Raw genomic sequence first — 114344 nt, 5'->3', positions numbered from 1 at the left:
CCGCCGCCATGCACACCGCCGATGAGCTGCCCGGTCTGCCGCCGGGGACCGGGCTGACCATCGTGAGCTGGCTGCTTCGGGGTGGGTTCCTGCTGTCGCCGCCGCTTGTCGGGTTCGTGGCCGACCAGAGCAGCCTGCGGGTGGGGCTGCTGACGGTCGTGCTGGCGGGCGTGCTGACGCTGGTGCTCGGCCGGGTTCTGGTCAACCGGCAGCACGCTTAGCGCTCGCGGGTTCGCCGCCCGGCCCGCGCCGCCTCATGCGGCTCGGGCGGGGCTTCGTGTAAGGCCTTTCCCACCTTCCGTCGGGCGCGGCTCAGTGCTTGGCGGCGGGGCAAGCCCTCCTGCGGTGCTGCCCGATGCGGGGGCCGTTGGTTGCGGTGGAGCCTTTGCTGCGCCGCCCCATCGTCCGATCGGCGCTGCGTTAGCGGTAAGGCCTTTCCCGCGCTGCCCGTTGTTGGCGGGCGCTCGGCTGCGCGGTAGGCCCTTTCCTGCGGTGCTGCGTTGGGCGGTAAGGCCTTTCTCGCGCTACCCGTCGTTGGCCTGCGCTCGGCTGCGGTGGAGCCTTTCTTACCGCCGCGTCGTGCGATCGGCGCTGCGTTGGGGGGTAAGCCTTCCCGCGCTGCCCCCGTCGTTAGCGGACGTTCGGTTGTGCGGTAAGGCCTTTCCTGTGGTGCCGCTTCATGCGGTGGTCCGTGGATGTCGCGGTCAGGATTTCCGCACTGCGGTGCGCCGATGCGCCGGTGCGCGGTTGCGCCGGATCGTGGTGGGCGGCGGTGGTGGGTTTCGCGGTCGGCTGGGCGGGAACGGCTGCATCATGCGTACCGGAATCCTGGCCGGCGCGGCGGCGGGTGCCGCTGGGTCCGCCGCCCTCAACGCCGTGACCTATCTCGACATGGCCATCCGGGGGCGGGCGAGCAGCAGCACCCCCGAGCAGACCGTCGAGGCGATCGAGGACCACCTGCCGGTCTCGGTTCCCGGCGAAGGTGAGACCCGCGAACACCGCGTCGCGGGCCTCGGCAGCCTGACCGGCATCGTGACCGGGGTCGGCATCGGCGCCGCCTTCGGCGTGTTGCGCCGGGCAGGCGTACGCCCACCCGCCCCGCTCGGAGCGTTGCTGATCGGCGCCACCGCGATGGCGTCGACCAACCTGTCGATGGCCGCGCTCGACGTCAGCGACCCGCGCACGTGGACCGCCGCCGATTGGCTGGCCGACCTGGTCCCGCACCTGCTCTACGGCGCGGTGACCGACGCTGTGCTGCGCTCGCTCGACCGCTGATCAATCCGTACGGGTCAGCCGCCACCACACGGACGGGTCGGAAGTCGGTGCGTCGGCGCGCAGATCGACCCGTACGCCCGAAGCCTCGACCGCGCCGACGGTCTGGCCCGCAGTGACCGAAGGACCCGGTGCGGAGGTCACTTCGACCGGGACCTTCAGGCCGGGCCAGCCCACCACTTGGAGGGGGGCCGCGGGCCGGACCGGGCTGGTGGCGCCCCAGCCGGTCTCCACATAGCCGACCGGCTCAGCCGGTAACAGCGTGTAGAGCTTCACGGTGTCACGCACCGATTGGAGCAGCGCGCGCACCTCGCGGTTGACATTGGCGAGCTGTTCCGGGGTGTGCAGGCCGGGCTGGTTGAAGACGGCGCCGACGACGGTCAGCTTCCGGCCACCCACCGTCAGATGGGCGGAGAACAGCAGGCAGCCGCCCGCCTCGTCGGTGGAGCCCGTCTTGATGCCGAAGACGCCTTCGACGCCCAGCAGGTCGTTGTAGTTCTGGATCTTCCCGGCGACCGGGATGGTCGCGCTGGGCATCGCGACGATCTCGGCGAACACCGCCGACTTCAGCGCCGCGCGAGCCAGTTTGACCTGGTCAGGCGCGGTGCTGACGGTGGTGGGCTGATAGCCGCTGGGGTCGGTGTACTTGGTCTTCGTCATGCCGAGCCCGGCCGCGGCGGCGTTCATCTTGCCGACGAACGCGGCCTCCGAGCCCGCGTCCCAGACGGCCAGCTGGTGTGCGATGTTGTTGGCGGACGGCAGCATCAGGGCCTCGATCGCGTCACGCTCGGTGAGCTTCTCGCCGGCCTTGACCGGTACGAGCGACTGATTGCTGGCGATCCGCGCCCGGTAGTCGGCCACGTCGGCCGCCGTCACGGTCAGCGACGGTCCCTCCTGGGCGCCGCTGAGCGGGTGGTCACGCAGGATGACGTACGCGGTCATGACCTTCGCGACGCTCCCGATGGGCGCCGGGTTGTTCCCGCCCGAACCGCCGATGCGACCCAGTCCTTCGACCAGGAGCTCGGCGGAACCTTCGTCGGGCCACGGAAGGTCCGCCTCCTCACCCGGAATGCGCATCGCCGCGGCCACGGTCGTCGCCAGGGTCGCGTTGGGCAGCGCACGCGTGAGCTGAGCCGTCGCCCCGCCTCCCAGCAGAACGACCAAGACCAACGCAACCAGTACGCCCACCGGCAGCCGACGCCGCCGAGCCGGCGCGGCGCCGTACGTCCGGGGCGGGACAGCGCTTTCCTGCGGGGCAGGCTTCGCGCCGCCGTAGACGTTGCCCGGGGTGACCGGCGGTTTCTGGGGGGCCGGCGGGATGGTGGCCCGGCCGGTGCTGCGCTTGGCGGGCGGTTGTGTCGCGGGTTCCGGCTCGGCGGCCGGCCGCGTCCGCGGCGCTGTGGACGGAGCGGCGGGCTCGCGGTGCGGTGCTGTGGGTGGAGCGCCGGGCTGGCGGGGTGGCGCCGTGGGTGGAGCGCTGGGCTGGGGGTGCGGTGCTGTGGATGGAGCGGGCTGGCGCTGTGGCTCTGTGGATGGAGCGGCGGGCTGGCGCTGTGGCTCTGTGGATGGAGCGGCGGGCTGGCGCTGTAGCGCCGTGGGCATGGTGGAGGGCTGGGTCCGCGATGGTGAGGGCGGAGCAGTGGGCTGGCGCTGTGGCGCTGTGGGGGCAGCGGCGGATTCGGGGCGTGGTGCTGTTCGTGCGGTGGCCGGCGGCGACGGCGGCGCGGCGGGCGGAGCAGCCTTCGGTCGTGACGCTGTGTATGAGGAGCCGTGTGGCTGCGGCGCTGTGGGCGGGGTGGCGGGCCCGCGTTGCGGCGTCGTCGACGGAACGGCGGTCTCGCCTTGCGGCGCTGTGGACGGACCGGCGGGCTGGGAGTGTGGTGCTGTGGATGGAGCGGCGACCTCGCGGTGCGGTGCTGTGGATGGAGCGGGCGGCTGGGAGTGCGGTGCTGTGGAAGGAGCGGCGGGCCTGTGTTGCGGCGCTGTGGACTGAGGGGCGGAGTGGGATCGCTCCGTTGGCGGCGTAGTGCCTGGGTTGAGTTGAGGCGTTGCTGACGCCGAACCTCGCGCCCCGGCCTGGTGAGATGGTGCCGCGGGGGTGGGTGCGGACGCGCGAGGCGTCGAGGCATGTTGGGTGGTCGGGGCCGCGGGTTGGGATGTGGCGGCTGGGCCCGAGCGAGCCGATGCGGTGGGCGTTATCGGCGCGGTCAGGTCGGGGTCGGTCGGCTGGTGTGGTGTGGCCGGCGTGCTGCGCGGCTTGGCGGGGACTGGGATGGAGCCGGCGGCTGGGCTCGCAGGGCGTTCCGGGGGTGTGTGGCGCTGCGTCGGCGGCTGCGGGGTCGGGGGGAGCAGCGTCGTGGCGTCCGGGTCCTGCGTCTGCGGCGCGGTCGGCGGGGGCTTCGGCGTCGGTGTGGCGGGGGTCTTGGGGCGTGCGGGAGGCGGTTCGGCGGGGACGCGGATGGAGGTGGCTGCCGCCTTCGAGGGCTGAGCCGGGGTGGGCGGGAGTGCTGCCGTGGCGTCGGGGTCGTCCTTGGCCGGCGGCCCCGAGGGGATGCGCGTGGTGACGTCGGCATCCTGCGCGGTGGGCGCAGCGAGGTCGGGGTTCTGCACGGGGCCGGACGCGTCGGGAGCAGACGGGCCGGCAGGTAGCGCGCTGTCTGCCGCTGCAGGCAGGGCCTGAGGCCGATCCGGGGCTTCGGCGGATGGAGGAGTCGAGGGCTCACCCGCCGTTGTGTCCGGGCCTGGCTGGTCTGCGCTTTCCTCTGCCGGCGGTGCGGGATGAGCCGTCGGGGAAGCGTCCTCGTGCGTCGACGGGTTCGCGGAATCCGGGCTGGGAGAGTCGGCCACGCTCGAGGCGGCGGCCGATGGATCGGGAACCGCTGTGGAGGCGGCGACCGGGGCTGGCGGCGTTGCGGGAGCTGTAGCCGGAGTGGGCGCTGGCGTTGGCAGAGTCGTCGCCGAGGCGGGTGGTGGCAGCGGGGGACTGGTCGCCGTAGTGGGTGGCGGCGCTGAGGGAGCCGTCGCAGGGGTGGGCGGCGGTGGAGGAGCTGTAGCCGGGGCAAATGGCGGCGCTGAGGGAGCCGTACCTGGGGTGGGTGGCGGCGCTGAGGGAGCCGTACCTGGGGTGGGTGGCGGCGGTGAGGAAGCCGTCGCTGGGGTGGGTGGCGGCGGTGAGGGAGTGGGCGAGGGCGCGGCCTGAGGGGGAACGGGCGCAGACGAAGGAGCAGGTAGGGCTTCGGTGGGGTCCTCGGGGGTGGGGGGCACCGCCGAAGGGATGGGCTGGGTTTCGTCTGTCGGCCTGGCCGGCTGCGTCACTACCTACTCCTTCCAGCCCGGCTGCCCGGGCGCCGGGGCCAGTATTGCGGGGCGGCGCCACCCGGCACGCGGCGGTGTCCGGCGGTGTGAACCGGCGGCGGGCGGGGTGTCGTGTGGGTGATTGCGCCGCGTCGGTGGGCGGGCGCTACTGGACGAGGGCACACGCCGGGGAGGGCCGATGCTCACCGCAACGCCACCACACGTGCGCCGGGCCGGGCAGGCCGGGGCGGCGTACGGGATGATTTGGGTCTTTCTGCTGCTCAACCTGGCGATCGTCGAGCTCATGCTGAGCCACCCGGGGCGGCCGGCGCCCAACACGCTCACCACGGTCGGGCGGGTGCTGGGGATGCACCTCGCGTTCGTGCTGGCGCTGCAGGTGCTGCTGGTCGCGCGTCTGCCGTTCCTGGACCGGCGGCTCGGCATGGACCGGCTGACGGCCTGGCACCGATGGACCGGGTTCACCGTCTTCTGGCTGGTGCTGCTGCACCCGACCTTCGTCCTGCTCGGCTACGCACGGCTGGGCGAAAGCTCTTTCCTGAGCCAGGTGCCGGTCCTCGCGCGGCAGATGCCGGTGCTCCTCGGCATGATCGCGGCAGGTCTGGTCGGCGTGATCGCGGTGACGTCGGTGCGGGCGGCGCGCCGGAGGCTCCCGTACGAGGCGTGGCACACCGTGCACCTGCTGACGTACGCGGTCGTGGTCCTCGGGGTGATCCACCAGGTGTACGAGGGGAGCGCGTTCAAGACCAACGACCTCACCCAGGCGTACTGGTGGGGGTTGTGGACGTTCGCGATCGGCGCGCTGATCACCGGGCGGCTGGTGCTGCCGCTGGTCCGCAACGCCCGGCACCGGCTGCGGGTGGCGGCCGTGGTGGCCGAGGCGCACGACGTGGTGTCGGTGCACGTGACGGGCCGCGACCTGCACAGGCTGCAGGCTCGCGCGGGGCAGTTCTTCCTGTGGCGCTTCCCCGGGCACAACCGCTGGTGGCAGGTGAACCCCTGGTCGCTGTCGGCGGCGCCGGACGGGCACTCGCTGCGGCTGACGGCCAAGGCGGTGGGCACGACCAGCGCGGGGCTGCGGGATCTGCCGGTCGGGACGAGGGTGTTCGCCGAGGGACCGTACGGGGCCTTCACCGCGGCGGGGCGCACGCGGCAGGACACGCTGCTGATCGCCGGCGGCATCGGCGTCACCCCGATCCGCGCGCTGCTCGAGGACCACATGCTGGACGGCGACATCGTCGTGCTCTACCGGGTGCGCACGCCTGCCGACGCCGTGTTGCTCGGCGAGCTGCGCAACCTGGCGCATCTGCGGGACGCCCGGCTGCATCTGATCACCGGGCGCACGAGTGGGGGCAACCAGCCGTTCAGCCCGGAGAACCTGCTCGCGCTCTGCCCCGACGTCGCAGAGCGGGACGTGTACGTGTGCGGGCCCGCGGCGATGACCGAGGCTGTGTTGCGCAGTCTGCGGTCGTTGCGCGTGCCGCCCCGCCAGTGCCACGCCGAGATGTTCCGGCTCGCGGGCTGAAGGCGCCGCGGTGAGGGCTGGCGCGAGCTGAAGGTGCGGCGGTGAGGGCTGGCGGGTCAGAGCGGGTGAGGGCGCGCGGAGGGCGTGACGGGGGAGGACCGAGGAGCGCCGGGGCTGCGGTGAGGGGATCACGGCGGGATGATCGGGGCATGACGACTGATACGGCGCATCTTGCTGAGCGTATCGACCGGGCGGTGAACGACGTCTATGCGTACGTGTCGGATCCGGCCAACCTGGCGACCTGGGCGCCGGGGCTGGGGAGCACGGTGGAGCAGGTCGAAGGTGTCTGGTACGTGCGGTCCGAGGGTCTGGGGCGGGCGCGCGTGGACTTCGCGCCGAGGAACGGGTTCGGCGTGCTCGACCACGTGGTGACGCTCGAGTCGGGCGAGACGTTCCTCAACCCGCTGCGCGTCGTCCCGTACGGGGAAGGGTCTGAGATCGTCTTTTCGGTCCGCCGGCAGCCGGGGGTGTCGGACGAGGAGTTCGCGCGCGACACCGGCGCGGTGGCCGCCGACCTGGCACGCCTCAAGGAGATCCTCGAGCGGGGACGATGAAGCGCCTGGCGATCCTGGGTGTCCTGGCGGTGGCGGCGTGCTCGTCGGAGCCGCCGGCGCCCGCACCGTCGCCGCGGTCGACGGCCGCTGCGATCGACTGTGCGCACGTGGTCGGCGGCGTGGAGGCGCCGGACGGCGGGCGGGTGGTGCTGGACGCGGTGGTGCTGCCCACGGCGCGGCTGCAGGCCGAGCCGGGCGAGCGGGGATGGCTGTTCGCGAAGACGGGGCTGCTGGTGCGCGCGGGCGTTCAGGTGGAGCTGGCGGTCGACCCGTCGGCGGTCGGTGACGCCACGATCGGCTGGGGGAGCCCGGGGCCGGAGGGTACGGCGGTGCAGGTGCCGGGCTGTGCGGGGGCGCATCCGTGGATCGCGTTCGCGGGCGGCTACACGGTGCGGGAGCCGATGTGCGTGCCGCTGATCGTGCGCGCGAACGGCAGGGAGGAACGGGCGTCGGTCCGCGTCGGCGCGGACTGCCCGGCCCAGCCGAGCGGGCGCACCGGGAGCGGCGCACCGAGAGCGGCGCGCTGAGAGCAGGCGCGCCGAGAGAGGCGCGCTGAGAGCGGGCGTGGAGAGAGCGGCGCGCTGAGAGCGGGCGTGCCGAGAGGGGGCGCGCCGCGAGCGGGAGCGCGAACGCCACGCCACGATGCGTTCTTGATCGCATTCGTTCCGGTGGACAGGGACGCGTGAGCGGGGAAAGGTGGGTTGCGGCTCAACAGGAGGAAGAGGGAATGACGATGCAGTACCGGCAGCTCGGCCGCACCGGCCTGAGGGTTTCGACGTTCACCCTGGGGACGATGGGCTTCGGCGGCACGGGGTGGGCCTTACCGGTCGGCAAGATCGACGTCGCGGGGGCGCGGGAGCAGCTCGCGATCGCGCGGGACGCGGGCGTCAACCTGATCGACACGGCGGACGTCTACTCAGCCGGCCTGAGCGAGGAGATCCTCGGCGAGGCGCTCGGCGACAGCCGCGACGACGTGCTGATCGCGACCAAGGTGCGGATGCCCATGGGGGACGGGCCGAACGACGCCGGCCTCTCCCGGCACCACATCATCCGCGGCGCCGAGGCGAGCCTGCGCCGGCTCGGCACCGATTACATCGACCTTTTCCAGGTGCACGAGTGGGACGGGCAGACCCCGCTCGAGGAGACGCTGACCGCGCTGGACGACCTCGTGCGCAGCGGCAAGGTGCGCTACATCGGCTGCTCGAACTACGCGGCCTGGCAGATGGTCAAGGCGCTCGGCGTCTCGGACGCCCGGCAGCTCGAGCGGTTCGCCAGCACCCAGGTGTTCTACTCGCTGGTCAACCGCGACATCGAGGCCGAGATCGTGCCGGCCTCGCTCGACCAGGGCGTCGGCATCCTGGTGTGGAGCCCGCTCGCGGGCGGCCTGGTGTCGGGCAAGTACCGGCGCGGTGTGCAGGCGCCCGAGGGCAGCCGGCACCTGTCGGAGTGGAGCGAGCCGCCGATCCACGACGAGGACAAGCTGTACGACACCATCGAGCTCGCCATCAAGATCGGTGAGTCGCACGGGGTGTCGGCGGCGCAGGTGTCGCTGGCGTACATCGCGCAGAAGCCGGGCGTGACCTCGCTGATCGTGGGCGCCCGCACGCCCGAGCAGCTGCGCGACAACCTCGCCGCGGCCGAGCTGGAGCTGACCGCGGACGAGGTCAAGGCGCTCGACGACGTGAGCGGCGAGCCGCTGCGCTACCCGTTCTGGCACCAGCGCAACACCAGCTCCGACCGGCTCAGCGCCGCCGACCTGACGCAGATCGCCCGTCACCTCTAGGGGTACGGGCCGGGGATCGCCGCCGTCAGCCGAGGACGGCGGCGATCTCCACCGACGGCAGGCCCAGCGCCGCGCCGACCGACTCGTTGGTCAGCTTGCCGTCGTGCACGCTCAGACCCAGAGACAGAGCGGGGTCGGCCCGCAGCGCCTCGCGCCAGCCGGAGTCGGCCAGCTTGAGCGCGTACGGGAGGGTGGCGTTGGTCAGGGCGTACGTCGAGGTGTTGGGCACGGCTCCGGGCATGTTCGCCACGCAGTAGAACACCGAGTCGTGCACCCGGTAGATCGGGTCCTCGTGCGTCGTGGGCCGCGAGTCCTCGAAGCAGCCGCCCTGGTCGATCGCGATGTCGACGAGGACCGAGCCGGGCTTCATCCGCTTCACGAGGTCGTTGGGGACCAGCTTCGGGGCCTTCGCGCCCGGCACGAGCACCGCGCCGATCACCATGTCGGCATCCAGCAGCGACTGCTCGATCGCGTACGCCGAGGAGACCAGCGTCTTCACCCGCCCGCCGAACTGCGCGTCGATCTGCCGCAGCCGGGGGATGCTCAGGTCGAGCACGGTCACGTCCGCGCCCATGCCCAGCGCGATCGTCGCCGCGTTGACGCCCGACACGCCGCCGCCGATCACGGTCACCTTGGCGGGGCTGACGCCGGGGACCCCGCCGGGGAGCACGCCGCGGCCGCCGGAGTTGCGCATCAGGCTGTACGCGCCGACCTGCGGGGCGAGCCGGCCGGCCACCTCGCTCATCGGCGCCAGCAGCGGCAGCGACCCGTCGGCGAGCTGCACGGTCTCGTACGCGATCGCCGTCGTGCCGCTCGCGAGCAGCGCCTTGGTGCCGTCGGCGTCCGCGGCGAGGTGCAGATAGGTGAACAGCACCTGCCCGGCGCGCAGCCGGTGGTACTCGGCGGCGATCGGCTCCTTGACCTTGAGCAGCAGGTCGGCGCGCTGCCACACGGTGTCGGCGTCCGGCGCGATCTCGGCGCCCGCGGCCACGTACGCCTCGTCGGTGATCGCCGAACCGGCGCCCGCGCCCGCCTGGACGAGCACCTGGTGGCCGCGGCGGACGAACTCGGCGACCCCCGCGGGGGTGATCGCCACCCGGTACTCGTGGTTCTTGATCTCTGCCGGCACGCCGATGTGCATGATCCACCCCTTCGCTGTTTCGCGTAGCGTGAAACGATGTGCTGATCGCGCGCAACCTTGCCGCATATGATTCTGCTGCGGTCGCTCCGGCCGTACACCATGCGGAAAGGCGGCTCGTGCGGATGGTCGTACCGAATGATCTTCGAAGCCTCGATCACATCGACCGCGAGCTGCTGGCGCTGCTGGAGGTCGACGGCCGCATGCCGAACAACGCGCTGGCCGAGCGCGTCGGCGTCGCGCCGTCGACCTGCCTGACCCGGGTGCGGCGGCTGCGCGAGATCGGCGCGATCCGCGGCTTCCACGCCGACGTCGACCCCGCCTGGATCGGCCGGCCCGTGCAGGCGATGATCGCGGTGCGGATCCGCTCGGAGTCGCGCGACGCGATCGGCAAGTTCGCGGAGTCGCTGGCCGGGATCCCCGCGGTCCGCGACGTGTACTTCGTCTCGGGCTCGTACGACTTCCTGCTGCACGTGGCGACCGCCGACGTCGAGGACCTGCGCGAGGTGATCACCGAGCGGCTCAGCGGCACCCGGCTGATCGCCGGCACCGAGACGTACCTGATCTTCGAGCACCGCCGCGGCACCCCCTGACGTACGCCTTCCGCACCGACCTGCACCCGCGCCGACGCTCAGCCTTCGCCGCCCGCGGCCGACCGTTCTGCTGTGACGGGATGAAGCCCTTCCACGGACAAGGACGCGGACCATGTCGGACACACTGCCGGTCGAGCCGGCCGCCGAGGCGCGGCGGCTGGCCGCCCTGCGCGGCTACCGCGTGCTGGACACGGCCCCCGAGAGCGACTTCGACGACATCGCGGTGCTCGCCGCCCAGCTGTGCCGCACCCCGGTCGCGGCGGTCAGCCTGATCGACGCCGACCGCCACTGGATGAAGGCCCGGGTCGGGCTCGAGACCTGCGAGTTCGCGCGGGAGTACTCGTTCTGCGCGTACGCCATGGCCGGCGACGAGGTCATGCAGGTGCCCGACGCGCGCATCGACCCGCGGTTCGAGCACAACCCGCTGGTCACCGGCGAGCCGGGCGTCGTGTTCTACGCCGGCGCGCCGCTGGTCACCGCGAGCGGGCAGCGGCTGGGCAGCCTGTGCGTCATCGACTTCGAGCCGCGGCTGCTCACGCCGGCCGAGTGCCAGGGGCTGCGCACGCTGGCCCGGCACGTCATGGCACAGCTCGAGCTGCGGCAGTACGCGCGGGGGCTGGACGCCGCCAACGAGCGGCTGCGCGACGCCGACCGGGTGCAGGACGAGTTCGTCTCGCGGGTCACCCACGAGCTGCGCACCCCGCTCACCTCGATCAACGGCTATCTGGAGATGCTCACCGAGGACAGCCTGGAGCCGGGCACCGGCGAGCAGTTCCTGGCCCGCATCCGGCGCAACTCCGACCGGCTGATGGCCCTGGTCGACGACATGCTGCTGGCCTCGCAGACCGAGCTGCGCCTGACCAAGCGCGTGGTCGACCTCGCCGAGCTGTCGCGTGCCGCGGTGGTGCGCAACGACGCGCTGGCCCGCGCCCGCGGGCTCGAGATCGGCGCCGAGGCGCCCGCGTCGGTGCTGGTCGAGGCCGACGAGGCCCGGCTGGTGCAGATGGTGGAGCGGCTGGTGCTCAACGCGGTCAAGTTCACCCCGAGCGGCCGGATCACGGTCAGCGCGGAAGCCGACGGCGATGAGGCCGTGCTCGTGGTCCGCGACACCGGGATCGGCATGAGCGCCGGCGACCGGGAGCGCGTGCTCGCGCCGTTCCGCCGCTCGGCCGCGGCGGAGAAGGCCGAGGTGCAGGGCGCCGGGCTGGGGCTGAGCATCGTCAAGGCGATCGTGGGCAGCCACGACGGCGAGATCCGCATCGAGAGCGAGCCGGGCGCGGGAACCGCGATCGTCGTACGGCTGCCGCGGTACGCGGGGCCGGAAGATATGTAAGCGCTGTTATATTGCGCGGGTGGACCTGCTCGACAGCAATCACTGGAGCGACCTGCACGCGCTGTTCGCCGAGCTCGACCAGCAGATCGCCGCGCTCTACACCGGCGCGGGCATCGAGGGCATGCGCACCCGGTTCGTCGGGCCGCTCATCGCGCTGCACCGCTTCGGGCCGATGACGATCCGGCAGCTCGCGGCGCGGCGCGGGGTGTCGCACTCGGCGATGAGCCAGACGGCCGCGGCGATGGCGCGGGCCGGGTTCGTCGAGAGCGCCGTGGGCGTGGACGCGCGTACGCGCCGAATCGGTCTGTCGGCCCGGGCACGGGAGGTCATGCCGTTCCTGGTCGCGGAGTGGCGGGCCACCGAGGCGGCCGTGCGCGAGTTGGATGCCGAGCTCCCGTACGCGTTGAGCAGGGTCACGGCCGACCTGCGCGCGCTGCTCGACGCGCGGCCCTTTCCCCACCGGCTGCGCGACCACCTCGGATGAGCGCGCTCACCGACCTGCGCCCGCTGCGCGAGAGCCCGGTGTTCCGCCGGCTCTGGCTGGGCACCACCGCGTCCGGGTTCGGCGGGCAGTTCGGCACGTTCGCGGTCGTCTACTACGTCTGGGACCGCACGCACAGCGCCGCGGCGGTCGGCCTCACCGGGCTGGTCACCGCCGTGCCGCTGATCCTGCTGGCGCTGGCCGGCAGCGCGTTCACCGACCACGTCGACCGGCGCCTGCTCGCGCTGCGCTGCACCGCCGCCCAGATCCTCGTCTCCGCCGCGATGACCGCCGTCGCGTTCACCGACCTCGGCGGTGTGCCCGCCATGCTCACGCTGCTGGCGGCGCAGTCGGCGCTGTCCGCGCTCGTCGGGCCGGCCAAGCGCAGCTTCGTGCCGGTGCTGCTCACCGGCGACCGGCTCGCCGCGGGCCTGGCGCTCAACCACCTGTCGTTCCAGATCGCCATGCTGCTCGGCCCGGCCGCCGCGGGCGCGCTCACCGCCGTGGCCGGCGTCGGCTGGTGCCTGGCCTTCGACACGCTCACCTTCTCGGCCGCACTCGCCGGGCTGGCCGGCCTGCCCGCCGGCGTGCCGGCCACCTCCGGCGCGCCGGGTCTGCGGGCGGTCGCGGCCGGTCTGGCGTACGCGGCGCGGACCCCGCCGGTGCGCGGGGCGCTGCTCGCCGACCTGGTCGCCACGGTGTTCGCCATGCCCGTGGCGCTGTTCCCGGTCGTCAACGACGAGAGGTTCGGCGGACGGCCCGAGGTGCTCGGCCTGTTCACCACCGCGCTCGCGGTCGGCGGCGTGCTCGCCTCGATCCTGTCCGGCCTCGCCACCGGCCGCTCCCACCCCGGCCTGCTGCTGCTGACCTGCGGCGGCGTGTGGGCGGTCGCGCTGGGCCTGGCCGGCGTGAGCAGCAACCTGCCGATCGTCCTGGCGCTGCTGGCCGTCGCCGGCGCCGCCGACACCTGGGCCGTGGTCTCCCGCGGCACGGTCGTGCAGACCGTCACCCCGCCGGACTTCCGCGGCCGCATCTCCTCCCTCGAGCACATCGCCGGCGTGGCCGGCCCGCACCTGGGCAACCTGCGGGCCGGTCTGGTCGCCGCCGCCTCCTCCGGCGGCGCGGCCCTCGCCCTCGGCGGCGCGACCGCCGTGGTGGCGACCGGGTTGATCGCCTTGTCGACGCCCCAGCTGCGCCGTTTCCGCACGCCGCAGGACTGAGGCCGTGTCCTGCCGATCAGTTGATCAGTTCTGGTTGATACGTCGGCGGTGGGATGTGGTGAACTGACGGACAAGACATGAGCGGTCGTCGACCTCTACTACCGGAACCAGGCTGCAGATCAGGGCGGTGGCGCGATCACCGGCAGGTGATCAACGGGATTCTGTGGAAACTGCGCACCGGGGCGCCCTGGCGGGATCTGCCGGAACGTGACGGGCCGCGGAAAACCTGCCATGAACGGCTGCGGCGATGGACCGATGACGGCACCCGGGAACAGATCCTGGCCAAGGCCCAGGTGTATGACGACGGCCAGCCGGTCGAACCGATCATCAGCGTGGACTCCAGCGTCGTGCGTGCCCACCAGCACGCCGCTGGAGCCCGCAACAAAGGGATCTGTCGCCGGTATCGCCATACCGGCGCAGGACGGTGAAGCGCTGGGCCGCTCGAGGGGCGGCCTGAGCACGAAGATTCACCTCGCGGTCGACGGGCGGGGCAGCCACGGCGGACGCCCACCAGAGTTCGACAAGCAGGTCTACCGGGAGCGAAACGTCGTCGGACGCTGCTTCAGCCGGCTCAAACAATGGCGAGTGTCAGCCACGCGCTACGCCAAACGCGCCGTCCTCTACCTCTCATCGCCGCATCCATCTGACTTCGATGATCGGCAGGACACGGCTAGGCCGATCGGGCTGCTTCTTTCGGCCCGGCCCGGCGTGGGGGCGGGTCGGCTGGAGCGGCGCTGAGGGGGAGCGGCGGCAGGTGGCCGGGTGGCGCGGACGCCGGCCTGCCCTCGTTGCAGGTCTTGCCGGACGGCGGCGGCAGAGGGGCCGGGACGGCAGCCAGGTCGCCGGCACGCCCTGCGCTCGTGGGAGGACCCGTACGTCCGAAGTTGGATGCCTGTTCGGGCCGACCGGCAGGCGTGTCACACGCTGGGGCGGGAGCGATCATTTTGCGGCAAGCGCCGGGCGGGTACCTTGTGTCGGGCGCGACCTGCGATCGCGCCGAGGAGGTGCCAGGCTATGACGACGGAGCGGAACCGGGCCAGCGGGCGGCCGACCCTGGAAGAGGTCGCCGTGCGCGCCGGCGTGGGCCGCGGCACCGTGTCGCGGGTGGTGAACGGATCGGCTCAGGTCAGCCCGCGCGCGCGGCAGGCCGTGGAGGACGCGATCCAGGAGCTGGGGTACGTGCCCAACCGGGCGGCCCGCACCCTGGTCACCCAGCGGACCGACTCGATCGCCCTGGTGATCTTCGAGTCGGGGGAGCGGTTCTTCCGCGAGCCGTTCTTCGGGCGCATCGTGCAGTCGATCTCGTCGGTGCTGGTGGCGCGCAACCTGCAGATGGTCCTGATGATCGCGCAGGCGCCCGAGGAGCGCCGCCGGCTCGAGGGCTACCTGACCCGCCAGCACGTCGACGGGGCGCTGCTGCTGTCGCTGCACGGCGACGACCCGCTGCCCGCGCTGCTCGAGGAAAGGGGCGTGGCCACCGTACGGGCGGGCCGGCCCACGTACGCCGAAAGGGGCTCGTACGTCGACGCGGACAACCGGGCGGGCGCGCGCGAGGCGGTGTCGTACCTCTGGTCGCGCGGGCGCCGCCGGATCGCCGCGATCACCGGACCGCTCGACATGGCGGCCGGTATCGCCCGGCTCGAGGGCTACCGCGACGTGGTCGGCGACGGGCCGGTCGCGTTCGGCGACTTCAGCGAGGAGAGCGGCGCGGCCGCCATGTGGCGCCTGCTCGAGCAGTACCCCGACCTCGACGCCGTGTTCGCCGCGTCCGACATGATGGCCGCGGGCGCCATGCGGATCCTGCGCCAGCACGGCCGCCGCATCCCCGAGGACGTGGCCGTGATCGGCTTCGACGACTCGGTGATCGCGCTGCACACCGACCCTCCGCTGACCAGCGTCGACCAGCCGATCGCCGAGATGGGCCGCGAGATGGTCCGGCTCCTGCTCGCCAAGATCGACGGCGATGAGCCGCAGGGCAGCGAAATCGTCCTGCCGACCCGCCTGGTGATCCGCGGCTCGGCCTGACGCGGCCGTCTCTCGCGGCTGCTTTTGGGACTACATTCCCGCGGCTCGGTTGAGGTCGGCCAGGCGGCTGCGCAGGACCGCGACCCGGGCGGGGGTGACGCTGCCCTCGCCGGCGCGGTCGTTGATTTTGCGGCGGAGGGCGTCGACCTGGCCGTCGACGTTGCTGCCGTCGGCGCCGGCCAGCGGCTGGAGCAGATTGAGCAGGTCGGTCGCCACGTCCGAGCGGATGTCCCCGCCGGCCGCGCCGTCCTCCACCGCGCTGCGGAAGCGGGCCACCGCGTCGTCGAAGCCCAGGGTGGGCGTCGGCTTGGGGGTGCGCGAGTACGCGGGCGTGGTGGGGGCGGCGCTGCTGGGGGCGATCTTCGGCGCCGCCGTCGGCGTGGTGGCGACCACCGGGGGCGCGGGAAGCTCGGGGGCAGCGGTCACGTCGGACTGGCGTGGCCAGTTGATCGCGATCAGCGCGCCGCCGGCCGCCGCCAGCAGGACCACCACCGCTGCCACGAGGGCCCAGCGGCGGGTGGGGGCGGGGGTCAGCGGGATCGTGGCGGCTTGGGCGCGGCCGGTGGCGTAGGGGCGGCTCGCGCTTTCGGGGCGGGCAGCGCCGGCCGCGTGGCTCGCGTTTCCGGCATGCTCGGCGCTCACCGGGTGGCCCGCGCTTTCCGGGCGGACGGCCCTTTCCAGGTGGCCGGCCCTTTCCGGGCGGCCGGCCCTTTCCGGGCGGCCGGCGCCTTCCGCGCGAGCGGCCTCTTCCGGGCTGCCGGCGGCGTACGGGTGCCCGGGATCGTCGAAGGACTGCGCCGGTGTGCTGGACTCGGCGAGTGTGGCGCGCGGGGCGGGGACGGTCTCGGGCTTGAGCCACAGGGCGGTCAGGTCGAAGCGGACCTCGTCGGCACCGGGGCGGTCCTCGGGGGCTTCGGCCAGGCAGCGCTCGACCAGGGTGCGGAAGGCCGCGGGCAGGTCGGCGGGGAGCACCCGCGGGCCCTCGGCGCGTGCGGCGGCCAGCTCCTCCCACGTGTCGACCGGGTAGGGCGGGTCGCCGGTGACCATCTCGAACAGCAGCACGCCCAGCCCGTACACGTCGGTGGCGGGCTCGGCCGGCATGCCGTCGAGACGCTCGGGCGCGACGTACGCCGGGGTTCCGAAGGTGGAGCCGGACTCGTCGTCGTCCGGTTCGCCCGCGGTCGCGCTGATGCCGAAGTCGAGGATCTTCACGCCGGTGGGGGTGAGCATGACGTTGCCGGGCTTGATGTCGCGGTGCACGACCCCGTTCGCGTGCGCCGCGGCCAGCGCGTCGGCCACCGCGGCGCCGATGCGGGCGGCCTCCGGCAGCTCGATCGTCTCGCGTTCGAGGCGGGCGGCGACGCTCTCGCCGGCCAGCAGCTCCATCACCACGAACGGCGCCACGGTGCCGTCGGGGCGCACCGCCTCCCGGTAGTCGTGGACCGCCGCGATCGCCGGGTGCTGAAGCTTCGCGGCCATGCGGGCCTCGCGCCAGACCACCTGCGGGCCCTTGGGCAGTTTCACCGCGACCGGGCGGCCCAGCAGCTCGTCGTCGGCGCGCCAGATCTCCGCCATGCCACCGGTCTCCAGGAGCGTGACCAGGCGGTATCGCGCCGCGAGCAGGGTTCCCGCAATCGGCCAGTCATCGCTCACCAGGGAACATTCGCCCGGATCGGGACGGGTGTCAACTCCTGTGACGAGCTGTTACCAGCCGGGGTCGTCCACGTCCACGGCGATGTAATCGATGTCGCCCGCGAAGTAGTCACAGCCCACGTCCACCTGGTCGCAGTCCGTCTTCCCGCCGATCGCGATCGGCCACGCGTTGGCGATCGGACCGGTCCAGCCGGCACGCTCCGCCACCACGCGCCCGTCGATCAGCAGCGTCACACCGTCGTGGGTCCGCTCGCATCGGACCGTGTGCCAGGCGCCGTCGTTGATGGGCTTCGGCGCCGTCACGAGCAGGGAGGTCGCCGAGCCGCGGAACCAGCACTGCACCCGCCCGTTCGGGATCTGCAGCTTGAAGCTTCCACCCCGTACGGTGGCCTGGCCCTTTTGGATGATGTTGCCGAAGTGGTCGCGGGTGCGCAGCCGCATGCCGATCGCGTAGTCGCGCGAGCCCGGGTCGAGCCGGGAGTCGTCGGGAACGATCACCAGGTGGCCGGGTCGCGCGGGCGGCGTGTCGGGCTCCAGGCGCTCGAAGCCGTACGCGATCCGCCCTCCCGACCGGACGCCCACCGCGACGTCGTCGCCGATGCGCCCGTCGAAGCCGTGGCCCGTGACGTCACGCATCGTGCGGGCGCCGGGCGCCTCGTTCATCGTCCAGAAGGCCAGCTCGTAGTCGGGCGAGGCGACCGCCGCGCTCCCCGCGCAGGCCAGCAGGCCCACCGTCGCCACCGAGACGATCCACAGACGCCGCTTCTTCATGGTTCATCCCCGGTGGAGCGCTTTGGGCTGTTTGCCGTTTTGATCCTACGCAGGCTCGATTGCCCCTGTACAGGGAAGGGCCGGATTCGCCCACCCGCCGGACATCGTTGGGATCGGGCAGCTCAGATGACATGATGTGACCCGTCGCGCAGGGGAGGTGTGGGTCGACGGTATGGGCCGCTTCGAGGCGAGAACCGACGAACAGGCCGGTCACGTACGGGTCATCCTGGCCGGCGAGTGCGACCTCGCAGCCCGCGACGAGCTGCACGCCGTCCTGCGGGCCGCGGTCCGCTCCGCGCCGCTGGTCATCGTCGACCTGGCCGCCGTCGAGTTCCTCGACTCCAGCGGCGTGCACGGCCTGGTCGTCGCCCACCACGAGGCCCGCACCCGCGGCGGCCGCGTCTCGGTGGTCAACCCCACCGGCTCGGTCGCGTCCGTCCTCGACATCACCGGCGTCGGCGAGCTCCTCGGCGGGACAGGCGGATGAGCCCGTACGAGACGACGTACGCCGAGCCGGGCGACCTCGCCAAGGTGCGCCAGTTCGTCCGCACGCACGCCACCGGCCTGGGCCTGCCCGAGCACCGCGCCGACCTGCTCACGCTCGCCGTCAGCGAGCTCGCCACGAACACGCTGCAGCACACCGCGGGTGGGGGAGTCGTACGCCTGTGGTCCTCCGACGGCCGGGTGCTGTGCGACGTCATCGACGGGGGCGGGATCCGGACGCTGGGGCGACGGATGCCCGCGGCCGATGCATTGCGCGGGCGGGGGCTGGCGATCGTCGAGCGCATCTGCGACGAGGTGGACGTGGAAGCCGCCGAGGAAGGGACGCGGGTGCGGTTGGCGCTGGATCTGGACGGGGCTCGGTAGGGGGTCGCTCGGTTCGAGATTGGCCTGGTCGTGGCGTCGGTCTGATCCCCCGGGTTTGCGCGTCGCCGATCCGCGCCGCGCCGCTCCGCTCTGCGCCACGCCGCTCCGCACACCACCAGCCCAAACCCACCAGCCCAAACCCCGCCCGCCCTGGGGGCGGACCATAGCGGCTTCGGCTGGGATCGCGCTGAACGCCTGTGGACAACCCGGTAGCAGCCGCCCATACCCCCGCCCACCCAGGGGCGACCCTACAGAAGCGGTGAGAGGGGCGGGGACGCCTGTGGATAACCGGCGGTGGGGGCTAGGTGCCGGCATGGCCGGCGGGCGATCGGACGGACGGCGGGTTCGTTGTGGTCGGCGGGCCTGGACGGGCGGCGCAGAGGCGCGGCGGCTGCGGTGGGCGGGATGGCGGCAGCTGAGGTGTCAGGCGGTGGCGGAGCGGCTGTGGTGGTTGAGGGGCGGCCGAGACGCGTGGGGGGCGACCGAGGCGCGAGGGCGGTGGCCGAGCGGCTGTGGTCGGCGGGGGTGGCGGCAGCTGAGGTGCCAGGGCGGTGGCGGAGCGGCTGTGGTGGGGGCGGCCGAGGCGCGAGGGCGGTGGTCGAGCCGCTGTGGTCGGTGGGGGTGGCGGCAGCCGAGGTGTCAGGGCGGTAGCGGAGCGGCCGTGACGAGTGGCGCTGGTGAGCGGCTGTGGTGGGAGGGCGCAGCGGGCCGCGGTGGAGGACGGGCGGCGGGCCTCTGTGGTGGGCGGTCCCGTGAAGGGGCGGTGGCGGTCCGCTGTGGTGGGCGGCCCTGTGGCGGACGGCGGCGGCGTTGGTGTGGCGGACGGCCCTGTGGAAGGGCGGTGGCGGGCCCGCTGTGGTGGGTGACCCACGGAGGGCGGCCGGGCCTATGGTGGGCGACCCACGGAAGGGCGGCCGGGCCGCTGTCAGAGGACCTCGATGAGCAGGGAGCAGGTGTCGTCATCCGGGCTGGGGCGTTGGAGAGCGCCTGTCAACGCCCCCATCGGACCCGATCCGGCAGCGACGCTCACGGCAGCGTCTCCGCTGCGGGCGCGAGCATCCGAGGCCGAGGCCAGGAGGGTGGTCAAGGTGGGCAGCAGGGACGGGCCGCTGCGGCGTTCGACCAGGCCGTCCGTGTAGAACAGCAGCAGATCGCCGGCGGCCAGGTGGGGGGTTGCGGTCTCGTACGAAGCGTCGTCGTCGGCGCCCAGCAGCAGGCCTCGGGGGCGGGCCAGCGGCTCGGCGCGGCCGGCCCGGGCGAGCAGCGGGGGAGCGTGACCGGCGCGGCTCCAGGTGAGCGACCTGGCGGTGGGGTCGTAGAGGGCCAGCACGGCGGTCCCGGTGAGGGCCAGCCGGCCGCTGAGGCGGTTTAGATGGCGCAGCAGCAGAGCCGGGTCGTGCACGCCGATCGAGAGCCACGCGATCAGGGCGAAGCGCAGGTGGGCCATCCCGTTGGCGGCGGTCAGGCCGTGCCCGGCCACGTCGCCCACGGCGAGCAGCACCCGGCCGTCGGGCAGGGTCTCGGCGTGGTACCAGTCGCCGCCCACGCGGACGGTGTTCTCGGCGGGCAGATAGGTGACCCGCACGCGCAGGCCGGGCAGCGGCACCGGGTCGCGCGGCACCGGCTGGATCAGGTGCTGGAGCTGGGCGGCCAGGCGGTGCTCGGCCACGGCGGTCATTTCGCGCGTACGCACCTCGTCGCGCAGCCGCTCGATGGCCGTACGGGAGTTTCGCGCGGCGGTGACGTCCTGCACCACGGCGTTGATCTTCAGGGGCGCGCCGTCGGCGTCGGTGACCACGTCGGAGAGGATGCGCAGGTGCTTGACCGCCCCGCCGATGCGGAAGCGCACGGTCACGTCGGAGGTGGCGCCGCTGTCGAGGGTCTGCCACGCCGCCTCGCTGATCCCGCGGTCCTCGGCGAGCATCGCGGCGGCCTGCTGCGAGCGGCTCAGCGGGCCCAGCGCCGGGTCGCGGTCGAACAGGCGGTACATGCCCGGCGACCACGCGGACTCGCCGGTGATCAGGTCGTACTCGGACCAGCCGAGGCTGCCCAGCTGCTCGGTGCGCTGCAGGCGGCGGCGGTCCTCGTCGAGGCGCTGCCACCAGACCAGTAGTCCGTCGAGCACCCGGTGGACGGTCACGTCGAAGAGTGAATGTGCGACGACCCCGGCCTCTTTCTCCTCGTAGGTGAACTCGCGCATCTCGCCGGGCTCGCCGGTGCGCAGAACGTCGAGGTAGACCTGCCAGAGCTCGCCGCCGACGACGCTGGGATAGAGCTCGCTGAGCAGCCGGTCGACGCGGCTGGTCCCGCGGTGGTAGATGTCGTTGCCGCTGCCGCTGGCGGCGCCGATGCGGAAGTCGCGCACCACGCCGTCGGCGCTGGTCACGGGCAGGAGCCAGGAGCAGCCGGCCGGGATGACGGACAGCATCTCCCGGACGACCGTTGCCACCTCGTCGCCGGACATGCGCCCAGCGTAAAGCCACCGACACGGGCTCTCGTCAATTGCCTGCTCAGCTTGGTAGCATCCCGCGGATCACGCCGCCCCGGTGCCTGGTGAGCGCGCGCGATGCTCGCCATTACGGAGGTCCACCAGTGTCCGACAACCGCATGAAGGATCGTGTCAAAGTGCTGCTCAATGGGACGTCGACGGACAGCCAGACCTCGGAGCAACCGGTCGTCGCGCAGCAGGCCCAGCCGAACGGCCAGCAGCCCGCCGCGCCCGCCCAGCCGGGTCAGCCGGGTGCGCACCCCAACCAGGCCCTGCAGGTGCTGACGCTCGCCCAGCGCACGGCCGAGGAGCACGTCGCCCGTGCCCACCACCAGGCCGACAAGATCCGTACGGACGCTCTCGCCGCCGCCGAGCAGGTCGCCCGCGACGCCCAGGTGCACGCCCACAACGTCCGCCGCGAGGCCGAGAAGATCCTCTCCGACGCGCGCGCCGCCGCCGAGCAGATCGCCCGCGACTCGCACGCCCGCACGGAGGAGGCGCGCCGCAACGCCGAGAAGATCGTCAGCGACGCCCGCGCGCAGGCCGCGCAGGTCGCCGACGACGCGCAGGCGAACGCCGACCACCTCAACCTGCAGGCCCGTCAGCGCTACGACGACGTGGTCGGCAGCCTGGGCGCCAAGCGGGAGGCCCTGCAGCAGCAGATCGAGGCGCTGGAGCAGTTCGACCGGGAGTACCGCGCCCGCCTCACCACCTTCATGCAGGGTCAGCTGCGCGCCCTCTGGGTCGACCAGCCGCAGGTCAACGGCGACCTCGGCGACGACGAGACGCCCGCGCCGCGGCACGGCGCCGAGGAGGCCGGCGAGGCCGTTCCCGCGCAGCGCCACAGCGAGGAGGATTCCGTGGAATCCGAGGAGCAGGAGCGCGCCGAGCGCTGATTCCGTGCGAGCACGGCACGTCAGGTAGTGGACTCGCGCGCCCGGGAGCCTTACCGTCGGTGATGCGCGGTTCGCCCGGGGCCGCGCTCCGACGGGAGCCAGTCGCATGGCCGAGTTCGTGGGACGCCGCGCCGAGCTGCGGGAGCTGCTCGGCGCCGCCTGTCGTGCCGGGCTCGTCGTGCACGGCGCCGGGGGCATCGGCAAGAGCCGTCTGGTCGCCGAGCTGCTGCGCCGGCTCGAGCCGGACCAGCCCGGCGGCCGGACCGTCCGGGTGCCCGGCTCGGCCACCGTGGACGACGTGATGATCGCTCTCGGTGAGCCCCGCCCGATCACGGAGCCGGTCACCCTGGTGGTCGACGACTTCGCGACCGTGCCGCGGCCCGGCGGGGGCGGGCGGGCCGAGCCGGTCGATCCGGCGCTGGCCGGGTTCCTGGCCGGGTGGGTCCGCGAGCCCGGGCCGCGCCGCCTGGTGGTCACCAGCCGCTATCCGTTCGCGCTGCCCGGCAACGCCCACCGCCGTCTCGCCGAGCTGCACCTCGGCCCGCTCACGTCCGGCGACGGCCGGCGGCTGGCGAGCCTGCTGCCGGGTCTCGCCGCGCTGCCGCCCGGTCAGCAGGATCGGGCCTGGGCCTTCTGCGGCGGCCACCCGCGGGCGTTGGAGGACCTCGACACGCTGCTGCGCCAGGGCGGCGCCGACTTCGCCGACGTGGCCGGGCGGATCGAGGACGTGCTCGCCGCGAACGGCATCGGCGACCCGTTGCGCTGGGCCGGCTTCGACGACCCCACGGCCGGCCGCGCGCTGGCCGGGGCGATCGCCACGATCGTGGACGAGGTGCTGGTGCACGACCTGCTCGAGGTGCGCCACCACGCGGCCCGGGCCGGGGATCTCGCCGGCCGGCTGGGCGACGACGAGGAGGCGGCCGCCCACCACCGCCGGGCGCTGGCCGTCGACGAGCGGCTCGGCCGCCGGGCCGGGCCGGCCGGGCGGCACCGGCTGGGCCTGCTGCCCGGCGACGACGACCCGGCCGAGGCGGAGCGGCACCTGCGGCAGGCGCTGGCCGTCGACGCCGAGTCGGGCAACCGCGCCGGGATGGCCTCGGGGCTGCACCGGCTCGGCCTGGTCTGCACGCTGACCGGGCGGTTGCCGGCGGCGGTTGCGCTGCACTGCCGGGCGTTCGCGACCGAGCTCGCTCTGGGCTCGCCGGACGCGCCGATCGAGCTGGCCGACCTGAGCCGGCTGCGGGCCGAGCTCGGCGACGAGGCGTTCCGCCGCGCGGCGACCGAGGTGCTGCCGGAGGCGTCGATGAACGGGCTCATCCGGATGCTCGACGACTTCGTCACCGCCGCGGACCACCGCTACAACTGAGGCGCCAGCACCTCGTCGACGGCGGCCAGCAGCTGGTTCTTGCTGAACGGCTTCTCGACCAGCGTGACGCCGGGCGCGAGCGTGCCTTGCGAGGCGAGCACCGGGCGGGCGTAGCCGGACATGAACAGCACCTTGGCGCCGGGGCGCAGCTCGGCGAAGCGGTCGGCCAGGTCGCGGCCGAGCATGTGCGGCATCACCACGTCGGTGAGCAGCAGGTCGATCCGATCCTCGTACGCCTGGGCGAGCTCGAGCGCGGACGGGCCGTCCGGGGCGATCAGCACCCGGTGGCCCGCGCCGAGCAGGATGCGGTGCAGCACCCCGCGCAGCGCCGGCTCGTCCTCGACGGCGAGGATCGTGCCCGTCCGGGCCGTGCTCGGGCGGGTGGGCTGCTCGGCCGGCGCGGCGGCCGGGGCGGCGTCGGTGGCAGGCAGCAGGATCGTGAAGGTGGTGCCCATGCCCTGCTCGGAGTAGATGTGCAGGTCGCCGCCGGCCGCGGTGACGATGCCGTACACCGTGGCCAGCCCGAGCCCGGTGCCCTGCCCGGCCGGCTTGGTCGTGTAGAACGGCTCGAACGCCCGCTCGATCACTTCCGGCGGCATCCCGGTGCCGGTGTCGCTGACCCGCAGCCGAACGTACCGGCCCGGGCGCAGGTGCGGGCGGCCCGAGGCGTAGTCGGCGTCCACGTCGAGGGCGTCGGTCTCGATGGTCAGCTCGCCGCCGCGCGGCATCGCGTCGCGGGCGTTCACCGCGAGGTTGACCAGCACCTGGTCGAGCTGGCCCGGGTCGGCGGTCACCGACGGCAGGCCCTCGCCGAGGCGGACGGCCAGCGTGATGTGCTCGCCGATCGAGCGGCGCAGCATCTGCTCGACGTCGGCGACCACCTCGCCCAGGTTCAGCGGCCGCGGGCGCACCACCTCGCGCCGGGCGAACGCGAGCAATTGGTGGGTCAGGTCGGCGCCGCGCTGGGCCGCCTTGGAGATCTGTGCGGCGTCACCGGCGATCTCGTCGAGCCCGGCGTCGGCCGCGGACTCGGCGATGAAGGTCGCGTAGTTGGCGATCACCGCGATGAGGTTGTTGAAGTCGTGCGCCACCCCGCCGGCGAGCTGGCCCAGGCCCTCGAGCCGCTGGGCGCGCTGCAGCTGCGCCTCGGTGCGCGCCCGGTCGGCCTCGGCCTGCAGATGCCGTACGCGGTCCTGCGCGCGCACCCGTTCGCTGATGTCGCGGATCACCGCGCAGCGCAGCCGCCCCTCCTCGGTGGGCAGCGGGCTCACCGACACCTCGACCGGCACGGTGCTGCCGTCGCTGCGGCGTGCGGTCGCGGGCTCCGCGCCGGTGGCGGACGACTCGCCGAGCGGCGGCACGACCAGCTCGTCGATCCGGCGGCCGTCCAGCCCGCCCGGGCTCTGCCCGAACAGCTGCTCGGCCTGGGTGTTGGCCAGCGCGATCCGCCCGTCCTCGCCCACCCCGACGAACGCGTCCGGCGCCGCCTCCAGCAGCGCCTGCAGGCTCGACTCGAGCCGCTCGCGGGGGCCGACCGCCCGGGCGATCACGGTGTAACCCAGCAGCTCGTCGTCCGCGCGCAGCGGCGACATGGCGAGCGTGACGAGGACCCACCGGCCGTCGCGGTGCCGCCGGTGGGTGCGGAAGCGCTCCAGCCGGGCGCCGGCCTCGAGCAGCGTGAGCATCTCGCGCTGGTCGCCGCGCCGCTCGGGCGGGACGAGCAGGTCGGCGCTGCGCCCGATGATCTCGTCCGCCGCCCAGCCGAGCAGCCGCTGCGCAGCGGGGTTCCACGAGGTCACGGTGAAGTCGAGGCCGACGGTCCAGATCGCGTCGTGGGCCGAGCGGACGACGGCGTCGAGCAGCTCCGCCGGTCCGGCGTGCCGCGTCGACCCGTACGTTCCTCCCATATCCGGACCAGCTTATCGATTCCGGTAGGTCGGCCGGACCGCTTTGCCTACCCTGAGCCGCATGAGCCCGCGGGAGCAACCATGAGCGTGCTCGGGGAGCAGGAAGCGGTCCTCCCCGAGGTCGATCCGCAGCGTCCGAGCGTGGCGCGCATCTACAACCACCTGCTCGGCGGCCCGCACAACTTCGCCGTCGACCGGCACGCCGCGGCCGCCGCCCGCGCGGCGATGCCCGAGCTGCCGGAGATCCTGCGCTTCAACCGGCAGTTCCTGGCCGAGGCCGTACGGCTGGCCGCCGAGGCAGGCATCGAGCAGTACCTCGACCTCGGCTGCGGCATCCCGTCCGACGGCGACGGGTACGACGTGGCGCGCCGCCTGCGCCCCCGCAGCCGGATCGTCGGCGTCGACCTCGAACCGGTCGCGTTCGTGCACGGGCGGCGGCGGGTCGCCGGTGACCCGAACGCCGACGTGCTGCACGCCGACGTGCTGGACGCCGCCGGGGTGCTCGCCTCCCCGCCGGTACGGGATCTGATCGACCCGGCCCGTCCGGTGTGCCTGCTGCTGGTGTCGGTCGCCCACTTCATCCCCGACACCGCCCGGCTGAGCGCCGCCCTCGACGCGTACCGGACCGCCGTCGCGCCGGGCAGCCTGCTCGCGATCACGCACGCCTGCCGCAAGGAGTCCTCGCCGAGGGTCGAGCAGGTGCGCCGCGTCTACAGCAACACCACCGCGCCGATGGTGACCCGTGACGCCGGGGAGACGGCCGCGCTGTTCGGCGACTGGCCGCTGCTCCCGCCCGGCGTGGCGGCGATGGGGCAGTGGTGCCCGGCGCCCGGTCGCAGCAGCGCGAGCGGCATCGCCGCGAACGCGTCGCTCGCCGGGGTGGCTCGCAGGACATAACGCCAAATCGGCACATCGGCGCACGTGCTGGGCCCATGCTTAGGGGAAGTGTCCCCGACCAGCGGAGCGAAGATGCCCGTAGTACTCATCGCCGAGGACGACGAAGACATCGCCCTGGTCCTGACCCGGCTGCTCAAGCGGGCGGGGTACACGGTCCTGCACGCGCCCGACGGGGTGCGCGCGCTCGAGCTGGCGCGCGACGACCGGCCCGACGTGGTGCTGACCGACCTGGGCATGCCGCGCATGGACGGCCTCGAGCTGACCCGCGCGATCCGCGAGCACCCCGACCTGCGGGACACGCCCGTGGTCATGCTCAGCGGCCACCTGCACCCCGGCGACAGCGCGCCGATCGCCGCGGGCGTCTGCGTCGTGCTGCTCAAGCCCTGCCCCAACGACAAGCTCCGCGAGGTCGTCAACGATCTGGCCGAGCTCGGCGCCCACGGGCACTTCGGGGCCGACAGTCCCTGCCCGGCGCGCTGGCCGGTATCCGCCTAGTTGGCCTGAGGCACGCGGCGGAACAGGTATAAAGAGCGCAAGTCCGCGTCCGCGGGCGGGCCGCGCGGGGGATCGGGCAACCCAATGGTCGTCGTCGACGAGGCCGTTCTGGCCGATCCGGACCGCCTCGGCGCGGTCCGCACGGCCAAGCGCGCGCTCCCGGCCCTCCCGCTGCCACCCGACGCCCTCGCCAGGCTCGCCGCCCGCCTGCTGCAGGCCCGCGACGCCCAGCTCACGATCGTCGACCGCGACGGCGTGCTGCTCGCCGGCGGGCAGGGGCCGCCGCACGCCGACATCGCCCGCTGGACCGTCTCGGCCGGCCATCCCGTGCAGCACGACGAACAGCCGTCGTTCCTCTCCGTCCCCGTGCTCGACGGCGCGTACCCGGTGGGTGCGCTCGCCGTGCTGGACTCCGCCGCCCGCCACTGGACCGGCGAGCACGCCCGCATCCTCGCCGAGATCGCCGCGCTGGCCCTGCCGTCCGGCGGCCAGTCGTTCCTCGCCGCGCTCGTCGACAGCCTGCCGATCGGCGTGATCGCGTGCGGCGCCGACGGCGAGGTCGCGCTGGTCAACCGGCCGGTCCGCGAGCTGATCGGCCTGCCCGCCGACGAGGCGGCGCGGGACTATCCGCAACGGGCGTCCGGGGCGCTGTTCGACGCCGAGGGCCGCCCGGTCGCCTGGTCGGACACCCCGCTGCAGCGGGCGTCGCGCGGCGAGCGGGTCGACACCGACCTGGTGGTGCGGGTCGCCGGCCGCCGGGAGCGGATCATCGCGTCGACCGCGCAGCCGATCGTGGACGACGAGGGCCGCCGCCTGGGCGCCGTCGTGGTCGCCCGCGAGGTCACCGCGCTGCGCCGGGCCGAGCGCTTCCGGGAGTGCCACCTGGCCGTCGAGGAGGCGCTGCGCTCGGCCGGCTCCACCGCCGCCGCGGCGCCCGGGGTGCTGGCCGCGGTCGGCGCCGCGCTGGGCTGGCCCGCCGCGGAGCTGTGGCTGGCCGACGAGGACACCGGCGAGCTGGAGCTGGGCGGCCGGTGGTGCAAGCCCGGCAGCGGCCTGACCGACGTGCTCGGCTACGCGCCGATCAAGGGCTCCGGCATCACCGGGCGGGTCTGGGCGACCGGCAAGCCGCTGTGGGTGCCCGACATCGCCGACTCGGCGACGCTGCGCGACCCGCTGGAACGCAGCCGCGCCGCGATGTGCCTGCGGGCCGGGCTGCGGACGGTGCTGGCCGTGCCGGTGCGCGACGCCGGCACCGTGCTGGGCGTGCTGACCTGTTACGGCACCCGGCCCGAGCCGCACGAGGACCTGCTCACGCTGCTGCTCGACGGGGTCGCCGCGCAGATCGGCGTCTACCTGGCGCTGCGCCGCGCCGAGGCCCTGGCCCGCCAGCTCACGCGCGCCAAGGACGACTTCATCGCGCTGGTCAGCCACGAGATGCGCACGCCGCTCACCTCGATCGTGGCGAGCGCGTCGATGCTCGGCGACGAGACCGGCGGGCTCGACGAGGAGAGCCGGGCGATGATCGAGGCGGTGCACCGCAACGCCACCAGCCTGCGCGCGGTGGTGGAGACCCTGCTCGACCTGGCCGGGCTCGACTCCGGCCACGTCGCGCTGCGCGCCGAGCTGGTGGACCTGGCGCAGATCGTCACCGCCGCCCTGGCCGCGGCCCGCCCCCTCGCCGTGGCCAACGGGGTGCGCCTGCTGCACGACCGCGACGAGCCGTTGCCGCTGCGCGGCGACGGGCGGCGGCTGCGCCAGGTGGTCGACGACCTGCTCGCCAACGCCATCAAGTACAGCCCGCGCGGCGGCGACGTGCGGGTGGTGCTGGTCGAGCGCGCGGGCATGGCCGAGCTGACCGTGGCCGACCACGGCATCGGCACGCCCGCCGAGGAGCGCGACCGCGTCTTCGACCGCTTCTACCGCGCCAGCAACGTGCGCCACCAGGGCATCGCCGGCAAGGGGCTCGGGCTGAGCCTGGCCCGGACGATCGTCAACCTGCACGGGGGCACCATCCGCCTCAGCGGTCACCCGCCGCACGGCACGACGGTGCTCATCCGGTTGCCGCTCGGTGCGGCCGCGCAAAACGCTTAGCCGCCGTCGCCGGGCGTCCGATCAACCGGACACAGGGACGACACTTTGAAGGTTTCGCGGGGGATGAGAATGACCGTACGGCCGACCGTGCTGCTGGTGGACGACGAGAGCGCCATCCTCGAGACCCTCTCGCTGCAGCTGCGGCGCGACCACAAGGTGCTCGTCGCCGGCAGCGGCGCCGAGGCGCTGCGGCTGCTCGCCGAGTCCGGCCCGGTCGCGGCCGTGATCAGCGACCTGCGCATGCCCGAGATGGACGGCGTCGAGCTGCTGCGCCGGGTCCAGCTCGAATATCCGGACACCACCCGGGTGCTGCACACCGCGCAGAGCGACCTGAGCGCGGCGATCTCGGCGATCAACGACGGCGGCGTCTACCGCTACCTGGCCAAGCCGGTCTCCACCGACGAGCTGCGCGGCACCGTGCACGAGGCGGTGGAGCTGCACGGCCGCGCGACCGCCGACCGGCAGCTGCTCGACAAGACGCTCAAGGCGAGCCTGCAGGCGCTGTTCGGCTGTCTCGAGCTGGCCAGCCCGCTCGCGTTCGCCCGGGCCGGCCGCATCCGTACGCTGGTGTCCGAGCTCTGCCACGAGATGCAGCTCGACGCGCTCTGGGAGATCGAGGTCGCCGCCATGGCCTCGCAGCTCGGCGCGGTCACGCTGCCGCCCAGCGTGCTCGCCAAGCTCGACAAGGGCCTGCCCTGCACCGACGACGAGCAGGCCATGGTCGACGCCCTGCCCGGCGTCGCCGTGCAGCTGCTGCGGACCATCCCGAACCTCGAGGACGTGGTCGAGATCGTCCGCGGCCTGGGACTCAACCCGCCGCCGCACCCGAGCCCGCTGGTCGAGGCCGCCGTCGACGTGGTGCGCACCGCGATGGACTTCGAGACGCTGGAGAGCCGCGGCCTCGAGGTGGAGAGCGCGATCACCGTGCTCGAGTGCCGCGACCACAGCGCCCTGGCGGTGCTCGCCGCGCTGCGCCGGGTCAAGGGCTGCGTGCAGGTCAAGGAGCGGGTCCGCGGCCTGCGGGTCGTCGACCTGGAGGTCGGCATGCGCGTCGCCGAGGACATCGTGGCCACCAACGGGCTGGTGCTCATCGGCCGCGGCATGGTCGTCACCGAGCTGCTGCTCGACCGGCTGAACAACTTCGCCCGCATGATCGAGATCATCGAGCCGGTGCTGGCCGTGCCGGGCGCCCGGCGGTTCTAGCCGGCCGCGAGCCGTTCCAGCACCGGGAAGACCAGTGCCTGCTCGGCGGCGACCCGGCCGAGCGTCACGTCGGGGTCGGGCACGCCGCCGTCGCGGGCGGCGTGCTCGATCTCCGCGAACACCGCTGCCAGTCCGTCCGCGCCGATGTTGGACGCCGACCCCTTCAGCGCGTGGGCGTGCTCGCGCAGCGCCGCCGGGTCCCCGCCGCGCAGCAGCTCGGCGAGCCGGTCGATGCCGCCCGGGGCCTTGTCGAGGTACGAGCGCAGGAGCCGGCCCAGCAACGCCTGCTCGGCCGGGCCGGGTTCGTCGCCGGCGATGTCGGCGAGGCGCTTGCGGATCTCGTTCTCCCGGCTACGCTCCATGCGCTCCATCCTGCGTCTCCGCCTCGCCGGCGGGGGCGCGATTCGGTCTGATCCGTCGCATAACCGAGTGGAGAATCCGATGTGCCGTGGCCTGGGTCTCGGTGAATAGTCCTACGACGCCGCCTCGCGCTGCCGAATTTGTCAGGGTGGCCCACGACGACAAAGCACCGACGCGGTACGTCCTGGCAGCCTCCGCCGTCGTCCTGCTGGGTGCGCTCTGGTTCCTGACCCGACCCGGGCCGGTCGCCGTCGCGTACCTGTTCATGCCGGTCGGCGGCGTGGCCGGGACGCTGTCGGTCGTCGCGCTGCTGCGCGGGGTCGCGCTCGCCCCGGTGGCCCGCCGGTTCTGGCGGCTCGTGCTGGCGGGCCTGACCGGGCTCACGGCCGGCTACGCCTGGCTCGCGGTCGTCGCGTTCGGCGCCACCGACAAGCTGCCCGACATCCCGCTGCCCGCCGCCTTGCCGGCCGGCCTCGGCCTGCTCGTCACGATGTGGGCGGTGATGCGGGTGCCGCTGGGCGTCACCGGCGTCCAGGAGCGCCGCAAGCAGCTGGTCGACCGGCTGATCGCCTTCGTGGGCGGCGGCTCGGTCATGTGGGCCTTCGGGCTGGCGCCGATGCTGACCTCCGCCGCCGCCTGGAGCACCGGCGCGCTGGTGCTGGCGGGGCTCTGCTTCGCGCTGGGCCTGGGCGCGATCGTCAAGGTCTCGTACATCTCCGGCGGTCCGGTCGACCGGGTGGCGCTGCGCCTGATCGCGGGCGCGGGCGTGGTCGCCGCCGCGGTGTCGATCCTCGGGGTCTACGGCGACGACGGCGTGCTGCTCGCGCAGGCGTTCGCCATGCCTTCGGCGTTCGTGTTCGCCTCCGCCGCGGCCCGGCGGCAGTGGAAGCCGATCGGCGCCCCGCCGCGGCGCGCCAACGTCTGGCTGCCGTACCTGTCCGTGCTCGCCATCGACGCCTCGATGCTCAACGTGCTGCGCGGCGACCTGTCGTGGCCCGACCGCGTGGTCATCGTCGGCGTCGTGGTGCTGACCCTGCTGATCGCCCTGCGCCAGCTCGTGTCCATGCGCGAGAACCGCCGGCTCGCGGGCGAGAAGCGCACGACCGAGGACCGGCTGCGCCACGAGGTCACCCACGACGGCCTCACCGGGCTGGCCAACCGCGGCCTGTTCCGCGAGCGGCTCGCCGCGGCGCTCGCGGCCGGCGAGGCGACCGTGCTGCTGGTCGACCTCGACGACTTCAAGACGGTCAACGACTCGCTCGGCCACGAGGTCGGCGACGAGCTGCTGATCGCGGTCGCCGACGCGCTGCGCGTGGCCGCGGCGCCGCACGGGCTGCCCGCCCGGCTCGGCGGCGACGAGTTCGCGCTGCTGCTGACCGGCGAGGCCTGCGACGGTGAGGCGATGGCCGACCGGCTGCTCGCCGCGCTCGCCGAGCCGCTGGGCGCGCACCGGCTGCTCACCCACGCCAGCGTCGGCATCGCCACCGCGACGCCCGGCACCGGGCTCGACGACCTGCTGCGGCAGGCCGACGTGGCCATGTACGCCGCCAAGCAGCGGGGCAAGGCCAACCGGGTGCGCTACCACGACGGCATGGAGCAGCCCGTGCTCGCCCACGCCCGCCTCGGCGGCGAGCTGCGCCGCGCCCTGGACGCGGGCGAGTTCGTGGTGTACTACCAACCGGTCTGCCTGCTCGACGGCGGCGCCATCGTCGGCGTCGAGGCGCTGGTGCGCTGGCAGCACCCGACCCGCGGCCTGGTGCCGCCCGGCGAGTTCATCCCGGCCGCCGAGGCCACCGGGCTGATCGTGCCGCTCGGCCGGTTCGTGCTGCGCGAGGCGTGCCGGCAGGGCGCGGAGTGGCTGCGCCGGTTCGGGCCCGACGTGCTGCAGAAGGTCGGCCCCAACGTGTCCGCGCGGCAGCTGCACGACCCGGACTTCGCCGACGACGTGCGCGCCGCGCTGGCCGAGACCGGGCTGCCCGCCGACCGGCTCGTGCTCGAGCTCACCGAGTCTGCGGTGCTGCGCGGCAAGCAGGTCTCGTGCACCCTGCACGAGCTGCACGCGATGGGCGTACGGCTGGCGCTCGACGACTTCGGCACCGGCGAGTCCTCGCTGAGCCTGCTGCGGGCGTTCCCGGCCTCGATCATCAAGCTCGACAAGTCGTTCGTGGACGGCATCGAGCTCGACGAGCCCGGCACGCCGGCGGCGCAGGCCCGGCAGGCGGTCGCGCACGCGGTCGTCCAGCTCGCCGGCGCGCTCGGCCTCGACACCGTCGCCGAGGGCATCGAGTGCCAGGAACAGGCCGACCGGCTGCGCCGTCTCGGCTACACGCTGGGCCAGGGCTACCACCTGGCACGGCCGATGCCGGCCGAGCAGATGACCGAGCTGCTGGCCCGCCGCCTGCACCCGGTGGCGGCATAGGGTTTGCCGATGGAGACAGCGGACGACGGCACGCTCACCGCACGGTCCCTTCAGGACCGGCTCGACGAGCTGCACTTCGCCGAGCTCAGCAGCGACGAGGCGACCGCGCGGATCATCGACGCGGTCGCCGGCTGGGGCGAGAGCCGGGGCTGGCGGGTGTACCGCCGGGCGCCGAGCGTCTTCTCGCTGCCGCCGCCGCTGCGCGGGCACTCGGTGCTCGACGTCGCCTGCGCCCGCCCCGGCGGGCAGCCGGTGGCCGTCGAGGTCGACCGGCTCGACCGGCCCCGCACGGTCGACAAGCTGCTCGCCGAGGCGGCCGCAGGGCGCATCGCGATCCACGTGCGCTGGGGCGCCGGGCCCTTCACCCCGCCGCCGCTGCCGGTGCACCTGGTGACCCGGCCCGCCGTGCGGCGCTCCGGCGCCTGGCACACCGTCGCCGACCGGCCGCCGCCGCCGCACTCGGCCGCGCCGATCGAGCCCGCGGCGCCGCAGGAACTGCCGTGGGGCAACGAATGAGGAGGACACCGTGAACGAGTCGCCGCAGCGGCGCGCGTGGCGGGTGACCGAGCCGATCCACGCCATGATCTATTTCGTGCCCGAGGCGCCCGCCCGCTACGGCGAGCTGGGCGTCGGCCCGCTGGACGGCTACTTCGCCTCGCGCGGCGCCGCGTTCGGCGAGTGCGGGCCCGGCCTGGTGTCCGCCACGTTCTACAACTTCAACCCCGAGCTGGTCGCCCGCGCGCTGCCCGCGGTCTGGGACAGCACCACGCCGGCCGCGATGATCGAGGCGCGGCTGTCCGCCGCGGACGAGGCGCTGACCCGCGGGCTCGGCGCCGAGGTGCTGGCGTCGGCCGAGGTGGCCGAGGCGGCCGGGCTGGCCCGCCGGGCGGCCGAGGCGGCGACCGCGTGGCCGCAGGGCCGTCCGCTGTTCGCCGCGCACGCCGAGCTGCCCTGGCCGGACGAGCCGCACCTGGTGCTGTGGCACGCGCAGACGCTGCTGCGGGAGTTCCGCGGCGACGGGCACGTGGCGGCCCTGCTGGAGGCCGGTGTCGGCGGGATCGAGGCGCTGTTGCTGCACGTCGCCTCGGGCGAGGCCGACGAGCGGTTCCTGCGGGTCAGCCGGGGCTGGCGGCGCGAGGCCTGGAGCGCGGCCGCCGAGCGGTTGCGGGCCCGCGGGCTGCTCGACGGCGACGGCGGGCTGACCGACCGGGGCCGGCAGGTGCGCGCCGGGGTGGAGGCGGCCACCGACCGGCTCGCCGCGCCGGCGTACGACGCGATAGGCGAGCAGGCCTGCGTACGGCTGGCCGAGCTCACCCGCCCGCTGAGCCGCACGCTCGTCAAGGCGGGCATGCTCAATCCGCTCTCGACGTTGGGAGGACGCTCGTGAACCCGGGCGGGACACAGACGCCGCGGCGCACCGGACACCCGGCGTCGTGGTGGGCGCAGTTCCTGAACGCCAGCGACCGCTTCGACGTGGCGTCGGTGACCGAGGGCCTCAGCGACGCCATCATCCCCAAGATCTCCTCGCGGCTGCTGCGGCGCGAGGCCGAGCTGGCCGCCGACGCGGTGGTGCGGCACCTGAGCAAGCCCGCGAGCGTCGAGGCGAGCGAACGGGCCGGCAAGGCGGTCGACCGGCTCGAGGCGACGGTGGAACGGCTCGACGAGCGCGCCACCGCCGAGCCCGGGCTCGACGAGGCGTACGCCCTCTGCCATGCCCTGCGCGGCCGCTACGCCGAAGCGGCGTCCGAGGCGGAACGGTTCGTGGGCACGATGCCGCTGCTCAAGGTGTTCGTCGAGTGCCTGCGGCTGGAGCGTTTCGACATGGCGCTCGCCATGCGGCTGGTCAACGCCGGGCAGAACCCCGAGACGGCCGTACGGTCGGGGCTGGCGATCGGCCGGTACGGGTGGTGGCCGTCCTGGCTGCTGTCGGTCGTCACCGAGCGCGCGCTCGCCGGCACCCTCGACCAGGCGACGATCACCGCGCTCGACCAGTGCGCGTACGCGGAGCTCACCCCCACCCAGGCCCGGGTCGCCCGGCGGCTGCTCGGCGGCGACGAGGAGCTCGTCGAGGCGACCGCGCAGCGGCTGGAGAGCCTGGGCGCGTACGCGGCGGCGGGCAAGCTGCGCGACGGCGACCTCACGGCGGTGGCGCTCGCCGCGCGGATGGTTCCCCTGTGACGCCGGGGAACCGTCCGCGTCAGCGGTCAGGCGCCGCCCTCGGCGAGGGTCACCTGAGCCGGCTGGAACGACGTGCCGTTGACGTCCACCCCGGCGGCCTTGGCCGCCGTGATCGCCTGGTTGATGTAGTCGTTGGTGTAGGCCAGCCCCTCCGGCGCCTTGGTGAGCACCGTGTCGCCGGTCTGGTTCTTGGTGGTCATCGAGATGTCGACGGTCTGCTTCCAGGCCGCCTCGTCGATGACCCCGATGCCGCCCGGCGCCGGCCAGATCAGCTTGTTGACCTCGTTGGTCTGCCACAGCTGGTGGCTCTTGCCCAGCTTGGAGCCCTTGGCCACCACCAGGTCGCGGCACTTCTCGGCGTTGTCACGGCAGAACGCCCAGCCCTTGATCGTGCCGGTGAGGAACTTGACGGTCTGCTGCTGGTACGCCGGGTCGTTCAGCTTCTCGGTGTTGGCCCACACCGCGTCCTGCAGCATCGACGAGCCCTCGGTCTTCCAGTCGATGATCGAGAAGTCGTCGGCGGTGTACAGCTTGCCGGTGGCCGGGTTCTTGGCCTCGAGCAGCTGGGCGTACTCGTTGTAGCTCATCGCCTGGGCGGCGTCGATCTCCTTCTTGAGCAGCGCCTGCATGTCGAACTGCTGCTGCACGAGCGTCACGTCCTTGCCGGGGTCGAGCCCGGCCTTGGTCATGCCCGCGAACAGCTCGAACTCGTTGCCGAAGCCCCAGTTGCCGACCTTCTTGCCCTTGAGGTCGGCGGCCTTGGTGATGCCGCTGTCCTTCCACGCCACCTGGTACGTGCCGGAGCGGCCGAAGATCTGCCCGACGTCGGTGATGCCCGCGCCCTGTTCGCGCGAGGCGAGGGCCTTGGGCACCCAGGCGACCGCGTAGTCGGCCTTGCCCTGCGCGAGCACGGTTTGCGGCACGATGTCGACGCCGCCCTCGAGCAGCTGAACGTCGAGACCCTGCTCCTTGTAGAAGCCCTGGTCGACCGCGGCGATGTAGCCGGCGAACTGGGCCTGATAGAACCACTGGAGCTGCAGCTTGATCGGGGTGAGCGCGCCGCCGCTGCCGCCGGGCGCCGGAGCGGCCGAGTCCTGGTCGGCGGTGCCGCAGCCGGCCATGATCAGCGCGGACGCGGCGGCTACAGCTGTGAGTATTTGGATTCGTCGCATGGATACCTCCGTCTGTTGCAGGGGCTTCTGAGCGCTCGGCGGGGCGTGGGCCGGTTGTCCACAGGCCGTGGCTGTCCACAGGGCTCGCGCAAGATCGAGCGATTCGCGGGAGGATCGCTCTGTGGGATGGGGGCCCCCTGGGAGGGCGGGCTCCCAGGGTGGGGGTCAGTGTGCGGGCGTCGGCGGGGGCGGGAGGTCAGGCGATCAGCCGGGTGCGCCACGGCATGGCGAGGCGTTCCAGCAGCAGCGTGGTGAGGTAGAAGGCGAGTCCGAGCAGGCAGGCGCCGACCACGAAGGCCCAGGCACGGGGATAGGCGGTGAACGCGGCTGCGGACGTGATCCGCGAGCCGAGCCCGGTCTGCAGCCCGCCGAAGTACTCGGCGACGACCGCGGCGATCACGGCCAGCGACGACGCCTGCCGCAGGCCGGTGAAGACGTGGGGGAGCGCACCGGGCAGCCGCACCTTGACCGCGAAGGTCCAGCCGCTCGCCGCGTACGTGTGCATGAGCTCCTGGTGGATCGGGTTCACCTCGCGCAGGCCGCGCAGCGTGTTGAGGAAGACCGGGAAGAACACGATGATCCCGGCCACCAGCCGCCGCGGGAGGCTGCTCGTGGACTCGAACATGTTGTTGAGGATCGGCGCGAGGGCGATGATCGGCAGCGCGTTGAGCACCGCGGCGAACGGGATGGACACCTCGGCGAGCGGCCGGAACCGGCTCGACGCCATCGCCGCGAGCACGCCGGCGACCGCGCCGCCGACCAGGCCGATCAGCGCGTTGGCGCCGCTGGCCAGCGCGGCCTCCCAGATGTTGCTCCGCTGCACGACCAGCTCGTCCCAGATCGCCGAGGGCGCGGGCAGGATGAACGGCGCGATCCGGCCCGCCGTGACCACGACCTGCCACAGCGCGATCGCCACGACGCCGACGACGAGCGGCGGCAGCACGCTGCGGGCCCACCTCATCGGGTCTCCGCCTTCGAGCCGGCGGAGGCGGGGGCGGCGGACGGGCCGGCCGGGGAGCCGCGGAGGGCTCGCCGCACCGACGTGACGCTCTCGAAGTAGCGGTCGGACTGGCGGGCCGCCTCGTCGCGGGTGGGCAGCTCGACCGGGATCGACGCGGTGATCCGGCCGGGGCGCGCCGACATCACCACCACCCGGTCGGAGAGGAACACCGCCTCCGAGATCGAGTGGGTGACGAAGACGGTGCTGGTGCCGGTCTTGGCGCAGATGCCGAGCAGCTCGGACTGCAGCCGCTCGCGGGTCATCTCGTCGAGCGCGCCGAACGGCTCGTCCATGAGCAGCAGCGGCGGCTGCACGGCCAGCGCCCGGGCGATCGCCACCCGCTGCTGCATGCCGCCGGACAGCTGGGCCGGGTAGTGCCCGGCGAACTCCTCCAGCCCGACCAGCGCCAGCATCTCCGAAGCCTTGGCCCTGCGCTCGTCCCGCGGCAGGCCGCGCAGCTCCAGCGGCAGCTCCACGTTCTTGAGCACGGTCCGCCACTCGAAGAGCCCGGCCTGCTGGAAGGCGATGCCGTACGCCTGCTGTTTGCGCGCGGAGCCGGCGTCCTTGCCCGCGACCGTCACCGTGCCGGTGGTCGGCGGGATCAGGTCGGCGATCAGCCGCAGCAGCGTGCTCTTGCCGCAGCCGGACGGCCCGATCAGCGACACGAACTCGCCGTCGCCCACCGTGAGGTCCACGTCGGACAGCGCGACGACCTCGTCCGTACGCCCCTGGTTGAAGACTTTGGTGACCGCGTCGACCACGACGGCGCTCATAGGGTGACCACCTCCACGTGCCGGCGGTGCCGCATCAGCGGCAGCTCGAGCAGGCTGACGAGACCCGCGACGACCAGACCGAGCACGGCGGCGCCCAGCATCGCGGTGTAGACCTTCGCGGGGTCCGAGGTGGCCTCGCGGGAGTACTCGATGATCAGACGGCCGATGCCACCGCGGGTGCCGGTGGAGATCTCGCCGACCACCGCGCCGACGACCGCCGCGGCCCCGGCCAGGCGCAGCGCCGGGAACAGGTACGGCAGCGAGGCGGGGAAGCGCAGCTTGACCAGCGTGCGCCACCAGCCGGCGGCGTAGCTGCGCATCAGCTCGACGCCCGCGGCCGCCGGCGACTGCAGCCCGCGCAGCATGCCGACCGCGACCGGGAAGAACGCCAGGTACGCGGCGATCAGCGAGACGGTCATCCAGTCCGGCCACAGCACGTTCCACCCGGCGACCAGCGGCGCCAGCGCGACCAGCGGCACCGTCTGGGAGAGGATGACGTACGGCAGCAGGCCGCGCTCCACGATGCGGAACCGCTGCATCGCCACCGCGAGCAGCAGCCCGACCAGCGCGCCGATGACGAACCCGGCCGCCGTGATGCCGAGCGTGACCAGGCACGCGTTCAGCACGACCAGCCAGATCGGCCGGCCGCCCGTGAGCTCCGGGCGGCCGAGCCGCTCCAGCACCGTCCACAGGTGCGGCATCGACAGGTCGTCGGCGCGCGGCAGGACCCGGACGCCGAACAGCACCGTCCCGTCGGGGCTGCCGACGAGCTTGTAGCCCTCCCAGAGCACTGCGACGATCGCGAGCCCGAGGACGGCGTACGCGGCTCTCCTCACGACATCGCCGGGATGATGTGATCGCCGTACGCGCGCAGGGTCTGCTCCTTGGCGTCGTGCTGCAGATAGACCGCGAACTGGTCGACGCCCAGCGCCCGCAGCTCCTCGAGCCGCTTGAGGTGGTTGTCGACCGGGCCCAGGATGCAGAACCGGTCGACCACGTCGTCGGGCACGAACGTGGTGTGCGAGTTGCCCGCCCGTCCGTGCTCGGCGTAGTCGTAGCCCTGCCGGCCCTTGATGTAGTCGGTCAGCACCTGCGGCACCGCGCCGTCGCCGCCGTAGCGCGCGACGATGTCGGCCACGTGGTTGCCGACCATGCCGCCGAACCAGCGCGTCTGCTCCCGCTGATGCGCCAGGTCGTCGCCGACGTACGCCGGGGCCGCCACGCAGAACTTGATGGCCATCGGGTCGCGCCCGGCCCGCTCGGCCGCGCCGCGCACCGCGCCGATCATCCACGCGGCGATGTCCGGGTCGGCGAGCTGCAGGATGTAGCCGTCGCCCACCTCGCCGGTCAGCGCCAGCGCCTTGGGCCCGTAGGCGGCGACCCACACCTCGAGCCGGCTGTCCGGCGCCCACGCGAGCTGCTGCTCGGTGCCGCGCAGGGTCACCTTCTCGCCGTTGGCCAGCCCGCGGATGACGCCGATCGACTCGCGCAGCTGCGCCAGGCTCTGCGGCTGCGCGCCGAGCACCCGCAGCGCCGAGTCGCCCCGGCCGATGCCGCAGATCGTCCGGTTGCCGTACATCTCGTTGAGCGTGGCGAACAGCGAGGCCAGCACCGTCCAGTCGCGGGTGCCCGGGTTGGTGACCATCGGGCCGACGACCACCCGCTCGGTCTCGTCGAGGATCTTCGAGTAGATGACGAACGGCTCCTGCCAGAGCACGTGCGAGTCGAAGGTCCAGACGTGGCTGAACCCGGCCGCCTCCGCCTGCTTGGCGAGCTCGACCACCGCCCGCGCGGGCGGGTTGTTCTGCAGCACCACACCGATGTCCATCTGCCTCCTTCCCTCTAGACCAGGTAGTCGGTGAGCCCGCGCCGGACGTACTTGCCGCGGCCGGCGTGACCGGTGTACTCGCCGCCGGAGGCGATGACCTCGCCGCGGGACAGGACCGTGTCGACCCGGCCGTCGATCTCCCAGCCCTCCCAGGCCGAGTAGTCCATGTTCATGTGGTGGGTCTCGACGCTGATCCGGGTGCGCCCGTCCGGGTCGTAGAGCACGATGTCGGCGTCCGAGCCCGGCGCGATGACGCCCTTGCGCGGATACATGCCGAACATCCGGGCCGGGGTGGTCGCGATCGTCTCGACCCAGCGCGCCAGCGACAGCTTGCCGTCGACCACGCCCTGGTAGAGCAGGTCGACGCGGTGCTCGACGCTGCCGATGCCGTTCGGGATCTTCGAGAAGTCGCCGAGGCCCATCTCCTTCTGGTCCTTCATGCAGAAGGGACAGTGGTCGGTCGAGACCACGGAGAGGTCGTTGGTGCGCAGGCCCTGCCACAGGTCGGCGCGGTGGCTCTCGTGCTTGCTGCGCAGCGGCGTGGAGCAGACCCACTTGGCGCCCTCGAAGCCGGGCGCGCCCAGCTGGTCCTCGAGCGTCAGGTAGAGGTACTGCGGGCAGGTCTCGGCGAATACGTTGCGGCCCAGGTCGCGGGCCGCCTTCACCTGCTCGAGCGCTTTGGACGCGGACAGGTGCACGATGTAGAGCGGGCAGTCGGCCGCCACGCTCGCCAGCCAGATGGCCCGGCTGGTCGCCTCGGCCTCGAGCTCCTGCGGCCGGGTGATGCCGTGGAAGATCGGATCCGTCTCGCCGCGCTCGAGCGCCTGCTTGACCAGCACGTCGATGGCCGGCCCGTTCTCGGCGTGCATCATGATCAGCGCGCCGTTGTCGCGCGCCTTCTGCATGGCCCGCAAGATCTGCCCGTCGTCGGAGTAGAAGACGCCGGGGTACGCCATGAACAGCTTGAAGCTCGTGATGCCCTCGTTCGCGACGAGCTGGTCCATCGCCTTGAGCGAGTCGTCGTCGACCCCACCGAGGATCATGTGGAAGCCGTAGTCGATGTGGCACTGCTCGGCGGTCTTGGCGTGCCACGCGGCCAGACCGTCCTGCACCACCTCGCCGTATCGCTGGATGGCGAAGTCGATGATCGTGGTGGTGCCGCCGATCGCCGCGGCCCGCGTGCCGGTGTCGAAGGTGTCGCTGGCCTCGGTGCCGCCGAACGGCATCTGCATGTGGGTGTGCGCGTCGATCGCGCCCGGGATGACGTACTTGCCGGTCGCGTCGATGACCTCGGGCCCCTCGGGACCGCGGCCCGGCGCGAAGATCGCGGCGATCGTCTCGCCGTCGACCAGCACGTCGGCCGCGTAGGGTCCGGTGGGGCCGACCACGGTCCCGCCCTTGATCAGGATGCTCACGGCTGCACCATCCGGGTGTAGCTCTCCGGCCGGCGGTCGCGGTAGAACTGCCAGCGCTCGCGGACCGTCTTGATCAGGCCGAGGTCGAGGTCGCGGACGATCAGCTCGGGCTCGTGGGTGTCGCCCACCTCGCCGACGAACTTGCCCTCGGGGTCGACGAAGTAGGACTGGCCGTAGAAGTCGTTGTCGCCCAGCGGCTCGCTGCCGACCCGGTTGATCGCGCCGATGAAGTACTCGTTGGCGACCGCGCTGGCCGGCTGCTCGAGCTGCCACAGGTAGCCGGACAGGCCACGGCTGGTCGCCGAGGGGTTGAAGACGATCTGCGCGCCGCCCAGGCCCAGCTCGCGCCAGCCCTCCGGGAAGTGCCGGTCGTAGCAGATGTAGACGCCGACCTTGCCGACCGCGGTGTCGAAGACCGGGTAGCCCAGGTTGCCGGGCCGGAAGTAGAACTTCTCCCAGAAGCCGTTGACCTGCGGGATGTGGTGCTTGCGGTACTTGCCGAGGTACGAGCCGTCGGCGTCGACCACGGCCGCGGTGTTGTAGAGGACGCCCTCCTGCTCCTTCTCGTACATGGGCAGGACCATCACCATGCCGAGCTCGGCGGCCAGGGCCTGGAAGCGCTCGGTCGTCGGGCCGGGGATCGACTCGGCGTACTCGTAGTAGGCCGCGTCCTGGACCTGACAAAAGTAAGGGCCGTAGAAGAGTTCCTGGAAGCAGATCACCTTCGCGCCCTGCGCGGCGGCGTCCCGGGCGTAGTCCTCGTGCGCCTTGATCATCGATTCCTTGTCGCCCGTCCACGTTGTCTGGACGAGGGCTGCACGGACGATGTCGCTCATGACTGCCCCTCTCACCTTGATCTTCATGCTGCTCAGGCGCGGTTTTGTGGAGCGCCTGTGATCGTCTGTCTACTCCCCGTAGTACGTGCTGCGCTAGGGCTTGCTTGTCGGCCTCGGATGCCGTAGGACACTAACGACACACATTCAGGCGAACAATTGCCTGGTCGTAACGGAATGTTTCGGAGAGGTAATTTGCTCGCTCTGATCGCCGGGGCGGTCGACGACCGCAGCGCCCGGGGGATCGCGGCGGCCGTGAGCCGCCTGGTGACCGCCGGGCAGCTGCCGGCCGGCACCCGGCTGCCCACGGTCCGCGACGTCGCCCGCGAGCTGGGCGTCAGCCCCACCACGGTCAGCGAGGCGTGGCGCAGCCTGGGCCGCGCCGGCGCGATCCGCACGCGCGGGCGGTCGGGCACCTTCGTGGCGGCGCCGGTGCTGCCCCGGCAGGGGTGGCGCTACTCCCAGCTCGGCGGCCAGGTCACGGCCGTCACGCGCGACCTGTCCACCGGCGTGCCCGACCACGAGCTGCTGCCCGACCTGACCGACGCGCTCAAGCGGATCGGGGACGGCCGGCTGACCAGCAGCTACCTCGACGCGCCCGTGCTGCCGCCGCTCGAGGCGGTGCTGCGCGAGCGGTGGCCGTACCCGCCGGAGCGGCTGACCGTCGTGGACGGCGCGCTCGACGCGATCGACCGGGTGATCGCCGAGGTGGTGCGCTTCGGCGACCACGTCGTGGTGGAGAACCCGGCCTTCCCGCCGCTTCTGGACCTGCTGCAGACGGTCGGCGCCACGGTCGTCGGCGTGCCGATGGACGCGAGCGGCATGCGCCCCGGCCCGCTGCGCGACGTGCTGGCCGGCTGTCCCGCGGCCGCGGTGTTCCTGCAGCCCCGCGCGCACAACCCCACCGGGGTCAGCATGCCCGCGTCCCGGGCCGCGGAGCTCGCGGCGGTGCTGGAGTCGTTCCCCGACGTGCTGGTGGTGGAGGACGACCACGCGGGCGACATCGCGTCCGCCCCGCCGGTCAGCCTGGGCTCGTTGTTGCCCGCCCGGACGGTGCACGTCGCGAGCTTCTCCAAGTCGCACGGGCCCGACCTGCGGCTCGCCGCCGTCGGCGGTCCGGCGCGCGTGATCGGGCCCGTCGCCGACCGGCGGATGCTGGGCCCCGGCTGGTCCAGCCGGCTGCTGCAGGGCGTGCTGCTCGACCTGCTGACCGATCCCGGCGCGGTGGCCCAGGTGGCCGCGGCCCGCGAGGCGTACGCCACCAGGCGCGCCGCCCTGCTGGGCGCGCTGCGCGAGCGCGGCGTGACCGCGACCGCCGCCGACGGCATCAACCTCTGGATGGCCGTCGACGATCAGCAGATCGCCATGGTCGCCCTGGCCGCGCACGGCATCGCCGTGTCACCGGGGGCGCCGTTCTGCGTCACCCCGCTCGACGGCGACCACGTCCGGGTGACCGCCGGCCTGGTGGCCGGCGACGTCGGCGCGCTGGCCGACGCCCTGGCCGCCGCCGCCCTGCTCGACAGCCGCGGCAGCGGCCCCCGCGCCCGCTCGCACCCGCGAGGCTGGCGATGACCGACCGTCGTTTGCGAAGGAGCCACCATGAACGATGACCTGCTGGCCCGCCACCGTGCGGTGATGCCGGGCTGGATGCCGATCTACTACGGCGACGACGCCCTCGAGATCGTCTCCGGATCGGGGCGCCGGGTCACCGGCAGCGACGGGCGCACCTACCTCGACTTCTTCGGCGGCGTGCTGACCAACATGATCGGGTACGACGTCGCGGAGATCACCGAGGCCGTGCAGCGGCAGCTGGCTACCGGCGTGGTGCACTCGTCCACGCTCTACCTGATCCGGCAGCAGGTCGAGCTCGCCGAGAAGATCGCGCGCGTCTCCGGAATCCCGGACGCCCGGGTGTTCTTCACCAACTCGGGCAGCGAGGCCAACGAGGCGGCGCTGCTGATGGCCGCGAACGTGCGCCGGTCCAACCAGATCCTGGCGATCAAGAACAGCTATCACGGACGCACGTTCGCCACCATGGCGGTCACCGGGCACCGCAGCTGGTCGTCGAGCTCGCTGAGCCCGCTGAGCGTGTCGTGGCTGGCCTCCGGCGACCGGCTGCGCGGGCGGATGGCGGGGCTCGCCGACGGCGACATCCTCGACGCGGCGGTCGACGACCTGCGCGAGGTGCTGGCGACGGTCACCGCGGGCGACGTGGCCGCGCTGATCGCCGAGCCGATCCAGGGCGTCGGCGGGTTCGTCGCCGGGCCCGACGGGCTCCTGGGCGCCTACCAGAAGGTGCTCGGCGAGAGCGGCATCCTGCTGATCGCGGACGAGGTGCAGACCGGCTGGGGGCGTACGGGGGAGCACTTCTGGGGTTATCAGGCGCACGGCGTGACGCCCGACCTGATCACGTTCGCCAAGGGGATCGGCAACGGCTTCGCGCTCGGCGGCGTGGTGGGGCGGGCCGAGGTCATGAACGCAGTGCCGGCGATCAGCTTCTCGACGTTCGGCGGCAACCCGCTGTCGATGGCGGCCGGCAACGCCGTGCTCGACTACGTGCTCGACCACGACCTGCAGGCCAACGCCGCCCGCACCGGCGCGATCCTGCTCGACGGGCTGCGCGCGCTGAAGCTGCCGATCGTCGGCGAGGTCCGCGGCAAGGGCCTCATGATCGGCATCGAGATCGTCCGGCCGGGCACCACCGAGCCCGACCCAGCCGGCACGGTGCGGGTCTTCGACGAGTGCCGGGCCGGCGGGCTGCTGGTCGGCAAGGGCGGCCTGTACGGCAACGTGCTGCGGATGGGGCCGCCGCTGACGCTCACCGAGGACGAGGCGCGCGAGGGCCTGGCGATCCTGCGGGACGCGCTCACGCGCGTCGACGCCGAGGCCAAAATCGGCTGACGGAGTGTGCCGCCGCCCCTGCCCGGGGGCGGCGGCGATCACTCAACGTAGCCAGGGAATCGAACGGTCGAGCAGCCCACGCGTCGACAGTTCGTGCCGCAGCGGAATCTTCTCGTCGATGTAACCGTCCCATCCGACGCCCCAGTGATTCGCCGTGTGCGGCGACTCACCCAGCAATTGACGCTGCACCGGCGTGCGGTTGCGCCACCATTCCGATTCCTTGTCGATCGGCATGTCGTCGAGCGGCCGGATCCAGCGGTACGTGTAACCGACGAACAAGATCTTGCGGGTGACCGTGCTGCAGTTGACCGACCGCGAGTGCCACAGCCGCCGGTCGAAGATGAAGCAGTCGCCCGGGTTCGCGGTGATCTCCATGGCGCCGCGCGGGTCGCCGCTCGCCGGCCGCTCGAGCGTGTTGTCCAGGTGGCTGCCCGGAATGACCTTGGTCGCACCCCGCCCGGTGCGCGACAGGTCCGAGAGCACGTACGCCACCTTGAGCGACAGCATCGGCCGCGGCTGCTGCGCGTCCAGCCGCTCGGGATCCGAGTTCTGCCGGTATCCGTCCTGGTGCCAGCCCCACGCCGGCTCCTGTTCGGACGGATTCGGCGGTGTCACGTCCAGGTGGTTGTGGTGGGTGTAGATGTTCCACCCGGCCAGGCCCCAGACGTACGGGAAGGTCGACGGCAGCGTCAGCAGCTCACCGAACTCCTCGTCGCGCGGCAGGAAACCCAGCAGGTGCAGCGTGCCGTCGGGCTTGAGCCGGCCGGCCGAGCGCTCCTCGGCGTACACCCGGTCGACCGCGGCCTCGAGCCGGGCCCGGCGCTGTTCGTCGAGCGCGTTGCGGACCAGCACCACGCCGTCGCGCAGAAACGTGTCCCGCTGCTCCTTCGTGATGGCCTCGAATCCGGTTTTCTCCAATGTCCCGGTCCCCCTCGTTGACGGTTGTTCCCTGGGAACTCGGCGCGCTTGTTGTCTAAGACGCGGCTGCCTCCCGCTCCCGTTGCAGGTCTCGACACACTTCGAAGCAGCGCCGCCGGCCGCTACCGAAGGTGAACGTGTGCGTTTTGCGCTGGCGTTGCCAACTTTCGCTGAATCTGAAGAAACTTAGGTTCCCCTCGGACGAAACAGCTGCGTAATGTATCGAGCGTCGTCGTTCGAAGGAGACCGCAATGCCGCAGTCACTGAACCGTCGTCAACTTCTCGGCGCCGCGGCCGCGGCCGGCGCCGCCGCCACCCTGGCCGTTCCGGGCGCCGCCTCCGCCGGCGGGTCGCACTCGCTGCACCGCGTGCCGGTCGACCAGATCAGCGTCCAGCTCTACACGCTGCGCAACCAGCTGCAGATCGACCTGGAGGCGAGCCTCGCGGAGCTCGCCGAGATCGGCTACACCCGGGTCGAGCACGCCGGCTTCGTGGGCCGCACCGCCGCCCAGTTCCGCGCCGCCCTCGACGCCGCCGGCCTGCGCGCCACCTCGGGCCACGTCGGCATCCCGCAGCCGTTCGACGCGAACGTCTGGGAGCAGGCGCTCGAGGACGCCAACATCGTCGGCAACAAGTTCATCGTCCACCCGTTCTTCGGGCAGGGCCCCAACGGCCCGATCCGCGACGCCGCCGTCTACCGCGCGTTCGCCGCCGACCTCAACAAGGCCGGCCGGCTGGCCCGCCGCGCCGGGCTGTCGTTCGGCTACCACAACCACCACGCCGAGTTCTTCCGGCAGAACGGCACCAACCTCACCGGCTTCGACATCCTCACCGGCGAGACCGACGACCGGCTCGTGCACCTCGAGGTCGACCTCTACTGGGCGTGGCGCGGCGCCAACGACCCGGTCGACCTGATCCGCAAGAACCGCGGCCGCATCAAGCAGGTGCACGTCAAGGACCTCGACGTCAACGCGGGCTTCGCCGACCCGGGCGACGGCCTGATCGACTTCGGGCGCATCTTCGAGCACTCCCGCGAGGCCGGCCTGATCGAGTACATCGTGGAGCGCGACGACGCCGGCTCGCCGCCGCGCACCCCGGCCGACGCCCTGGTCACCGCCGAGCGCGGCTACGAGTTCCTGGAAGGGCTGCGATTCTGATGACCCGTCGCCCGCTGTTTGCCGGCGTTTTCGCGGCAGCCCTGCTGGTCACCCCGTCCGTCGCGGTGGCGGCTCCGGCCGAGCCGCTGCCGCCGTCCTCCGAGTTCCAGAAGGTCACGCTCAACGACTTCCCCGGCGAGCCGATCGCGCTGGCCGTGCTGCCCGACCGGCGGGTGCTGCACACCGCCCGCGGCGGCCAGGTGCGCATCCACGAGCCCGCCACCGGCCGCAACGTGCTGGCCGCGACCATCCCGGTGTACCTGCACGACGAGGAGGGCGTGCAGGGCATCGCCATCGACCCGGACTTCGAGCGCAACAAGTGGGTCTACATCTACTACTCGCCGCCGCTGGACACCCCGGCCGACGACCCGGCCACGCCGACGATCAACGAGGGCGACGCGCCCAACGAGGGCACGGCCGCCGACTTCGCCCGCTACAAGGGCCACCTGACGCTGTCGCGGTTCAAGCTGGCGGGCAGCACGCTGCGGCTCGACACCGAGCAGAAGATCATCGACGTGCCCACCGACCGCGGCCAGTGCTGCCACGTCGGCGGCAAGATCGATTTCGACAGCAAGGGCAACCTGCTGCTGTCCACCGGCGACGACAGCAACCCGTTCGCCTCCGACGGCTACGCGCCGATCGACGAGCGGGCCAACCGCAACCCGGTCTTCGACGCGCAGCGCTCCGCCGCCAACACCAACGACCTGCGCGGCAAGCTGCTGCGCATCAAGGTGGGGCGTAACGGCGGCTACACGATCCCGCGCGGCAACCTGTTCAAGCCGGGCACGCCGAAGACCAAGCCCGAGATCTACGCGATGGGTCTGCGCAACCCGTTCCGGTTCGCCGTGGACACCGAGAACAACGACACCGTCTACCTGGCCGACTACTCGCCGGACGCGCAGAACGCCAACCCGGCGCGCGGCCCGGCGGGGCACGGCCGCTGGATGGCGATCGACAAGCCCGCGAACTACGGCTGGCCGTACTGCGTGAACCCCGACATGCCGTACGTGGACTACGACTTCGCCACAGGCACCTCGGGCGCGCCGTTCAACTGCGCCGCGCCGGTCAACGAGTCGCCCAACAACACCGGGCTGCGCAACCTGCCGCCGGTCGAGAAGAGCGAGGTCATCTACTCGTACGGCCCCAGCACGCAGTTCCCCGAGCTGGGCACCGGCGGCATCGGGCCGATGGGCGGACCGGCGTACGACTACGACCGGCGCTCCCGCTCGCCGTTCAAGTGGCCCGCCGCGTTCGACGGCAAGCCGCTGTTCGCGGAGTGGACCCGCGACTACGTCAAGGCGTTCACGCTCGACCGCCGCAACCAGGTGACAGCGATCCAGGACGTGCTCCCGGAGATCGTCTTCGACAACCCGATGGACCTCGAGTTCGGCCCCGACGGCGCGCTCTACGTCCTCGAGTACGGCGACGGCTACTTCAACGAGAACCCGGACGCCCAGCTGGCCCGCATCGACCACGTGCGCGGCAACCGCACCCCGATCCCGAAGGTGTCGGCGACCCCGACCCGGGGCCAGGCGCCGCTGACCGTCACGTTCTCCAGCGCCGGCACCACCGATCCCGACGGCGACCGGCTGCGCTACGCCTGGTACCTCGACAACGACAACAAGGTCGACTCCACCGACCCCAACCCGACCTTCACCTACACCGCGAACGGCGACTACCGTCCGACGCTGAAGGTCACCGACAGCACCGGCCGGTCCGCCTCGGCCGAGGTGATCCTGCCGGTCGGCACGGCGGCCCCGGTCGTCACGTTCACCACGCCGCAGGAGGGCCAGCCGTTCGCCTTCGGTGACACCGTGAACTTCCAGGTGACGGTCACCGACGACGCGCCGGTCGACTGCTCGCGGGTCACGGTGACCTACATCCTCGGGCACGACCAGCACGGGCACCCGCTGTCCACGGCGTCGGGCTGCACCGGGTCGATCACCACGTTCCTCGACCCGGGTCACGCCGGGGCGGACAACCTGACCGCGGTGTTCGTCGCGTCGTACACCGACACCGGCACCCCGCCGCAGACCGGCACCGCCACGGTGGTCCTCGAACCGTCCAACTGACCGCTTCCGAGACGAAGGCCGGGCCCTCGGGCCCGGCCTTCCTGTTTCCCGGCGATTCCGGCCGCTGTCGCCCGGCGGCAGCGGTTCCGTCGCACGACCGTGCTCTTCGCTGACCACGCAGGGAACAGCAGGTTAACGCCCCGTTAACGAGGATCGAAGGTCAGAAACGTGCTCACAGGACCCTTTCAGCCCCGACCTTTGGGGTTAAGTCTGGGCTCGTGACAGAGACAACGGTCATCCTGGCCCTGGTGGTGATCACGGCCCTCGGGTTCGACTTCACCAACGGGTTCCACGACACGGCGAACGCGATGGCCACCTCCATCGCCACCGGGGCACTGCGGCCCAAGGTGGCCGTGGCCCTCTCCGGCATCCTCAACCTGATCGGCGCGTTCCTCTCCGTCGAGGTCGCCCTGACCGTCAGCAACGCGGTCGTCCGCATCCAGAACTCCGACGGCACGCCCAAGGAGTCACTGACCTCCGACGGTGGCACGGCGTTGCTGCTCATCGTGCTGGCCGGCCTGATCGGCGGCATCATCTGGAACCTGCTGACCTGGCTGCTGGGCCTGCCCTCGAGCTCGTCGCACGCGCTGTTCGGCGGCCTGATCGGCGCCACCATCGCCGGCCTCGGCTGGGCGGGCGTGAACTGGAACGGCAACGGCTCCAAGCTCGACGGCGTGATCGGCAAGGTCATCCTCCCCGCGCTGATGTCGCCGGTGATCGCCGGCATCGTGGCCGCCGTCGGCACCTGGCTGATCTACAAGCTCACGATCGGCGTCGCCAAGCGCTTCACCGACAACGGCTTCCGCTGGGGCCAGATCGGCAGCGCCTCGCTCGTCTCGCTCGCGCACGGCACCAACGACGCGCAGAAGACGATGGGCGTCATCACGCTGGCGCTGATCGCCACCGGCGACTGGACCGACACCAAGAACATCCCGTTCTGGGTGAAGGCGGCCTGCGCGCTCGCCATCGCGCTGGGCACCTACCTCGGCGGGTGGCGGATCATCCGTACGCTCGGGAAGGGTCTGGTCGAGATCGCGCCGCCGCAGGGCATGGCCGCCGAGTCGGCCTCGGCCGCGGTCATCCTCGCCTCCAGCCACCTCGGCTTCGCGCTGTCCACCACCCACGTCGCGACCGGTTCGATCCTCGGCTCCGGCGTCGGCAAGCCCGGCGCCCAGGTGCGCTGGCGGGTGGCCGGCCGCATGATCGCCGCCTGGCTGATCACCCTGCCGTCCGCCGCGGTCGTCGGCGCGCTGATGTGGTTCATCGGCGACCTGCTCGGCGGCGGCCTGGCCGGCTCGCTCGTGGTCTTCGCGCTGCTGCTGGCGGCGGCCGGATACATGTACTGGCGATCCCGCAAGACGCCGGTCGACCACAACAACGTCAACGACGAGTGGGACGAGCCCGCGACACCCGAGCGCGTCCCCGCCGGCGCCGCGAGCTGAAAGGCAGATCCTTCATGCACAACCTGGGATTCGCGCTCGAGGGCGCCTGGAAGGTCCTGCTGGCCGGCCTGATCCTCGGCGCCGGCCTGCCCACCCTGTTCGCGCTGGGCATCCGCTCGCTGGCGTACGGCGCCGGCGGCGACGCCGAGGTGCACGAGTCCGGCGTGACCGGCCCGCGCCCCCACCCGATCGGCACCGTCGGCGGCTACGTCCTGTTCGCGATCGTCATCCTCGGCGTGCTGCTGGGCATCACGTTCATCGTCGCCAGCGGCTTCGGCAAGGCGCTCAGCTTCGAGCACATCTATCCCACGATCGTCGACAAGTAGGGGAGGCAGCGTGACCGACACCCGATCGAACTTCCTCACCCGGGCCCTCGGCTGGCTGCGGGCCGGCTATCCCGCCGGCGTGCCCCGCCAAGACTACGTGGCCCTGCTCGGCGTGCTGCGGCGCAAGCTCACCGAGGAGGAGGTCCGCAAGATCGCCTCCGACCTGGCGGAGCAGTCGCTGGGCAGCCCCGACCCGATCAACGCCCAGGACATCGAGGCGATGATCCAGGATGCCGTGCTGCAGCAGGCGTCCCCGGAGGACGTCGTGCGGGTCTCGGCCCGCCTCGCTGCGGGCGGGTGGCCGCTCGCCGACCCGCCGACCGACTGACCCGTCGTCCTTCTCCTCGCCGCTGCCGGCCGGACCCTGCGATGGGTCCGGTCGGCAGCGGCGCTTTCGTGCCGGGTGGGCCTGGCCGATGGCCCGGTCGGCGGCGGCGCTTTCGTGCCGGGTGGGCCTGGCCGATGGCCCGGTCGGCGGTGGCGTGCTCGGGCCGGGCGGCTCGTCGCGATGGTCCGTCCGGCGGCGGCGTGCTCGGGCCGGGCGGGCTCTTTGCCATGGTCCAGCCGGCAGCGGCGTCCTCCGGTCGGCCAGGCCTGCGATGGTCCGGCCGGCAGGGCATCCATCCCCGGCCCGGGTCGCTCCAGCAGCCTTCGAGTGGCACGCAGCGGCCTTGGCGGCCACGGTCTCTTACCGGCCGGGCTGGTGCCGGACGGCCGAGCCCGCGTAGCGCGCGGCCGGGCCGGTACCAAGCGGCCGAGCCCGCGGTGCGCGCCGGCCGGGCAGGTGCCAGGCGGCCGAGCCCGCGTAGCGCGCCGGCCGGGCGGGCACCAGGCGGCCCAGCCCACGAAGCGCACCGGCCGGGCGGGCACCAGGCGGCCGAGCCCGCATGGCGCGCCCTCCGGGCAGGTACCAAGTGGCCGAGCCCGCGTAGCGCGCCGGCCGGGCTGACCTGGAGCAGGCGGCAGGCGACCAGGCCGGACTCTCGGCAGGGCAGTTGGCTCCGGAGAGCACCGTGTTGTTGCGCCCTAGTCGGGTCTCGCCGGAACCGCGTTTTGTTGCTATACCCGTCCGCGTTCGTCGCTTGACCCGGGTGAAATTCGTCGTGTGCCGGGGACGAGGACCGGGCGTTGCTGCTGTTCGGCCGGCAGCTCGACGTGCCTGTGGATAACCCGAATTCGCCGCGGCGGCCGTCGTAGGATCGGGCCCGCCCCCTGGTCGGGCGGGGTGGGCCGAGTGGGGACTGGGGCAGAGGTCCGTGTGCCGGATCCTGCTCGGCGCGGGGCTATGCCGCCGGCTGGGGGAGCGGGAACCGCACGCCGGTCAGCTCCTCCGACAGGGCCCACAGGCGGCGGGCCGTGTCGGGGTCGGTGGCGGCGGGGGAGGGGCGCACGACGCCCGGTGCCCCGCGCATCTCGCCGAAACGGGTGGGGGCGATGAACTCGCCGCTCCGGACGTCGGGCGCGGTCGCGGCGTGGAGGATGGGGCGGGCGCCTTGGTCGGGGCTCACGGCGATCAGCGGGTTGCCGACCCGGGTCAGCAGGGTGCGGTAGAGGCCGGGTTGCACGGCGGCCTGCAAACCGGTCGCGGCGTAGCCGGGATGGGCCAGCACGCTGCGCACCGCAGAGCCGGCGGCGGTCAGGCGGCGGTGCAGTTCGAGGCCGAAGACGGCGTTGGCGAGCTTGGAGGCGTTGTAGGCGGCCTTGGGGTCGTACGGCTCGGCGGGGTCGGGCCGGCCCTCGCGGCGCAAGGTGCGCCGGTCGTCGCGGTGCAGCTCGGAGGAGTCGAGCTGGCCGTCGCGGTGCAGCTCGGAGGTGGGCCGGTCCCCGTGGTGCAGCTCGGAGGTGGGCCGGTCGTCGCGGTGCAGCTCGGAGGAAGGCCGGTCCCCGTGGTGCAGCTCGGAGGTGGGCCGGTCCTCGCGGTGCAGCTCGGAAGAAGGCCGGTGCAGGCGGGCGAGGTCGAGGCGGCCCTTGCGGTGCAGGACGGAGCTGACGGTGACGACCCGGGCGGTGAGGCGGTCGAGCAGCAGGGCGGTCAGGGCGAAGTGCGCCAGGTGGTTGACGGCGAACTGGAGCTCGTGTCCCTGGGCGCTGAGGGTGTGCGGCGGGGCCATCACGCCGGCGTTGTTGATGAGGACGTCGACGCGGTCGAGGGTGGCGGCGAAGGCGCGGACCGAGTCGAGGTCGGCGAGGTCGACCAGGCGTACCTCGCTGGAAGCGTTCCGCAGCTGGGCCTGCGCGGCCCGGCCCTTCGCCGCGTCGCGGACGGCCAGGATGACGTGTCCGGTCAGCGCGCGAGCCGTGGCCAGACCGAGGCCACTGCTCGCACCGGTGATGAGGTAGGTCGTCATGTGTCACATGGTGCCGTCGCTGACACAGTGTGTCAACGGTGTCACAGTGTAGCATCGCGGCATGCAGGAAGAGCGGACGCTGGCCACGCGCAAGCGGCACGCGGTGGGCGAGGAACTGCGCGAGGTGGCGTTGCAGATGCTCGCGACGCGGGGGTACGACGAGACGACGGTGGACGACATCGCCGCGGCGGCGGGCATGTCGCGGCGGACGTTCCACCGGTACTACGCGTCCAAGGAGGACGTGGTCATCCAGCTGCTGGCGGACATGGGCGACCAGATGCGCGCCGAGCTGGAGTCGCGGCCGCCCGGCGAGCGCCCGGCGGAGTCGCTGCGGCACGCGGTCTCGACGGCGATCAACTTCTGCGCGGGGCACCACGACGCGGTGAAGACGCTCAACGTGGTCCGCCTGATCCTGCGTACGCCGTTGTTGCACGCGCGGTCCCTCGAGCGGCAGTCCCGGTGGCAGGCGGACCTCGCCGCGGTGCTCGCGAAGCGGCTCGGGACGGCTCCCCGCGACCTGTATCCCCAGCTCGCCGCGCGGATGGCGTTCGCGGCACTCGACACGGCCCTGGAACGCTGGGCCTGCACCGAGGGCGTGGCGGATCCACAGGAACTGGTCGAGCAGGCGTTCGCCCTGATGGAGCCGGCGCTCAGCGCGCGGTGAGCAGCTCGTCGAGCAGGGCCGCGACCGCGGCGCGGTCGGCGACGTCCACCACCCGTACGAGCGGGGACCCGGCGATGGCGGCCAGGCGTTCGTCGCGGCAGTGGGCCGGAGTGGTCACCGCGGCCGCGAGCCGGTCCGCGGAGCGGCCGGTGCCGGACAGGACGAGCACCGGGCGGCGGTGCGCGAGGCTGTGCTCGGCGTCCGCGAGCGAGATGTCGCCGCCGTTGGCCAGGACCGTGACGCTGGGCCGGTCGCCCGCGAGGGCCGACGCCACCGCGGCCAGGTAGGCGGCCTCGTCGCCCCACGTGTCGCCGGGCACCAGCACGAAGTGGGAGTGGTTGCCGTCGAGCAGGGCGGAGTCGGGGTTGACGCCCTCGTGGCCGGGATAGGTCACTGTGCCGTACGCGGCGACGCCCACCAGCGGGAACGGCGCTCCGGCGGCCCGCGAGCGGCCCAGCAGCCGCATCACCCCCGCGTCGGTGCCGCCGTCGACGGCGATCGCCCGATGCGCGCGCACGGCCGGCGCGATCAGCTCGTCGAAGACCGCGGCGAGCGCGCGCTCGTCGCCCATCCGGCCGGCGCCGCCGACCACGACCAGGGCGGGGTGCGGGCCGCCGAGGCCGAGCGAGGCGACGGCGGCGGGCACGTCCCCGGGGCCGTTCACGAACACCAGGGACGGCATGGGACAGCACGATATCCGACGGTGGCCGCGCCCCGGGGGACGCGGCCACCTGCGCCGATCAGCCGGCCAGCTCGCGGGAGAGCACGCCGATGTCGGGCTGGTCGGTGAACAGCCCGTCGATGCCGGTCCGCAGGAACGTGATCTGCTCGTCGATGGCCCGGCCGTACGCGTCGGGGTCGGTGCCCACCCGGTAGTCCGCGGGCAGGAACTGGTTCTCCGCCCGGAACGTGTACGGGATGACCTTGAGCCCGGCCGCGTGGGCGTCGCGCACCAGCGAGGTCGGCGTGCCCAGCGTCGCGTCGGCGGTGCGCGGGATGACCTGGTTCTTGTCCGGGCCGATCCCGTCCACGTACGACGCCAGCTCCTTGAGACCCGCCGGGGTCAGATACTCCGCGTACGTCTTGGGGTCGCCGAACGGGCTGCCGGTCGCGCTGGTCAGGAACACCAGGTTGACCTGCACCCGGTGCTTGTGCCGCAGCAGCTTGAGGTTGGCGGCCTCGAACGACTGGATCCACACTTTCGTGCCGCGCCGGTCGAGGCGGTTGCGCCGCAGCGTCTGCACGAGCGGCGTCTCGAGCTCGAGGCCCAGCGCGCGGAAGTAGGTGGGGTGCTTGGTCTCCGGGATCACGCCGATGTCGCGGCCCAGCTCCTTGGACAGCCTGGCGCGCAGCTCGAGCACCTCCTGGAAGGTGGGCACCGGGAACAGCCGGTCGTAGAGCGTGTTCTCCTGGCGCACGGCGGGCAGCCGCTCGATCGCGCGCAGGGTCTTGAGCTCGGCGAGCGTGAAGTCCTCGGTGAACCAGCCGGTGACGCTCACCCCGTCCAGCAGCACGGTCTTGCGGCGGGCGGCGAACTCGGGCCGCGAAGCCACGTCGGTGGTGCCGCCGATCTCGGGCTCGTGCCGGCACACCAGCACGTGGTCCTTGGTCGAGACCAGGTCGGGCTCGATGTAGTCGGCGCCCATCCGGGCGGCGAGCTCGTACGACGCGAGGGTGTGCTCCGGCCGGTAGCCGGAGGCGCCGCGGTGCCCGAACACCTCGGGCTCCCGGTTGGCCGCGCCGTGCGCGAGCGCGGGGGCGGCAACCGTCCCGGCCAGCGCGGGGGCCGCTGCGGCGACGGCGCCCATGCGCAGTACCTGACGTCGGTCTGCCACGAGATCCTCCACGGGACTCGCCGCCGGCGTCCGTCGCCGGGGGGGTCCCACGAAGAGTCGAAACGACCGAACCGACGCCGGAGCGTCTTCGGCGTGGCGGTCACGCGAACGTCGCGCGAAGGCCCATGGCTAACGCTTGGTGACCCTCCGGCGGATCGTGGAGTTACGCTGCGTGTGCAGCAGGGCCTTGCTGCGCGGCCCCGGCGCGCGCCCGGGACGGGGCGGCCGGGTCCGCGGGTGCGGGAAGACGAACCGCTTGAACGCCCACAGCCGGAACACCATGGCCAGCAGCGTGCCGAGCACGATGCCGCTGACGAAGTCGGCGAGCTCCTGCACCGGCCGGCTGACGTCCGGCACCCGCAGGTCGAGCATGTAGCGCGAGACGCCGAGCGGGATCAGGTTGAGCCCGATCGCCAGCGCGCTGATCGCGAAGAACAGCGCCGCCTCGTGCCGCATCTCCTGCCCGCCGCGGTGCCGGAACGACCATTCCCGGTTCAGCACGTACGACAGCACGGTGGCCAGGATCGTGGCGATCGCGAGCGCGGTGACCGGCTTCTCGTGCAGCACGGTGAGCTTCAGCGCGTAGTTGATGCTCGTGGTCACCGAGAAGCACACGCCGCCCACGAGCAGGAACTTCGCCGTCTCGTGGTGCCTCGCCCAGATCCGCTGCAACATCCGCGCAACGCTAGGCGACCCGTGCGGCGCGCGCCGTCCCGCGCGCGCCGCGCCCGGCGAATCGTGACCGTCTAGAGACGCAGCTCCGGCCAGTCGAGCACGCCCTCGCCGAGGTCGCGGACCGTGGCGAGCAGGCCGAGCCGGGCCGCGCGTACGGCGGGGTCGTCGGCCATCACGAACACCTCGTCGAAGAAGCGGGACAGCGGCTCGACCAGGGGTTCCACGGCGGCGGTGAAGGCGACCAGGTCGGCGCCGAAGTCGGGCTTCACGCCGGAGACGGCCTCGTGCAGGGTCAGCTCGGCGGGCTCGGTGAGCGCCGCCGGGTCGTAGCCGGCCGGCGTGCCGCCGGGCAGGATGCGGCGGGCACGCTGGATGGCGGCGGCCACGGCGACGAAGCCGGGGTTGCCGACCAGCGTTCCGAGCTGGCCGAGCAGCGTGTCCACCACGGACGGACGCTCGTAGTGGGGGAGCACCGCCCGTACCCGGTCGACCGGCTTGCCCTCCTCGGCGAGCACCTGCTCGAGGCGGCGCGCCAGGAACTCCCCGGCCGCCTCCACCACGGCGGCGGGCACCTCGACCGGCTGCTGAGCGGCGGCCGCGCGCAGACCGTCCACCAGCGACAGCGCCGCCAGCGCCGGATGCGCGCGGTGCACGGCGAGAAGACCGAGGACGGCACGGCGTACGGCGAAGGGGTCGCTGCTGCCGGTGGGCAGGCCGACCGTCGCGGCGAGGCCCGCGACGAGGTCGAGGCGGTCGGCGAGCGAGAGCAGCGCGCCCGGCACGGACGCGGGCAGGTCGTCGCCGGTGTTGCGGGGCAGCTCGGCCTCGTAGACGGCCTGCGCGACGTCGCGCGGCTCGCCGGCGTGCAGCGCGTAGTCGCGGGCCATCACGCCGGCCAGGCTGGTCATCTCGGTCACCAGCTGCGAGCCGAGGTCGACCTTCACCAGCCGCGCGGCCCGGCCCAGCGTCGCCGACGACAGGCCCAGCGAGTCGGCCAGCGACAGCGCGAGCGAGGCGATCCGCCCGGCGCGGTCGGCCATCGAGCCCAGCTTGTCGGTGAACGTCAGCCGGGACAGCCGCTCGCGCATCTGCGGCAGCGGGGTGTCGCGGTCGGCGCGGTAGAAGAAGGCGGCGTCCTCGTAGCGGGCCCGCAGCACGGCCTCGTTGCCCGCGCGCACGAGCTCGACGTCGACCGGCCCGTTGGCGACCGTGACGAACATCGGCAGCAGCGCGCCCTCGGCGTCGCGCACCGGCAGGTACCGCTGGTGCTTGCGCATCACGGTCGTCAGCACGGCGTCGGGCAGCGTCAGGTAGCTCTCGTCGAACGTGCCCAGCAGCGGCGTCGGCGCCTCGACCAGATAGCTGATCTGCTCGATCAGCGCCGCCTCGCCCGCCACGTCGACGCGGCCGTCGGGGTACACCTCGTCCTGGGCGCCGGTCACGATGAGGTCGTGCCGGTCCTCGGCGTCGGCCACGATGCCGCCCAGCGCCAGCGTCTCCATGAAGGTCTCGGCCGAGGCGATCGACACGACCGGCTCCGCGGCCGTCCGCAGCAGCCGCGTCTGCCGTCCGGCGGCCAGCGTCCCGGCCGCGACCGGCACCACGTCGTCGCCCCACAACGCCGTCAGCCAGCGGATCGGGCGGCTGAACGACAGCTGCGGATCGTTCCACCGCATGTTCTTCGCGGCGCGCAGCCCGGTCACCACCTTGGCGAGCACGGGCGCGAGCACCTCGGCCGCCGCGCCGCCGGCCTCGTGCTTCTCGACCACGTGGTGCCGGGCGCCGTTGATCTCCGCCTCGGTGAGGTCGGCGACGGCCACCCCCTGACCGCGGGCGAAGCCCTCGACGGCCTTGCCGGGCGCGCCGACCTTGGGGCCCCGCACCTGGCGTACGTGGTCGGTCTCGCGCGCGGCCACCGACGCGACCAGCGCGATCAGGCGCCGCGGGGTCGCGAACACGCGCACCTCGTCGTGCTCGAGCCGGGTGCCGTCGAGCCCCTCGGTCAGCGCCCGCCGCACGTGGTCGCGGGCCGCGCGGGCCTCCGACGGCGGCAGCTCCTCGGTGCCGATCTCGAAGATCAGCGCGCGCGGGCTGGTCCGCTCGGCGGGCGTGGCAGCGGGTGCGGCCGCGGGCAGGGCGGAGACCAGGCCGAGCGGGTGGTCCAGCTCGTCGCGGCGGGCCACCCACAGCCGCGCGACGTCCCCGGCGAGGCGGCGCATCCGGCCGAACTCGGCGGCGCGGTCGGCGGTGGAGACGGCGCCGCGGGCGTCGAGCACGTTGAAGGCCTGCGAGCACTTGAGGACGTACGTGTGGGCGGGCACGGGCAGGCCCGCGTCGATCAGCCGCTGCGCCTCGGCCGCGTAGATCTCGAGCAGCTGCCGGTTCGCGGCCACGTCGGCGTCGTCGAGGTAGTAGCGCGACATCTCGTACTCACTCTGACCGAACACCTCGCCGTAGGAGATGCCGTCGCCGTACTCGATGTCCTTGAAGTGGGTCTTGTCCTGCAGCGCCATGAGGATGCGCTCGATGCCGTACGTGACCTCGACCGACACCGGCTCGAGGTTGAGCCCGCCGGCCTGCTGGAAGTACGTGAACTGGGTGATCTCGAGGCCGTCGAGCCAGACCTCCCAGCCCAGACCCCACGCGCCCAGCGCCGGGGAGGCCCAGTTGTCCTCGACGAACCGTACGTCGTGGGAGCGCACGTCGATGCCGAGCGCCTCGAGGCTGCCCAGGTAGAGCTCCTGGGGGTTGCCCGGGTCCGGTTTGAGGATCACCTGGAGCTGGGTGTGCGTCTGCAGGCGGTTCGGGTTCTCGCCGTAGCGCGAGTCGTCGGGCCGCACGGACGGCTCCACGTACACGACCCGCCACGGCTCCGGACCCAGCACGCGCAGGAACGTCGCCGGGTTGAGCGTCCCCGCGCCGACCTCGGTGTTCATGGGCTGGACGGTCAGGCACCCCTGCGCCGTCCAGTACGCGGTCAGCCGGGCCAGCGCGTCCTGCATCGTGAGCATGGGACCGAAGTCTAGGTCGGCGCTCGCGGGGTAGGTACGCAATATGCTCGCCGGAGACCTGTACGCCTTTGAGGACCTGCTTTCCGACGACGAGGCCGCCGTAGTGCGCCGCGTCCGCGACTTCCTGCAGGCGGAGGTCGTGCCCATCGCCAACGACCACTGGGCCCGCGCCGAGTTCCCGAGCCACCTGATCAAGAAGTACGCCGACCTCGAGATCGCCGGCCGGGAGTCGTCGTCGCTGCTCAACGGGTGGCTCGCGCTCGAGATGGCCCGCGCGGACGCCTCGATGGCCACCTTCTTCGGCGTGCACGCCGGCCTGGCGATGGGCAGCATCCGCATGTGCGGCTCCCCGGAGCAACAGGAGCGCTGGCTGCCCGGCATGGCCTCGTTCGACCAGGTCGGGGCGTTCGCGCTGACCGAGCCGACCGGCGGTTCCGACGTGGCGGCCGGCCTGCGCACCACGGCGCGCCGCGAGGGCGACGAGTGGGTCCTCGACGGCGCCAAGCGCTGGATCGGCAACGCGACCTTCGCCGACCTCATCGTCGTCTGGGCCCGCGACGAGGCCGACAACCAGGTCAAGGGCTTCGTCGTACGCGGTGACGCGCCCGGCCTGGTCGCCACGAAGATCGAGAACAAGATCGCCCTGCGAACCGTGCAGAACGCCGACATCACGCTCACCGGCGTCCGGGTGGGCGAGGCCGACCGGCTGCAGAACGCGAACACCTTCAAGGACACCGCGAAGGTGCTGCGCCAGACCCGCAGCGGCGTGGCCTGGCAGGCGGTCGGCGTCATGCTGGCGGCGTACGAGATCGCCCTCGACTACTCGCGCACCCGCACCCAGTTCGGGCGTCCCATCGCCAAGTTCCAGCTCGTGCAGGACCTGCTGGTCCGCATGGTCGGCAACCTGACCGGCGCGCTGGGCATGTGCGTGCGGCTCGCCCAGCTGCAGGACGCCGGGCAGTACCGCGACGAGCATTCCGCGCTGGCCAAGGCGTACTGCACCACCCGCATGCGCGAGGTCGTCGGCTGGGCGCGCGAGCTGCTGGCCGGCAACGGCATCGTGCTGGACTACGACATCGGCCGCTTCGTGGCCGACGCCGAGGCGCTGTACTCGTACGAGGGCACCCGCGAAATCAACTCCCTCATCGTCGGCCGCGCCGTGACGGGGCAGAGCGCCTTCGTCTGACGGGCGCGGGGCGCTGCTCGCCCGCCGCTGGTTTGTCGATCTTCGGTAGCGGCCACCCTGACCCCCGCCCACCTCGGCTTCAAGGGATCGTCGCAACACCTGAGCTCACCAAGGGGTAGCAGGTGTCAGATGACGATGCCGAGGGCTGGCTGCCGGGCACAACCAAAGCCGCGCAGCGGCAGGCATATTTGGGTCTTGTGGCGCAAGGTGTAGGCACCAGTGAGGCATGCCGGCGGGTCGGCGTGGACCGTAAGACTGGCTTCGACTGGCGGCATCCCGCGTGCCGTCAGGCCCGTGACGCCCGGCAGGAAGCCAGGAAGCGGGCCGTGGTCGCAGCCCGGCGGGCGCCGATCTGCGCCCGGTATCTGTCGCAGGACGAGCGGATCGTGATCGCTGACCGGCTGCGCGAAGGCGCCAGCCAGACCCAGATCGCGGCGGAGCTGGGCCGGCCCCGGTGCACGATCAGCCGAGAAGTGGCCCGTAACGCGCATCCGGTCACCGGTGACTACCGGCCCTATGCCGCGCAGGAACGTGCCCGCGCCCGCCGGCCGCGGCCCAAGACCCGCAAGCTTGCCGCCCATCCTGGCCTGCACGCCGCGGTGCAGGCCATGCTGCAACGCAAGTACAGCCCGCAGCAGATCAGCCGCCGGCTGCACCGTGATCACCCCGAGCGGAGCGGATGGCACGTGTCGCACGAGACGATCTACCAGGCCATCTACGTGCAAGGCCGCGGCAGCCTGCGCCGCGAACTCGCCGCCGCCCTGCGCACCGGCCGGGCCGTGCGCCGCCCACGCCGCACACCGGGGCAACGCCAGCAGCGGTTCACCAGCCCGATGGTGATGATCAGCGACCGGCCCGCCGAAGCCGCCGATCGGGCCGTGCCCGGGCACTGGGAGGGTGACCTGATCGTCGGCAAGGACAACCAGTCCGCGATCGGCACCCTGGTCGAACGCTCCACCCGCTACGTGCTGCTGCTGCACCTGGCCACCGGCCGTAACGCCGAACACGTCCGCGACGCCCTGCTGGCCACCGTCGCCACCCTGCCGCAGCATCTGCGCCGGTCACTGACCTGGGACCAAGGCGTCGAAATGGCGTTACACCACCAGTGCAGCCTGGCCTCGGGCATGCCGGTCTACTTCTGCGACCCCCACAGCCCCTGGCAGCGCGGATCGAACGAGAACACCAACGGGCTGCTACGCCAGTACTTCCCCAAAGGCACCGACCTGACCCAGCACACACCTGAGCATTTGGCCGCTGTCGCGGCCGAACTCAACGGCCGGCCACGCATGACACTCGACTGGGACACCCCAGCCGAACGCCTGACTAAACTCCTGCACACCGACCGTGTTGCAACGACCCCTTGAAACCGCCCCACCCAGGGGCAGGGCGCCCACCCTACGCCCCCAGCCCCTCCTGTCCGCCCTCATCCACAGGCGCGTTTTTCGCGTAATCCGAATCCCCACAGCCCTCGGTTGCGGGACGCTCTGTCAGGTGACGGTGAGCCGGGCGGACGCGACCACAGGCGTCGAGCAGCGACTCGAGACGACCCTGCACGCCTACCCCGGCCTGACCCTCGACCCCCTGCCCCCGCTGCTGCTCAAGGCGCCGCCGGCCACCTCGGGCCAGCGGATCGTGCGCGGCGGCCGCCTGCCCGGGCTGGGGGAGCACACCGACGACGTGTACGACGCGACGCGTGAGCTGTGGGAGCAGGCGGGCTGCCGGGTGCAGGACGCCACCGGACGCGACGGGCGCGCCCTGGTGCTGCTCGACCGGGCGGGCTACGTCATCACGCTGACGCCCGACCCGGGGGACGACCCGATCCTGACGGTCGCGTCGCCGCCGGTTCCGGTTCGGCTGGTCGATCCGCCGTTGCTGGCGGGGCTGCTCGGTGGGCTCGCGCTGGGCTGCGCCGGGCCGTGCGCGGCGGTCGGGCCGATGACGGCCTTCCCGTCGCTGGCGGGTCTGGCGGCGCCGTTCTGGGGGTGGGTTCCGCTCTACCTGCTGATCGGCGTCGGCTCCGTGTGGTGGCCGGAGACCCGCCGCTTCGGCGCGGGCCTGCTGGTCAGCGGCGCGCTCGTCGGCGCCACGGTCGCATGGGTGTTCTCGTAGACGGCGACGCCCAGCGCGCCGAGCCGTAGCCGCCGGTGCCGCCGGGGCCCGCGCCGTACGGGGAATCGCCCTGCACCCGAACTGCGACCGGCTGCCGGTCAACCGCGCCGCGGCGCTGCCGACCTTGCAGGACGTGAGCGGAATCAGCGGTGCGCACGCTGTCCTGGAGGCCGATGCCCAGGACGCGCTCGTTGCCGACCTCGTCTCCTCGATGACCCGGGACACGCCGTCGGTGCAGCACGTGCTGAACCTGACCACGCCGCACCTGCGGGAGGCGGCGGGGCTCACCGCGGCGACCGTCTTCGACCTCGACTCCGAGACCGGGCTGCTCAACGCCGTCGCCCGGGTGGGCGAGCCGGGCCGGCGCGACCTGCTCACCGCCGGCAAGATCTTCCGCATGGCGGCCGGGGCGCCGCCGCTGCTCACGGCCGGTCAGATGGCCGTGCGGCTGCGCATCGGCGGGCAGACCGTCGGCGTCCTGCTGCTCACCGGCGACGACCTGGCCGGGCTGCGCGCCGACGTGCTCGCCACGCTCGCGCTGATCTTCGCCACCACCCTGCAGGGGCTCGCCGCCGAGCGGCAGCGCCAGTTCCTCTCGCACGCGACCACGGTCATCCGCCGGCTGTTCGAGCAGGGCATGGCCGCGACCAGCATCGAGGCCGCCGCGCGCATCCTGGCCGCCTCGTCCGCCGAGGGCTTCCGCACCGAGCACGGCGCGGTCTGCCTGGTCGACGGCGACGGCCTGATCCGCTACGTGCACAGCGTCAACGTGCCCGACGACGACACGACGCTGAACGGCCTGGTGGGCTGCGCCGTCGCCGGGTCGCCCGTGTGGCAGACGATCAAGGACGGGCACGCCGCGCTCGTGGGCGACGCCGACCCCGCCACGGCGCGTCCGTGCGACCTCGTGCGGGCGATGGACCTCCGGTCGTACGTGGCCCTGCCGTTGATGTCCGCCCAGGGCCCCGTCGGCATGATCCTCGTCGGCGACTCGACCGCGACCCGCGACTGGACCAGCCGTGACCGCCTGCTGGCCGACCAGCTGTCGGTCGAGGGCGCGCTGATCGTCGACAGCGCCGGCATGCGCCAGGCCGCCCAGGCGCACGTGGCCGAGCTCAGCCACCAGGCGTTCCACGATTCGCTGACCGGCCTGCCCAACCGTACGCACCTGATCGAGCGCGCCGAGCGGGCCGTCCGCGACGCCGCGGGCGCGCACGGCCGGGTCGCGCTGCTGATGCTCGACCTGAACGGCTTCAAGCAGGTCAACGACACCGCCGGGCACCAGGCCGGCGACGTGCTGCTGCAGCAGGTCGCCAAGCGCCTGCTCGGCGCGGTGCGCGACGACGACGTGGTGTGCCGGCTGGGCGGCGACGAGTTCGCCATCCTGCTGACCCGCGACCCGGACGAGGCGGCCTCCAGCGCCGTGGCGTTCCGCATCTGCGACCGGCTCCGGGAGCCGTTCACCATCGACGGCCGGGAGCTGTCGGTCGGCGGCAGCGTCGGCATCGCCCTCTATCCGGACGACGCCACCGACTACGAGACGCTGATGAAGCGCGCCGACTCGGCCATGTACCACGCCAAGCGCGACACCAAGCACAGCGGCGGCGGCTTCCGCCGCGCCCGGGCCGTCTGAGCGGCGCGGCTCGTCAGTCGGTGGCGGCCTGCACCGCCTGGCCGGCCGTCTGGCGGCGCGCCTCGGCCACGTCCTCCATGAGGTTGTCCCACTCCGGGTCGGCCCGCAGCGGCGCCACGCCGACGGGGCCGCCGACGCGGGCGTGGGCGTACTCCCACCAGGCGGCGACCCGCACCGGCCACAGCCCCACGCGCATGGCGCCGGCCAGGAAGCACCGGTGGGCGAGCAGCGTCGCGGCCAGCGTCTCGGGGTCGAGCTCGAGGCTGGGGTCGTCGATGGCCTTGCCGAGCGCCCGCACGTCGCGGTGCATCTCGGAGTACGAGATCAGGTTGGGCAGCGCGGGCAGGCGCCGGTGGGCGCCCTTCTCCACCAGGTCGTCGGCGTAGGCGGGGGTGAACACCAGGTCGTCGACGGTGACGATCAGCGGCAGCACCTCGTGGCCGAGCCGCAGGTCGAGCTGGACGGCAGGCGCGCGGGTGGGCACGAAGACCGACTCGGCCGCGGTCACGTCGCCGGGCGCGATCCGCGCCGTGTCCCCGATTGCCGGAATGTGCACCGACAGCAGACCCCGCCGCGCGCTGACCTCGACGCCGGGGACCTCGGCCAGCGCCTCGGTGATCTCGTATAGATGCACGCGTCCGTTATACGTCATGCGTCCAACCGCGGCCCCTTGTTAACGGACGATTGCGGTGGGAGCGCTCCCATGTCATGCTGTCGAAACAGCCGAGGGAACGACGCCCCTCGATGTTCCGTCGGCTGATCCCCCGGCGCCAGGGGGCGCCGCCGCCGCATGTCTCGAGGAGCCACCACATGAGACCTGTCCTCATCCGCGGGCTGACCGCGGCCGCCGCCGCAACACTCGTGTCCGGTCTCGGCGTCTTCGCCGCGACCAGCGCGAGCGCCGCGGCCGGCTGCCGGGTCGCCTACACCGCCAACAGTTGGAGCACCGGCTTCACCGGCGCGGTGACCGTCACCAACCTCGGCGACCCGATCTCCGGCGGCTGGCGCTTGACCTGGTCGTTCGCCGGCAACCAGCAGATCACCCAGGGCTGGAGCGCGACGATCAGCCAGTCCGGGCAGAGCGTCACGGCGACCAACCCGTCCTGGGCCGCCTCGCTGCCCACCAACGGCACTGCCAACTTCGGCTTCAACGCCAGCTACTCGGGCACGAACGCGGCTCCCACCTCGTTCTCGCTCAACGGCACGGTCTGCACGGGGTCCACCGGCCCGACCACCAGCCCGCCGACCTCGCCGCCGGTCAGCACGCCGCCGCCCACCACGCCGCCGCCGACCACCCCGCCGCCCACGACCCCGCCGCCGGCCGGCAGCAAGGTCGACAACCCGTACGCCGGGGCCAAGGGCTACGTGAACCCGGAGTGGAAGGCCAAGGCCGAGGCCGAGCCCGGCGGCAACCGGGTCTCGAACAACCCGACCGCCGTGTGGCTGGACCGGATCGCCGCGATCGAGGGCACCGACAGCAGCAGCTCCAACGGCTCGATGGGCGTGCGCGACCACCTGGACGCGGCCCTCGCGCAGGGCGCCGGCTACATCCAGTTCGTCATCTACAACCTGCCCGGCCGCGACTGCGCCGCGCTGGCCTCCAACGGTGAGCTCGGCCCGAACGACCTGCCGCGCTACAAGAGCGAGTACATCGACCCGATCGCCGCGATCCAGGCCGACGCGAAGTACCGCAGCCTGCGCATCATCAACATCGTCGAGATCGACTCGCTGCCGAACCTGGTCACCAACACCTCCGGCCAGGCCGGCGGCACGGCGACCTGCGACACGATGAAGGCCAACGGCGGTTACGTGCAGGGCATCGGGTACGCCCTGAACAAGCTGGGCGCGCTCGCCAACACGTACAACTACGTGGACGCCGCGCACCACGGCTGGATCGGCTGGGACTCGAACTTCGGCCCCACCGCCGACATCATGCTCCAGGCCGCGCAGGCCTCGGGCAGCGTCAACAACGTCACCGGCTTCATCACCAACACGGCGAACTACTCGGCTCTGCGGGAGCCGTTCATCCAGCCGACCACCACGGTCGGCGGCCAGTCGATCCGGCAGTCGAAGTGGCTGGACTGGAACCAGTACAGCGACGAGCTGACCTTCGCCCAGGCCTTCCGCCAGAAGCTGGTCTCGGTCGGCTTCAACTCCAACATCGGCATGCTGATCGACACCAGCCGCAACGGCTGGGGTGGCTCGGCCCGCCCGACCGCGGCGAGCACCTCCACCAACATCGACACCTACGTCAACGAGTCGCGCATCGACCGCCGGATCCACGCCGGCAACTGGTGCAACCAGGCCGGCGCCGGCCTCGGCGAGCGCCCGACCGCGGCCCCGGCCTCCGGCATCGACGCGTACGTCTGGGTCAAGCCCCCGGGTGAGTCGGACGGCTCCTCCACGCTGATCCCGAACGACGAGGGCAAGGGCTTCGACCGGATGTGCGACCCGACCTACACCGGTAACGCCCGCAACGGCAACAGCCTCAGCGGCGCCCTGCCCGGCGCGCCGATCTCCGGCGCCTGGTTCTCCGCCCAGTTCCGCGAGCTGATGGCGAACGCGTACCCGCCGCTCTCCTGACGGGTAACGAAGACCGCCGGGCTCCGCTCTAACCCACGAGGAGCGGGGCCCGGTGTCGAAAAACGTGTAAAAAGGACAGGTGGACATCAGCAAGGTCGCCTGGACCACCGCCGGCCGTCGCCTCACCGCGGCGGCCGGCAGCGTCGTGGGGGAGCGGTACAGCGACAACTACGACGTGGTGCACCTGGACCCCGGCGGTCCGCTGGCGGTGGTGGCCGACGGCATGGGCGAGGGTCCCGGCAGCACGGTGGCGGGCCACACCGCCGTCGAGGTCTTCCTGCGCGAGGCGGCGGTGGGTGACGGACCTGCCGCGCTGCGGGCCGCGGTGTCGCAGGCCCAGGACGCCGTACGCCGGGCCGGCAGCAACCTCGACGAGCTGACCGGCAGCACCCTGACCGCCTTCGTGGCCGCCGACGGTCCCGACGCGTCCGCCTGGATCGTGCAGCTCGGCGACTCCCGCGTCTACCGGCTGCGCGACGGCCTGCTCGACCTGCTGACCGTCGACCACTCGATCGCCTGGGTCGGCGTGCTGCACGGCTGGTTCGCCGCCGACTCCGACGAGGCCAGGGCCGCCCGGTACCGCCTCACCCGCTACGCCGGCCACCCCGACGCGCCCGAGCCCGACCTGCTCAGCGTCACGCTCAACCCGGGCGACGTCTATCTGCTCTGCACCGACGGGGTCTCCGACCAGCTCACGTACGAGCGGCTGACCCGCGTGCTCGCCACCGACGACCCCGCGGCCGCCACCCACACGCTGCTCGACGACACGCTGACCGCGGGCGGCGACGACAACGCCACCGCCGTCGTCATCCGGGTCGAGCGCACGGTGTGACGCCTGGGCGGCCGGTCGGCGCCCCACGCGCGTGCCGGCCACCCGTCGCGCCGCTGCCGGCGCGGTCCGAGGTGCCCTCCGCCTGCGGACCGCTGGTGCCGAGACGGAAACTAGCGGGAACCGGGGCCCGGGACCTTAACAGGACCGGAAACGAACTGCAGGAACTCCTTAAGACCGGCGACGGGGCATGCTCTCGAAGCCGGTCGGCATCAGCTGGGTCTCCGCCTGCCAGGCCGCCTGGCGCCGGTTGCGGGTGCGCAGCCGCAGCAGCATGCCGACGCCGAGGAAGACCATCAACGCGCCGACGATGAGGCCGACGCCCAGCACGTTCGTGCTGCTCGACGCGGGGTTGAGCGCACCCGCGGCGGCGGAGGTCCGCTCCGGCTGCGGCGCCTGGTCGACGACCTCCTCCTCCTCCTCGACGGGCGCGTCCTCGGTGGGGGTGACCGACGGCGACGGCGACGGGCCGGCGCTGGGCCGCGCCGCCACCGGGCTGACCACCTGGGCCTGCACGCCGGTCGAGGCGAGCAACCGGCCCGCGGCGTCGAACGCCTGCGCCTGGAAGGTCACCTCGCCGTTGTCGGGGCCGGTGAACGCGATGTCCCAGCGGCCGGTCACCGTGCGGTTCCGGCAGAGCTGACCGGGGTCGAGCCGCTCGTCGACCACCGTGGCGGTCTCCTCCTGCACCCCGGCGCGCACGTCGAAGGACCGCCCGTTCTCGACCCGGGCCACCTGCACCTGGTCGAGGCTGACGCCCTTGGTCTCGATGGTGAGCGCCCAGCGCACCTTGAGGCAGCGGCGGCCGCGGTCGGTGGAGACCACCGCGGTGAGGCTCCGGGCGTTCTTGCCGATGGTGAACGTCGCGGGGGCCTCGCCCACCTTGACCTCGAAACCGGGCACGTCGGCGCGGGCCGGCGAGCCGTACGCGAGCGCCACCACCGCGACCAGGACAGCGCCGATCCGGGCCCCCGCCCGGGACAGGTGCCGCATGCCGATCATCTCCTTGGAAGAGGTCACACGGGATGGTTCGCAGCCGGGCGGCGAAAGGTTCACCGCGTGCGCTGAGTCACTGCCCGGTGACGCCCGCATGCCCGTTCGGTCATGCCTTTTTCGACGGTGTTTCCGCAGCTCAGGACCCGGATCGCCGGACCGGCTGGAAAGTGGCCGACAAAAAAGTGTCTGCGGTTCATCCGAATCCGCTCGCGGCACGTAGTTGGGGGATGGGCAGGGACCGGCCGGCGCCGATCGCTGCCCGAGCACCAACGTGAAGCAGGGGGCATTTCCCACGGATGCCTGCGTCCCACCGCCCACGGGACGTGACCACTGCGGAGAACGAGGAGTCAATGGCCCGGACGAAGAACAACGAGCGATCCGCCAATCGTGTCGCCGTCGATGTCGGAGCTACCGGAAAAGGTGAGCCCTCCCGGGGTGCGGTGGCGGTTCTCGCCGTGAGCGTGATCGCGGCCCTCTGGGCGGTCGCGATGCTGACCAAGCCCGGCCGCATCGGCTACGTGTACGTCTTCACCTACGCCGAGTACTACATGGGCGTGCTGACGCTCGTGTCGCTCTCCATCACGATCATGGTCGGCCTGGTCTCCACCGACCGGCTGGTCCTCTCGATCCGGCAACGGGTGCTCCTGCAGTCCGCGCACCGCACCACCGGCGTCATCGCGGTGACCGCGCTGTTCCTGCACGTCTGGATGAAGGTGGTCGAGAAGCACGCCTCGGTCGTCGACGCGTTCATCCCGTTCCTCTACGCCGGCGACAAGCGGGTGTGGATCGGCTTCGGCACGATCTCCGGCTGGGTCATGGTGCTGGTGATGTGGACCGGCATCGCGCGCTCGCGGTTCATCGGCCGCGGCAGCCCCTGGATGTGGCGCGCGATCCACTCGATCTCCTACCTGATCTGGCCGACCGCGCTGCTGCACGGCCTGAGCGCGGGCCGGCCCGCCGCCACCTGGGTCGTCGTCAGCTACATCGTCTGCGTGCTCGCCGTGCTCGTCGGCCTCGCCGTACGGCTCTCGGTCTCGCTCAACCGCCGCAAGGACTTCGCCTCGACCGCCGCGTCCGGCGGGCTCAAGCCGGTCGGCTCGCTGGTGCCCACCTCGTCGCCCGCGATGAAGCGGCCGCGCCGCGAGAAGGCCGCCGCCCCCGAGCCCGAGCGCCTCGGCCCGGTCGCCGTCGTCGACACGTTCCAGCCCGCCGCCAACCCGGTCACCGCGCCGCCCGTGGCGCCGCCGCCGATGGACGACCTCGTCGCGCCGGCCGCTCCCCGCCAGCGCCGGGCCCGCGCCGAGGAGATGTACGACGAGCCCACCGGCATGATGGCGCAGTACGACGCGGGCGAGCGTCCCCGCCGCGGCCGCCGCCCCGAGGACGAGATCGAGTACGACGAGCCGCGCGGCCGCCGCTACCCCGGCGAGGACACCGGCACCCGGATGCGCCGCCCCGAGCTCGAGGACACGGCCACCCGCATGCGCCGCGTCGAGATGGAGGACACGGGCACGCGGATGCGCCGCCCCGACTTCGAGGACACCGGCGCCCGCCTGCGCCGTCCGGACTTCGAGGACACGCAGACGCGGATGCGCCGCCCGGACTTCGAGGACACGCAGACGCGGATGCGCCGCCCGGACTTCGAGGACACCCAGACCCGCATGCGCCGGGTAGAGCCCGACGCGTACGAGGAGCCGGCCCCGCGCCGCCGCCGGTACGCCGACGACGACGAGCCCGCACCGCGCTCGCGCCGCCGCGGGGACATGCCGCTCTACGAGGAGCCGCCGCGCTCCAGCCGGCACGCCGACCGCGGCGGCTACGACGAGCTGCCCCGCCAGCGCCCGGGCCGGTACGCGGACGACGACGCGCCGCCGCGCCGCTCGCGTTCGGAGTCCCGGTACGACGAGACCGAGGATGCGCCCCGGACCCGGCGCGACCGGGGCGCCGACATCGACAGCGCCGACTCGGGTCGGCACAGCCGCACCGGCTTCGTCGACGACGCCGGTTACATCGAGCCCGACGAGACGCCGACGCTTGTCGACATGGCGTCGCGCCGGGCCCGGCGGGAACAACAGGATGCCGTGCGCGTCCCGGCGGGCAGGGGCGCCCGCCGGGGTGGACGCGCCCGGATGGACGACGATGTGGCTGACGACGCGTACTGGTCGCAGCTGCGAGGGGAAGCGAATTGAGCGCGTCGCAGGTTCCGCCGGTCACCGCGATCGGCACGCCGCGGATCACCGCGGGCTTCGACGAGTACGGCCGTCTCGACCTGCTCGCCCACCAGGAGGTGCACGGCGGGTTCGCCGCGCTGAGCTCCGGCGAGCTGATCGGGCTCGCCGACCGCATCGAGCTGCGCGGCCGCGGCGGCGCGGGCTTCCCGTTCGCCCGCAAGGTGCGCGCCGTGCTCGACTCGTGCCGCCGGCAGGAGCTCCCGCCGGTGATCGTGGTCAACGCGACCGAGGGCGAGCCGCCGTCCTGGAAGGACAAGGCGATCCTGACCCGCGGCCCGCACCTGATCCTCGACGGCGCCGCGCTGGCCGCCGCCGCGCTCGACGCCGAGGAGATCGTCATCGGCATCGCCGACGACGGCATCGGCCAGAGCTCGATCACCGCGGCGCTCGCCGAGCGGCGGATGCCGTGCCCGACCCGCATCGTCACCGTGCCGCACCGGTTCATCTCCGGCGAGGGTGGCGCGCTGGTGCGCGGCATCAACGGTGAGGCGCACATCCCGCCCGGCCGCAAGGTGCGTTCCAGCGACAACGGTGTGATGGGCCTGCCCACGCTGCTGTCCAACGCCGAGACGTACTCGCAGCTGGCGATCGCGGCCCGGCTCGGCCCGTGGGAGTACAACGCGGTCGGCATCCCCGAGGAGCCGGGCACGGTCATGCTGACCGTGGGCGGCTCGGCCAGCAGCCCGGCCGTGGTCGAGGCGCCGACCGGCACCCCGCTGATGGACGTGCTGACCATGTGCGGCGCCGACATCGGCCCGGGCCTGCTCGTCGGCGGCTACCACGGCAAGTGGATCAGCGCCGAGGCCGCGCAGACCGTCACCATCTCGCGCAAGGGCTTCGCCGCGGTGGGCGGCACGCTGGGCGCGGGCATGCTCATCCCGATCGGCTCGAAGACCTGCCCGCTGGGCGAGGTCTCCCAGGTCGTGCAGTACCTGGCCGGCGAGTCGGCCGGGCAGTGCGGCCCGTGCCGGTTGGGCCTGCCCGACCTGGCCCGCGCGGTCACGTTGGTCTCGCTCGGCGGCAACGCGGTCGAGAACGTGCGCCAGGCGGCCGGCGTGGTCAAGGGCCGCGGCGCGTGCAGCCACCCCGACGGCACGGCCCGGTTCGCGCTGTCGGCGCTCGAGGTGTTCGCCAAGGACGTGGAGGCGCACACCAACGGCGAGGGCTGCGGCAAGAGCGTGCGCGGGATCCTGCCGCTGCCCTACACGGCGGAGCAGGGCGCGCGACGGCTCGCCGTGGACTGGTCGCGCTGCGATGGGCACGGCCTCTGCTCGGCGGTGGCCCCCGAGATCATCCGGCTGGACGCGAACGGCTTCCCCGCGTTCCCCCAGACGCCGCTGCCGCCGTGGCTGGAGAACGGCGCCCGCAAGGCCGTCAACGTCTGCCCGGCCCTGGCCCTGCGCCTGACCGAGGCGGCAGCGAAGTGAGGCGGCGGGCGTTGCTGCTCTCGGCGGCGGGCGTGCTGCTCGCCGCCGGCTGCGGCAGCTCGCCCGAATCCGATCCTGCTTCCGCGCCCGCCTTCGCCCAACCGAAGCCCTCCGCGTCCGTGCCTGCCTCCGGCCCTTCCTCGGCGGACAAACCGGATACATCGGTCCCGGCGACGCTGGCGTTCGGCGGCAAGACGCTCGACGGCGCGGCGTTCGACGCGGCCACGCTGGCCGGCAAGCCGACGATTTTGTGGTTCTGGGCGCCCTGGTGCGCGACCTGCGCGAGCGAGGCGCAGAGCGTCCGCGATCTGCAGGACGAGTACGGCACGCGGCTGAACTTCCTGGGCGTCGCCGGCATGGGCGGCAACAAGGAGATGCACCAGTTCGTGTCGGACCTCGAGGTCGGCAACGTGACGCACCTCGACGACCAGGCCGGCAAGATCTGGAAGAAGTTCCGGATCACCGAGCAGAGCACGTACGTCGTCCTCGACCGCGGCGGCGACGTGGTCGAGCGCAGCTACCTCGACGACCTGCAGCTCACCGCCCGGGTGAAGTCGCTGGTCGCCTGACATGGGCGGCGAGCTGCTGCTGGCGCTGACCGCGGGCATGCTCGGCGCGGTCAACCCGTGCGGCTTCGCGCTGCTGCCCGCGTACCTCTCGGTCCTCGTCTCGGCCGACGCCGCCCAGCCGCGCCGGGCGGTCGGCCGGGCGCTGCGGGCCGGCGCCGCCCTGGCCGTCGGGTACGCGGTGGTGTTCGGCGCGTTCGGCCTGCTGCTCACTCCGATCGCCGGCGTGCTCCAGCCGCGGCTGCCGTGGCTGACCGTGGTGCTCGGCCTCGCCCTCGCCGCGCTCGGCGGATGGCTGCTGGCCGGGCGGTCGCTGCCGGCGATGACCGTACGCGCGCCCGCGCTGACCGGCTCGCTCGGCTCGACGGTGCTCTTCGGGATGGCGTACGCGGTGGCCTCTCTGGGATGTGCGATCGGCCCCTTCCTCGCGCTCGTCGTGTCGAGCCTGCGAGCCGGGTCGGTCGGCTCCGGAGTGGCGCTGTTCCTCGCGTACGCCGGGGGTATGGCTCTGGTCGTCAGCGCCACCGCGGTGGCCGTCGCGCTCGTGCGGTTCTCGCTGCTCGCGCGGGTGCGGCGCCTGCTCGGCCTGGTGCCGCGCGTCGGCGGCGCCGTGCTCGTGGTGAGCGGGCTCTACGTCGCCTACTACGGCTGGTACGAGCTGCGTCTCGCGGGCGACCTGCGGCTGGCCGGCACCGACCCGGTGATCAACGCGGCCGCGGTCGTGCAGCGGTGGCTGAGCGACGCCGTGTCGGCGGCCGGAGCGGTGCCCTTCCTGATCGTCGTGGCGCTGGCTCTGCTCGTACACATGAAAAAGCGGCCCGCACGAAGCGGGCCGCTCTCTCAGCGAAAGGAGCAGGGATCAGGGCGTCAGACGGCCGGCGGGTACGCGGTGACGAAGGACGGCTTCTCCGAGGGCATCAGCACCCAGAGGATCGGGTAGACCAGGATCTGGCTGCCCGGGATGGCCAGCAGGACCACGACGAAGAGCAGCCGCGCCAGCCACGGGTCGATCCCGAAGCGGCGGGCGAGTCCCGCGACGACACCGGCGATCATCCGGCCCTCGCGCGGCCGGGTGAGGCCCTGGCGGGACATGCTGTCGTGCACGGCGTTCATGGGTTTCTCTCTCATTCCTCGAGGCTCGTTCGGCCTGATGCATCCATCCTGCGGCGCGCGGGACCCCAGCCGCATCGGGATCAGCCCTGGCTCGACCCTGATCCACCGACCCTGATACGCACTTGCTAAAGGCATCTTTCTAAAGCAGTCTCTAGCATGTGGAGAACGAGAAGCGGCTCACCGATCCGAGGACCCTTCGGGCGTACGCCCATCCGCTGCGCATCCGGCTGATCGGGCTGCTGCGGTCCGAGGGCCCGATGACCGCCACCCGGGCCGCCGCGCTGCTCGACGACAACGTGCCGAACTGCTCGTTCCACCTGCGGCAGCTCGCCAAGTACGGGTTCGCCGAGCGGGTGCCCGGCGCCGACGCCCGCGAACGCCCCTGGCGCGCCACCGCCAGCACCACGTCGTGGGACGACGACAGCGACGACCCCGCCATGCGCGCCGCGACCGACCAGCTCAACAGCGTGCTGCTCGGCGTCTTCACCGAGCGCGCCCAGGACTACCTGGCGACCCGTGCCGACGAGCCCACCGAGTGGCGCGCCGCGGCCGGCTTCGGCGACACGCTCGTCCACCTGACCGCCGACGAGCTGCGCGAGCTCAGCGACCAGATCCTCGCCCTGACCGCCCGCTTCGACGCCCGCGCCACCGACCCCGCGGCCCGCCCCGCCGGCTCGCGCCCTATCCAGCTCATCTACATGGCCGTGCCGCGGGGCCCGGTGACCGACCGATGAACGGCCCCGCCCGGCTGCTGCGCGACGTGGCGTTCCGCCGCTACTGGAGCGCGCAGACCGTCTCGCTCGTCGGCGACCAGATCGCCGTCCTCGCCGTACCGCTGCTGGCCGTCCTCGCCGTCGACGCCGGCCCCGCCGAGATGGGCCTGCTCACCGCCGCCGGCCTGCTGCCCAACCTGTTCCTTTCGCTGCCCGCCGGCGCCTGGGCCGACCGCCGCCCCGACAAGCGCCGCATCATGATCGTCGCCGACCTGTGCCGCGCCGTGCTGCTGCTGTCCGTGCCCGCGCTCTGGTGGGCGGGCGCCGTCACGCTGCCCGTGCTGATCACCGTCGCGTTCCTGTCCGGCGCGTTCACCGTGCTGTTCGAGGTCGCCCACGCGGGCCTGTTCTCCGCGCTCGTCCGGCGGCCCGACTACGTCGACGCCAACGCCCTGCTCAACGGCAGCCGCGCGTTCTCGTTCGTCGCCGGCCCCAGCCTCGGCGGCCTGCTCGTGCAGTGGCTGACCGCCCCGTTCGCCCTGCTCGCCGAGGTGCTCACCTACCTCGCGTCCGCCGCCTTCCTCACCCGCGTGCCCGTCCCCCGCGCGGCCCCGGCCGCGCCCTCCACCCCGACGGGCATGACTGCGGGCGTACGGTACGTGGCCCGGTCCGCCGTCCTGCGGGCCCTGCTGCTCGGCGCCACCACGCTCAACCTGTTCAACTACATGTTCGCCGCCCTGTGGGTGCTCTACGTGACCACCAGCCTGCACGTCTCACCCGGCGTGCTCGGCCTCGTCGTCGGCCTGGGCGCCCTGGGCGGCCTGCTCGGCGCCGCCGTGACCGCCCCGCTGAGCCGCCGCATCGGCCTGGGCCCCGCCGTGATCCTCGGCTACCTGCTGTTCCCCGCCCCGCTCATCCTGGTGCCGCTGGTCGAGGGCCCGCAGTGGCTCATCCTGGCCGCACTGGTCACCGCAGAGTTCTTCTCCGCCTTCGGCGTCATGGTCCTCGACATCACCGGCGGTTCCGCCCAGACCGCCGCCACGCCCCCTTCGATGCTCGCCGTGGTCTCCGGCTTCAAACGCACCGTCAACTACGGCATCCGCCCCGTCGGCGCCTTGCTCGGGGGTGCGCTCGGCACCGCCATCGGGGTGCGCCCGTCCCTTTGGGTGGCCACCGTGGGGGCTTTGCTGGGTGTGTTGTGGGTCTTTTTCTCGCCGCTGCGCAAAATGCGCGACCTGCCCGACCATCAGCCAGTTTCCGCCGACGCAGAACTCGATTCGGTGCCTCATTGATTTGCGTCTGCAGAATGCGCCCGGACAAGCATTAGGAATCGCGGGAATGCGCACTTGCTTGCTGGTCGCGCCTAACTTGGGCAGCGTTTCGCCGGCCGGGAAGCGCGGGGCGTCCACTATGACCCGGGGTGCAGGTAATCGACTCGGGGGTGGGGCGGATTCCGAATGGCGCAGCCGGTGCCGCTCGGCCCGGCACGACGCTGGCGGTCGAACAAGCGGCGCGCCGGGTGGCCTGGCCGGTGGGTGGGCGAGGGCTTGGGTGGGGCGCCTGTGTGGCGCCTGTGGGGGCCGATCCCACGACGTGCGGGGCAGCTTGGACGGTGGCCTGCGGATGGTCGAGCGCGTCCGGGCCGGCGACCGCGGCGACCTGAGCCGCGCCGGGTGGCGTGACCGGTGGCAGCCGTAGCGGGTGGCCGAGTACGCCCGCGTGGGATGGCGGCGCCTGTGGGCCGCTACGGCGGGTGGTCGGATGAGGAGGCCGGCGGAGGGTCGCACAGGCGCCGTGACCAGTAGTTGTGCGGGGCCAGCCGTCGGACGATCGCGCGCGGCCACTGCTCACTGGCCGACTGCGATAGGGGAGCCGTGGCCGGACGCAGCGGCCTACCTGCGCGTAACACGGCGGGTGGTTGAGGCGGGACGGAGCTCGCGGTCGCGTGAGTCGGTGCAGTGGCTCGTGTGCTCCTGACCAGGCGGGGGCGGTCAGCACGTCGACGATGTGGTGCGGCGCAGGGCCGGGACGGCGGGCTGGGGTCGGCGAATCCTCCTGGTCCAGTTGGATGCCGGTGCGAACGGCGTGGTCGAGCTCGGCTGACAGTTCGAGCTTGATCGGTCGTCTGGTGCATGGGGTCAGGGCGGGAAGCTCGGGCGCCGTCGAGAGCGGGATCTGGACCGCGCGCTGAAATCCGACAGCACGTCCAGAGCTGGAAGGACGCCGGGTAGCGGCGACGCGTTGAGATTCGACAGCTCGTTGGGGGTCGATAGGGCGCCGGCCGACGGCGGCGCGATGAGAGCCGAGAACGCGTTGAGATTCGACAGCACGTCGAGAGCCGGTGGAACGCGCGACGACGGCAGGGCGCTCGACGTTGGCGGCACGCTCCTGTGCGGAAGGACGCCGACGCGGCTCGCCGCCACGGCAGGGACCGGCGTGCTCGGCTGCGCACCGCACTGCGGGCCGAGGTTGGTCGGCTGCGGACGCGGCAAACCCACCAATGCGGCGCAACTTCTCGTCATGTCGCCGGGCCAGACCCCACGCTCGATGACGCATGTGTTCGCGACGGAACCGCTCGGCCGCCGGTGAATAGTTGCTCCGGGCGGTCCGGTCGCGCATTTTCGCCAGGTGAGCTGACGTGAACAACTCCAGCTGCCGCACCACTCAATTATCCCGCCGCGAAGCCGGGACGCCAATCTTCGATCATGCCATCCTCGGCCCCCAGAGATGGTGCCTCGGCGATTCGCAGATCAGTTCGTGCAAGTAAAAACGTGCGCCATCGAATACATGTCAATTCTTTGCCAAGATCGCCCCCTACGCCACCCTGACCCCCACCCACCCGGGGCTGGAGCGCCACCCTACGCGATCGGCCGCTGATATGACCGAGTTGTCCACAGCCCCAAGGTCGACGGACCGAGCCTGTGGATGAGCGGCTGCGCGGCCGCCGCGAGGAGCTAGGATGGCGGCCGACAGGGACCCGCAGTCGCTACCGGCGCGTCGTCGGCGGAGCATGTAACCCTTGGGCGCGATCTCGGCGAGCATCCGCGCCGGTGATTCGACCGCCGGGGTTGGTGCGGCACGCGGTGTGGCGCGCCCGGGAGTTCGTGGCGACGGCCCCGGGAGCCTCCGTGCGGGCGTCTCAACTACGTCGGAACAGCTCAGCAGATCCTCACGGGCGCATGGTGCCCCGGCGCACCGATGCCCTTAGCGCCGAGCGGTTGCGCTCGCCCGTGCAAAGCCCCGCCGGGGCGAAGACCGGCCGGGGCGAAGACCGGCCGGGATGAAGGATCGCCCCGCTCAGCTCTCCGTGATGTCAGCGACGATGACGGTCACATTGTCCGGAGCCCCGTTGTCCAGGGTCCGATGCACCAGCTCGGCGGCGGCGGTCTTGCGGTCGGCGTTGGCCAGGAGGGTCTGGGCGATCACCTCGTCCTCCACGTAGTCCGAGAGGCCGTCGCTGCACAGCAGGAAACGGTCGCCCGCCTGCACCGGGATCATGCGGCCGGCGGGGCGGAACGGGCCGCCCTGCACGGCCTGGGTGACCAGGGCGCGCTGGGGGTGGCGGCGGGCGTCCGCGGCGCTGAGCACGCCCTGGTCGACCAGGGCCTGCACGTACGTGTCGTCGCGGGTCAGCTGTGTCATCTCGCCGTCGCGGACCAGGTAGCAGCGGGAGTCGCCGACGTTGAGGGCGGCCACGCGGTCGCCGGAGAGCATGATCGCGGTGACCGTCGTGCCCATGCCGTCGCGGGCGTCGTCGTCGGCCACGGCTTCCTCGATGCGGCCGTTCGCGGTCTCCAGGGCCGAGATGAGGTCCTGCAGCGGCTCGTCGGTGTCGGGCATCGCGTCGACGACGCTGAGCGCCTGCACCAGGATGTCGCTGGCCAGCTCGCCGGCGGGCAAGCCGCCCATGCCGTCCGCGACCACGAGAAGGCGGTTCCCGACGAAGACCGCGTCCTCGTTGTTGGACCGGACCAGGCCCTGATCGGTGGCGGCGACCGCCCGGACAACAAGCGTCATGGAACAAGACTGCCAAAGGCCCGATCAGATGTCTCTAGTACCTCCTAGGTAGTGCGCGCACGAGTTTGTGTTAGGAGGACAAAACCCGCAAGAGCTACCTCGCGCGGGGCGGCGGGACAAGCCGGGCGGGCGTCCGCGACAATCGTCGTCGTGACGACAGCGATCCATCAGCGCATTGCCTCCGAACTCGGCGTCCGCGAGAACCAGGTCACCGCGGCGGTCGATCTGCTCGACGGCGGGGCCACGGTCCCGTTCATCGCGCGCTACCGCAAGGAGGTGACCGGCGCGCTCGACGACACCCAGCTGCGCACGCTCGAGGAGCGGCTCGGCTACCTGCGCGAGCTGGAGGACCGGCGCGCCGCGGTGCTGGAGTCCATCCGTACGCAGGGAAAGCTCGACGACGCCCTCGAGCAGGCGATTCTGGCCGCCGACTCCAAGGCGCGCCTCGAGGACATCTACCTGCCCTACAAGCCCAAGCGGCGCACCAAGGCCCAGATCGCGCGGGAGGCGGGCCTCGAGCCGCTCGCCGACCAGCTGCTGAACGACCCCACGCAGGATCCGAGGACCGTGGCGGCGGCCTTCAAGAGCGAGAACGTCGCCGACGAGCAGGCGGCGCTGGACGGGGCCCGCGCGATCCTCATCGAGCGGTTCGCCGAGGACGCGGACCTGATCGGTGAGCTGCGCGAGCGGATGTGGACCCGCGGCCGGCTGATCGCCAAGGTCCGCGACGGCAAGCAGACCGAGGGCGCGAAGTTCGCCGACTACTTCGACTTCGCCGAGCCGTACGCGAAGCTCCCCTCCCACCGCATCCTGGCGATGTTCCGCGGCGAGAAGGAGAACGTGCTCGACCTGACCATGGAGCCGGAGCCGGAGGACGAGTCGACCTTCGAGCCGCGCATCGCCGCCCGTTTCGGCATCGGCGACCAGGGCCGCCCGGGCGACAAGTGGCTGACCGACACCGTGCGCTGGGCGTGGCGCACCCGCATCCTCATCCACCTCGGCGCCGACCTGCGCGTGCGGCTGTGGCAGGCCGCCGAGGACGAGGCCGTACGGGTGTTCGCCGCCAACCTGCGCGACCTGCTGCTCGCGGCGCCGGCGGGCACGCGCGCCACGATGGGGCTGGACCCGGGGTTCCGTACGGGCGTCAAGGTCGCCGTCGTGGACCCGACCGGCAAGGTGGTCGCCACCGACGTGATCTACCCGCACGTGCCGCAGAACCGCTGGGACGAGGCCCTGCACAAGCTGGCCGCGCTGGCGAGCAAGCACAACGTGGATCTGATCGCGATCGGCAACGGCACCGCCTCGCGCGAGACCGACAAGCTCGCCGCCGACCTGATCAAGCGGCACCCCGAGGCGAAGCTCACCAAGGTCATGGTGTCCGAGGCCGGCGCGTCCGTCTATTCCGCCTCGGCGTACGCGGCCCAGGAGCTGCCGGGCATGGACGTGTCGCTGCGCGGCGCCGTCTCGATCGCCCGCCGCCTGCAGGACCCGCTCGCCGAGCTGGTCAAGATCGACCCGCGCTCGATCGGCGTCGGGCAGTACCAGCACGACCTGTCCGAGTCGAAGCTGTCCAAGTCGCTCGACGCCGTGGTCGAGGACTGCGTGAATGCGGTCGGCGTCGACATCAACACCGCCTCGGCGCCGCTGCTCTCCCGCGTCTCCGGCATCACCGCGGGCCTGGCCGAGAACATCGTGCTGCACCGCGACGGCAACGGCCCGTTCAAGAACCGCAACGAGATCAAGAAGGTGGCCCGGCTCGGCCCCAAGGCGTTCGAGCAGTGCGCCGGCTTCCTGCGCATCCCGGACGGCGACGACCCGCTCGACTCCTCCGCGGTGCACCCGGAGTCGTACCCGGTGGTCCGCACGATCCTGGCCTCGGCGAAGACCGACATCAAGTCGCTGATCGGCAACAGCCCGCTGCTGCGCGCGCTGCGGCCCGAGCAGTTCGTCACCGACACCGTCGGCCTGCCCACCGTCACCGACATCCTGCGCGAGCTCGACAAGCCGGGCCGCGACCCGCGCCCGGAGTTCACGACGGCGACCTTCGCCGAGGGCGTCGAGAAGATCGCCGACCTGCAGCCGGGCATGGTGCTCGAGGGCGTGGTGACCAACGTGGCCGCGTTCGGCGCGTTCGTCGACATCGGCGTCCACCAGGACGGGCTCGTGCACGTGTCGGCGCTGTCGAACACCTTCGTCAAGGACCCGCGCGACGTCGTGAAGTCCGGCGACGTCGTGAAGGTGCGGGTGGTCGAGGTCGACCAGCAGCGCAAGCGGATCTCGCTGACCATGCGGCTGACCGACGAGCCGGCGCGCAAGCCCCGCGAGGAGAAGCCGCGGCAGGGTCAGCCCCGGCAGGGTCAGCCCCGGCAGGGCGGCGGCCAGTCCCGTCAGGGGGGACAGCCCCGGCAGGGCGGCCAGCGTCAGCAGCGGCAGCCGCAGACCGGCTTCAACGGGGGAGCGATGGCCGACGCGCTGCGCCGGGCGGGCCTGACCAAGGACTGAGCCGGGCTCTCAGCGAGCGCCCGGCCCGCGGATCTCGATGTGGTCGAAGGCCACCTCGAACGGGCCGGCGGGCGGCGCGTCCCGGTCGGCGTACACGCCGAGCAGCACCTTGCTGCCGGCGATGCGGGCGTCGGTCAGCGGCGCGTCGCCGACCGTCGCGCCGTCGCGCGTTATCGTCACCGTGCCGCCGGCGACCTGCAGGCCGATCCGCACCGGCGGGCCGCCGACCGGAATCGGCGTGTCGAGCGGCAGCGTGCGTGTGACCGACACGTCGACGCTCTTGTGGGTGCCCACATAGATGTTCGTCGGGCAGATCCGCACCAGGTAGCCGCGGTTGGACACGAAGCGGAACCACACCGCCGCGCACGAGTTCTCGGTCACGAGCCGTACGCCGACGTCGATGCGCAGGTCGGTCGGGAGCGTGTCCTGCGGGCCGCGGCATTTGTAGAGCGGGCGCTGCGCCACCCGTACGTGCAGGGTTCCGTCGGTGAAAACGCACGACGAGCGGCCGTCGGGCTCGGTCTTGGCCAGCCACAGCCGCGACTCGTCGAGCTCGTCGGCGAGGATCACCGGCGGCAGCGCGACGGCGGAGCTCGGCGCGGGCACCTGCGGGGTCGCGGAGGGATCGCCCGGGCGGGAGCCGAGCGTCAGCATCATGGCGCCGGCGATCACGGCCAGCACCACCAGCGCCGCCGCGACCGGCAGGAACCAGCGCCGCTGGGTGGGCGGCTCGGGCGCAGCCGGCTCGGCCATGCCCGGCACGGCCGAGATCGGCACGGTGACGATCGCTTCCTCGGAGTAGCCGACGGCCGTGGTGGGCGCGTCCGGCGCGGGCATCAGCCCGGTCACCGACTGCGCCTGGCTGGCGGCGGCGCGCAGGTCGGGCTGGTCGGCCAGCGCGGCAGCGGTCGCGGCGGGCCGGGAGGGACCGGAGACGAGCAGGTCGAGCAGCTCCCGGGCGGACGGACGCTCGGCGGGGTCCTTGTTGAGGGCGTACGCCACCAGGTCGCGCAGCGGCCCGCTGAGCCCCGACAGGTCGGGCTCCTGGGTGAGGATGCGCCCGGCCGTCGCCGGAGGGGAGTCGCCGCCGAACGGGGTGCGACCGGTGCCCGCGTACGTCACCACGCCGCCCCACGCGAAGATGTCCGCCGCGGCCGTGAGCGGCACGTCGCCGTCGCCGAAGCGCTCGGGCGCCATGTAGGCCACCGTGCCCATCATGAACTCGGGCGACGTGTTGCCGGTGGCGGTGCCCTCGATGGCCCGCGCGATGCCGAAGTCGATCACCTTGGGGGTGCCCGGCGCGAGCAGCACGTTGCGCGGCTTGAGGTCGCGGTGGATGACCCCGGCGCCGTGGATGGCGGTGAGCGCGGTCGCCACCCCGATGGCGACACTGTGGAGGTTCGCCGCGGTCAGCGGGCCGCGCTCGTCGACCACCTGCGCGAGCGTCGGCCCGTCGACGTACTCGACCACGAGGTAGGGATGCTCGGCGTCCGGGTCGGCGTCGAGCACCTCGGCCGTGCAGAACGGTGGCACCTGCCGGGCGCGGGCCACCTCGCTGCGGAACCGCCGCCGGAACTCGTCGTCGGGCGCCAGGTCGGCGCGCACCACCTTGACGGCCACCTGCGTGCCCGCCGGTGTCCTCGCCAAGTAGACGGTGCCCATGCCGCCCTCGCCGAGCCGGCCGACGAGCTCGTACGAGCCCAGCCTGGCCGGATCGCGCGGGCGCAACGGCTCCGGACGCATGACCGCCCCCAGTCCCGGAGAAAATCAGAAGCCGTCACTGTATCGGGTGGTGTCCTCCGCGCTCGGCATATCCTCGGCGAATGCTGATCTCGACCGACCGGCTCGTGCTGCGGCGCTTCCGGACCGCCGACGCCCCGCGGCTCGCGGAGTACCGTTCGGACCCCGACGTGGCGCGCTACCAGTCCTGGGACGCGCCGTTCCCGCTGCTGCGGGCGGAGACCGCCGTGGCGAACTTCCTCGCGTCCGATCCCGACAAACCGGGCTGGTTCCAGTACGCGATCGAGCGGACCGCCGAGCGGGACCTGATCGGCGATGTGGCCGTCCACCTGCACGACAACCTCCGGCAGGCCGAGATCGGCTTCACCCTGGCCCGCGAGCACCAGGGCCAGGGGTACGCCACCGAGGCGGTCAGCGCCGTGCTGGACCGGCTGTTCCGCGTGCAGGGGCTGCACAAGGTCGCGGGGGAGTGCGACGCCCGCAACACCGCCTCGGCGGGCCTGATGGAGCGGCTCGGCTTCACCCGGGAGGGCCTGCTGCGCCAGCAGACGTACATCAAGGGCGAGTGGACCGACGACCTCATCTTCGGGCTGCTCTCGACGGAGTGGCTGCTGCGCTGACTTTTTGTCGTACGCCTGTGGTTGAGTTCCCGCCATGACGCACCGCAGCCGGCTCTCCACGATCCTGATCGACGTGCCGTCCTCCGAGGCGAGCGCCGCCACCGCGTTCTGGGCGCAGGCCCTGGGCGTACGGACCTCGTCACCACCCGGCGAGCCGCAGTTCACCTCGCTGCACGACGCGCTGCCCGGGCTGACGCTGGCCGTGCAGGCGGTCGACGACACCGCCCGCTACCACGTCGACTTCGAGACCGACGACGTCGAGGCCGAGACCGCCCGTCTGGTCGGCCTCGGCGCGACGCAGGTCGACCAGTGGCTGGAGTGCCGCATCCTGCGTATCCCCGGCGGCCAGCTGGCCTGCGTCATCCCGCGGCACAGCGACGACGAGACCTTCGACCGGCTGGCCACGACGTGGGACTGAAAAGGCCCCGCCGGGGTCGGCGGGGCCTGGTCTTGTGCGGGGCTGCACGGGGTCTGGGGGAGGGGTCATCAGCCCGCCACCACCCGGTCGGTGAAGGCGCGCAGGTTGGCCATCGCCCGGTCGACCCGCTCGTCGAGGGTGAGCGTCTCCTCGCGCTGCACGAGACGCATCTTCGGCTTGCGCTTGCCCCGCAGATAGAGCGAGCACGCCAGGTCGGAGCACATGTACTCGCCGACGGTGTTGCCGTTGCGGCCCGCGGCGCCGGCCAGCGGCGCCACGAACAGCGCCACCCCCGACGACGTGTGGTCGGTCAGGCAGATGCGGCACATGCTCGACCGCGCGGCGTTGGCCTTGCCCGGCTCGGGCCGGCGCAGCACCAGCCCGGTCAGGCCTTCCTCGCCCGGCACGACCAGCAGCGCCCGCAACGGCGCCGCCGGATCGGTCCAGCCGAGAAAGTCCAGGTCACGCCACGGGATCCCGTCGCCGGTGAGCCCCGGCGGCATCTTGATCCGACCGGCCTCGCCCTTGCTGCAGTTGACGAAGGAGGCACGGATCTCCTTCTCGTCGAGTGGTTCCATGCGCGCGAAGCTAGCCGAGCCCGCCCGCAAGGTCACCCGCATTTCGCCTCAGCAGGTGATAGACGACACCCTCCCCGTTCGGCTGCGGGTCGTCCGCCCGGAATCCCGCCGCCACCGCGCACCGCACGCTGGCCGTGTTCTCCGGCTCGATGCCCAGCGCGAACACCCGCACCTCCGCCACCTCCGGCGCCCCCACCGCCGCTCGCAGCGTCGCCGTCCCGTACCCCTGGCGCCTCCTCCGCGGGTCGACCACGTAGGCCATGCCCATCGACGGCCCCGGCTCGCTCTTCCCGTCCTCGGCCCACCGGTCGTACACGTCCCCGCCGACGTGCCCCACCGGAACGCCTTCCTCGTCGAGCGCCACCCACGAGTGCACCCGCAGCACCCGCATCCCCCGGAACTCCTCCCCGATCCCGTGCCCGCGGATCCGGAACTCCCGGGCCGGCCAGTCCGGCCCCCCGAGCCACCGCTGCACTTCCGCATCCTCGAACCACACCTGCACAGCAGGCAGCAGCCCCTCGTCGAACGGCACCAACCCCACCCGCGGCAGCCTCCCCATCCCGCCGATAGTGCCCCGCCCGAGCAACCCGAGCGCCTTCCCCTACTTGGCGACGCGCACCCGACGGCCTCAGCCGCCCTCCACCTTCAGCAGCGCCTGGGGCCTCGCGTTTCGCCTCCGGCTCGGGCAGCGCCTCCGCTCCGGTCGCCGCTCGGGCTGCCGCCCGCGGCGCGTGTTCCGCCCGGGGGCGTGCGTCTCGCCTGCGCCCTTGTGATGACGCGCGCCGACGCTGCGTCGCGGGGCCTGCGTCCCGTCGGTGCCGCTACGGCTCGCACAATCCGTCGGCCGACCGCGTCGCCAACCCCGAGCGGTGCGGGCGCCCTCGTCCACCCCGCCTCGGTCGGTAATGGTCGGCGCGTCGGCTATCGGACGGTTCAGCGCCTGTGGACAACCCGTTTCGCGCGCGGCGGGCGGTGTAACGTCTGGCCCGCCCCCTGGTCGGGCGGGGTGGGCTCAGTGGAGGGGGACGGAGGCGTCGAGCCGGGACAGCTGGTCCGCGGAGAGCTGCAGCCGTTCGGCGGCGACGTTCTGCTCGAGGTGGGCGATGCTGGATGTGCCGGGGATCGGCAGCATGACGGGGGAGCGGGACAGCAACCACGCCAGCGCCACCTGGGTGGGCTTCGCCCCCGTTTCGGCGGCGACCGCGTCGATCACGCCACCGTCGTGGGCCAGCGGGCGCCACGGCAGGAAGACGATGCCTGCCTGGGCGCAGGCACGCAGGACCGGCTCGGAGCCGCGGTCGAGCACGTTGTAGCGGTTCTGCACGCTCGCCACGTCGGTGATCGTGCGGGCCTCCTCGAGCTGGGGAACGGTGACCTCGGACAGGCCGATCCGGGCGGCCTTGCCCTCGGCGGCCAGCTCGCGCAGCGTGCCGACCTGGTCGGCCAGCGGGACGGCGGGGTCGACGCGGTGCAGCTGCAGCAGGTCGAGGCGGTCGACGCGCAGGCGCAGCAGGCAGCCGTCCACCTGGCGGCGCAGCGACGCGGGACGGCCGTCGAGCCGCCAGGCGCTGAGCGGGCCGGAACCGGAGACGCCGACCTTCGTGGTGACGATCAAGTTCCGGGCGTACGGGTGGAGCGCCTCGGCGACGAGCTCCTCGTTGGCGCCGCCGCCGTACAGGTACGCCGTGTCGATCAGCGGCACGCCGAGCTCGACCGCGCGGCGCAGCACGGCGATCGACGACGTCCGCGCCTCGGGAGGCGCGGTGGGCAGCTGCATGGCGCCGAAGCCGATCCGGCCGCCGCTGATGTGGGGCATGGGGTCATCCGGCTCCGTGCACGAGGGGCAGGGACAGCCAAGCGGTCAGGCTGACGATGTCGTCGGCGGGGGTGCGGTGCAGGGCGGCGACCAGTTCGGGACGGCGGAACAGGGCAGCGACCGACTCCTCCTCGCCCAGGTGCCGCAGGGAGAGCGCCACGCCGGCCCACGACTCGGGGCTGCCGGGGGAGTCGCGCAGCTCGGCCGAGTAGAGGGTCAGGGCCCGTTCGTAGTCGCCGTCGAGATAGGCGAGGTCGGCTTCGGGGACGGCGCCCAGCGGGCGGCCCGCGGCGCGGAGCAGCTTGAGCTGGCCGGCCGGCAGCCGGGTGCCCGCGACCGCGGTGGCGGACCCGGTCACGTGCGACTCGGGGAGCGGGCCGGGGTCCCGGCCGGCCTGCCGGCGCTCGTGGAGCTCGCGGACGTCGGCGGTCATGTTGCGGACGCGCCAGGCGACGAGGTGGCCGGCCGAGGCTTCGCGGGCGTAGGCCTCGAAGGCGGCGGGCACGCTCTCGCCGGACCAGCCCGCGACCGTGGTTCCCATGGCTTCGACGAAGGCCGTGCCCGCGGGGGTGAGTAGCGGCGAGGCGTCGGCGACCGACAGGGCCTGCCGGAGCATGGTCCGCCACTGGGCGAACTCCGCGCGGGCGAGGGCTGCCGGATCGACATCCGGCGACCCGACAGCCAGAAGCAACGCACTCCGGGACGCGGTGGGGTCGGACATAGGGGATTCGCCGGGCTCCGGTGATGTGCCGGAAGCCGCGACTGAGCCCGGCAGAGCGGTTGGACCGGGCGGAGGAGCCGAGCCGGGCCGGGCGGCTGAGCCGGCCGGAGGCGGAGAGCCGAGCGGAGTAGGCGGGCCGGGCGAAGGAGTTGATGTCGCCGGCAGGGGGAAGCCGGACGGAGAAACTGAGTCCCGCGGAGGGGCCGAGCCGACCGTAGGCGAAGAAGGCGAGCCGGGTGGAGGGGCTGCGCCCGCGGCAAGTGACGAGCCGGGCGAAGAAGGCGAGCCGGGTGGAGGGGCTGGGCCCGCGGCAAGTGACGAGCCGGGCGGAGAAGGCGAGTCCGGTGGAGGGGTCGAAATCGGCGGGAAGGGCGAGCCGGGCGGATAGGGCGGAGCGGATGAGCCGGTGGGAGGGGTCAGGGCCCGGGGAGGGGAGGAGGCCGGCGGAGGCAGTGCACGGGGAAGGGGCGGTGCGCCGGGGGAGGGTGGCGCGGCGGGTTGCGTACGCCAGAAGTCGGTTGTGGCCAGGTGGGCGTAGGTCTCGCGCAGCAGGTCGGGGAAGGACGCTGGGTCGTCGCGCCACGGGGCGTACCAGGTGGGGGTGTCGGGGGAGGTGTAAAGGTCGACCTCGTCGGTGAGGGCGTCGAACTTCGCGTGCTGGCACTCGCGGATCAGGGCCAGGGCGAAGTCCTGCGGGCCGGCGGGCGGGGGCAGGGCCACCGACCCGTACGCGTGGAAGGAACGGCCGGACGACGGGACCACGGAGCGCAGCATCTGGTCGACCGCGGCGGAATAGCCGGGATGGCGGCGCCGCAGGATTTCGAGCGCGCCCAGGAAAGCCCTGGACCAGGCGGCGGCCCGGGCGGCGGTCAGGCGCGGCGCCTCGGCGCCGGAACGGCCGCGGAAGGGGTCCACGTCGTCGAGGTGGACGGTGCGCAGGCTGGAGTACGTGGCGCCGAGGCGGCGCAGCGGCAGCCACCGGGCGTCGGTCTCGGTGCCGAGGTCGCGCAGCACCAGGCCGGCGCCCCGGGTGGTCAGCTCGACCCGCCCGGAGCTCACGGTGAGCGTTGCGGTGCCGTGCACGCCTGGGCCGGCCAGGCGGGCCAGCCCCAGGCCGGGAAGCATGACGGCGCCGTCGCGCAGGACCACGTCGAAGGTGCCGTCGCGGCCGGTGAGGATGTGCTGGGCGGCCACCAGCCAGCCCAGATAGCCGAGGTCGGCCCAGAGCGGCACCGAGGCGGGCGGCTGGGTGAGGCGGTCGGTGCAGTGCGCCAGCCAGACCCCGACGGTGGGGTAGGCGAGCATCTCGTCGGTGACGTGCCGCGCGGCCTCGGGCAGGCCCGAGCGGTGGTGGTGGCCACCGTCAGCCTCGATCAGCGCCCGCAACCGGGCCGAGCGCCTGCGCACCTGGCCGGCGGCGAGGGACGCGAGGCTCGCCGGCGTGCCGCAGCCCGTGCCGAGGTCGCGCACCAGGCCGTCGCTCGACACCACCGATGAGCCTCCAGCCGATAGCGGTCAGGCCCGCCGAAGCGGGCCTGACCGTCAACCTACCGTCACTGCTCGTGGCGAAGCCAGACCGCCCCCAGCGGCGGGACCCGCAGCGACACCGACTGGTCGAAGCCGTGCCAGGGCTGCTCGTCGGTCGTGACCTCGCCGAGGTTGCCGACGCCGGAGCCGCCGTACAGCTCGCTGTCGGTGTTGATGACCTCGGCCCAGCGGCCGGCGCGCGGCAGGCCGATGCGGTAGCCCTCCTGCGGCACGGCGGCGAAGTTGACGATGCAGGCGAGCGTGTCGCCGTTGGGCGCGAACCGCACGAACGAGAACGTGTTGTGCTGCGAGTCCTCGCTGGTGATCCACCGGAAGCCGCTGGCCTCGGTGTCCTGCGACCAGATCGCCGGGGTCTCGCGGTAGACGCGGTTGAGGTCCTTGAGCAGGCTCTGGATGCCGCCGTGCTGCGGGTCCTCCAGCAGCGGCCAGTCCAGCCCGCGCTCCTCGCTCCACTCGCGCAGGTCACCCATCTCGGAGCCCATGAACAGCAGCTGCTTGCCGGTGAACGCCCACATGAAGCCGAGCAGCGCGCGCGTGTTCGCCAGCTTCTGCCACAGGTCGCCGGGCATCTTGCCGGTCAGCGAGCCCTTGCCGTGCACGACCTCGTCGTGGCTGATCGGCAGGATGTAGTTCTCGCTCCAGGCGTACACGGTCGCGAACGTCATCTGATGGTGGTGCCACTGGCGGTAGACCGGCTCCTTCTCCATGTAGGACAAGGTGTCGTTCATCCAGCCCATGTTCCACTTCATGCCGAAGCCGAGGCCGCCCAGGTGGGTGGGGCGGGTGACGCCCGGCCACGCGGTCGACTCCTCGGCGATCGTGAGCACGCCGGGGTTGTTCTTGTAGACGGTCGCGTTCATCTCCTGCAGGAAGCTGATCGCGTCGAGGTTCTCGCGGCCGCCGTACTGGTTGGGGGTCCACTCGCCTTCCTTGCGCGAGTAGTCCAGGTAGAGCATGGAGGCCACGGCGTCGACCCGCAGGCCGTCGGCGTGGAACTCCTCGCACCAGTAGAGCGCGTTGGCGACCAGGAAGTTGCGCACCTCCTTGCGGCCGAAGTCGAAGACGTACGTGCCCCAGTCGGGGTGCTCGCCGCGGCGCCAGTCGCCGTGCTCGTACAGCGGGGTGCCGTCGAAGCGGGCCAGCGCCCACTCGTCCTTGGGGAAGTGCGCGGGCACCCAGTCGAGGATCACGCCGATGCCGGCCTGGTGCAGCTTGTCGACCAGGTGGCGGAACTCGTCGGGCGAGCCGAAGCGCGAGGTGGGCGCGAAGTAGCCGGTGACCTGGTAGCCCCAGGAGCCACCGAACGGGTGCTCCATGACCGGCATCAGCTCGACGTGCGTGAAGCCGGTGTCGAGCACGTACGCGACCAGCTGGTCGGCGAGCTCGGTGTAGGACAGCCCCGGCCGCCACGAGCCGAGGTGCACCTCGTAGATGCTCATCGGCTCCTGGTGCCACTCCTTGGTGGCGCGCTGCTTCATCCACTCGCCGTCGGCCCACTCGTACGCCGAGTCGTAGACCACCGACGCGGTGGCCGGCGGCACCTCGGTGTGCTGGGCGAGGGGGTCGGCGTGCTCGCGCCACACCCCGTCCCGTCCGAGGATCTTGAACTTGTACTTGCTGCCGACCCGCGCCTCGGGCAGGTAGACCTCCCACACGCCGCTGGAGCCCAGCGAGCGCATCGGCCAGCCGTCGTACGGTCCCCAGCCGGTGAAGTCCCCGATCACCTGCACACCCCGCGCGGCGGGCGCCCACACCGCGAAGGCCACGCCCTTGCCCTCGGGGCCGCGCGGCTGCGCGCCGAGCACCTTCCACAGCTTCTCGTGCCGGCCCTCGCCGATCAGGTGCAGGTCGAGCTCGCCCAGCGTCGGCAGATGCCGGTACGGGTCGTCGACCACCTCGCCGTCCACGTCGAGCCGGTAGTCGAGCACCGAGCCGGGCAGCTCGGCGGCGAAGATGCCGTCGGGGTGCACCTGGGTCATCTCGACGCGCTCACCCTCGTGCACCACGGCGACCGCCTTGGCGCCCTTGCGGAGCGTGCGGATCACCGTGCTGCCGCCGCTGGGGTGGGCGCCGAGCACGGCGTGCGGGTCATGGGTGTCGCCGGCCACGACGCTGTTCATGGCGCGCTGGTCGGCGGCGAGCGAGGACGCGGTCTGGCCGGTCACGGGGAGATCTCCTTCGAGGAAAGTAGCGGTCAGCCGACGAGCCGGGCGATGGACCGCAGCGGGATCCGCAGCCATCCGGGCCGGTGCCGGGCTTCGTACGCGGCCTCGTAGACCGCCTTGTCGAGCTCGTACGCCGCCAGCAGCGAACCCTGCTCGCGCGGGTCCGCGCCGGCGACATGCGTGTATCCGTCGCAGAACGCGGCGCGGTTGCGGTCGACCCACTCCCGGGCGCGGGCGGCCAGGTGCTCGTCGTCGTCCTGGTCGACCAGCAGCTGGTAGGCCGCGTACTCGTACGAGCGCAGCACCCCGGCGACGTCGCGCAGCGGCGAGTCCGGCAGGCGCCGCTGGTCGAGCGGCGCGCCCGGCTCACCCTCGAAGTCGATGAGCAGCCAGCCCTCCGGCACCCGCAGCACCTGGCCCAGGTGCAGGTCGCCGTGCACGCGCTGCACCTGCACCTGCTGCCCGTCGAGGTCGCGGAACCGCTGCTCGATCGCGGGCACGTACTGCTGGATCTCGGCGACCGACTGCGCCGACTCGCGCAGCCGGGCCAGCATCGCGTCGACCGGGAACGCCGACGGCCCCGAGTCGAGCGCCTCCGCCAGGTCGGCGTGCACCGACGCGACGGCCTCGCCGAGCCGGTAGGACTCGCCCTGGAAGTCGCCGCCCACCTCGTCGGCGCCGTACTCCGAGTCGGCGAACAGGTCCCGCGCCGAGGCGGTCGCCATGGCCCAGCCCTCGGCGGAGTTGGCCGCGTACGCCGTCACCATGCCCAGCGGGCAGGGCTCGCCGCTCTCGCTGGTGTGGAAGGAGCCGAGCAGCTTCGCCACGTGCGGGTTGCCGCGCCGGCCCAGCACCCGGTTGAGCTCGATGTCGGGGTTGATGCCCGGCGACACCCGGCGGAACACCTTGAGGATCGCGTCCTGCTCGAAGATCACGCTGGTGTTGCTCTGCTCGGCGTCGAAGACCCGCGGCCACGACTCCACCGGGAAGGTGGCGCCCGGCTCCGGCTCGAACGTGACGTCGCCCGCGGTCCCGCCCTCGGCGATCAGCGCGAGCAGCTTGCGGGCGGCGTTCGGGTCGTAGAGCGCGTCGTACCCGGTGCGGTCGCCGTCGGTGCCGATGGTCGCCACCGCGCTGTACTCGACGATCGGACCGGACTCCCAGGCGACGACCACCTGGTAGCGCTCGGAGCTGCCGTCGGTGTACTCGACGTCGATCAGCACCAGGTCGAGGTTCTCGGCGAGCGTCGTGCTCGACGCCTCCTTGACCGACGACAGCGTGCGGGTGCGCCCGGCATACCACCGCTGCTGTGGCAGCCATTCGGCGAAAGGCAGCGTCATTGCTTCTCCTCAGCCCCGCACAGCTGGAACCAGTAGAAGCCGTGCCCGGGGAGCGTGAGCAGGTACGGCAGCTGGCCGATGCGCGGGAAGTTCACGTGCCCGGTCAGTTCGACGGGGGTGTACCCGTTCCAGTGCTGCAGGTTCAGCTCGATCGGTTGCGGGAAGCGCGACAGGTTGTTGACGCACAGGACGACGTCGTCGCCGTCCTCGCGCAGGTACGCCAGCACCGACGGGTTCGATCCGCCGAGTTCGCGGAAGGTTCCGACGGCGAACGCTTCGTGGCGGCGTCGCACGGCCAGCATCGTACGCGTCCAGTTCAGCAACGAGGTGGAGCTGTCGCGCTGCGCCTCGACGTTGACCGCCTGGTAGCCGTACACCGGGTCCTGGTTGGCCGGCAGGTAGAGCCGCCCCGGGTGCGCTGTGGAGAAGCCCGCGTTGCGGTCGGGCGTCCACTGCATCGGGGTGCGCACGCCGTCGCGGTCGCCCAGCCAGATGTTGTCGCCCATGCCGATCTCGTCGCCGTAGTACAGCACCGGCGAGCCGGGCAGCGACAGCAGCAGCGCGGTGAACAGCTCGATCTGGTTGCGGTCGTTCTCCAGCAGCGGGGCGAGCCGCCGGCGGATGCCGACGTTGGCCTTCATCCGCGGGTCCTTGGCGTACTCCGAGTACATGTAGTCGCGCTCTTCGTCGGTCACCATCTCGAGCGTGAGCTCGTCGTGGTTGCGCAGGAAGATGCCCCACTGGCAGTTGTCGGGGATGGCCGGCGTCTGCGCCAGGATCTCCGAGATCGGGAAGCGGGACTCGCGGCGGACCGCCATGAAGATGCGCGGCATCAGCGGGAAGTGGAACGCCATGTGGCACTCGTCGCCGCCGGCCTTCGGGTCGCCGAAGTACTCGACCACGTCGGCGGGCCACTGGTTGGCCTCGGCGAGCAGCACCCGTCCGGGGAACTCGTCGTCGATCACCTTGCGGCAGTGCTTGAGGAAGGCGTGCGTCTCGGGCAGATTCTCGCCGTTGGTGCCCTCGCGCTCGAACAGGTACGGCACCGCGTCCAGCCGGAAGCCGTCGATGCCCAGGTCGAGCCAGAACCGCAGCACGTCGAGCATGGCGTTCTGCACGGCCGGGTTGTCGTAGTTGAGGTCGGGCTGGTGCGAGAAGAACCGGTGCCAGAAGAACTGCCGGCGCACCGGGTCGAACGTCCAGTTCGACTCCTCGGTGTCGACGAAGATGATCCGCGCGTCGGAGTACTTGTCGCTGGTGTCGCTCCAGACGTAGAAGTCGCCGTACGGCCCGTCGGGGTCACGCCGCGACTCCTGGAACCAGGGGTGCTGGTCCGAGGTGTGGTTCATGACCAGGTCGGTGATGACGCGGATGCCGCGCTTGTGGGCCGCGTCGAGCAGCGCCACGAAGTCCTCGACCGTGCCGAACTCGGGCAGCACCTTGTAGAAGTCGCTGATGTCGTAGCCGCCGTCGCGCAGCGGCGACTGGTAGAACGGCGGCAGCCACAGGCAGTCGACGCCGAGCCACTGCAGATAGTCGAGCCGCTCGATCAGGCCGCGCAGGTCGCCCGAGCCGTCCGAACCGGAGTCGTAGAACGCCCGGACCAGAACCTCGTAGAAGACTGCCCGCTGAAACCACGTCCGGTCCGCCGGCAGCGAACGGGCGTGCCCGTAGTCCTCCGCCGAGGGGTGCTCCACCACACCGTCCTCGATGTGGCTGCCGTCCACAAGATCGGCGTTGAGATCGTTCTGGTCCATCAGGTTCCCCACCTACCCACCCGCAGGTACTTGAATCTTTACGACGGCTGGATCACGAAGATGTGAGCCGGTTCGACGTACGGGTCGATCCGTACGGCGTTGTGCTGCCCCCACTCGTACGTCGCCCCGGTGATCTGGTCGACCACCGTGAACCTGTCGTGCCAGTCCATGCCGAGCTCCGGCATGTTCAGCACGGTGTTTCCCCACTGCACGCTCGTCGAGTCGAAGCTGACGACGACGAGAACGGTGTTACCCGTGTCGGCGTCACGCTTCGAGAAGCACAGCAGGGACCCGTTGTCGATTTCGTGGAACCGCAGGTTGCGGAGCCAGTGCAGCGCGGGGTTCGCGTCGCGGATCTGGTTGAGCCGGGTCAGGTACGGAGCCAGCGACCGGCCGGCACGCTCGGCGGCGGCCCAGTCGCGCGGCTTGAGCTCGAACTTCTCGTTGTCGATGTACTCCTCGGCGCCCGGACGGGCGACGTGCTCGAACAACTCGTACCCGGAGTACATGCCCCAGGACGGCGTGAGCATGCTCGCCAGCACCGCCCGAATCTTGAACATCGGCGGGCCGCCGTGCTGCAGCGACTCGTGCAGGATGTCGGGGGTGTTGGGCCAGAAGTTCGGGCGCATCCAGTCGATCGACTGCAGCAGCTGTCCCATGTACTCGCGCATCTCCCAGGCCGTGGTGCGCCAGGTGAAGTACGTGTACGACTGGGTGAAGCCGACCTTGCCGAGCCCGTTCATCACGGCCGGCCGGGTGAACGCCTCGGCCAGGAACAGCACGTCCGGGTCCTGCTCCTTGACCTTGGCGATCAGCCACTGCCAGAAGTTCAGCGCCTTGGTGTGCGGGTTGTCGACGCGGAAGATCTTGATGCCGTTGTCCACCCAGTGCATGACCACGCGGTAGACCTCGTCGCGCAGGGTCTTGTAGTCGTTGTCCCAGTTGATCGGGTAGATGTCCTGGTACTTCTTGGGCGGGTTCTCGGCGTACGCGATGGTGCCGTCGGCGCGCCGGGTGAAGAACTCCGGGTGCGACGTGACCCACGGGTGGTCGGGCGCGGCCTGCAGCGCGAGGTCCATCGCGACCTCCATGCCGTGCTCCTGCGCCTTGGCGATGAACGCGCGGAAGTCCTCGAGGGTGCCCAGCTGCGGGTGGATGGCGTCGTGGCCGCCCTCGTCGGAGCCGATCGCCCACGGCGAGCCGACGTCCTCGGGGCGGGCGACCAGCGTGTTGTTGCGGCCCTTGCGGTTGATCTTGCCGATGGGGTGGATCGGCGGCAGGTAGAGCACGTTGAAGCCCATCGCGGCCACGGCCGGGATGCGCTCGGCCGCGGTGGCGAACGTGCCGTGCTTGATCGGGGTGGCCTCCGGCCCGACCTCGGCGCCCTCCGAGCGCGGGAAGAACTCGTACCACGCCGAGTAGAGGGCGCGCTTGCGGTCGACCCAGATCGAGTACGACCGGGTGGTCGTCACGAGCTGGCGCACCGGGTGGTGCCAGAGCAGCTCCTCGAGGTCGAGCGCGGGGGAGACCCGGGCGAACAGCGAGCGCTGCTCGTCGCGCAGCGCCGCGGCCGCCTCCCGCACCCGCTCCTCGTCGTGCGCCGGAACGATCTTGGTCGCCAGGTCGAGCACCTCGGCGCCCTCGGCCAGGTCGTTAGCGAGGTCCTCGAGGCCCTGGCCGGCGCCGATCTTCTTGACCACCGCGTCGCGCCAGGTCCGGTACGGGTCGTCGAACGCCTCCACGGTGAACGTCCAGCGGCCGACCCGGTCGGGCCGGATCGTCGCGTGCCACTGGTCGAGGCCGGGCTCGCCCGGGCGCATGCGGGTGAACGGCTCGGACTCGCCGTCGGGACCGCGCCATACCACGTTGACGCCGAGCGTGTGATGACCTTCCCGATAGGACACGGCGGAGACCGGCACGAGTTCGCCGACGACAGCCTTTGCCGGGTAGCGGCCACAGGAGACCGAGGGCGTCACGTCTTCGATGGCAAAGCGACCGGTCATGATCTCCACCGTAATCAGAAGGGCGCGGGCGGGTACGGCGAACTCAGACCGCCGTCAGGGCATACTTCTCCGCCGTGGAGGCGCCGCAAACGGTGGCTGCCGTTGCGACTCAACCTACCGGAGACGGTTCACCCGGGCTCATCGAGGCGCGCTCGGGCACCGGAGGCAAAATTCGCCGATTCGGGCCCGCGCACCACCCGTTCATGCTTGCCGGCTTTGATCATCGGAACGTTACCGGCCAGCAAAATGACGTTTCCCGCGCGGCGGCCGCGCAGCACTGCCGCGGGTCCCAGCACCACCGGATTCCCGAAGACCGCCGAAACTGTCGCAGTCTGAATCCGGGTGTGCGCGAGCGGCGGCACGTCGGTCAGATTCACCGCCAGGAGACCGCCGGGCCGCAGCGCGCGCCGCGCCGCCTCCGCGAATCCGACCGTCGACACGCTCGCCGGCATCGCCGCGCCCTCGAACACGTCCACGATCATCAGGTCGTACGTCGCCTCCGCGGCCTGCTCCAGGCGGGTCCGCGCGTCGCCGACCTCCACCGTGATCGAGGCGGGGAACGGCAGGAACCGCTCGACCAGGGTCAGCAGGCCCGCGTCGCGCTCCACGACGACCTGCTCGGCGTCCGGCAGCCGGTGCGCGATCAGCCGCGGCAGGGTCAGCGCGCCCCCACCCAGGTGCAGAACCCTCGGCGCCGCGCGGGCCGGGCGCCACAGCCGCACCACCCGTCCCAGTTCCTGCACGTACGGGAACTCGAGGTGCTCCGGATCGGCGAGGTCCACGTATGACTGGGGAACGCCGTCGACCAGCAGCGTCCAGCCCCGCGGACGGGCCGGGTCGGGGCGCAGCTCGGCCATCCCCGAGTCGACCGCCGCGTGCACGGGAGCGCGTCGGTTGCCGTGCGGTCCCATCACGGTCACCCTACTCAAGAACCCCTCCACCGCCGCCGAGGAGTACCTCGAGACGCGGACCGACCGGGCCGCGCCGGAACCGAGGGAGCATCACGTGGCTGGACCGTCTGTCGAGCTGTCGCCCGTCATCGCGGCCAGCACCCACTGGCTCTCGCGGGCCTACCCCGCCGGCAGCTCCGACACCATCGCCCACACGCTGTCGGAGCTGCAGGCCCGGCAGGCCGTGACGGTCGCCGCGTGGCTGCGCTATCCCACCGAGGTCGACGCCGCGCTGGTCGCGATCGCCGGCCCCGGCGGCTCCGCGGTGCTCGACTGGCGCGCCGGTAGCGAGCCCGAGGACGAGGAGGCCGAGGAGGAGGGCTGGCGCACCTGGGTCGACGAGGTCGTCGTCAGCTGGGCCGCCTGCCTGCTCGCCGACCCGGCCCTGGCCCGCCGCGGCGTCGACGCCGTGATCGCCGCCGTGCCGCTCGCCCACGACCGCCCGCTGCCGTACCCGCGCAACACCGGCGGCGCCCCCGCCGAGTTCCGCCGCCTGCTCGAGCCCGACCTGCGCGACCGCGACGCCGCCGTGCTGCTGCGCCACCCCGACTTGCTCGAGCCGGTGGCCGAGATGCACCGCGACGCGCTGCTCTACCTGCTCGACGCCGAGCCGGCCGGCCTCACCTCCGGCGCGGTCGGCCTGGCACCCCGCGACACCGACAGCGCCGACGGCGAGTAGGCGGCTGAGCTCGCGCTGACACTCCGAGGCCGGCACCCCTTGCGGGGGGTGCCGGCCTTTCGTCGTTCTCGACACCTCGTTCGAGCCCGATCCGCCCGCCCGCGCAGCTCAGCCCGCCTGCGCAGCCCGCCCGCTCGGCCCGCCAGCCCAGCCCACCAGCGCAGCCCGCCCGCTCGGCCCGCCAGCGCAGCCCACCAGCGCAGCCCACCCTCCCGGGGGCCGCCGCCACCCTACGACGAGCGGCGATGATCAAGCGGCGCCATCCACAACCACCATGCCGCAACCACCCTCCGCACCCCCGTTGTCCACAGGTGATTCGCCGGTTGGCTCGAATCGGGGAAGAAAATCTTGTGCGCGTGCAGCATTCTGGCGGCGCCGGACGTTACCGGCGCACAGGCGGGAACGAGCGGGGAGTTTCGCGGATGCGCGATGCCAACGGCTTCGACGAGTTCTACCGGGACACGTCGGCGCGGATGCTGCGCTACGGCTATGCGCTGACCGGGGATCTCGCCGAGGCCCAGGATGTGGTGCAGGAGGCGTACACCAGGGCCTGGCGCCGCTGGGCGAGGGTCAGCGGCCACCCGGCACCCGAGGCGTGGCTGCGGCTCACCGTGGCGCGGCTGTCCACGGACCGGTGGCGGCGGCTGAGCGGCTGGCGGGCGGCGGTGCGGCGCGCGGGGCCGCCGGAGCCGGTGGGCCCGCCCAGCGAGGACGCCGTAGTGGTGACCGCGGCCCTGCGCCGGCTGCCCGCGCCGCTGCGGCAGGCGGTCGCGTTGCACTACCTGTTCGATCTGCCCGTCGCGGACATCGCCGCCGAGACCGGCGCCCCGGTCGGCACGGTCACGTCCCGTCTGCACCGTGGCCGCACCGAGCTGGCCGCGATCCTCGCTCCCGCCCGTACGCCGGAGGTGCACGATGTCGAATGAGGTGGAGCGCGGGTTCGCCGCCCTCTCGTCGGACGCCGACCGGGGGCTGCTGCTGTCCGGGCCCGAATTGCGCCGCCAGGCCGGTCGCCGGTCCGGTCGCCGCGCGGGCCTGGCCGCCGCCGCGACCGCGGTGCTCGTCGTGGGGGCGATCGGTGCCGGCTGGGCCCTCGCGCGCGACGACACCGGGAAGACCGCTCTGGCGCCGGCGGCGAGCGTGGCGCCCTCCGAGATCGCCGCTCCGTCCACGGCGCCGGTGAGCGTGCCGCCGACGACCGTGGCGCCGTCGACCGGCAGCGGGCCCACCGGCGAGCCGAGCAGCGGGCCGACCACCAAGCCCACCACCTCGGGGCCGGCCGTCCCCAAGTCGGTCCCCGCCCGGGCGCTGCTCACCGCGGGCGACGGGATCAGCGACTTCATCCGCCTCGACGAGCCCGAGAAGCTGCGCGAGTTCTGCTCGAAGGCGACGTTCCCGAGCCGGGAGCAGATCGGGGTGGAGGCCGGGGTGCGCTTCTTCTACCGCGGCCCGGACAGCGAGCCCGGCTCGATCCCGGACGACACGATCTTCAACACCGTGTCGGTCTTCCGCGGCGACGGGGCCCGCGACTACCTCGGCGAGCTGCGCCGGGCCGTGGAGAAGTGCCCGAGCGGCAAGGCCGACAACGGGCTGGAGTACGAGTTCGACGTGCTCGGCTCGCTGGGCGTCGGCGACGAGTCGGTGCTGATCGAGCGCTCCTACCAGGCGACCGACGGCGCCGGGGAGCCGATGAACAACGGCGCCAAGACCAGCGTGTACGTCGTTGCCGTGCGCGTGAATGACGCGGTCACCGTGGTCGACTCGCGCGGGTACGAGAACATCTCGTCGGACCGGTCGTCGGTCGAGGCGCTGGCGCGGACCGCCGCGAAGCACCTCGAGCAGTGGCGGGGTTGAGCCGGACGGCCGGGTCGCGCGGACCCGGCCGCCGGTGATCAGGCCAGGCGGGCCGGGAAGCCGCCGGTGGCGATCGGGCCCCAGCGCTCGATCGTGATGCGGATCAGCGACTTGCCCTGGTCGCGCATGGCCTGGCGGTACTCGTCCCAGTCCGGGTGCTCGCCGGAGATCACCCGGAAGTACTCGACCAGGGGCTCGAGCGCCTCGGGCAGGTCGAGCACCTCGGCGGTGCCGTCGACCTGCACCCACGCGCCGCCGAAGTCGTCGGAGAGCACGCACACCGACACCTGCGGGTTGCGCCGCAGGTTGGAGACCTTGGCCCGCTCGGGGTAGGTCGAGATGACGATGCGGCCCTCGCTGTCGACGCCGCACGTGTTGGGCGAGGCCTGCGGGCGGCCGTCGCGGCGCGTGGTCATGAGGATGGCCTTGTGCCGCGGGCGCAGGAACTCGAGCAGCTCCTCGCGGCTGGCCTCGGTGTTGGTGGCGATGGTGCGCGGCATGGTTACTCCGTCACCTTCGCCCCGGCCTCGTGCGGCGCGACGCCCTCGGGGGAGGGGGCGGTGGCGTCGGTCTCGGCGGTCACCGCGGCGCCGATGATGCCCGCGTTGTTGAGCAGCGTGGCCGGAACCATCGGCGTCCGGATGTCGATCAGCGGCAGCCAGCGATCGGCCTTCTTGCTGACGCCGCCGCCGATGATGAACAGTCGCGGCGAGAGCAGCATCTCGACGTGGCGCAGGTAGTCGCGGACGCGGTGCGCCCATTTCTCCCAGCTGAGGTCCTCGGTCTCGCGGGCGCGGTCGGAGGCGCGCAGCTCGGCGTCGTGGCCGTCGAGCTCGAGGTGGCCGAACTCGGTGTTCGGGATCAGCGTGCCGTTGAGGAACAGCGCGCTGCCGATGCCCGTGCCGAAGGTCAGCATCATGATCAGACCGGTCTGGTCGCGGCCGGCGCCGAACGCCACCTCGGCCACGCCCGCCGCGTCGGCGTCGTTGAGCACCGACACGGGCTTGCCGAGCCGGTCGGCGAACAGACGCGCGGCCGGGGCGTCGATCCACGACTTGTCCACGTTCGCCGCCGTGCGGGTCACCCCGTCGACCACCACGCCGGGGAACGTGACGCCCACCCGGTCGTACCCCTCGAACTGCGCCGCCACCTCGGCGACCGCCTCGACGACGCTGGTGACGTCGGACGGCTGCGGCGTGGGCACCCGGAACCGCTCGGCGATCAGCTCGCCGCGCGCCGTGTCGACCGGGGCGCCCTTGACGCCGGAGCCGCCGATGTCGATGCCGAGTATGGCCATCCCTGTTTCCCTGTCCTCGTCGGTGCTGCGGAGTTGGTTAACCGCTGTTTACCACGCGGCTCCGACATTAAATCCCCCCGCGGGTGACGCTCATGGACACTTGCGCCGCGCCCATCGTCCGATCAGCTGGGCAACGCCTGGCTCCTCGGCTAGCGTTGACCCAGCAAGCCAGGTCGCCGCGTGCGGGCACGGCTCTCTGCCCGCTAGATGGAGAGACCCCCGATGACCGTGTCCCAGACGGCGGTGCCCGAGACCGCCACCGAAGTCCTGACCGCGCTCGCCGCGCTGCCCGCCGATCATCCGTCTCGCGCCGCTCTGCGCGACCGGGCGATCGAGGCGTGGCTGCCGCTCGCCCGTCACCTCGCCCACCGCTACTCCGGCCGCGGCGAGCCCACCGACGACCTCGTCCAGACCGCCACCGTCGGCCTGATCAAGGCCGTCGACAAGTTCGACCCGGAACGCGGCGTCGACTTCGCCGGCTACGCCATCCCCACCATCATCGGCGAGATCAAGCGCCACTTCCGCGACCGCACCTGGTCGGTGCGCGTGCCCCGCCGCCTGCAGGAACTGCGCCTGGCCATCACCGAGGCCAACAGCACCCTCACCCACAGCCTCGGCCGCTCCCCGACCGTCGCCGACGTCGCCGCCCACCTGGGCGTCACCGAGGAAGACGTCCTCGAAGGCCTGGAAGGCGCCCGCGCCTACAACGCCACCAGCCTGTCCACCCCGATCAGCGCCGACGGCTCCACCGAGCTCGGCGACACCCTCGGCGGCGAGGACTACGAGTACGAGCTGGCCGAGACCCGCGTCGCCCTCGGCCCCGCGCTGGCCACCCTCGACGAGCGCGAGCAGAAGATCCTCACGCTGCGCTTCTACGGCAACCTGACCCAGTCGCAGATCGCCGAGCAGATCGGCATCAGCCAGATGCACGTCTCCCGCCTGCTCACCCGGGCCCTGACCAAGCTCCGCGGCCAGCTGGGCGCCTCCCTCTGATGACGTCACCCCCCCGGGCCAGTCAGCCCGGGGGGTGATCAATCCGCAGTCGTCCGCCGAGCGGAGCGAGGCCATGTCACTGCGCGCCGCTGGCCTGCCAGTTGAGCTGGACGAGCAGGGAGCGGGCCTGGTCGGCGACGTCCGGGTCGGTGACGACGGCGTACTGCCCGGCCTGGATCGACGAGCGCGACGCGAAGTCGCGGCGGCCGCCGGTGGCGGCGTGCGCGATCGCGCCGAAGATGGCGCCCCACGCCGCGCCGATCAGCAGGCAGACCAGGATGACGGCGAACCAGCCGGAGTCGCTGAACAGCCCGAACAGCAGGCCGACGAACAGGCCGAACCAGGCGCCGCTGGCCGCGCCGGCGAGCGCGGCCCGGCCGGTGGTGAGCCGGCCCAGCACGTTCTCGACCAGGCGCAGGTCGGTGCCGATGATGGCGGTGCGCTCGACGGGGAACTTGTTGTCCGACAGCGTGTCGACGGCCTTCTGCGCCTGCGCGTAGTCGGGGTAGGTGCCGACCACCACGCTGGGTGAGCCGCCCGCGGCCACGGTCTGTGCGGGCAGGCTCGGCACGCCTGCGGGGCCGGGCGGGACGCTGCCCGCGGACGCCGGGTTGTCGGGGCTATTGGGCATGGTCATTTCGTGCCTCCCTTGACGCGGCGGCCGGCGGTCGCCGGAACGCCGGAGATCTGCGGCTCGCCGGGGGTGTCCGTCACGTCCGGCACCAGCCGGTCGCCGGCGGCGAGCCGCACCCAGACGAGAAAGGCGCCGGCCGCGGCGGCGGTGATGGCCGCCGAGCCGGAGAGGAAAGCGAACCGGCCGGAGACCAGGTCGGGCAGGACCCGTTCGGACAGCGCCACCGCGGTCAGCCCGAGCAGGCCCGCCACGCCGGTGACCGCCCCGATGACCAGCAGCGGCAGCATGGACAACCGGCCGGGCGGCTGCAGCGCGCCGGCGGTACGCAGCCGCAGCACGCGGATCACGAACACGGCCACGGCGCCCCAGGCGAGCGTGACCATCAGCCCGGCGAGGGTGTCGCTGGGGCGGTGCCACGCGGCCCACACGGTCGCCACCGCGATCACGGTGACGTACGCGAAGCCGGCCAGCGCCACCGTGCCGCGCAACGCCTGCGGCAGCACGAGGATCACCGCGAACGCCACCGACGCGGCGGCCGTGGTGTGCCCGGACGGGAACGAGTTCGGCATCGCGAACCCGTCCAGGTCGGGGCGCGCCAGGTGGGTCTTGAGCAGCTGCGTGGTGGCGTTCGCGCCGAGCACCAGCAGCGTCGCGCCGGCCGCGAGGTCGAGCCGCCGGCGCAGCACGCCGAAGACCGCCGCGAACAGGCAGACGAGCACGAGGCTGGCCAGCGAGGTGCCGTTGAGCGTACGGTCCAGCACCTCCACCACCCGGGGATGGTGCACGTCGGCGCCGCGCATCGCGCCGGTGTCGACCTGCTGGCCGAGCGTCGTGCGCACGAACAGCCGATAGAGGGCGTACGCGCCGGCGGTGGCGAGCAGAGCGACGGCGAGCGGGGCGAGCAGGTGCCGGGCGCCTCGGGGACGCGTCGTCGCCGGTCGTTCGGGGGACGCCAGGACCGTCATGGGCTTCGGTGTCCTTCTCCGGGGCGTGGGGGCGGGGACGCCAGCGCTTGTTTCCCACCCGGTCGCCTTCCCAATCGCGTACGCATCATAAGTCGCACCGTGTCCCGCACGACACAGCCGACCCGGCCGCCGATCGCCGCAACCGGTTCGCACCCGGATGCGCTCTCGCCCCGCAACGCCGCACCGCGACCTTCGTACGGACGCCGCCCGCTACGAAGGAGACGTTTTCCCATGAGGCAGTACGCCCGCCGGTTCACCGGCCCGCTGCTGGTGTTCGCCGTCGGCGCCGGTCTCGTGGCCGCGCCCGCCGCGGCGCACGCGGCCGCGGTTCCGGCCACGATCGACGTGCGCGGCACGCTGAAGGTGCGCTCCGCCCCGTCGCTGGCCGCCAAGGTGCTCGGCTCGCTGCGCGACGACCAGAAGGTCAGCGCGCTCTGCGCGGTCACCGGGCAGAGCGTGCGCGGCTCCGTGCGCACCACCACCCAGTGGGACAAGCTCAGCACCGGTGGCTTCGTCACCCACGCGTACGTCCGCAGCGGCACCGTGCAGCGGTGCGCGACCAGCTCGCCGCAGGCCGAGGCCGTCAAGGCCAAGCCCGTCGCGTCCAAGCCCACCGCCGCGAAGCCCACCGCCGCCAAGGCCGGCACGGTCCGCAGCGCCGACGGCAAGGTGAACATCCGCACCGGCCCGTCGACCACCGCGCCGGTCAAGCGCGTGGTCACCAGCGGCGCCGTCGTGCAGGGCGTCTGCTACGTGCAGGGCACGCTGGTCGCGGGCACGGTCCGCGCGACCACCCAGTGGAACCGCCTGTCCGACGGCACGTACATCTCCCACGCGTACGTCGTCACGCCCGCCCTCGGCCTGTGCCCGGGCGCGTCGCCGACGCCGTCGTCGCCGGCCGCCACGCTGACCCCCGAGCAGTTCGTCAGGGCCGCCGTGCCCGGCGCCCAGCAGGGCTGGCGCGAGTACGGCGTACCGGCGTCGGTGACCATCGCGCAGGCGATCCTCGAGTCCGGCTGGGGCCGCAGCGGCCTGTCCACCGTCGACCGCAACTACTTCGGCATCAAGTGCCAGAGCGGCCGGTACGGGACCCTGGCCAACGGCTGCCACGACTACCGCACCCAGGAGTGCACCAAGGCCGGGTCCTGCTTCTCGACGGTGGCGACCTTCCGGACGTACGCGTCGATGGCGCACTCGTTCCGCGACCACGGCAACTTCCTGCGGGTGAACCCCCGCTACGCCGGCGCCTTCAACTACACCACCGAGGCGAACAGCTTCATCTGGAAGGTGTGGAAGGCCGGCTACGCCACCGACCCGAACTACTACACCAAGGTCACCACGCTGATGGCGCAGCAGAAGCTCTACCAGTACGACATCTGGAAGTAAGCGACGTTCTTCTCGCCCCCGTTGGCCGAACCCCGGCCGACGGGGGCGATTTGCACTTTATGCTCACTTCAGTGAAGCGACCGGACCTCTCGGCCCTCGCGGCGGCCCCCCGTCGCGGGCGCTTCACCGGTGTCACCCTCGCCGGCATCGTGCTGCTCGTCGGGCTCACCGTGGTGATCTCGGTCCATGCCGGGATGCGCTCGGCGCAGCGCGAGAACGCCGAGCGCGTGATGGACCAGCGGACGGCCGTGGCCCGTGCGGCGGTGCAGACCGAGACCGAGCGCTACCGCTCGCTGCTCGAGACGGCCGCCGCGGGCATCGCCACCGAACCCGTCCTCACGTGGGAGGCCTTCGACACGGCGACCGCGCCGCTCGACTCGGCCGGGCTGATCGGCGCGGCCTCGCTCGCCTACGTCGTGCCGGGCACCGACCAGCAGGTTCCGGGCCTGCAGCGGCTCTGGCGCTCGCGCGGCGCCGAGGGCCTCGAGCTGCGCCCGGCCGCGGGCCACGACGAGCACTACTTCTCGATCTTCACGCGGACGCTGCACGCCGCCGGGCCGCAGCTCAACGGGCTCGACGTGGCCGCCGCGCCCGAGGCGGCCGCCGCCCTCGACGACGCGCGCCGCATCGGCTGGCCGAGCGTCTCCGACGCGTACGTCCTGCTGCGGGACCGCGACCTGCCGGCGGAGGAGCAGCAGCGGTCGTTCGTCTTCGCCGCGCCGATCCAGACCCGTACGCATGACCCGGACTTCAAGGGCTGGCTCGTGCTCGGCCTGCGCGGGGAGGACTTCCTCAGCGGGGTGCTCGCGACGGTCAGCCAGGGCCAGCTCGACGGCAAGCTGCTGGCCACCAACCGCGACGGCCGCCGGCCTGCGGTCGCCGAGTACGACGTGCCGGGCGACGCCGACCTCGAGCGCAGCGTGGACCTCAGCGTCGCCGACCGGCAGTGGACGCTGGTGACCCGGGCCGACTCGTCGCACCTGCCCGGCGCGTCCAGCCGCATGCCGCTCACGCTGCTGAGCACCGGCAGCGCCATGACCGTGCTGCTGGCGGGCCTGGTGTACGTGCTGGCCACCGGCCGGGCCCGGGCGTGGCGGCGCGTGCAGGAGGCGACCGCCGAGCTGCGCGAGGCCGAGGAGGACAGCCGCCGGCAGGCCGCGCTGCTCAGCGCGATCATGGCGAGCATCGGCGACGGGGTGGGCGTGGTCGACCAGACCGGCGCGTTCCTGCTGCACAACCCCGCCGCCCGGCAGCTGCTCGGGGTCGGCGAGGACGAGAACGACCCGCACTCCTGGCAGCGGCACTACGGCCTCTACCTGCCCGACGGGCGCACCCCGTTCCCGGTCGAGGAGCTGCCGCTGATCCGGGCCCTGCGCGGCGAACACAGCGACGGCGTCGAGATGATCGTGCGCAACCCGCAGCGGCCGGAGGGCGTCCTGGTCAGCGTCGACGGCCGCCCGCTCGACACCAGCGCCGGCCAGCCCGGCGCGGTCGCGGTCTTCCACGACATCACCGACCTGCGCCGCTACGAGAACGACCTGGCGGGCTTCGCCGGCGTCGTCGCGCACGACCTGAAGGCCCCGCTGGCGGTCATCCGCGGGCACTGCGAGGCCGCGGCCGAGGACCTCGAGGAGGCGCCCGCCGGCCCCGCGGTCACCGAGGCCCGCGACAGCCTGCACCGGATCGTGCTGGCCGTCGACCGGATGGCCGGGCTGATCGACACGCTGCTGGCGTACACCACCGCCCGCGACGCCCCGCTGCGCACCCGCCGGGTCAGCCTCGCCGCGGTGGTCGCCGAGGTGGTCCACGACCGCACCGCGCACCTGCGCCCCGAGGACCAGCCGCAGATCTACGTCGGCCCGCTGCCCGACGTCACCGCCGACCCGGCGATGCTGCGCCACGTGCTGGACAACCTGCTCGGCAACGCCCTCAAGTACGTACGGCCCGGCACCGTGCCGCGGGTGAACGTGACCGCCACCGACTGCGGCGGCGGGTGGGCCCGCATCGAGGTCGCGGACCGGGGGATCGGCATCCCCGACGACGACAAGCCCGCCGTCTTCGACAGCTTCCACCGCGCCCACGCCGAGGCCGGATACGCCGGCACCGGCCTGGGCCTGGCCATCTGCAAACACATCGTCGAACGCCACGGCGGCGAGATCGGCGTGGCCGACAACCCCGGCGGCGGCACCCGGTTCCACTTCACGCTGCCCACCTCATCGAAGGAGACCGACATGAACGACGCCGACGAGGCCGCCGCCCGCGCAGCCCTGGAACGCGCGCTCGCCGAGCGCGCCGCGATGGAGAACTCCCGGCTGCCCGGGCTCAGCGCCCTGCCCGCCGCCGACCCGTCGGCGCACGACCCGGCCGCGGCCCCGCTGCGCGCCCCCGTGCCCGACCACCACCCGACGTCCGCGGGCGCCGAATAACGCGTGACACACCTGGCGCGGGGTGTCGCCCGGGCGGTTCGGGGGCAGGATGAGGTCATGACGATTCCCGCCCTGCCGCTGGGAAAGGCGGCCGACGGCACCCCGATCGAGATGCCGCTGCTCGGCTTCGGCACCTGGCAGCTGCGCGGCGACGCCGCCTACCAGGCGGTCCGGGACGCGCTCGAGGCCGGCTACCGCCACCTCGACACGGCCACGATGTACGGCAACGAGGCCGAGGTCGGCCGCGCGCTGCGCGACTCCGGCGTCGCCCGCGACCAGGTCTTCCTCACCACCAAGCTGCCCCCCGAGCGGGCCGGCAAGGAACGCGCCACCATCGAGGCCTCCGTACGCGCCCTCGGCGTCGACGCCGTCGACCTGTGGCTCATCCACTGGCCGCCGCACCGCGGCCGCTCGGTCAAGGTGTGGCGCGAGTTCCTCAAGGCCCGCGACGAGGGCCTGACCAGGGCCGTGGGCGTCAGCAACTACGGCGCCGACGAGATCGACGAGCTCGCGGCCGAGACCGGCGAGCGCCCCGCGGTCAACCAGATCCGCTTCGGTCCCACCCTGTACGACCCCGCCGTCGTAGCCGCACACCGCGACCGGGGCGTGGTGCTGGAGGGCTACTCCCCGTTCAAGACCACCAACCTGCACGACCCGGTGCTCACCAGCATCGCCTCCACCCACGGCGTCGACCCGGCGCGGGTGGTGCTGCGCTGGCACATTCAGCACGAGTTCGTCGTCATCCCCAAGTCCGCGACGCCGGAGCGCATCGCCCGAAACGCCGACCTCGACGGCTTCGTCCTGACCGACGAGGAGATGGCGGCCATCGACGCCCTCGGCCGTCAGTGAGGCATTACGTCAACCGATTGTCAGATCAGACGCAGCGGGGCCGTGAGCCGGACCGGTCCCGCGGACCGATCGGCGTCACCAGGCACTGCCGCTGACCGAATGGGCCGCCGAGTGGTCCAGCCGGACGAGAGGCACCACCCGGGCGGCCTAGGGACCAGCCAAGACCTCTGAAGTGCGGCCGCCGCCGCCCGCATAGCGTCCAAGCTCCGACGACGTCTTTCTCGAGGCACGTACCAGGAGCAACTTTGACACCGACTTCGGACGCGTCCGAAAGCGCCTCGATTTCAGGTAGCTCGCGTAAGACTGCAGTCATGCCGGCAAGCGGGCTACGCGCCCACGGTGGCGCTTTGGCGATGGCCTTAGGTGTGTATTGCTTATTGCGCCTAGCCAACATCGCCGTGCTGGCCGTCGCCGCTCACGTCAAGCATGAAAGTGTGCGCGCCGTCTTGCTGTCCTTCGACGCGACGTATTACGCGGACGTGGCAACTCACGGGTACGACACGGCGGTGGCTGTGGACGAGCAGGGGGTACTCGCGCACAGCAATCTGGCTTTCTTTCCGCTCTATCCGGCCTTGACCGCGGCGGTACGTTTTGTTTTGCATGTAGATGTTGGAACGGCGCTACTTCTAGTGGCCAACGGTGCCGCTCTCGTCGCAGCCGCGGCCTTGTACTGCCTCGGAGCACAGGTCCGCAGCAAGCGTGCTGGCGTCCTTCTGGCGGCATTGTGGGCCGTCGTTCCCCACGCCGTCGTTCAGTCCATGGGATACAGCGAGTCGGTTTTCACCGCCCTGACCGCGACCGCGTTGGTGGCTCTTCTGCGTCGCCACTGGCTCACCGTGGGCATTTTTACGTTGCTGGCTGGTCTGACCCGCCCTACCGCGGCGGCCCTTGTCGCAACCACTTTTCTGGCCGCATTGCTGGCTCTGCGCAAGGAACCGCTTCTGTGGCGGGCGTGGGGCGCCATGCTGCTGGCCCCGCTAGGCCTGGTTGGTTTCGTGGCGTGGGTGGCAGCCAGGCTGGGCCGCGCCGACGGTTACTTCTACGTACAGAACCAGGCGTGGCACATGTCGTTCGACGGTGGCCTTTATACGTTGAGATTCTTCGGCTACTCGTTCGTGCGGAGCGAAGTTCTGGGTGGCTCAGCGCCCTTCGAGTACGTCGAGGTCAGCCTAGTTTTGGCGACAGCCTCGATACTTTTGTTCAAAGCGATCCGTGCACGAGTGCCGTGGCCGTTGCTGGTGTACGCGGCGATCTGCCTCGTCATCGCCCTAACTGGCGCAGGTTTCTATTGGTCCAAGGCCAGGATGCTCGTGCCCGCGTTTCCTCTTCTGCTTCCTCTTGTGTTCTGGGTCGAGGGGAGCCGGACGAGGATGGTTCTGGTCCTCGCCCTCCTGGCCGGGGTGTCGGCGTTCATGACGATCTATTTGGGCTTTTACTGGGGCCACTCTTTCTAGCGGAATCAACGCTTACGACGACTAAGTAAAATACCATAGCTGTCTACGACGGCGGACGCGGTCAACGTCTCTTGGAAGATGACTTCAGCCCGCCTTCGGCCGGCGATTCCTTCACGCTGCGAGAGACTGGGATCCTGGCAGCGCGCGAGAATGGCGTCCGCAAGCTCGTCTTCGTCGCCGGCCGCGACGATCGCGCCCGCCGGCGGCAGCGAGCCGGCGAGCAAGGCCTCTCTGCTTCCGGCGACGTCTGTGGCCACGACTGAACTGCCGGCGGCCATGCCCTCCAGAATGGCGAGCGACAGCCCTTCCCACCGAGAAGGTGACACGATGAGATCTGCTGCGGCGTGGATTGGCCGTACGTCGGAAATCGCCGCCCTTGTCACGACCCCGTTTTCAGCGTCGAAGCCATCGAGATAGCCGTCCCCCACCAGAAGTAATAGCGAGTCGGGCGCCACCCGGCGAACCTTGCGCCACGCCCGAAGGGCGACGTCCTGACCCTTCTGTTCGGAGCGGCGCCCGATCACGGCGGCAACGAAACCTTCCTTAGGCAGACCGAGGTCGTGCCGCGCGACAATTGCTTCAGGTGTCGACGCGGGCCGGAAACGGTCCAGCTCAACGCCGTTGAGCACGATCCGTCCGGGTCCTCCGATACCGTGGGCAGCACCTTCGTTACGCTCGGACCAGCTGCAAAAGAGGAACAAGTCGGTCCAACGGGTGGCCAGCCGTTCCCACCTGATCGCGGCAAGACGCGACTTTCCGGATACCGCAAGGAAGGACCAGGCGTGTGGCTGTATGACCGTCGGGATCCTTCCGCGCAGGGTAAGTCGCCCGACTAGGGCCGCTTTACTGGAATGCAAGTGCACCAGATCCGGCCGGACGTCATCGACTACCTGACGAAGAGCGCGCATCTCCGCACGTAAGCCATGCACCGGCTCACGCGCCGAGTTCCAGCGCCGCCACCGGACCCCGGTGCCGACCAGGCGTTCGGCCAGCGAGCCGCTTGGACAAGCGACCGTCACATCGAATCCTTCGGCGGCCTGAGCGACGGCGAGCCCGAGGACGACGCGAGCGACGCCGCCAGTTACCGGCTGCGAGACATGCAGGACAGCGGCCATGTCAACCTCGCCTCCGACCGACCCGCTCAAGGGTGGAAAGCGCGAGTTCTCGGAACTCGTTGGCCACCCGGTCCCAGAGGAAGCGTTCGCTCCACGAGCGAGCTGCGACCGACATGCGAGCCAAGTCCGCGGGGTCAAGCAGCAGGCTGGTCACCGCCTTGGCGAGCTGGCCGGGATCGGTGGGATCGATGAGCAGGCCGCTGATCCCGTGCTGCACTGCGTCGACGACACCGCCGTGGTTGCCGGCCACGATCGGCAGGCCAGCTGCGGCGGCCTCGGCATAGACGATGCCGAAGCCTTCTCCGGTACGTCCGTCCGTGCCCGTGCGGCTGGGAAGGACGAAAAGGTCACTGTCGGCCAGCAACTGATCCCGGGTGTCGTCGTCGACGATGCCGCGAATTTCGACGTGGCCCTCGAGGCCGCGTGAATGAACTTGCCGACGCAGCCACGGTAGCCGGTCACCCCCGCCGACGATCACCCAACGTATGGCGGGGATCCGTTCGCGGATCAAGGGCAGCGCGTCGAGGACCACGTCGTGCCCTTTGTAGGCGTCGTTGACGCGAGAAATGGTGAGGAGAGTAGGCCGATCGCTCCGAGGTCCAGGTGTCGTGTTCTTGATGGGGATACCTGGTGGAATCACGGCGATCGGTCTCGTATCGGGAGCGATCGACTCGACCAGCGACTGGGTGTAGTGACTGACGGCTATGCCCTGATCCGCGTGGCGTGCGCAGAATCGTGAGTCGCGTGGCCAGGTGGGCACTTCCCGGGCGTGGTAGTGCTGCAACCACGCCGCGCCAGTGACCTGACGCGCCAAGGCAGCCGCGTAACCACAGCGCACGAACGTGCTGAACACGATTTCGGGCCGGAACTGTCGAGCTCGTCCGAGGGTGGCGGCGGTCAGGCGGGCTATCGATTTCCGTCCGCCCCTTGGTACGTTCCTGACCCGCGACACAGGGTAGGGCGCCGCCGCGTCCCATGCCGCTGAACCGGGCTCCTCAAGAGTGTGGACGTGGACCGGGCCGTCCCACCGGTCGACCAGTCCGGCAGTAAGGGACTCGATTCCGCCGACAGCGGGGGGAAATATTGGACTGATCACCATGAGGCGTGCGCTCATCTAAGTGTCTCGTACATCGTGGCGTAATGGGCGGCCACCGTGTCCCAGGACCACCTGATCGGCAAGTCGCCAGGAAGAGATCGCCGCGCTTGGTCAAGTGCCTCGGGGGTGTCGAGCAAGTCAAGGATGCCCTGCGCGAGGCCGGCGCTGTCGGCGGTGGGAGTCACGAATCGTGGACCGAGTCCGCGTACGAGCTCCGGGCTACCGCCGGCCGGGGTGACCAGCACCGGAGTTCCGCAGAGCAGCGACTCGGCTGTGGCGAGCCCGAAGGGCTCCGGGTCGGTAGTCGGCACGACCGTCAAGGTGGCGCGGTTGTACCACGCTCGTAGATCATCGTCGCCGAGTCGACCGAGCAGCTCGATGTTCTTGTGAAGGTTGCGGGCGGCGATGTCGGCTTCTATTCGAGGTCGCAACGGTCCGTCACCGGCAATGGCGAGACGCGCACGGGGGTGCCGTTCGACAACCGTCGCCATGGCTGCCACCAGCTCAGTGACGCCCTTGCCGGAGGTCAGCCGCCGAGCGGTGAACATGAGCGGATCACTGCTGCTCCGTGAAGTCAGGTTCGGGCGGAAGCACGCGGTGTTGACGCCTCCGGGTACAACTCGTGCGTTGGCGGCTGAGCGGACTGAGAGCTGAGCCAGCACGGTGCGCATGTACTCGGACAACACCACAACCGTGGAGGCTCGCGAGACGACGGACGCCTCGACCCGGCGCAGCCCTTCGACAACTGGCCCCTGCACAAGTTTTGGCAACGCGTATGAACCTTGGCGTTCGCGAAGCAATTCGGTGTGAACAGCTCCATGCAGTGTGTAGAGGAACGGGCGCTCGACTGAGGCGAACGGCTTGACGAGCGGCATCACTGGGATCGGGAAGTGTCCGTGCAGTACCGCGCGTGGATGCTCGGCCAAAATCGATCGGATCGACCGCCACGTCCGCACCGGATATCGCACCGCGAAAGTCTTGCTTGACTTGCTCGGTACGTCGTGGCGGAACAGATGTACGCCGTCATCACTCATTTCGACGTCGGGCGAGCTTGGCGACACTCGCTTGGCCACTATGCCTGTCCGCACGCCGGCACGGCTCAGTGCGGCGGCCAGTTCGCGGACGTAGCGTTCAAGGCCGCCAAACTGGTCAGGCGGAATTGCATTGGTCAACATCAACACGTCGAGTGTCACGCGCTGCCCGATCCCTTGGGTGTTTTGGATGTGTTGGGGAAGACAGCGGCCGCCCACAACGGCCAGCGTCGTTCCCACGTCTGCTCCTGCGCCCAAGTCCGAGCGCTCGCCACGGCGGCGCTGTCGACGAGCGCGGCGGTACGCACGGCCGCTGCGAACTCGGTCGCAGTGTCGGCGAACCAGACGCCTGGGGGTGTTTGCCTCTCGATCCCGCTTTCCCAGTGAGTGCTGACGACCGGGCAACCCTGTGCGGCATAGTCGAGGAATTTCATCGACGACTGGCCTCTGCTGTACCGTGCGCGGTGTGGGACGAGAGCCGCCGTGGCACCGCTGAGGACGCGGCTCAATCCAGCGCGTTCAACGACGCCGTGCCAGGTGGCGCGCGGATTTTTCAGCAAACGATCGAATTCTGGTGCGGGCTTGTCGCCATGACCGGCGTACCGGAACTCACCGTATAGGTCGAGGGTCCATCCCGGCAGAAGGTCGAGCACCTGCCCGACGAGTTCAGCGTCGAAGCGCTCGGAGAACGTGCCGACGTAAACCAAGCGTCGGCTGCCCGGTATGCGGGTTACCGCGCTGGTGACGAGGTCGGTCTGAGTGCCGTTGGGCACGAGCTGGACCGCGCGGCCGCCGAATAGTTCGGCGAGGTTCTCGTTGGCCACGATAATGGCGTCGGCTTCGGCGGCGATTTTGTCGTACTGGGCGCGCACGTGGGAGCGGCGACCACCGAGCAGCAGGTTCCAGTCGTCGGCAGCATCGAACACCCGGCGTACACCATGGCCGGCGGTCGCATCCCACTGCCAGGGCACGTTCACCACGGCGGTGGTTTCGGTGGGATCGGCGATAAGGGACCGCACGGTGCGCCTGAGCAAGAAGTTGTCGACGGCGGCCGCCACCCATGCACGGTGTCCGGGTACCAATGTCGAGCGGGGGTGGACGACCACCTGCGATGCCGGCGTGGTCCGGCCGGCCCCGCGGAAACCGGTCAGCCATCTGCCGCGCTCGCCGCCTACTGCGCGCACGTCCAAGGGCGCCTCGATGAAGTCGACACGTACGCCGTTCCGGGAGGCCTGGGCGGCGAGGGCATGCTCTCGCCGGATAGTCGGAACCCAAGGGCTCTTCGCAACCATGATGAGGTGCTTCACCCGATCGGCTCCAATCGGTCAGCCACTCGGGCCCGGCTTGCCAGTTCGATCAAGGCCTCGGCGGATGCGCGCCATCTACTCGCTGTTCCCGCGTCTGCCGCGTGGCGGGCCATGCTGTCCCGCGACTTGTCACGTGCCATCCGGCTGAGCGCCTCGGCTGCGGCGCTCGCTTCCCGAGCCACCACCCATCCAGTGCGTCCATCGGTGACGGTCTCCGGCAGTCCGCCCTCGGCCGATACGATCACCGGGCTGCCGCAGGCCTGCGCCTCCAGGCTGACCAGCCCGAGCGGCTCGGCGGTGGCCAGATAGAGCGTGGCCCATGCTGAGCGGTACAGCGCGACCAAATCCGCGTCGCTGATACCCGTTCGAATGCTCAAATGGATGCCCAGGCGATCGGCCACTGCTTGCAGCCGTTGCCGCTCTGTTATGTCGTCGCGGTAGGCCACCACGATCACTGGCAGATCGAGTCCGCTCCGAGCCGCTGCTTCAACGACCAGATC

Annotated in this window: 98 protein-coding genes and 1 pseudogene (2 of these 99 cut by a window edge); 56 read left to right on the top strand and 43 right to left on the bottom strand. The window is 72.2% G+C overall.

Annotation, left to right across the window (positions count from 1 at the left end; all coding sequences use genetic code 11):
- Positions 1–221, top strand: partial view of an MFS transporter gene (locus ACSNN8_RS23475; RefSeq protein WP_436651489.1) — the 3' end only. 970 nt of this gene lie to the left of the window's left edge; 221 of the gene's 1191 nt are visible here — the last part of the coding sequence; its start codon lies beyond the left edge, outside the window; the stop codon is at positions 219–221.
- Positions 222–813: 592 nt separating this feature from the next.
- Positions 814–1275 (top strand): hypothetical protein, encoded by a 462-nt coding sequence (locus ACSNN8_RS23470; RefSeq protein ID WP_436651487.1) that lies wholly within the window; start codon positions 814–816, stop codon positions 1273–1275.
- Here ACSNN8_RS23470 and ACSNN8_RS23465 read toward each other — a convergent pair whose 3' ends face one another.
- On the bottom strand, positions 1276–2442 hold the full coding sequence (locus tag ACSNN8_RS23465) for a D-alanyl-D-alanine carboxypeptidase family protein (RefSeq protein WP_436651485.1): 1167 nt from the start codon (positions 2440–2442) through the stop codon (positions 1276–1278). It lies immediately after the preceding gene.
- Between the two features lie 2323 nt (positions 2443–4765).
- Here ACSNN8_RS23465 and ACSNN8_RS23460 point away from each other — a divergent pair.
- The 4 genes from ACSNN8_RS23460 to ACSNN8_RS23445 all read left to right on the top strand — a co-directional run bounded on the left by ACSNN8_RS23460 (position 4766) and on the right by ACSNN8_RS23445 (position 8446).
- A complete protein-coding gene (locus tag ACSNN8_RS23460) occupies positions 4766–6109 on the top strand; it encodes a ferredoxin reductase family protein (protein ID WP_436651483.1) in 1344 nt (447 codons plus the stop codon).
- 149 nt (positions 6110–6258) lie between these two features.
- On the top strand, positions 6259–6663 hold the full coding sequence (locus ACSNN8_RS23455) for an SRPBCC family protein (RefSeq protein ID WP_436651481.1): 405 nt from the start codon (positions 6259–6261) through the stop codon (positions 6661–6663).
- Positions 6660–7190: a hypothetical protein gene (locus ACSNN8_RS23450; protein ID WP_436651480.1), complete on the top strand. Its 531-nt coding sequence runs from the start codon at positions 6660–6662 to the stop codon at positions 7188–7190. Before ACSNN8_RS23455 ends, ACSNN8_RS23450 begins: the two co-directional genes overlap by 4 nt.
- Before the next feature lie 200 nt (positions 7191–7390).
- Positions 7391–8446 carry an aldo/keto reductase gene (locus ACSNN8_RS23445; RefSeq protein ID WP_436651478.1) on the top strand — a complete coding sequence of 352 codons (1056 nt, stop codon included), beginning with the start codon at positions 7391–7393 and terminating at the stop codon, positions 8444–8446.
- Between the two features lie 25 nt (positions 8447–8471).
- Here the strand turns inward: ACSNN8_RS23445 and ald are convergent, their stop codons facing one another.
- Positions 8472–9587, bottom strand: a complete 1116-nt coding sequence (ald, locus tag ACSNN8_RS23440) for an alanine dehydrogenase (protein ID WP_436651476.1) — start codon at positions 9585–9587, stop codon at positions 8472–8474.
- Between the two features lie 122 nt (positions 9588–9709).
- Between ald and ACSNN8_RS23435 the strand changes: the two genes are divergently transcribed.
- From ACSNN8_RS23435 to ACSNN8_RS23410, 6 genes and pseudogenes are all read left to right on the top strand, one after another.
- Positions 9710–10177 carry an Lrp/AsnC family transcriptional regulator gene (locus ACSNN8_RS23435; protein WP_436651475.1) on the top strand — a complete coding sequence of 156 codons (468 nt, stop codon included), beginning with the start codon at positions 9710–9712 and terminating at the stop codon, positions 10175–10177.
- Between the two features lie 112 nt (positions 10178–10289).
- Positions 10290–11510, top strand: a complete 1221-nt coding sequence (locus ACSNN8_RS23430; RefSeq protein WP_436651473.1) for a GAF domain-containing sensor histidine kinase — start codon at positions 10290–10292, stop codon at positions 11508–11510.
- Positions 11511–11529: 19 nt separating this feature from the next.
- Complete coding sequence (locus ACSNN8_RS23425) at positions 11530–11994, top strand: MarR family transcriptional regulator (RefSeq protein WP_436651472.1); 465 nt, start codon at positions 11530–11532, stop codon at positions 11992–11994.
- Positions 11991–13211 (top strand): MFS transporter, encoded by a 1221-nt coding sequence (locus ACSNN8_RS23420; RefSeq protein WP_436651471.1) that lies wholly within the window; start codon positions 11991–11993, stop codon positions 13209–13211. Before ACSNN8_RS23425 ends, ACSNN8_RS23420 begins: the two co-directional genes overlap by 4 nt.
- A 48-nt stretch (positions 13212–13259) precedes the next feature.
- Positions 13260–13841 (top strand): annotated as a pseudogene (locus ACSNN8_RS23415) (IS5 family transposase); the annotation flags it as partial.
- 384 nt (positions 13842–14225) lie between these two features.
- Positions 14226–15236 (top strand): LacI family DNA-binding transcriptional regulator, encoded by a 1011-nt coding sequence (locus tag ACSNN8_RS23410; protein ID WP_436651470.1) that lies wholly within the window; start codon positions 14226–14228, stop codon positions 15234–15236.
- A 30-nt stretch (positions 15237–15266) separates the two neighbouring features.
- Here the strand turns inward: ACSNN8_RS23410 and ACSNN8_RS23405 are convergent, their stop codons facing one another.
- Positions 15267–16889: a protein kinase domain-containing protein gene (locus tag ACSNN8_RS23405; RefSeq protein WP_436651469.1), complete on the bottom strand. Its 1623-nt coding sequence runs from the start codon at positions 16887–16889 to the stop codon at positions 15267–15269.
- 51 nt (positions 16890–16940) lie between these two features.
- Positions 16941–17660, bottom strand: a complete 720-nt coding sequence (locus tag ACSNN8_RS23400; RefSeq protein WP_436651468.1) for a laminin G domain-containing protein — start codon at positions 17658–17660, stop codon at positions 16941–16943.
- A gap of 136 nt (positions 17661–17796) precedes the next feature.
- On the opposite strand from ACSNN8_RS23400, the gene ACSNN8_RS23395 reads away from it, so the two are divergent.
- Both ACSNN8_RS23395 and ACSNN8_RS23390 read left to right on the top strand, forming a co-directional pair.
- Entirely contained in the window at positions 17797–18147 is a 351-nt protein-coding gene (locus tag ACSNN8_RS23395; RefSeq protein ID WP_436651466.1) for an STAS domain-containing protein, read from the top strand.
- Complete coding sequence (locus ACSNN8_RS23390) at positions 18144–18527, top strand: ATP-binding protein (RefSeq protein ID WP_436651465.1); 384 nt, start codon at positions 18144–18146, stop codon at positions 18525–18527. The genes ACSNN8_RS23395 and ACSNN8_RS23390 overlap by 4 nt, the downstream gene beginning before the upstream one ends.
- A 925-nt stretch (positions 18528–19452) precedes the next feature.
- Here the strand turns inward: ACSNN8_RS23390 and ACSNN8_RS23385 are convergent.
- A complete protein-coding gene (locus tag ACSNN8_RS23385; protein ID WP_436651463.1) occupies positions 19453–20991 on the bottom strand; it encodes a PP2C family protein-serine/threonine phosphatase in 1539 nt (512 codons plus the stop codon).
- Positions 20992–21152: 161 nt separating this feature from the next.
- Here ACSNN8_RS23385 and ACSNN8_RS23380 point away from each other — a divergent pair, with 161 nt between their 5' ends.
- A complete protein-coding gene (locus ACSNN8_RS23380) occupies positions 21153–21911 on the top strand; it encodes a hypothetical protein (RefSeq protein ID WP_436651461.1) in 759 nt (252 codons plus the stop codon).
- Positions 21912–22017: 106 nt separating this feature from the next.
- A complete protein-coding gene (locus tag ACSNN8_RS23375; RefSeq protein ID WP_436651460.1) occupies positions 22018–23277 on the top strand; it encodes an AAA family ATPase in 1260 nt (419 codons plus the stop codon).
- Here ACSNN8_RS23375 and ACSNN8_RS23370 read toward each other — a convergent pair.
- Entirely contained in the window at positions 23268–25184 is a 1917-nt protein-coding gene (locus tag ACSNN8_RS23370) for a PAS domain-containing hybrid sensor histidine kinase/response regulator (protein ID WP_436651458.1), read from the bottom strand. The two genes, ACSNN8_RS23375 and ACSNN8_RS23370, sit on opposite strands and share 10 nt — an antisense overlap.
- Positions 25185–25265: 81 nt before the next feature.
- On the opposite strand from ACSNN8_RS23370, the gene ACSNN8_RS23365 reads away from it, so the two are divergent.
- The 4 genes from ACSNN8_RS23365 to ACSNN8_RS23350 all read left to right on the top strand — a co-directional run bounded on the left by ACSNN8_RS23365 (position 25266) and on the right by ACSNN8_RS23350 (position 29870).
- Positions 25266–26081 carry an SAM-dependent methyltransferase gene (locus tag ACSNN8_RS23365; protein ID WP_436651457.1) on the top strand — a complete coding sequence of 272 codons (816 nt, stop codon included), beginning with the start codon at positions 25266–25268 and terminating at the stop codon, positions 26079–26081.
- Positions 26082–26153: 72 nt separating this feature from the next.
- Positions 26154–26576 carry a response regulator gene (locus tag ACSNN8_RS23360; protein ID WP_436651455.1) on the top strand — a complete coding sequence of 141 codons (423 nt, stop codon included), beginning with the start codon at positions 26154–26156 and terminating at the stop codon, positions 26574–26576.
- Between the two features lie 84 nt (positions 26577–26660).
- A complete protein-coding gene (locus ACSNN8_RS23355) occupies positions 26661–28667 on the top strand; it encodes an ATP-binding protein (protein ID WP_436651454.1) in 2007 nt (668 codons plus the stop codon).
- 69 nt (positions 28668–28736) lie between these two features.
- A complete protein-coding gene (locus ACSNN8_RS23350) occupies positions 28737–29870 on the top strand; it encodes a response regulator (RefSeq protein WP_436651452.1) in 1134 nt (377 codons plus the stop codon).
- On the opposite strand, the gene ACSNN8_RS23345 is transcribed toward ACSNN8_RS23350, so the two are convergent.
- A complete protein-coding gene (locus tag ACSNN8_RS23345) occupies positions 29867–30232 on the bottom strand; it encodes an Hpt domain-containing protein (RefSeq protein WP_436651450.1) in 366 nt (121 codons plus the stop codon). The genes ACSNN8_RS23350 and ACSNN8_RS23345 overlap by 4 nt on opposite strands.
- 146 nt (positions 30233–30378) lie before the next feature.
- On the opposite strand from ACSNN8_RS23345, the gene ACSNN8_RS23340 reads away from it, so the two are divergent.
- Genes ACSNN8_RS23340 through ACSNN8_RS23325 form a run of 4 tightly spaced genes read left to right on the top strand, consistent with a single transcriptional unit; the run spans position 30379 to position 34827 of the window.
- Positions 30379–32649, top strand: a complete 2271-nt coding sequence (locus ACSNN8_RS23340) for a putative bifunctional diguanylate cyclase/phosphodiesterase (protein WP_436651448.1) — start codon at positions 30379–30381, stop codon at positions 32647–32649.
- Between the two features lie 9 nt (positions 32650–32658).
- Positions 32659–33165 carry a hypothetical protein gene (locus tag ACSNN8_RS23335; RefSeq protein WP_436651447.1) on the top strand — a complete coding sequence of 169 codons (507 nt, stop codon included), beginning with the start codon at positions 32659–32661 and terminating at the stop codon, positions 33163–33165.
- 10 nt (positions 33166–33175) lie between these two features.
- Positions 33176–34036, top strand: a complete 861-nt coding sequence (locus ACSNN8_RS23330; RefSeq protein WP_436651445.1) for an SCO6745 family protein — start codon at positions 33176–33178, stop codon at positions 34034–34036.
- A complete protein-coding gene (locus ACSNN8_RS23325; protein WP_436651444.1) occupies positions 34033–34827 on the top strand; it encodes a hypothetical protein in 795 nt (264 codons plus the stop codon). Before ACSNN8_RS23330 ends, ACSNN8_RS23325 begins: the two co-directional genes overlap by 4 nt.
- A 26-nt stretch (positions 34828–34853) precedes the next feature.
- Here the strand turns inward: ACSNN8_RS23325 and ACSNN8_RS23320 are convergent, their stop codons facing one another.
- From ACSNN8_RS23320 to ACSNN8_RS23290, 7 genes are all read right to left on the bottom strand, one after another.
- Entirely contained in the window at positions 34854–35999 is a 1146-nt protein-coding gene (locus ACSNN8_RS23320; protein ID WP_436651442.1) for an ABC transporter substrate-binding protein, read from the bottom strand.
- A gap of 196 nt (positions 36000–36195) precedes the next feature.
- Complete coding sequence (locus ACSNN8_RS23315) at positions 36196–36960, bottom strand: ABC transporter permease (protein WP_436651441.1); 765 nt, start codon at positions 36958–36960, stop codon at positions 36196–36198.
- The gene (locus ACSNN8_RS23310) at positions 36957–37772 is read right to left on the bottom strand and encodes an ABC transporter ATP-binding protein (protein WP_436651440.1); all 816 of its coding nucleotides are present in this window, start codon (positions 37770–37772) and stop codon (positions 36957–36959) included. The genes ACSNN8_RS23315 and ACSNN8_RS23310 overlap by 4 nt, the downstream gene beginning before the upstream one ends.
- On the bottom strand, positions 37769–38608 hold the full coding sequence (locus ACSNN8_RS23305; protein ID WP_436651438.1) for an ABC transporter permease: 840 nt from the start codon (positions 38606–38608) through the stop codon (positions 37769–37771). The genes ACSNN8_RS23310 and ACSNN8_RS23305 overlap by 4 nt, the downstream gene beginning before the upstream one ends.
- The gene (locus ACSNN8_RS23300) at positions 38605–39600 is read right to left on the bottom strand and encodes a TIGR03842 family LLM class F420-dependent oxidoreductase (protein ID WP_436651436.1); all 996 of its coding nucleotides are present in this window, start codon (positions 39598–39600) and stop codon (positions 38605–38607) included. Before ACSNN8_RS23300 ends, ACSNN8_RS23305 begins: the two co-directional genes overlap by 4 nt.
- A gap of 14 nt (positions 39601–39614) precedes the next feature.
- Positions 39615–41015, bottom strand: coding sequence for a dihydropyrimidinase (gene hydA, locus ACSNN8_RS23295; protein WP_436651435.1), 1401 nt, complete (start codon positions 41013–41015; stop codon positions 39615–39617).
- Positions 41012–41851, bottom strand: coding sequence for a nitrilase-related carbon-nitrogen hydrolase (locus ACSNN8_RS23290; protein ID WP_436651434.1), 840 nt, complete (start codon positions 41849–41851; stop codon positions 41012–41014). The genes hydA and ACSNN8_RS23290 overlap by 4 nt, the downstream gene beginning before the upstream one ends.
- Before the next feature lie 192 nt (positions 41852–42043).
- Here ACSNN8_RS23290 and ACSNN8_RS23285 point away from each other — a divergent pair, with 192 nt between their 5' ends.
- Together ACSNN8_RS23285 and ACSNN8_RS23280 are read left to right on the top strand one after the other, a co-directional pair.
- Complete coding sequence (locus tag ACSNN8_RS23285) at positions 42044–43420, top strand: aminotransferase class I/II-fold pyridoxal phosphate-dependent enzyme (protein ID WP_436651433.1); 1377 nt, start codon at positions 42044–42046, stop codon at positions 43418–43420.
- Between the two features lie 27 nt (positions 43421–43447).
- Positions 43448–44749 carry an aspartate aminotransferase family protein gene (locus ACSNN8_RS23280; protein ID WP_436651431.1) on the top strand — a complete coding sequence of 434 codons (1302 nt, stop codon included), beginning with the start codon at positions 43448–43450 and terminating at the stop codon, positions 44747–44749.
- 42 nt (positions 44750–44791) lie between these two features.
- Here ACSNN8_RS23280 and ACSNN8_RS23275 read toward each other — a convergent pair whose 3' ends face one another.
- Positions 44792–45667 (bottom strand): phytanoyl-CoA dioxygenase family protein, encoded by an 876-nt coding sequence (locus ACSNN8_RS23275; RefSeq protein ID WP_436651429.1) that lies wholly within the window; start codon positions 45665–45667, stop codon positions 44792–44794.
- Positions 45668–45918: 251 nt separating this feature from the next.
- Between ACSNN8_RS23275 and ACSNN8_RS23270 the strand changes: the two genes are divergently transcribed.
- The 5 genes from ACSNN8_RS23270 (at position 45919) to ACSNN8_RS23250 (ending at position 50992) form a co-directional block, all read left to right on the top strand.
- The gene (locus ACSNN8_RS23270) at positions 45919–46824 is read left to right on the top strand and encodes a sugar phosphate isomerase/epimerase family protein (protein WP_436651428.1); all 906 of its coding nucleotides are present in this window, start codon (positions 45919–45921) and stop codon (positions 46822–46824) included.
- Positions 46824–48896: a PQQ-dependent sugar dehydrogenase gene (locus ACSNN8_RS23265; protein ID WP_436651426.1), complete on the top strand. Its 2073-nt coding sequence runs from the start codon at positions 46824–46826 to the stop codon at positions 48894–48896. Before ACSNN8_RS23270 ends, ACSNN8_RS23265 begins: the two co-directional genes overlap by 1 nt.
- A 218-nt stretch (positions 48897–49114) precedes the next feature.
- Entirely contained in the window at positions 49115–50338 is a 1224-nt protein-coding gene (locus tag ACSNN8_RS23260) for an anion permease (RefSeq protein WP_436651425.1), read from the top strand.
- A 14-nt stretch (positions 50339–50352) separates the two neighbouring features.
- A complete protein-coding gene (locus ACSNN8_RS23255; protein ID WP_436651424.1) occupies positions 50353–50664 on the top strand; it encodes a hypothetical protein in 312 nt (103 codons plus the stop codon).
- Positions 50665–50674: 10 nt separating this feature from the next.
- Positions 50675–50992 carry a DUF3349 domain-containing protein gene (locus tag ACSNN8_RS23250; protein WP_436651423.1) on the top strand — a complete coding sequence of 106 codons (318 nt, stop codon included), beginning with the start codon at positions 50675–50677 and terminating at the stop codon, positions 50990–50992.
- A gap of 955 nt (positions 50993–51947) precedes the next feature.
- On the opposite strand, the gene ACSNN8_RS23245 is transcribed toward ACSNN8_RS23250, so the two are convergent.
- Positions 51948–53012, bottom strand: a complete 1065-nt coding sequence (locus ACSNN8_RS23245) for an SDR family NAD(P)-dependent oxidoreductase (protein ID WP_436651422.1) — start codon at positions 53010–53012, stop codon at positions 51948–51950.
- Between the two features lie 61 nt (positions 53013–53073).
- On the opposite strand from ACSNN8_RS23245, the gene ACSNN8_RS23240 reads away from it, so the two are divergent.
- Complete coding sequence (locus ACSNN8_RS23240; protein ID WP_436651420.1) at positions 53074–53676, top strand: TetR family transcriptional regulator; 603 nt, start codon at positions 53074–53076, stop codon at positions 53674–53676.
- Here the strand turns inward: ACSNN8_RS23240 and ACSNN8_RS23235 are convergent.
- From ACSNN8_RS23235 to ACSNN8_RS23220, 4 genes are all read right to left on the bottom strand, one after another.
- Positions 53663–54358, bottom strand: coding sequence for a hypothetical protein (locus ACSNN8_RS23235; RefSeq protein ID WP_436651419.1), 696 nt, complete (start codon positions 54356–54358; stop codon positions 53663–53665). The genes ACSNN8_RS23240 and ACSNN8_RS23235 overlap by 14 nt on opposite strands.
- Before the next feature lie 58 nt (positions 54359–54416).
- Positions 54417–55511, bottom strand: a complete 1095-nt coding sequence (locus ACSNN8_RS23230; RefSeq protein WP_436651417.1) for a glycerophosphodiester phosphodiesterase — start codon at positions 55509–55511, stop codon at positions 54417–54419.
- A 129-nt stretch (positions 55512–55640) separates the two neighbouring features.
- A complete protein-coding gene (locus ACSNN8_RS23225) occupies positions 55641–56186 on the bottom strand; it encodes a GtrA family protein (RefSeq protein WP_436651416.1) in 546 nt (181 codons plus the stop codon).
- A 71-nt stretch (positions 56187–56257) separates the two neighbouring features.
- Positions 56258–59197 (bottom strand): glycine--tRNA ligase, encoded by a 2940-nt coding sequence (locus ACSNN8_RS23220; protein ID WP_436651414.1) that lies wholly within the window; start codon positions 59195–59197, stop codon positions 56258–56260.
- A 43-nt stretch (positions 59198–59240) separates the two neighbouring features.
- Between ACSNN8_RS23220 and ACSNN8_RS23215 the strand changes: the two genes are divergently transcribed.
- From ACSNN8_RS23215 to ACSNN8_RS23200, 4 genes are all read left to right on the top strand, one after another.
- Positions 59241–60383 (top strand): acyl-CoA dehydrogenase family protein, encoded by a 1143-nt coding sequence (locus ACSNN8_RS23215; protein ID WP_436651413.1) that lies wholly within the window; start codon positions 59241–59243, stop codon positions 60381–60383.
- A 188-nt stretch (positions 60384–60571) separates the two neighbouring features.
- The gene (locus ACSNN8_RS23210; protein ID WP_436651976.1) at positions 60572–61747 is read left to right on the top strand and encodes an IS30 family transposase; all 1176 of its coding nucleotides are present in this window, start codon (positions 60572–60574) and stop codon (positions 61745–61747) included.
- A 127-nt stretch (positions 61748–61874) separates the two neighbouring features.
- Positions 61875–62492 (top strand): hypothetical protein, encoded by a 618-nt coding sequence (locus tag ACSNN8_RS23205; protein ID WP_436651412.1) that lies wholly within the window; start codon positions 61875–61877, stop codon positions 62490–62492.
- A gap of 133 nt (positions 62493–62625) precedes the next feature.
- Entirely contained in the window at positions 62626–64125 is a 1500-nt protein-coding gene (locus tag ACSNN8_RS23200) for a diguanylate cyclase domain-containing protein (protein ID WP_436651411.1), read from the top strand.
- 13 nt (positions 64126–64138) lie between these two features.
- On the opposite strand, the gene ACSNN8_RS23195 is transcribed toward ACSNN8_RS23200, so the two are convergent.
- Positions 64139–64777 (bottom strand): hypothetical protein, encoded by a 639-nt coding sequence (locus ACSNN8_RS23195; protein WP_436651410.1) that lies wholly within the window; start codon positions 64775–64777, stop codon positions 64139–64141.
- Between the two features lie 158 nt (positions 64778–64935).
- On the opposite strand from ACSNN8_RS23195, the gene ACSNN8_RS23190 reads away from it, so the two are divergent.
- Together ACSNN8_RS23190 and ACSNN8_RS23185 are read left to right on the top strand one after the other, a co-directional pair.
- Positions 64936–66708 (top strand): glycoside hydrolase family 6 protein, encoded by a 1773-nt coding sequence (locus ACSNN8_RS23190; RefSeq protein WP_436651409.1) that lies wholly within the window; start codon positions 64936–64938, stop codon positions 66706–66708.
- A 79-nt stretch (positions 66709–66787) separates the two neighbouring features.
- The gene (locus ACSNN8_RS23185; RefSeq protein WP_436651408.1) at positions 66788–67540 is read left to right on the top strand and encodes a PP2C family protein-serine/threonine phosphatase; all 753 of its coding nucleotides are present in this window, start codon (positions 66788–66790) and stop codon (positions 67538–67540) included.
- Positions 67541–67708: 168 nt separating this feature from the next.
- Here the strand turns inward: ACSNN8_RS23185 and ACSNN8_RS23180 are convergent, their stop codons facing one another.
- On the bottom strand, positions 67709–68557 hold the full coding sequence (locus tag ACSNN8_RS23180; protein WP_436651405.1) for a hypothetical protein: 849 nt from the start codon (positions 68555–68557) through the stop codon (positions 67709–67711).
- Between the two features lie 431 nt (positions 68558–68988).
- Here ACSNN8_RS23180 and ACSNN8_RS23175 point away from each other — a divergent pair, with 431 nt between their 5' ends.
- The 4 genes from ACSNN8_RS23175 to ACSNN8_RS23160 are packed head-to-tail and all read left to right on the top strand — an operon-like array spanning position 68989 to position 73697.
- Positions 68989–70722, top strand: a complete 1734-nt coding sequence (locus tag ACSNN8_RS23175) for a translation initiation factor III (RefSeq protein ID WP_436651403.1) — start codon at positions 68989–68991, stop codon at positions 70720–70722.
- The gene (locus ACSNN8_RS23170; RefSeq protein WP_436651402.1) at positions 70719–72191 is read left to right on the top strand and encodes an NADH-ubiquinone oxidoreductase-F iron-sulfur binding region domain-containing protein; all 1473 of its coding nucleotides are present in this window, start codon (positions 70719–70721) and stop codon (positions 72189–72191) included. The genes ACSNN8_RS23175 and ACSNN8_RS23170 overlap by 4 nt, the downstream gene beginning before the upstream one ends.
- Positions 72188–72760 (top strand): redoxin family protein, encoded by a 573-nt coding sequence (locus ACSNN8_RS23165; RefSeq protein ID WP_436651400.1) that lies wholly within the window; start codon positions 72188–72190, stop codon positions 72758–72760. The genes ACSNN8_RS23170 and ACSNN8_RS23165 overlap by 4 nt, the downstream gene beginning before the upstream one ends.
- Before the next feature lies 1 nt (position 72761).
- Positions 72762–73697: a cytochrome c biogenesis CcdA family protein gene (locus ACSNN8_RS23160; RefSeq protein ID WP_436651399.1), complete on the top strand. Its 936-nt coding sequence runs from the start codon at positions 72762–72764 to the stop codon at positions 73695–73697.
- On the opposite strand, the gene ACSNN8_RS23155 is transcribed toward ACSNN8_RS23160, so the two are convergent.
- Positions 73625–73885: a PspC domain-containing protein gene (locus tag ACSNN8_RS23155; RefSeq protein WP_436651398.1), complete on the bottom strand. Its 261-nt coding sequence runs from the start codon at positions 73883–73885 to the stop codon at positions 73625–73627. The two genes, ACSNN8_RS23160 and ACSNN8_RS23155, sit on opposite strands and share 73 nt — an antisense overlap.
- A gap of 143 nt (positions 73886–74028) precedes the next feature.
- Between ACSNN8_RS23155 and ACSNN8_RS23150 the strand changes: the two genes are divergently transcribed.
- The 3 genes from ACSNN8_RS23150 (at position 74029) to ACSNN8_RS23140 (ending at position 77172) form a co-directional block, all read left to right on the top strand.
- On the top strand, positions 74029–74604 hold the full coding sequence (locus ACSNN8_RS23150) for a winged helix-turn-helix domain-containing protein (RefSeq protein ID WP_436651396.1): 576 nt from the start codon (positions 74029–74031) through the stop codon (positions 74602–74604).
- A complete protein-coding gene (locus ACSNN8_RS23145; RefSeq protein ID WP_436651394.1) occupies positions 74601–75875 on the top strand; it encodes an MFS transporter in 1275 nt (424 codons plus the stop codon). The genes ACSNN8_RS23150 and ACSNN8_RS23145 overlap by 4 nt, the downstream gene beginning before the upstream one ends.
- A gap of 1003 nt (positions 75876–76878) precedes the next feature.
- Positions 76879–77172, top strand: coding sequence for a hypothetical protein (locus ACSNN8_RS23140; RefSeq protein ID WP_436651392.1), 294 nt, complete (start codon positions 76879–76881; stop codon positions 77170–77172).
- Between the two features lie 708 nt (positions 77173–77880).
- Here ACSNN8_RS23140 and ACSNN8_RS23135 read toward each other — a convergent pair.
- The gene (locus ACSNN8_RS23135) at positions 77881–78600 is read right to left on the bottom strand and encodes a PP2C family protein-serine/threonine phosphatase (protein ID WP_436651390.1); all 720 of its coding nucleotides are present in this window, start codon (positions 78598–78600) and stop codon (positions 77881–77883) included.
- A 150-nt stretch (positions 78601–78750) separates the two neighbouring features.
- On the opposite strand from ACSNN8_RS23135, the gene ACSNN8_RS23130 reads away from it, so the two are divergent.
- The gene (locus ACSNN8_RS23130; RefSeq protein WP_436651389.1) at positions 78751–81102 is read left to right on the top strand and encodes a Tex family protein; all 2352 of its coding nucleotides are present in this window, start codon (positions 78751–78753) and stop codon (positions 81100–81102) included.
- A 9-nt stretch (positions 81103–81111) separates the two neighbouring features.
- Here ACSNN8_RS23130 and ACSNN8_RS23125 read toward each other — a convergent pair whose 3' ends face one another.
- Complete coding sequence (locus ACSNN8_RS23125) at positions 81112–82845, bottom strand: serine/threonine-protein kinase (RefSeq protein WP_436651387.1); 1734 nt, start codon at positions 82843–82845, stop codon at positions 81112–81114.
- A gap of 80 nt (positions 82846–82925) precedes the next feature.
- On the opposite strand from ACSNN8_RS23125, the gene ACSNN8_RS23120 reads away from it, so the two are divergent.
- Together ACSNN8_RS23120 and ACSNN8_RS23115 are read left to right on the top strand one after the other, a co-directional pair.
- Complete coding sequence (locus ACSNN8_RS23120; RefSeq protein ID WP_436651386.1) at positions 82926–83462, top strand: GNAT family N-acetyltransferase; 537 nt, start codon at positions 82926–82928, stop codon at positions 83460–83462.
- Between the two features lie 34 nt (positions 83463–83496).
- The gene (locus ACSNN8_RS23115; protein WP_436651385.1) at positions 83497–83880 is read left to right on the top strand and encodes a VOC family protein; all 384 of its coding nucleotides are present in this window, start codon (positions 83497–83499) and stop codon (positions 83878–83880) included.
- Positions 83881–83948: 68 nt separating this feature from the next.
- Here ACSNN8_RS23115 and ACSNN8_RS23110 read toward each other — a convergent pair whose 3' ends face one another.
- The 9 genes from ACSNN8_RS23110 to ACSNN8_RS23070 all read right to left on the bottom strand — a co-directional run bounded on the left by ACSNN8_RS23110 (position 83949) and on the right by ACSNN8_RS23070 (position 96665).
- The gene (locus tag ACSNN8_RS23110; RefSeq protein WP_436651384.1) at positions 83949–84458 is read right to left on the bottom strand and encodes an FBP domain-containing protein; all 510 of its coding nucleotides are present in this window, start codon (positions 84456–84458) and stop codon (positions 83949–83951) included.
- 10 nt (positions 84459–84468) lie between these two features.
- The gene (locus ACSNN8_RS23105; protein ID WP_436651382.1) at positions 84469–85017 is read right to left on the bottom strand and encodes a GNAT family N-acetyltransferase; all 549 of its coding nucleotides are present in this window, start codon (positions 85015–85017) and stop codon (positions 84469–84471) included.
- Positions 85018–85470: 453 nt separating this feature from the next.
- Positions 85471–86274 carry an aldo/keto reductase gene (locus tag ACSNN8_RS23100; RefSeq protein WP_436651381.1) on the bottom strand — a complete coding sequence of 268 codons (804 nt, stop codon included), beginning with the start codon at positions 86272–86274 and terminating at the stop codon, positions 85471–85473.
- A 4-nt stretch (positions 86275–86278) separates the two neighbouring features.
- Positions 86279–88483 (bottom strand): aKG-HExxH-type peptide beta-hydroxylase, encoded by a 2205-nt coding sequence (locus ACSNN8_RS23095; RefSeq protein WP_436651380.1) that lies wholly within the window; start codon positions 88481–88483, stop codon positions 86279–86281.
- A 65-nt stretch (positions 88484–88548) separates the two neighbouring features.
- Positions 88549–90663 carry a 1,4-alpha-glucan branching protein GlgB gene (gene glgB, locus ACSNN8_RS23090; RefSeq protein WP_436651975.1) on the bottom strand — a complete coding sequence of 705 codons (2115 nt, stop codon included), beginning with the start codon at positions 90661–90663 and terminating at the stop codon, positions 88549–88551.
- A gap of 74 nt (positions 90664–90737) precedes the next feature.
- Entirely contained in the window at positions 90738–92048 is a 1311-nt protein-coding gene (locus ACSNN8_RS23085; protein WP_436651378.1) for a maltokinase N-terminal cap-like domain-containing protein, read from the bottom strand.
- The gene (gene treS / locus ACSNN8_RS23080) at positions 92045–93805 is read right to left on the bottom strand and encodes a maltose alpha-D-glucosyltransferase (RefSeq protein WP_436651377.1); all 1761 of its coding nucleotides are present in this window, start codon (positions 93803–93805) and stop codon (positions 92045–92047) included. Before treS ends, ACSNN8_RS23085 begins: the two co-directional genes overlap by 4 nt.
- Positions 93806–93843: 38 nt before the next feature.
- Positions 93844–95808 carry an alpha-1,4-glucan--maltose-1-phosphate maltosyltransferase gene (locus tag ACSNN8_RS23075; protein ID WP_436651376.1) on the bottom strand — a complete coding sequence of 655 codons (1965 nt, stop codon included), beginning with the start codon at positions 95806–95808 and terminating at the stop codon, positions 93844–93846.
- A 128-nt stretch (positions 95809–95936) separates the two neighbouring features.
- Complete coding sequence (locus ACSNN8_RS23070; RefSeq protein ID WP_436651974.1) at positions 95937–96665, bottom strand: spermidine synthase; 729 nt, start codon at positions 96663–96665, stop codon at positions 95937–95939.
- A gap of 148 nt (positions 96666–96813) precedes the next feature.
- Here ACSNN8_RS23070 and ACSNN8_RS23065 point away from each other — a divergent pair, with 148 nt between their 5' ends.
- The 3 genes from ACSNN8_RS23065 to ACSNN8_RS23055 all read left to right on the top strand — a co-directional run bounded on the left by ACSNN8_RS23065 (position 96814) and on the right by ACSNN8_RS23055 (position 99291).
- A complete protein-coding gene (locus ACSNN8_RS23065) occupies positions 96814–97437 on the top strand; it encodes a hypothetical protein (protein WP_436651374.1) in 624 nt (207 codons plus the stop codon).
- Between the two features lie 422 nt (positions 97438–97859).
- On the top strand, positions 97860–98363 hold the full coding sequence (locus ACSNN8_RS23060; protein ID WP_436651372.1) for a SigE family RNA polymerase sigma factor: 504 nt from the start codon (positions 97860–97862) through the stop codon (positions 98361–98363).
- The gene (locus ACSNN8_RS23055) at positions 98353–99291 is read left to right on the top strand and encodes a hypothetical protein (RefSeq protein ID WP_436651371.1); all 939 of its coding nucleotides are present in this window, start codon (positions 98353–98355) and stop codon (positions 99289–99291) included. Before ACSNN8_RS23060 ends, ACSNN8_RS23055 begins: the two co-directional genes overlap by 11 nt.
- 38 nt (positions 99292–99329) lie before the next feature.
- Here the strand turns inward: ACSNN8_RS23055 and ACSNN8_RS23050 are convergent, their stop codons facing one another.
- Positions 99330–99791 (bottom strand): PPOX class F420-dependent oxidoreductase, encoded by a 462-nt coding sequence (locus ACSNN8_RS23050; RefSeq protein ID WP_436651369.1) that lies wholly within the window; start codon positions 99789–99791, stop codon positions 99330–99332.
- Between the two features lie 2 nt (positions 99792–99793).
- Entirely contained in the window at positions 99794–100588 is a 795-nt protein-coding gene (ppgK, locus tag ACSNN8_RS23045) for a polyphosphate--glucose phosphotransferase (RefSeq protein ID WP_436651368.1), read from the bottom strand.
- A gap of 222 nt (positions 100589–100810) precedes the next feature.
- Here ppgK and ACSNN8_RS23040 point away from each other — a divergent pair, with 222 nt between their 5' ends.
- Positions 100811–101581: an RNA polymerase sigma factor SigF gene (locus tag ACSNN8_RS23040; RefSeq protein ID WP_436651366.1), complete on the top strand. Its 771-nt coding sequence runs from the start codon at positions 100811–100813 to the stop codon at positions 101579–101581.
- Positions 101582–101657: 76 nt separating this feature from the next.
- On the opposite strand, the gene ACSNN8_RS23035 is transcribed toward ACSNN8_RS23040, so the two are convergent.
- Together ACSNN8_RS23035 and ACSNN8_RS23030 are read right to left on the bottom strand one after the other, a co-directional pair.
- On the bottom strand, positions 101658–102218 hold the full coding sequence (locus ACSNN8_RS23035) for a general stress protein (protein ID WP_436651365.1): 561 nt from the start codon (positions 102216–102218) through the stop codon (positions 101658–101660).
- The gene (locus ACSNN8_RS23030; protein WP_436651364.1) at positions 102215–103180 is read right to left on the bottom strand and encodes a phosphatase PAP2 family protein; all 966 of its coding nucleotides are present in this window, start codon (positions 103178–103180) and stop codon (positions 102215–102217) included. Before ACSNN8_RS23030 ends, ACSNN8_RS23035 begins: the two co-directional genes overlap by 4 nt.
- Positions 103181–103411: 231 nt before the next feature.
- On the opposite strand from ACSNN8_RS23030, the gene gsmA reads away from it, so the two are divergent.
- The 4 genes from gsmA (at position 103412) to ACSNN8_RS23010 (ending at position 109295) form a co-directional block, all read left to right on the top strand.
- Positions 103412–104566, top strand: a complete 1155-nt coding sequence (gsmA, locus tag ACSNN8_RS23025) for a sporangiospore maturation cell wall hydrolase GsmA (RefSeq protein WP_436651362.1) — start codon at positions 103412–103414, stop codon at positions 104564–104566.
- Positions 104567–104637: 71 nt separating this feature from the next.
- Entirely contained in the window at positions 104638–106992 is a 2355-nt protein-coding gene (locus tag ACSNN8_RS23020; protein WP_436651360.1) for a sensor histidine kinase, read from the top strand.
- 57 nt (positions 106993–107049) lie between these two features.
- Entirely contained in the window at positions 107050–107841 is a 792-nt protein-coding gene (locus tag ACSNN8_RS23015) for an aldo/keto reductase (protein WP_436651359.1), read from the top strand.
- Positions 107842–108152: 311 nt separating this feature from the next.
- Positions 108153–109295: a hypothetical protein gene (locus ACSNN8_RS23010; RefSeq protein ID WP_436651358.1), complete on the top strand. Its 1143-nt coding sequence runs from the start codon at positions 108153–108155 to the stop codon at positions 109293–109295.
- Positions 109296–109300: 5 nt separating this feature from the next.
- Here ACSNN8_RS23010 and ACSNN8_RS23005 read toward each other — a convergent pair whose 3' ends face one another.
- The 5 genes from ACSNN8_RS23005 to ACSNN8_RS22985 form a co-directional block, all read right to left on the bottom strand.
- Positions 109301–110410 (bottom strand): glycosyltransferase, encoded by a 1110-nt coding sequence (locus ACSNN8_RS23005; RefSeq protein WP_436651356.1) that lies wholly within the window; start codon positions 110408–110410, stop codon positions 109301–109303.
- A gap of 1 nt (position 110411) precedes the next feature.
- A complete protein-coding gene (locus tag ACSNN8_RS23000; protein WP_436651973.1) occupies positions 110412–111509 on the bottom strand; it encodes a glycosyltransferase family 4 protein in 1098 nt (365 codons plus the stop codon).
- Positions 111510–111520: 11 nt separating this feature from the next.
- A complete protein-coding gene (locus tag ACSNN8_RS22995) occupies positions 111521–112777 on the bottom strand; it encodes a glycosyltransferase family 4 protein (RefSeq protein ID WP_436651355.1) in 1257 nt (418 codons plus the stop codon).
- A complete protein-coding gene (locus tag ACSNN8_RS22990) occupies positions 112696–113595 on the bottom strand; it encodes a glycosyltransferase (RefSeq protein ID WP_436651354.1) in 900 nt (299 codons plus the stop codon). The genes ACSNN8_RS22995 and ACSNN8_RS22990 overlap by 82 nt, the downstream gene beginning before the upstream one ends.
- 245 nt (positions 113596–113840) lie before the next feature.
- Positions 113841–114344, bottom strand: the 3' portion of a protein-coding gene (locus ACSNN8_RS22985) for a glycosyltransferase family 4 protein (RefSeq protein ID WP_436651352.1). It continues 642 nt past the right edge of the window; the window shows 504 of its 1146 coding nt (coding positions 643–1146); the start codon falls outside the window, past its right edge — the gene reads right to left on this strand; the stop codon is at positions 113841–113843.

Source organism: Actinoplanes sp. URMC 104 (assembly GCF_051386375.1).
In the GTDB taxonomy this organism is placed as follows: Bacteria; Actinomycetota; Actinomycetes; order Mycobacteriales; family Micromonosporaceae; genus Actinoplanes.
Note: the sequence above shows the minus strand (reverse complement) of the source record. Positions and strands in the feature narration are given on the sequence as shown.

Bases quoted from the DNA above. Each gene is read 5' to 3' on its own strand.
- ACSNN8_RS23470 (WP_436651487.1), top strand. From the start codon at position 814: ATGCGTACCGGAATCCTGGCCGGCGCGGCGGCGGGTGCCGCTGGGTCC.
- ACSNN8_RS23460 (WP_436651483.1), top strand. From the start codon at position 4,766: ATGCTCACCGCAACGCCACCACACGTGCGCCGGGCCGGGCAGGCCGGG.
- ACSNN8_RS23455 (WP_436651481.1), top strand. From the start codon at position 6,259: ATGACGACTGATACGGCGCATCTTGCTGAGCGTATCGACCGGGCGGTG.
- ACSNN8_RS23450 (WP_436651480.1), top strand. From the start codon at position 6,660: ATGAAGCGCCTGGCGATCCTGGGTGTCCTGGCGGTGGCGGCGTGCTCG.
- ACSNN8_RS23445 (WP_436651478.1), top strand. From the start codon at position 7,391: ATGACGATGCAGTACCGGCAGCTCGGCCGCACCGGCCTGAGGGTTTCG.
- ald (WP_436651476.1), bottom strand. From the start codon at position 9,587: ATGCACATCGGCGTGCCGGCAGAGATCAAGAACCACGAGTACCGGGTG.
- ACSNN8_RS23435 (WP_436651475.1), top strand. From the start codon at position 9,710: ATGGTCGTACCGAATGATCTTCGAAGCCTCGATCACATCGACCGCGAG.
- ACSNN8_RS23430 (WP_436651473.1), top strand. From the start codon at position 10,290: ATGTCGGACACACTGCCGGTCGAGCCGGCCGCCGAGGCGCGGCGGCTG.
- ACSNN8_RS23420 (WP_436651471.1), top strand. From the start codon at position 11,991: ATGAGCGCGCTCACCGACCTGCGCCCGCTGCGCGAGAGCCCGGTGTTC.
- ACSNN8_RS23410 (WP_436651470.1), top strand. From the start codon at position 14,226: ATGACGACGGAGCGGAACCGGGCCAGCGGGCGGCCGACCCTGGAAGAG.
- ACSNN8_RS23400 (WP_436651468.1), bottom strand. From the start codon at position 17,660: ATGAAGAAGCGGCGTCTGTGGATCGTCTCGGTGGCGACGGTGGGCCTG.
- ACSNN8_RS23390 (WP_436651465.1), top strand. From the start codon at position 18,144: ATGAGCCCGTACGAGACGACGTACGCCGAGCCGGGCGACCTCGCCAAG.
- ACSNN8_RS23385 (WP_436651463.1), bottom strand. From the start codon at position 20,991: ATGTCCGGCGACGAGGTGGCAACGGTCGTCCGGGAGATGCTGTCCGTC.
- ACSNN8_RS23375 (WP_436651460.1), top strand. From the start codon at position 22,018: ATGGCCGAGTTCGTGGGACGCCGCGCCGAGCTGCGGGAGCTGCTCGGC.
- ACSNN8_RS23370 (WP_436651458.1), bottom strand. From the start codon at position 25,184: ATGGGAGGAACGTACGGGTCGACGCGGCACGCCGGACCGGCGGAGCTG.
- ACSNN8_RS23365 (WP_436651457.1), top strand. From the start codon at position 25,266: ATGAGCGTGCTCGGGGAGCAGGAAGCGGTCCTCCCCGAGGTCGATCCG.
- ACSNN8_RS23360 (WP_436651455.1), top strand. From the start codon at position 26,154: ATGCCCGTAGTACTCATCGCCGAGGACGACGAAGACATCGCCCTGGTC.
- ACSNN8_RS23355 (WP_436651454.1), top strand. From the start codon at position 26,661: ATGGTCGTCGTCGACGAGGCCGTTCTGGCCGATCCGGACCGCCTCGGC.
- ACSNN8_RS23350 (WP_436651452.1), top strand. From the start codon at position 28,737: ATGACCGTACGGCCGACCGTGCTGCTGGTGGACGACGAGAGCGCCATC.
- ACSNN8_RS23345 (WP_436651450.1), bottom strand. From the start codon at position 30,232: ATGGAGCGTAGCCGGGAGAACGAGATCCGCAAGCGCCTCGCCGACATC.
- ACSNN8_RS23335 (WP_436651447.1), top strand. From the start codon at position 32,659: ATGGAGACAGCGGACGACGGCACGCTCACCGCACGGTCCCTTCAGGAC.
- ACSNN8_RS23320 (WP_436651442.1), bottom strand. From the start codon at position 35,999: ATGCGACGAATCCAAATACTCACAGCTGTAGCCGCCGCGTCCGCGCTG.
- ACSNN8_RS23315 (WP_436651441.1), bottom strand. From the start codon at position 36,960: ATGAGGTGGGCCCGCAGCGTGCTGCCGCCGCTCGTCGTCGGCGTCGTG.
- ACSNN8_RS23310 (WP_436651440.1), bottom strand. From the start codon at position 37,772: ATGAGCGCCGTCGTGGTCGACGCGGTCACCAAAGTCTTCAACCAGGGG.
- ACSNN8_RS23300 (WP_436651436.1), bottom strand. From the start codon at position 39,600: ATGGACATCGGTGTGGTGCTGCAGAACAACCCGCCCGCGCGGGCGGTG.
- ACSNN8_RS23290 (WP_436651434.1), bottom strand. From the start codon at position 41,851: ATGAGCGACATCGTCCGTGCAGCCCTCGTCCAGACAACGTGGACGGGC.
- ACSNN8_RS23280 (WP_436651431.1), top strand. From the start codon at position 43,448: ATGAACGATGACCTGCTGGCCCGCCACCGTGCGGTGATGCCGGGCTGG.
- ACSNN8_RS23270 (WP_436651428.1), top strand. From the start codon at position 45,919: ATGCCGCAGTCACTGAACCGTCGTCAACTTCTCGGCGCCGCGGCCGCG.
- ACSNN8_RS23265 (WP_436651426.1), top strand. From the start codon at position 46,824: ATGACCCGTCGCCCGCTGTTTGCCGGCGTTTTCGCGGCAGCCCTGCTG.
- ACSNN8_RS23255 (WP_436651424.1), top strand. From the start codon at position 50,353: ATGCACAACCTGGGATTCGCGCTCGAGGGCGCCTGGAAGGTCCTGCTG.
- ACSNN8_RS23245 (WP_436651422.1), bottom strand. From the start codon at position 53,012: ATGACGACCTACCTCATCACCGGTGCGAGCAGTGGCCTCGGTCTGGCC.
- ACSNN8_RS23240 (WP_436651420.1), top strand. From the start codon at position 53,074: ATGCAGGAAGAGCGGACGCTGGCCACGCGCAAGCGGCACGCGGTGGGC.
- ACSNN8_RS23235 (WP_436651419.1), bottom strand. From the start codon at position 54,358: ATGCCGTCCCTGGTGTTCGTGAACGGCCCCGGGGACGTGCCCGCCGCC.
- ACSNN8_RS23225 (WP_436651416.1), bottom strand. From the start codon at position 56,186: ATGTTGCAGCGGATCTGGGCGAGGCACCACGAGACGGCGAAGTTCCTG.
- ACSNN8_RS23220 (WP_436651414.1), bottom strand. From the start codon at position 59,197: ATGCTCACGATGCAGGACGCGCTGGCCCGGCTGACCGCGTACTGGACG.
- ACSNN8_RS23215 (WP_436651413.1), top strand. From the start codon at position 59,241: ATGCTCGCCGGAGACCTGTACGCCTTTGAGGACCTGCTTTCCGACGAC.
- ACSNN8_RS23195 (WP_436651410.1), bottom strand. From the start codon at position 64,777: ATGACGTATAACGGACGCGTGCATCTATACGAGATCACCGAGGCGCTG.
- ACSNN8_RS23190 (WP_436651409.1), top strand. From the start codon at position 64,936: ATGAGACCTGTCCTCATCCGCGGGCTGACCGCGGCCGCCGCCGCAACA.
- ACSNN8_RS23160 (WP_436651399.1), top strand. From the start codon at position 72,762: ATGGGCGGCGAGCTGCTGCTGGCGCTGACCGCGGGCATGCTCGGCGCG.
- ACSNN8_RS23155 (WP_436651398.1), bottom strand. From the start codon at position 73,885: ATGAGAGAGAAACCCATGAACGCCGTGCACGACAGCATGTCCCGCCAG.
- ACSNN8_RS23145 (WP_436651394.1), top strand. From the start codon at position 74,601: ATGAACGGCCCCGCCCGGCTGCTGCGCGACGTGGCGTTCCGCCGCTAC.
- ACSNN8_RS23140 (WP_436651392.1), top strand. From the start codon at position 76,879: ATGAGAGCCGAGAACGCGTTGAGATTCGACAGCACGTCGAGAGCCGGT.
- ACSNN8_RS23135 (WP_436651390.1), bottom strand. From the start codon at position 78,600: ATGACGCTTGTTGTCCGGGCGGTCGCCGCCACCGATCAGGGCCTGGTC.
- ACSNN8_RS23125 (WP_436651387.1), bottom strand. From the start codon at position 82,845: ATGCGTCCGGAGCCGTTGCGCCCGCGCGATCCGGCCAGGCTGGGCTCG.
- ACSNN8_RS23120 (WP_436651386.1), top strand. From the start codon at position 82,926: ATGCTGATCTCGACCGACCGGCTCGTGCTGCGGCGCTTCCGGACCGCC.
- ACSNN8_RS23115 (WP_436651385.1), top strand. From the start codon at position 83,497: ATGACGCACCGCAGCCGGCTCTCCACGATCCTGATCGACGTGCCGTCC.
- ACSNN8_RS23110 (WP_436651384.1), bottom strand. From the start codon at position 84,458: ATGGAACCACTCGACGAGAAGGAGATCCGTGCCTCCTTCGTCAACTGC.
- ACSNN8_RS23105 (WP_436651382.1), bottom strand. From the start codon at position 85,017: ATGGGGAGGCTGCCGCGGGTGGGGTTGGTGCCGTTCGACGAGGGGCTG.
- ACSNN8_RS23100 (WP_436651381.1), bottom strand. From the start codon at position 86,274: ATGCCCCACATCAGCGGCGGCCGGATCGGCTTCGGCGCCATGCAGCTG.
- glgB (WP_436651975.1), bottom strand. From the start codon at position 90,663: ATGAACAGCGTCGTGGCCGGCGACACCCATGACCCGCACGCCGTGCTC.
- ACSNN8_RS23085 (WP_436651378.1), bottom strand. From the start codon at position 92,048: ATGACGCTGCCTTTCGCCGAATGGCTGCCACAGCAGCGGTGGTATGCC.
- treS (WP_436651377.1), bottom strand. From the start codon at position 93,805: ATGGACCAGAACGATCTCAACGCCGATCTTGTGGACGGCAGCCACATC.
- ACSNN8_RS23075 (WP_436651376.1), bottom strand. From the start codon at position 95,808: ATGACCGGTCGCTTTGCCATCGAAGACGTGACGCCCTCGGTCTCCTGT.
- ACSNN8_RS23070 (WP_436651974.1), bottom strand. From the start codon at position 96,665: ATGGCCGAGCTGCGCCCCGACCCGGCCCGTCCGCGGGGCTGGACGCTG.
- ACSNN8_RS23060 (WP_436651372.1), top strand. From the start codon at position 97,860: ATGCGCGATGCCAACGGCTTCGACGAGTTCTACCGGGACACGTCGGCG.
- ACSNN8_RS23055 (WP_436651371.1), top strand. From the start codon at position 98,353: ATGTCGAATGAGGTGGAGCGCGGGTTCGCCGCCCTCTCGTCGGACGCC.
- ACSNN8_RS23050 (WP_436651369.1), bottom strand. From the start codon at position 99,791: ATGCCGCGCACCATCGCCACCAACACCGAGGCCAGCCGCGAGGAGCTG.
- ppgK (WP_436651368.1), bottom strand. From the start codon at position 100,588: ATGGCCATACTCGGCATCGACATCGGCGGCTCCGGCGTCAAGGGCGCC.
- ACSNN8_RS23040 (WP_436651366.1), top strand. From the start codon at position 100,811: ATGACCGTGTCCCAGACGGCGGTGCCCGAGACCGCCACCGAAGTCCTG.
- ACSNN8_RS23035 (WP_436651365.1), bottom strand. From the start codon at position 102,218: ATGACCATGCCCAATAGCCCCGACAACCCGGCGTCCGCGGGCAGCGTC.
- ACSNN8_RS23030 (WP_436651364.1), bottom strand. From the start codon at position 103,180: ATGACGGTCCTGGCGTCCCCCGAACGACCGGCGACGACGCGTCCCCGA.
- gsmA (WP_436651362.1), top strand. From the start codon at position 103,412: ATGAGGCAGTACGCCCGCCGGTTCACCGGCCCGCTGCTGGTGTTCGCC.
- ACSNN8_RS23015 (WP_436651359.1), top strand. From the start codon at position 107,050: ATGACGATTCCCGCCCTGCCGCTGGGAAAGGCGGCCGACGGCACCCCG.
- ACSNN8_RS23010 (WP_436651358.1), top strand. From the start codon at position 108,153: ATGCCGGCAAGCGGGCTACGCGCCCACGGTGGCGCTTTGGCGATGGCC.
- ACSNN8_RS23005 (WP_436651356.1), bottom strand. From the start codon at position 110,410: ATGGCCGCTGTCCTGCATGTCTCGCAGCCGGTAACTGGCGGCGTCGCT.
- ACSNN8_RS23000 (WP_436651973.1), bottom strand. From the start codon at position 111,509: ATGGTGATCAGTCCAATATTTCCCCCCGCTGTCGGCGGAATCGAGTCC.